Raw genomic sequence first — 114,250 nt, 5'->3', positions numbered from 1 at the left:
CGCTGATGATCGTGGTGGGCTTCCCGCCGCTGATTCTCGGCAGCGTGCTGCTGGAGCTGGAGCGCGCCGCGGGGATGCCCTTCTTCACGGTGGCCGGCGGCGGCGACCCCATCCTCTGGCAGCACCTCTTCTGGCTCTTCGGCCACCCCGAGGTCTACATCATCTTCCTGCCGGCGGCGGGCATCGTCTCGACCCTGATCCCGGTGTTCGCCGGGCGTCCCATCGTCGGCTACGGCTGGGTGGTGGCGGCCATCGTCATCACCGGCTTCATCAGCTTCGGGCTCTGGGTGCACCATATGTTCACCGTGGGCATCCCCCAGCTCGCCCAGGCCTTCTTCTCGGCGGCCAGCATGCTGGTGGCGGTGCCCACCGCCATCCAGGTGTTCGTCTGGCTGGCCACCCTCTGGCTGGGGCGGCCGCGCATGACCCTGCCGATGCTGTGGATCACGGGTTTCCTGGTGATCTTCGTCTGCGGCGGGCTCACCGGGGTGATGCTGGCGCTGGTGCCCTTCAACTGGCAGGTCCACGACACCCACTTCGTGGTGGCCCACCTGCACTATGTGCTGGTGGGCGGCATGTTCTTCCCGCTGCTGGCCGGGGCCTACTACTGGCTGCCGCTGGTCACCGGGCGCCTGCCTTCGGAGCGCCTCGGGCGGCTGGGCTTCTGGCTCACCTTCCTGGGCTTCAACCTCACCTTCCTGATCATGCACTGGACCGGGCTTCTCGGCATGCCGCGGCGCGTCTACACCTACGACAGCGCCATGGGCTGGGATCTCGTCAACCTGTTCTCCTCCATCGGCGGCTTCATGATGGCGGCGGGGGTCGCCGCCGTGCTCCTCGACCTGGTGCTCCACGGCCGCTTCGGGCGCACCGCGCCGCGCAACCCCTGGGGCGCCGACACCCTGGAGTGGAGCCTTGCGATGCCGCCGGCCAGCTACAACTTCGTGAGCCTGCCCCGGGTGGAGAGCCGCCACCCGCTGTGGGAGACGCCGACCCTGGGCGACGCCATCGCCCGCGGCGAGTGTGCCCGGCCCGGTGCCGCCCACGGCCGCCGCGAGCTGCTCGGCGGCGAGGCGCTCACCGGTCGGGTACGCGAGGTGATCCACCTGCCCGGCAACAGCCTGCTGCCGCTCTATGCCGCGCTCTGCCTGGCGGTGGTCTGCGTCAGCCTACTGACGCGCCTCTACCCGCTGTCGCTGCTGGGCCTGGCCGGCGCCGGGGTACTGCTGCTGCGCTGGTCCTGGGAGAACGGCGGCCATCGCCGGGCCGCGCCCCTGGGACACGACGAGCCCGAGGATCCGCCGCTGCACTCGCGCACCGCCGACGGCCCCGGGCGCTGGACCATGGGGGTCGCCCTGCTCGCCGACGGCGCCTTCTTCCTGTCGCTGCTGTTCGGCTGGTTCTACCTCTGGACGGTCTCTCCCGAGTGGCAGATGCCGGCGCGCTCGCCGCTCTCGCTGCCGCTGCTGCTCGCCTCCGGGGCGGCCCTCACCCTGGGCACCCTCTGGCTGGAGCGGCGGGTGGCGGCGCTGCAGCGCGGCCGCGAGGCGGGCCTTGTGCTGGCGCTTGGGGGCATCGCGGCGCTGGGCGGGCTGCATGTGGCCCTGCTGGGCCTTGCGCTGGTGAACGCGGGCCTCGCGCCCACCGCTACGGCCCATGACGCCACCCTGCTGGTGGGGCTCGCCTACCTGCTGGGCCACGGCGGCCTCGCCGCCCTGCTGGCCGCGCTGCAGGCCTGGAGGGCAGGTCGCGGCCTGGTGGGGGCCCGGCTGCCCTTCGAGCCCGGGGTGGTGGCGCTGCTGTGGCGCTACCAGCTCGGCGTCTACTGGATCCTGGCGGCGGCCATGGCGCTGCTGCCGCGGCTGACGGGAGCCGGCCCATGACGTTGCTGCGCCGCTGGTGGGCACCCAGCCACCCCGCCCAGCTGCTGCTGGGGCTGACCCTCTGGAGCCTCTGGTTCGTGGCGCTCTACGGCGGGCTCTCGGTGGCCTGTGCGCTGGCGCCGCCGCGGCCGGGGCAGGGCGCGCTCACCGCCATCAACGGCGGGCTCGCCCTGCTTACCCTGGCCACCCTGGGGCTGCTCGCCTGGCTGGCCTGGCGGGGGATGAAGGCCGGCCGGGGCGGCGTGGGCGGCTCGCGCTTTATCGCCCTGACGGGGGCTGGGCTGCACCTCTTCTCGGCGGCCGGGGTGGCCTTCGTCGGCCTGCCCATCGTGGCCCTGCCTCCCTGCCTCTAGGGAGCCGCCATGGCCGCGCCTGCTTCCTCCCTGGATGCCGCTCGAGACGCCCTGGGCGAGGGCGTCGCGAAGGGCGACGCCCGCCTGCTCGGCTCCGTTGCGGGCATGTGGTGCACCAGCTGCGCCCTGGCCATCGAGCACCGCCTGGGGCGCCTGCCCGGGGTGAGCCGGGTGGGGGTCGACTACCTCTCCGCCACCCTGCTGGTGGAGGGCACGCCGGCGGCGGTAGCCCCCGAGCGGGTCGCGGCGGCGCTGGGCCGGCTCGGCTACCGGCTGCGCGACCTGGAGGCGGCGCCAGATGCCCGCCAGCGGCTGGACAGCGAGAGCCGGGCCCTGGCGGGGCGGCTGCTGGCGGCCGCGGTGTTCGGCATGTGGACCATGCTGGCCTCGCTCCTGATCTACGCCGGCGCCCTGCCGGAGCCTCGCCTGGAGCGGGTGCTGGCCTGGGTCTCCGGCGCTTTCGCACTGCCGGTGGTGACGCTCGCCGCCTGGCCCTTCTACCGCGCCGCCTGGCGCACCCTGCGCGCGGGTCGCCCCGGCATGGATGCCCTAGTCTCGCTGGGCGTGATCGGGGCGCTGGCGGTCTCCCTCTGGCTGCTCTGGCGGGGCTCCGCGGAGGTCTACTTCGATACCGCCGTGATGCTGGTGCTGCTGCTGCTGGCGGGACGCTGGGTGGAGACCCTGGCCCGCTATCGCGGGCTGCGCGCCCTGGAGGGGCTGGCCCCGCTGCCGGCGCAAGCCTGCCGGCTGGACCCGAGGGGCGGAGAAGCCCGGGTGCCCGTCGCGGAAGTGGCGGCCGGCGAGCGCCTTCTCGTGGCCAGCGGCGAGACCCTGGCACTGGATGGTGAGCTCCTCGATGCGGCGGCGCGACTGGATCTCGCCCTGCTCACCGGCGAGAGCCGCCCACGCACCCTGACCCGGGGCGCGCGGCTCTCGGCGGGCTGTCGCAACCTGGGTGCCCCCTTCACCCTGAGGGTGACCGCCGGGGTGGGCGAGCGACGCCTGGATGGGCTCTATCGCCAGGTGCAGGCCCTGCAGGCGAGCAAGGGCGAGCTGCGCCGCCTGGCGGAGCGCTTCGCGGCCTGGCTCAGCCCCGCTGCCGTGGCGCTGGCGCTGGTGACCCTGGCCGCCCTGCTGCTGGCCGGGGTTGACCCGGAAGAGGCGGCGGTGCGCGCCCTCTCTGTGCTGGTGGTGGCCTGCCCCTGTGCGGTGGGCCTGGCGGTGCCCCTGGCGAGCCTGGCCGGCACGGCCCGGGCGCTGGAGGCCGGTGTGGTGTTTCGCGACCCGGCGGCCCTGGAGCTCGCCGGCCAGGTTCGCGCCGTGGCCTTCGACAAGACCGGTACCCTGACCCGCGGGGCGCTTCGACTGGCCGCCGTGCGTCCCGCCCCCGGAGTGGCAGAGCATGACCTGCTGGCCCTGGCGGCACGCGCCGAGTGGGGCAGCGAGCACCCCCTGGGGCTCGCGATTCGCACCGCCGCCGCCGAGGCGGGGATCGACCCGCGCCAGGCGCCGGCCGAGGTGCAGGAGCATCCCGGGCGGGGACGCGAGGCCCGCGAGGCCGATGGCACGTGGCTGCGCATCGGCGCCCCCGACTGGCTGGCCGAGCGGGGTGCGGTGCCGGCCAGGCGCGAGGCCGTGCCATCCTGGGCCAGCGAGGTGGCGCTGGCCCGCGATAGCCAGTGGCTGGGGACCCTCTGGCTCGAGGACGACACAGAACCCACCGCCGCGGCGAGCCTCGCGGCGCTGCGCCACCGGGGCCTGACCCTGGCGCTGCTCAGCGGTGATCGCCCGGCGCTGGTGCGCCGCCTCGGCCGGCGGCTGGGGTTGGCGCCCGGGGCCTGCTACGGCGGCCGTTCGCCGGAGGCCAAGCGCCACCTGGTGGCCGCGCTGCCGGGCCCGGTGCTCTATGTGGGAGACGGCATCAACGATGCGCCGGCCCTGGCCGCGGCGGCGGTGGGGGTGGCCACCTCGCAGGCCAGCGCCGCGGCCCGGGATGCCGCGGCGATCCAGCTGCTGGGCCAGGGCGTCCAGGGGGTGGCTTCGGCCATCGCCATCGCCCGGGCCACCCGGCGGGCGATGCGCCAGAACCTCATACTCTCGGGGCTCTACAACGCCCTGGCCCTGGGGCTCGCCGCCTGGATGGTGATCCCGCCCCAGGTGGCGGTGCTGGCCATGGTGGCCAGTTCGCTTTCGGTGGTCGCCAATGCCGCCCGGCTGGGACTGGGCGCCAGCCCGGCAGGCAGTTCCCCGGGATCCCGCCTAGGCTGAGGAGGCCGGTACCCGCCACGGGTGCCCCGACACGCGAGGAGCCCATGGCCGACGAGACGACCCGACCCGCCAATCGCCGCCTGCTGCCGAGGCTGAGTCCGCTGCTGGAGACACCCCCCGGCGCCGGCGACGAGGTGCTGGAGGCCCACGCCCTGCTCGAGGACGCCCTGCGCGCCCGGGCCACCGATATCCACCTGGACCCCCATCAGGAGTACCTGCGTCTGCGCCTGCGCATCGATGGCCGTGTGATCGAGGCGCTGCGCCTGGAGGCCGGTACCGGGTCGCGTCTCATCAACCAGTTCAAGGTGCTGGCGGGGCTCAATCCGGTGCCCGCGCTTGCCGCCGCGGAGGGCAGCTTCAGCTGGCCACCGGGAGAGGAGGGGGACGAGGAGACCTTCCTGCGGGTCACCGCGGTGAGCTGCGTGGCCGGCGAGAAGATGGCGATCCGCTTCCTGGCCCCGCCGGAGACCTTCCGCGACACCCTGTCGCTGGGCATCGGCGAGCAGGGCGCCCGGGGCATGCGTCGCTGGATGGACGCCACCGGCGGCATGCTGCTGGTGGCCGGCCCCACCGGCTCGGGCAAGACCACCACCCTCTACACCCTGCTCAACCAGCTGCGCCTGGAGGAGAGCCACGTGGTGACCCTGGAGGACCCGGTAGAGTACGGCATCCCGGGCATCAACCAGATCCAGGTGGACGCGGCGAGCGGACTCGACTTCGTCACCGGGACCCGCTCGCTGCTGCGTCTCGATCCGGACTATGTGCTGATCGGCGAGATCCGCGACCCCGACTCGGCCCGCGCGGCCCTCAACGTGGCCGGCAGCGGTCGCTCGCTGATGGGCACCCTGCACAGCCGCGACGCGGTTGGCGTGGTCTCGACCCTGCGCCATCTGGGGCTCGGCGACGCCGAGATCAGCGCCAACCTGGGGCTGGTGGTGGCCCAGCGGCTGGTGCGCCGGCTCTGCGAGCACTGCCGCGAGCGCGGCGCGCTGCCCGAGCGCGAGGCCGAGTGGCTCGAGGCCATGGGCGTGGCGCTGCCCGAGGAGACCTGGCGGCCCGGCGGCTGCGACCGCTGTGACGGCCTGGGCTTCCGGGGGCGTATCGGGGTCTTCGAGGTGTGGCAGCCCACCGCCAGCGACCACGGCCTGATCCTGCGCCACGCCGACGAGACGCGCCTGCGCCGTGCGCTGATGGAGCGCGGCGAGACGCTGATGCTGCAGGACGGCCTGACCAAGGCCGAGCGGGGCGTCACCAGCCTGCGCGAGGTGCTGCGTATGGGCGCCCTGCTGCCCAGCTGAGACACTGCCTGCCCGGCGAAGGGGGCGGCGGCTTGGCGCCCGGTCAGTCCCGGCGCAGCACCGCCGGGTCCCCCTCGCCGGCCAGCGCCGCCTGCTCCTCGGCGCCGAGCAGGGCGTCCAGGTCGATACTGGCCACCTCGCTTGCCGCTTCCAGGACATGGGCCCAGGTGGCGCGGTTAGCAAACAGCATGCCGAAGGTGTCCAGGGTGCCGCCGCGGTTGCGGTAGCCCAGGAAGCGCGAGCGCGTGCCGGTGTCCAGGGGGCGCAGCACCCCGGCCAGGGGCTCGGGGCGGCAGTGGGCGAGGAAGACCCGGGCGGGCACCTCGGGCACCAGGGTGCTGAGCCGGCACTGGCTGAGTACGGCGCTGGCCTCGTCCTCGTCCCGTGCCTCGCGCAGCTTGCCCGGTTCCTGGATGACGTAGAGGCTCGTCGCGACGTCCGCCCGCTCCAGGCGCGCCAGGGCGTGCTCCATCTCCGCCAGCTGGTAGGCGCCCACCGCGAAGAGCTGCAGGCGCGGTGAGGGGGCCTCACGCAGGCAGAGCAGGCCATCCTCGGCGAGCCGCGTCGCCTGCTCTTTGGTCAGCCGCACCGGCACCGGGTTCTTGGGCACCACCATCACCGCGATGCGCCCACGGCTGGCGTAGAGCGCCTGCAGGGCGGCGGCGGCGCTGGAGGCATCCACCGGGAAGAGGGTCGGCGCCACGTCGTCCATCTCGCCGAGCCACGCCTCGCACAGGGTCGGGTCCTGGTGGGACTGCTCGTTCTTGCCGTTCTCCCAGGTGTGGGAGCTGGCCAGCACCGGCAGCGAGAGCCAGCCGGGCGGGCGACCCGCCTCGCGGCAGTGGCGGGCGAAGATGATCTCCTGGCGCATGGCGCCGAGCATCTTCACCGCGAAGGCCTCGTAGCTGGCCACCAGGTTGAGCCCCTGCTTGTTGGCCAGCGCCGCGCTGACCACCGCCTCCTCGTTGAGCGCGGTGATCACGGCGCCGTCCAGCGACTCGGCGACGCCGGGCTCGGGGTCGGTGACCCGGTGCTTGAGCCGGTCCAGGGTGAGGTTGAGGCGGTTGGAGCGCATCTCGTCGGGGTTGCCGACCCGCACCCGCAGGCCGGGGTTGGTCGCCACCAGGGCCGCGAAGGCCTCGTCGATGGCGGCCATGGGCGAGATACGCTCGCCCAGGGGCCAGGCGCGCGGTTCGGGCAGGGTGGGCAGGTCGGGATGCGGGTGGGCCAGGGGGTGGTCGCGCTCCCGCACCCGCTCGCTCTCGGCGTGGTTGTTGAGGGTGGCGATGGCCGCGCGCAGCTCGCTCTCGGCGACATGCAGGGCGGCGGCCCCCTCATGGAAGAGGCGCCGGGCGGCCTCGTCCGAGGCGGGGTTGCCCACCAGCGGCAGGTTGTGGGCGGCGTTGGTGCCGGCCCCGGGGAAACCGAAGCCCTTGACCGTCTCGGCGATCACGTAGGGCAGGCGCAGCGGGTAGCGGGCATGGCCGGCGCGGGCCTGCTCGGCCTGGTCGGCGAGCTCCGCCTCGGCGGTGAGGATCGCCCAGACGAAGGCGGCCGGGTCGCGGCCGTCGATGGTCAGGGGGGCGAAGCCGTTGAGCACCAGATGGTCCTCGAACCAGTCGGTGCCGCCGGACTGGCTCATGGTGGTGCGCTGGTCGATGCGCCGCCCGTTGGCGATCATCACCGGCACCACCGGGCCCGAGTCGTCGGCCCGCCACCAGCGCGAGGCCCAGTCGCTGCCGCGCTGCTCCTCGAAGGCGCCGTCGCTGAGGAAGGCTACCAGGTGCTGCCCGGGCAGCGGCATGTGCACGTACTGCAGGCCGGCGAAGCCCAGGTAGCCCCCCTCGCTGACACCGCCGGCGGTGTGGGCGTTGACGTGGCTGCCCAGTGGCGAGACCGGGTGGCCGTCGGGGTCCACCCCGCAGTGGTAGAAGTCGTTGACCAGCCGGGTCAGGCCCTCGTCGCTGAGTTCGTAGCGCGTCGCGTGGGCGGGCCCCAGGTTGTCCACCAGCAGGTTCACGGCGTCGATGGCCGCCACGCAGTGGCCCTGGCCCATCAGCCAGCTGCGGGTGAGGTCGCTCATGGCGTTGGCGGCGAGGTAGCCCACGTAGGCGGGCACCATATTGAGGGCGCCGCCGGTGTGCCCCTCGGGGATGGGCTTGAACGCCTCGGCCTCGAGCGGCGTGCCATCCAGGCGCACGCGGCGGGCGTAGGTCATGTGGGCCACCAGCCACATGCCCATGCAGGCCAGGCGATCGGCGGCGGCGAGCCGCCTGAGCCAGGCCCGGTGGCGCGACGGATCAGCGGCATGGCGCGTGAGCAGCTGGGCGATGCGCTCGAGGGTCACCGGGTCGTGCTGGATCACGCCATATCCTGCGGCCCAGGTGGCGAAGTCGGGGTCGTCGGCGAAGGCGGCGGGAAGGGCGGGGCGGTTCGCTCGGGTCATGAGGGCTCCTGGTTGGCTAGCGCGAGGCCTGGCAGGGGAGGCGGGTCGACCCGCCGTCTCCCCTCCAGACTAGATGGCGCCGCGCCGGGTGGCCATGCCCTGGATCAGCGCCGGCCGCGTTGAGGCTCGGGACCTGACAGACGGGGGGAGGGTGCGCTATAAACGCTGGAGTTTCCTTCACCGTCCCGGCTCGAGCGTCCTACCGATGAAATCGCTATCCCGTCGCCGCTTCACCCTGCTGGCCCTCGGCGCACCCGTGGCGCTGCTCGGCACCCAGGGGGCCTCCGCCAACCTGATCGAGACCGTGCTCTCCCGGGCCCATCTGCCCCGCCACAGCGACGAGGTCTGGGTGCTGGTGGACGACCGCGAGGCGACCCTGACGGTCTATCGCGGCAACCGCCAGCTGGAGCGCTTCGCGCCCATCTCGCTCGGCCGCAGCGGTGCCAGCGCGGCGCGCCGTCGCGGCAGCAATGTCACCCCCCTGGGCGAGTTCCGGGTCAATCGCTTCAATCACGAGAGCGACTGGCACATCTTCATCGGGCTGGACTACCCCACGCCGACCCATGCGCGCATGGCGCTGGAGGAGGGGGTCTTCACCCAGCAGGACTACGACCACTACTTCGACTACTACCGTCAGCGCGGCTATCCGCCCCAGCAGACGGCGCTCGGCGGCTTCATCGGTATCCACGGTATCGGCAAGGGCGATCCCGACGTTCACCAGCAGTTTCACTGGACTCAGGGGTGCGTGGCAGTGACCGATGAGCAGATCGAACGGCTCGCCTCGTTGATCGACATTGGCACCCGCGTCGTGATCCGCTAGGCTGTTACTTGCGTAAGGGAAGATCAAAGCTATGGACAAGCGCCGTTGTCTATAATAAAACAGCGTTTGACTCCTGTGCTAAGCAGCACAAGTCGCTGCAAGATGGCCTGCTCGTGCAGGAAGCCTGATTCCAGGCAATCACCAACGCAGTACCCAAGGAAGACTCAAGGAGAACACCATGACTCTGAAGACCACCCTGAAGCTGACCGCCGCCGCTGCCTCCCTGGCCATTCTGGCTGGCTGTGCCTCCACCAGCGCCCTGGAAGAAGTTCGCCAGACCGCTGAATCCGCACAGGCCGACGCTGCCGAAGCTCGCAGCATCGCTACCCAGGCCCAGAACACCGCCAACCAGGCGCAGCGCGACGCCCAGGCGGCCCTGCAGATGTCCGAGCAGAACCGCGACGAAATGAACCGCATGTTCCAGCGCTCCATGCAGAAGTAATTCTGCCGGAGTGCCGGCGCTGCCTCCGGGCAGCGGTGGTTCTGCAACAAGAGAAGACCCCGCCTCGGCGGGGTCTTCTCGTTGTGGGGCGGGCGCCTCGGGCGATTACCGCGCGCTCAGCTCCAGCTCGCCGCCGAAGAGGTCATCGACCTCCAGTTCGGGGGCGGCGGGGGTAGGGGCCTCGTCCGCGGTGTGCAGCAGCGACACGATCAGGCCGTCGGGCTGCTCGACCAGCTCGCGCAGGCGGGCGTAGTCCACCGGCGGCTGCTCGTCGCCGAAGGCCTTGGCCACGGTCTCGATGGCGTTGAGCAGGGGCTCGAAGCTGGCCTCGTTCTCCTCCAGCGGGGGGAAGGACTGGGCGTAGAGGGTGCCGTCCGGCGCCCAGCCGGCCTTGAAGGGCTGGTCGATGATGTTGACCCGGGTGCCGCTGGGCACGCGCTCGTAGAGCGACTCGATGTCCTCCGGGAACATGCGGATGCAGCCGCGGCTGGCCCGCATGCCGACCCCATCGGGACGGTTGGTGCCGTGGATCAGGTAGCTGGGGATGCCCAGCAGGATGGCATGGCGGCCAAGCGGGTTGTCCGGGCCGGGGGGCACCACGGCGGGCGGCGGCTCGCCGCGGGCGGCGGCTTCCTCGCGCATGGAGCGGGGTGGCGACCAGTGGGGATCCTTCACCTTGACGGTGGTACGGGTCACGCCCACCGGGGTGGAGAAGCCGTCGCGGCCGACGCTGATCGGGTAGGTCTCCACGATGCCCGGGGCGGAGTAGTAGTAGAGCCGCATCTCGGAGAGGTTGATGACGATGCCCTCGCGCTCGGCGTCGGGCAGGATGTGCTGGTTGGGAATCGTCACCTCGGTGCCTGCGAAGGGAGCCCAGATGCTGACGTCGGGGTTGGCCATGCGGATGGCCTCGTAGCCCACGTTGTGGGTGCGAGCCAGGTCGACCAGGGTGTCCCCCTCCTGCACGGTGACCGTGTAGTTCTCACCGATCACGTTGCCGGCCTCCGGCAGCGGGAAATGGCCTCGCGGCCACTCGCGTTCCTCGGCCAGGGCGCCGGTGGCGAGCAGGGCGGAGAGGCCCAGGGTGATGGCGCAGCGGGCGGTGCGCCTTGCCAGTGTCGTGGTGTTCATCAACGTCGTTCTTCTCGTGTGGGGCGCCGACCCTGGGGGTCGAGGCCGGCCGTCTTTACGGGCGCTTTACGGGCGCCGGGCGCTCCCTGCCCGGTGCCATCGGTTATCGGTCGCAATGAGATGCCTTGCCGACAGTATAGATTGCCCTGAGCCGCGGCGGTTCGCCACTCTTTTGGAAGCCGCTTGGGAGGCCGCTTTGAAGGCGGCGCTCAGGCCGCCTCTGCCTTGCGGTTGAGGGTCTCGAGCAGCTGCTCCACCGCCTGGAAGCGGGCCTCCTCCTGTTCCATGGCCGCCTCGAAGCGCAGGGTGTCGGCGCCGTCGAGCCGGTAGCGCTTCGGTTCGCGTTGGATCAGCTCCACCAGGGTCAGCGGGTCGACCCGGGTATGGCCGCCGAAGATCACCCGGCCCCGCTCGGGGCCCGCCTCCAGCTTGACGATGCCCAGACGCTCGGCGCGCTGGCGCAGCCGGGTCTGGCGCAGCAGGGTCTTGACCGGCGCCGGCAGCAGGCCGAAGCGATCGATCATCTCCACCTGCAGCTCCTTGAGGGCGGCCTCGTCGGCGGCGCTGCTGATGCGCTTGTACATCACCAGGCGCTGCTGGACATCGTGGAGGTAGTCGTCAGGGATCAGCGCCGGCAGGTTGAGGCTGACCTCGACCCCTTCGTCCAGCGGGGATTCGATGTTGGGCGTCTTGCCGGCGCGGATCGCCGCCACCGCGCGGTCGAGCATCTGCATGTAGAGGCCGTAGCCGATCGCCTCCATCTGCCCGCTCTGCTCCTCGCCGAGCAGCTCGCCGGCGCCGCGGATCTCCATGTCGTGGCTGGCCAGGGTGAAGCCGGCCCCCAGGGCGTCGGCGCCGGAGATGGCCTCCAGGCGCTTGACGGCGTCCTTGGTCATTGCCCTGGGCGGCGGCGTGAGCAGGTAGGCGTAGGCCTGGTGGTGGCTGCGCCCGACCCGGCCGCGCAGCTGGTGCAGCTGGGCCAGGCCGAACTTGTCGGCCCGCTCGATCAGGATGGTGTTGGCGCTGGGCACGTCGATGCCGGTCTCGATGATGGTGGAGCAGACCAGCACGTTGAAGCGCTTGTGGTAGAAGTCTGACATCACCCGCTCCAGCGCCCGTTCCGGCAGCTGGCCGTGGGCCACCCCGACCCGCGCCTCGGGCACCAGGTCACGCAGCGTCTCGGCGGCGGTCTCGATGGTCTTGACCTCGTTGTGCAGAAAGTAGACCTGCCCGCCGCGGAGGATCTCGCGCAGGATCGCCTCCTTGATGAGCGGCTCCTCGCGGCGCTGCACGAAGGTCTTCACCGAGAGCCGGCGCGCCGGCGGGGTGGCGATGATGGAGAGGTCGCGGATGCCGCTCATCGCCATGTTCAGGGTGCGCGGGATGGGCGTGGCGGTCATGGTGAGGATGTCCACCTCGGCGCGCAGGCTCTTCAGGCGCTCCTTCTGGGCCACCCCGAAGCGGTGCTCCTCGTCGATGATCAGAAGCCCCATCTTCGGCAGCTTCATGGACTTCGCGAGCAGCTTGTGGGTGCCGATGACGATGTCCGCCTGGCCCTCCTCGATGCGCTTGAGCGCTGCCGACTGCCCCTTGCCGGCGGTGAAGCGCGACACCAGCTCGATATTGACCGCAGTATCGGCGAAACGGTCGCGGAAGTTCTCGAAGTGCTGGCGGGCGAGCAGGGTAGTGGGCACCAGCACCACCACCTGGCGGCCGGAATGCACCGCCAGGAAGGCGGCGCGCATGGCCACCTCGGTCTTGCCGAAGCCGACGTCGCCGCACACCACGCGGTCCATGGGGCGCGGGGCGGTCATGTCCTCGATCACCGCGGCGATGGCGGCGCGCTGGTCCGGGGTCTCCTCGAAAGGGAAGGCGGCGGCGAAGCGGGCGTATTCGATATCGGGGGCGGCGCAGGCGAAGCCCTCCCGGGCCTCGCGGCGGGCGTAGATGTCGAGCAGCTCGGCGGCGGTGTCGCGGATCTTCTCGGCGGCCTTCTTCCGGGCCTTCTCCCACTGGTCGGAGCCGAGGCGATGCAGGGGGGCCAGCTCGTCGTCGGCGCCGGCATAGCGCGATATCAGGTGCAGGCTCTCCACCGGTACGTAGAGCCGCGCCCCCTCGGCGTACTCCAGGGTCACGAACTCCGCGGCCTGGCCGCCGGCCTCCAGGGTCTCGAGCCCCTTGTAGCGTCCCACGCCGTGGGTCTGGTGCACCACCGGCGCGCCGGGGCGCAGCTCCGAGAGGTGGCGAATGGCCAGCTCGTCGGCGTCGGTGGCCTTCTCCCGGCGCCGGCTCTGGCGGACCACCTCGCCGTAGAGCTCGGATTCGCTGATCACCGCGAGATCGGGCTCGGTCAGCCACAGGCCCGCCTCGAGCTCGCCCTCGGTGATCGCCATGGCCGCCTCGCCGGCGAGGAAGTCGGCGAAGTCCGCGACGTGGGGCAGAGCGAGGCGCAGCGGCGCCAGGGCCTCCTCCAGGGCCTCGCGGCGCCCGCGGGACTCCGCCACGAAGAGCACGCGGCTGCTGGCGTGCTGAGCCAGGAAGCTCGACAGCGCTGCCAGCGGCTCCCTGGCGCGGGCATTGATGCCCACCTCGGGCGGGGCCTGGCTGGCCGGGGCCAGGGCGTGGCGATGGTCGGCCTCCTCGGTGAGCGCCACCCGAGGGTGGCGCTTGATGGCGCTGAACACCTCGGCCACCGGCACGAAGGCGCGGTGGGGGGGGAGCAGCGGTCGGGCGGGGTCGACCCCGAGGTTCTCGAAGCGGCTCTCGATGGCCGCCCAGTGGTGCTCGGCGGCGGCGTGCACGCCCGGCAGCAGGGCGACCCGGGTGCCCTCGGCCAGGTGCTCGAAGAGCGTCGCGGTCTCCTCGAAGAAGAGCGGCAGGTACTGCTCGAGGCCCGGGGAGGGGATGCCCTTGAGGGCGTCGACGTAGAGCGGACACTGGCGCGGGTCGACGTCGAACAGGGTCTCGAACCCCTCGCGGAAGCAGGCGATGGCGCTGCGCGAGAGCGAGTATTCGTGGGCCGGCAGCAGGTCGACTCGCTCGACCTTGTCCTGGCTGCGCTGGGTATCCGGGTCGAAGCGGCGCAGGGTGTCGATCTCGTCATCGAACAGGTCGATGCGCAGCGGCGCCTCGGTGCCCATGGGGAAGAGGTCGATGATGGCCCCGCGCAGCGCGTACTCGCCGGGCTCGTAGACGGTCTCCACCGCCCGGTAGCCGGCCCGGGAGAGCGCTTCACGGAAGCGCTCGCGGTCGAGCCGCTGGCCCACCTCCAGGGTGAGCACCCGCCCGGCGATGTACTCAACCGGCGGCAGCCGCTGCATCAGCGTATTGATGGGTACCAGCACGATGCCGTGCTCGCCGTCCTGCAGCCGACGCAGGGTGCGCAGCCGCGCCGAGACGATGTCCTGGTGGGGCGAGAAGCTGTCGTAGGGCAGCGTCTCCCAGTCGGGGAAGGGCAGCACCGGCACCCGGCTGTAGAAGGCGAGCTCGCTCTCCAGGCGCAGCGCCTGGGCCGTGTCGGCGGTGATCACCAGCAGCGGGGCATCCTCGGCCAGGCGCGCCAGGGCCAGGGCGGCGGCGCTGCCCTGGGGGGCCTGCCAGTAGAGGGTGTCGCGCACACCCTCGGGGCGCGGCGGATCCAGCGGCGAGAAGTTGGGCATGGTCACGTCGGTCGGCTGATGGACGGCTTGGAAAGGGCGCATGATAGCAGATCCCGGTCGGCCGCCGGCTTGTAGTCGGGCGTGGCCTTCCTGTAATGCCGCTACAGGGGCTGCGACCATCCTGCGATTGACCCCGGGGGCGGGCTCCGGATAATGGCGGCGACCCTTCAACCCCACAGTGAGGCCGCACGTGAGTCAGCAACCCTCCGATACCGTCTTCCAGGAATGGCACGACAACCAGGCGCTTGCCGAGCAGATGATCCCGATGATCGGTAGGCTCTACCGTCACAACAACGTGGTCACCACCCTCTACGGGCGGTCGCTCTTCAACCGCAGCGTGATTCGCATCCTGAAGGACCACCGCTTCGTGCGTAAGGTCGAGGGTACCGAGCTCTCCGTGGGCGACACCTTCCCGCTGGTCCAGGCCATGGGCGAGCTCAACCTGGGCCCGGCCCACGTCGATGTCGGCAAGCTTGGCGTGGCCTTCAAGAAGCAGGGCGGCGGCGATGCCGTGGCTTTCCTGCGCAAGGAGCTGGCCGAGATCGTCGACAAGCACGATCCGGCCGGCAACAACGGCGAGCCCAAGGATGTTGTGCTCTACGGCTTCGGCCGCATCGGGCGCATCCTGGCTCGGGTGCTGGTGGAGAAGGCCGGTGGCGGCAACCTGCTGCGCCTGCGCGCCATCGTCGTGCGCGGTCGCGGCGACATCGCCAAGGATCTCGAGAAGCGCGCGAGCCTGCTGCGCCGCGACTCCGTCCACGGTCCCTTCGACGGCACCATCAGCGTCGACGCCGAGGCGCGCACCATCACCGCCAACGGCAACGTCATCCAGGTGATCTACGCCGACTCGCCCCAGGAGGTCGACTACACCGCCTACGGCATCGACAACGCCGTGGTGGTCGACAACACCGGCATCTGGCGCGACGAGGCCGGCCTCGGCCAGCACCTGGCGTGCAAGGGCGCGTCCAAGGCGCTGCTCACCGCGCCGGGCAAGGGCGATATCAAGAACATCGTCTACGGCATCAACCACGATGATCTGAGCGCCGATGATCGCATCATCTCCGCGGCGTCGTGCACCACCAACGCCATCGTGCCGGTGCTCAAGGTGCTCAACGACGAGTTTGGCGTCGAGCATGGCCACGTCGAGACGGTGCACGCCTACACCAACGACCAGAACCTGATCGACAACTACCACAAGGGCGACCGCCGCGGCCGCAGCGCACCGCTCAACATGGTGCTGACCGAGACCGGCGCCGCCAAGGCGGTGGCCAAGGCGCTGCCGGAGCTGGCCGGCAAGCTGACCGGCAACGCCATCCGCGTGCCGACCCCGAACGTCTCCATGGCGATCCTCAACCTGCGCCTGGAGAAGGAGACCGACGCCGAGGCGCTGAACGACTTCCTGCGTCGCATGTCCCTGGACTCCCCGTTCCAGAAGCAGATCGACTACGTCGACTCCCCCGAGGTGGTCTCCACCGACTTCGTCGGCAACCGCCACGCCGGCATCGTCGACGCCAAGGCAACCATCGCCAATGGCAAGAATGCCGTGCTCTACGTCTGGTACGACAACGAGTTTGGCTACAGCTGCCAGGTGGTGCGCATCCTGCAGCAGATGTCCAACGTGCACTTCCTCAAGCTGCCGCGCGCCGGCGCCTGAGGCGAGTCCACCGCCCGACCGAAACCCCCGCCGGAGACGCTCCGGCGGGGGTTTCGGCGTCTGGTGGGGGTGGCGGCCTGCCAGGCTGCGACATTTTTTCCCTTGCCTCAGGTCACGCCTTGCGACCTTCGCTCAGGTGGTCATCGCCCGGCCTTGTCTTTATAATACCGGGGATTTTTCGGGGTGGTCCGAGCCTGGCTCGGGCCCGACTGGTAACGTACTGACACGACAAGAATTCGAATCCATTCGAACCCCTTTCCTTCGTATATCCGATCCATCAACTGGGCGAGACTATGATCGAAGTCAAGAAAGGCCTGGATCTCCCCATCGCGGGGGCGCCCGAGCAGCGCATCGAGGATGCGCGCCCGGTGCGTCACGTGGCGGTCCTGGGCACCGACTACGTCGGCATGAAGCCGACCATGGAGGTCCGGGAGGGAGACAAGGTAAAGCTAGGCCAACTGCTCTTCACCGACAAGAAGATCGACGGTGTGCGCTTCACCGCGCCGGCAGGCGGTGAGGTGATCGCCATCAACCGGGGCGAGAAGCGTCGCCTGCTCTCGGTAGTGATCAAGGTCGACGAGACCGAGGAAGCCGTCGAGTTCAAGGCCCACGGGCGTGATGGCCTGGAAGGCCTGGAGCGCCAGGCGGTGGTCGACCAGCTGGTCGAATCCGGCCTGTGGACCGCGCTGCGCACCCGTCCCTACTCGCGCACCCCCGCCATCGACAGCAAGCCGTCCGACATCTTCGTCACCGCCGTCGATACCCACCCGCTGTGCCCCGATCCCGCCGAGATCATCAATGAGCAGCCCCAGGCGTTCGAGGATGGCCTCAAGGTGCTGGCTCGCCTGACCGCCGGCAAGGTCTACCTGTGCACGGCGCCGGGCGCCCGGATTCCCGGCGGCGACGTCAAGGGCGTCCAGGTCGAGCAGTTCGGTGGCCCGCACCCGGCCGGTCTCGTCGGTACTCACATCCACTACCTCTCGCCCGTGGGCCTGCACAAGCGCGTGTGGCACATCGGCTACCAGGACGTCATCGCGTTCGGCAAGCTGTTCGCCGAGGGCAAGCTGGATGTCAGCCGCGTCGTCGGCGTGGGCGGCCCGCGCGCCGAGAAGCCGCGCCTGCTGCGCACCCGCATCGGGGCCAGCACAGAGGAATTGCTGGCAGGCGAAGTGGTCGACCCGGAAGGCACCCGCGTGATCTCCGGTTCGGTCTTCTCGGGCTTCGCCTGTGAGGGCAGCCTGCGCTACCTGGGTCGCTTCCACAACCAGTTCAGCCTGCTCGAGGAAGGCAACAAGCGCCTCTTCATGGGCTGGCTGTCGCCGGGTGCCAACCGCCACTCGGTGCTGGGCATCTACCTGTCCAAGTTCACCGGCCTCAAGGACTACGCGCCGACCACCTCTACCAATGGCTCCGAGCGTGCCATGGTGCCGGTGGGCGCCTACGAGGCCGTGATGCCGCTGGATATCCTGCCCACGCAGCTGCTGCGCTCGCTGATCGTCGGCGACATCGAGACTGCCATGCAGCTCGGGTGTCTGGAGCTGGATGAAGAGGACCTGGCCCTGTGCACCTACGCGTGCCCGGGCAAGTACGAATACGGTCCCATCCTGCGTGACAACCTCACCCTGATCGAGAAAGAGGCCTGATCATGCCGATTCGACAGACACTCGACAATCTCGAGCCGCACTTCCACAAGGGTGGCAAGTACGAGAAGTTCTACCCCCTCTACGAGGCGGTGGATACCATCTTCTACGCCCCCCCCAGCGTGGCCAAGACCACCGCTCACGTGCGTGACGGCGTCGACCTCAAGCGCATCATGATCACCGTCTGGATGTGTACCTTCCCGGCGATGTTCTTCGGCATGTGGAACGCCGGCTGGCAGGCCAACACCGCCATCGCCGACGGCTACGCCTCCATGGCCGGCTGGCGCGAGGCGATCATGATGACCTTCGCCTCCGGGCATGACCCGGGCAGCCTGTGGGCCAACTTCGTGCTCGGCGCCACCTACTTCCTGCCGATCTACCTGGTGACCTTCGTGGTCGGCGGCTTCTGGGAAGTGCTGTTCGCGGTCAAGCGGGGCCACGAGGTCAACGAGGGCTTCTTCGTCACCTCCGTGCTCTATGCCCTGATCCTCCCGGCCACCATCCCGCTGTGGCAGGTGGCGCTCGGCATCACCTTCGGCGTCGTGATCGGCAAGGAGATCTTCGGCGGTACCGGCAAGAACTTCCTCAACCCGGCGCTGACCGGCCGTGCCTTCCTCTACTTCGCGTATCCGGCGCAGATCTCCGGCGACGCGGTGTGGGTGGCGGCCGACGGCTACACCGGCGCCACCGCGCTCTCCATCGCCTTCCAGGACGGCATGGCCGCCCTGACCAGCACCTACAGCTGGTGGGACGCCTTCATTGGTTTCATCCCGGGCTCCGTGGGCGAGGTCTCCACGCTGGCGATACTGATCGGGGCGGCGATCCTGCTGTGGACGCGTATCGCCTCGTGGCGAATCATGCTCGGGGTCTTCCTCGGCATGGTGGCGACCAGCGCGCTCTTCAACCTGATCGGCTCTGACTCCAACCCGATGTTCGCGATGCCCTGGTACTGGCACCTGGTAGTCGGCGGCTTCGCCTTCGGCATGGTGTTCATGGCCACCGATCCGGTGTCCGCCGCCATGACCAACCAGGGCCGCCTGCTGTTCGGCGTGCTGATCGGCATCATGACCGTGCTGATCCGGGTGGTGAACCCGGCCTTCCCGGAAGGCATCATGCTGGCGATCCTGTTCGCCAACCTGTTCGCACCGCTCATCGATCACTTCTTTGTTCAGGCCAACATCAAGCGCCGCAAGCTGCGCACCGGTGAACCGGCCGAGGAGACTGCCTGATGGCACAGAGCAACAACTCCATCAAGAAGATCCTGACGGTGGCGTTCGCACTTTGCATCGTGTGTTCGGTCATCGTCTCCACCGCCGCGGTGGCGCTGCGTCCCATGCAGCAGCTCAACCAGGAGCTGGACCGCAAGACCAATATCCTGCGCGTCGCCAACCTCTACGAGCGCGGCATGGACGTGGAGGCGGCCTTCCGCGAGATCACCCCGCGCGTGGTGAACCTGCAGACCGGCGAGTACTCCGACCAGCATGACCCGGAGACCTTCGATGGCTTCGAGACTCGCCGCGATCCGGCCGCCTCGCGCACCCTCTCCGGTGCCCAGGATCCGGCCGGCCTGTCCCGCGTCGAGAACTACGCCACCGTCTATCTCGTCGGCAACCCCGACGACCCCGAGCAGATCATCCTGCCCATCCGTGGCCAGGGCCTGTGGGGTCTGATGCGCGGCTTCCTCTCGGTGGAAGGTGACGGCAACACCATCGTCGGCATCACCTACTTCGAGCACAGCGAGACCCCCGGTCTCGGCGCCGAGGTCAACAACCCGCGCTGGCAGGCCCAGTGGGAAGGCAAGCAGGTCTTCGACAGCGAAGGCGACCTGACCCCTGCCATCCGCGTGGCCAAGGGCAGCGGCAGCGGTGACCACGAGGTCGACGGCCTCTCCGGTGCCACCCTGACCGCCAATGGCGTCAACAACATGCTGCAGTTCTGGCTGAGTCCGGAAGGCTTCGGCGAGTACCTCGCCAAGTTCCGCAGCGGCGTCGATCAGGAAGACGCCCAGGACGCCGACGTCGAACTCGAAGCGGAAGGAGCCTGATCATGGCGGATGCATCAACCAAGAGCGTCCTGACGGCGCCGGTCTTCAAGAACAACCCCATCGCGCTGCAGGTGCTCGGCATCTGCTCCGCGCTGGCGGTAACGACCAGCATGAGCGTGTCGCTGGTCATGACCCTTGCAGTGATCTTCGTGACGGCCTTCTCGAACCTGTTCGTGTCGCTGATCCGTCACCATATCCCCTCGTCCATCCGCATCATCGTGCAGATGACCATCATCGCCTCGCTGGTGATCGTGGTGGATCAGGTCCTCAAGGCGTACGCCTACGAGATGTCCAAGCAGCTCTCGGTGTTCGTCGGCCTGATTATCACCAACTGCATCGTGATGGGGCGGGCCGAAGGCTTTGCCATGCAGAACGGCCCCAAGATGTCCTTCATCGACGGCATCGGCAACGGCCTGGGCTACGGCTTCATCCTGATGACCGTGGGCTTCTTCCGTGAGCTGTTCGGCGCCGGCAGCGTCTTCGGCTTCACCGTGCTCGAGACCGTGCAGAACGGTGGCTGGTACGTGCCCAACGGCCTGCTGCTGCTGCCGCCGTCCGCGTTCTTCATCATCGGTCTGATCATCTGGGTGCTGCGTGCCGTGAACCCGGAGCAGATCGAGGAGAACGAGTTCAAGATGAAGCACAACACCGAACCGAAGGAGGCGGTGTAACATGGAACACTATCTGAGCCTGTTCGTTGCCTCGGTCTTCGTCGAGAACCTGGCACTCGCATTCTTCCTGGGCATGTGTACCTTCCTGGCGGTGTCCAAGAAGGTCTCCGCGGCCTTCGGCCTCGGTATCGCCGTGATCGTGGTGCTGACCATCGCCGTGCCGGTCAACAACCTGGTCTTCAACCTGCTGCTGGCGGAAGGGGCCCTGGCCTGGACCGGCATCAGCGGCGCCGAGAACATCGATCTCTCCTTCCTGGGCCTGCTCAGCTACATCGGCGTCATCGCCGCGCTGGTGCAGATCCTCGAGATGTTCCTCGACAAGTACGTGCCCGCGCTCTACAACGCGCTGGGCGTGTTCCTGCCGCTGATCACCGTGAACTGCGCCATCCTCGGTGGCGTGCTGTTCATGGTCGAGCGTAACTACAACTTCGGCGAGTCCGTGGTCTATGGCCTCGGCTCCGGCGTTGGCTGGGCGCTGGCCATCACCGCCCTGGCCGGTATCCGCGAGAAGCTGAAGTACAGCGACGTTCCCGGCTCCCTGCAGGGCCTGGGCATCACCTTCATCACCGTGGGTCTGATGTCGCTGGGCTTCATGTCCTTCTCCGGCATCCAGCTCTGAGGCAGGTCGTGCTCTCCCGGCGGCCGGCTGTGCCGCCGGGGTCCAGACAACGTGAAGCAATAGGAAACCGACATGGTTGATACATCCGTCATCTTGCTCGGCGTGGTCATGTTCACCCTGATCGTCATCGGTCTGACGCTGGTGATCCTGGCCGCCCGCAGCAAGCTCGTCAGCACCGGGGACGTGACCATCGAGGTCAACGGCGACCCCGAGCACACCCTGACCACCCAGGCCGGTGGCAAGCTGCTCAACACCCTGGCCGCCAACGGCATCTTCCTCTCCTCCGCCTGCGGCGGCGGCGGCTCCTGCGCCCAGTGCAAGTGCCGCGTGGAAGAGGGCGGTGGGGCGATCCTGCCCACCGAGGAGTCCCACTTCACCATGCGCGAGAAGAAGGAGGGCTGGCGCCTCTCCTGTCAGGTACCGGTGAAGCAGGACATGAAGGTCGAGGTGCCCGAGGAGGTCTTCGGCGTCAAGAAGTGGGAGTGCGAGGTCATCGCCAACCCCAACGTCGCCACCTTCATCAAGGAGCTCAACCTCAAGCTGCCCGAGGGCGAGAACGTCGACTTCCGCGCCGGCGGCTACGTGCAGCTGGTAGCCCCCCCCTACGATATCTCCTTCAAGGACTTCGATATCGAGGAGGAGTACCGGGGCGACTGGGAGAAGTTCGATCTCTACAAGATCTCCCACAAGAACAACGAGGAAGTCATCCGCGCCTACTCCATGGCGAACTACCCGGAAGAGGTCGGCATCCTCAAGTTCAACATCCGTATCGCCACGCCGCCGCCCAACACCAACCATCCGCCGGGCCTGATGTCCACCTACGTCTTCAGCCTGAAGCCGGGTGACAAGGTCACCGTGATGGGTCCCTTCGGCGAGTTCTTCGCCAAGGACACCGATGCCGAGATGGTCTTCGTCGGCGGCGGTGCGGGCATGGCACCGATGCGCAGCCATATCTTCGACCAGCTCAAGCGCCTCAAGTCCAAGCGCAAGATCTCGTTCTGGTACGGCGCGCGCTCCTGGCGCGAGACCTTCTACAACGACGAGTACGACCAGCTGGCCGAGGAGTTCCCGAACTTCACCTGGCACCTGGCGCTCTCCGACCCGATGCCCGAGGACAACTGGGATGGCCCCACCGGCTTCATCCACAACGTCCTCTACGAGAACTACCTCAAGGATCATCCGGCTCCCGAGGATTGCGAGTTCTACATGTGCGGACCGCCCATGATGAACGCCTCCGTCATCAAGATGCTGCTGGATCTGGGCGTCGAGCCCGAGAACATCCTGCTGGACGACTTCGGCGGATGATCTCCCTCGCCGCGAGGCGACACCCGGGGCTGGCCATGCGGCCAGCCCTCTTTCTATTCGCCCTGCTGATGCCGCTGGTCCTGCTGGTGGGCTGTCGTCAGCAGGGGGAATGGTTTCAGCTCGAGGGGGTGGCCCTCGGCACCGGCTATCACATCACGCTGAATGGCGACCTGGGCGAGGGCGAGTCCGCCCTGGTCGAGGCCGCCATCCAGGGTGAACTGGTCAGCCTCGACAGTGAGTTGGCGTTTCTTCGCAGGCTTGTGACAGCATCACTATTGCCGCTGCCCGTTGCGCAGGTCCCGGACGCCGTGGGCGAGGCGCTGCGCGAGCAGCTTCAGGTCCTGGCCGTGGATCGTCTGTTCCGGGTGCTTGACGAGTTCGGCATCGCCAATGCCATGGTGGAGCTTGGCGGCGTGCAGCGGGCCCGGGGTATGGCCGGACGCCACCCCTGGCGTGTGCGCCTCCCGCGCAGCGGGGCCGGCGAGGCCGAAACCCACGCCCTGCGCCTGCAGGATGCCGCCCTGGTGCATCGCGCCGTACCGGAGCCCGCCGCCATCGAGGCTGCGGGTCGCGTGCTCGCGGTCAGCGCGGTGGCGCCGAGCGCAGAGGCCGCCGATCGCCTGGCGCGGGAGCTGCTCGCCGCCGCCCCGGACGACACCCTGGAACACCCGGCACGCCTTGTGGTCCTCACCCCACAGGGAATCGAAATCCATACCGGATCTGCCCTCGAGCCGCTGCTCGACCGCTGAGCCCGGGCGTTGAGAAAGGAGAATGTCATGACCATCTGGATTATTGCCTTTGCCTTCATGCTGCTGATCATGGCCGCCATGGCCGTGGGGGTGATCCTCGGCCGCAAGCCCATCGCCGGCTCCTGCGGCGGCCTCAACCAGCTCGGCCTCAAGGAGGGCTGCGAGGTGTGTGGCGGCAAGGACGAGGTGTGCGAGGAGGAGAACCGCAAGCGCGGCAGCGTCCGCCGCCGCAGCGACGAGAGCCGCGGCGCCGACCTGGGCTACGACGCGACCCGGCGCTAAGGGCAATGGGGGACAGACCCCCATTCGGCTTGGCCTTTACCTGGCAGCAACCAATCCTCAATGACTCGACATGGGGGTCTGTCCCCAGGCGCTAACCGCAAGGAGATCGAACGGCCAATGGCAGTCCATAACTACGACGTGGTGGTGATCGGTACCGGCCCGGCGGGGGAGAGCGCCGCCATCAACGCCGCCAAGCACGGCAAGCGCGTGGCGGTGGTCGAGAAGCAGCCACTGGTGGGGGGCAACTGTACTCACTGGGGCACGATTCCCTCCAAGGCGCTGCGCCACCAGGTCAAGCAGATCATGCAGTTCAACACCAACCGCATGTTCCGCGATATCGGCGAGCCGCGCTGGTTCTCCTTCCCCAAGGTCATGGAGCGCTCCCGGGCCACCATCGACCAGCAGGTGGCGATGCGCACCAACTTCTACTCCCGCAACCGCATCGACCTGTTCAGCGGCGTGGCCCGCTTCAAGGACGAGCATACCCTGCTGGTGCGCGACAACCACGAGGGCATGGACGAGCTGGTGGCCGAGAAGGTAGTCATCGCCACCGGCTCCCGCCCCTATCGCCCGGCGGACATCAACTTCCGCCACCCGCGGATCTACTGCTCTGACACCATCCTGAGCCTGTCGCACACGCCGCGTACCCTGATCATCTTCGGCGCCGGGGTCATCGGCTGCGAGTACGCCTCGATCTTCTCCGGCCTCGGCGTCAAGGTGGACCTGATCAACAACCGCGACAGCCTGCTCTCCTTCCTCGATGACGAGATCAGTGACGCGCTCTCCTACCACCTGCGCAAGCACGGGGTGCTGATTCGCCACAACGAGGAGTATGACCGCGTCGAGGGCGACGAGTCCGGCGTGACGGTGCACCTGAAATCCGGGAAGCGGCTGCGCGCCGATGCCTTCCTGTGGGCCAACGGGCGCACCGGCAACACCGACCAGCTGGGCCTCGAGAACATCGGCCTGGAGGCCAACTCCCGCGGCCAGCTGATGGTCGACGAACACTACCGAACGGCGATTCCCCACATCCACGCCGCCGGTGACGTGATCGGCTGGCCGAGCCTGGCGAGCGCCGCCTACGACCAGGGCCTCAACGCCTCCAGCGAGATCCTCGGCGACGACTTCCGCTACGTCACCGAGGTGCCCACCGGCATCTACACCATTCCCGAGATCAGCTCGTTCGGACGCAACGAGCGCGAGCTCACCGAGGCGAAGGTGCCCTACGAGGTCGCCCAAGCCTTCTTCAAGGACACCGCCCGCGCCCAGATCACCGGCGATACCGTGGGCATGCTCAAGATCCTGTTCGACCAGGACACCCTGGAGATCTACGGCATCCACTGCTTCGGCGACCAGGCCTCGGAGATCGTCCACATCGGCCAGGCGATCATGCAGCAGAAGGGCGAGGCCAATAGCCTCAAGTACTTCGTCAACACCACCTTCAACTACCCCACCATGGCCGAGGCCTACCGGGTAGCGGCGATGAACGGGATGAACCGGGTCTTCTAGGCAGGCCCGAGCGGCGCTAGCCGCGGCCGTCAGGCCCCGCCAGCGTCACTGAACGGTGATCAGGCCCTCCTGCTCCAGCTGTTCGAGAAACGTCATGACGTCCCTCTCGCAGGTGGGCCTGTCCACATCGAAGACCTGCCGCAGCGCTTCGCAGACCTCCAGCACGCTAGTGCCACCCTCCAGGAAGGACCAGATGAAGGTGCCGACCTCCTCGGTGCCGTAGTACCTGCCGTTCCTGGCGCTGAAGATCACCAGGTCATCGCCGAGGTGTGACGTCAGCGGATCGTCCCGGCGTCGTATCTGACTCTGCATGTGCATGGGCGGGTCCTGTTCTCGCGTGGTCGCTGTTGGCGTCGATCACCGGCGCCGCGCCCTGTGCCCGGCTGGGCCGGGAAGAGCGCGGATCTGGTGACCGATACGCTGTGCAGTCTAGCCCAGCCGCGCCTTCTCTCGTCGCCGGCAGGGGCTGATTCTACTCACCCCTCTCGTCCCAGACATCTCCCCCGTCGCGGGCTGCCTTCTGCCCCCATTCCGGAGCCTGATGGCGATAGCGGCGCACAAAGCTCGCCACCGGCAGGTAGCGGCCGTCATGCCCCCCCAGGATGACCTGGCTGCCGACCCGCAGCCAGGCATGCGCCGTCAGGGAGGGCCCCTCTGCCTCGGCACGCTCGGTGCGGGTGCCGAGAACCAGGCTGCTCGAGATGCGCCGGCGGTTGAGCATGCGCTGCCCGGCTACGGCCAGCATCAGGCAGGTGAAGCGCCCACCGACCGCGCGATTGATTGCCGTGACGGCCCCGCTGATCGCGTGGGCTCGCGGGTCGTCGACGCCATCCCCGGGGGGCGGTTCCCCCGCGGAGGCCTCCCCCAGGCGCGGCGACCACCAGCGAAAGGGGAGGAGCCGAACCATCATCCAGGCGAGCGCCAGCTGCAGGGCGGCCTCCACCATCAGGCACTGGCGGGAGAGGGGTGTCTTCAGGAACCTGCGGAGTCGTTTCACGATGACGCGACCCTCTGGCCAGGATGGGGGGAGCGTGACCATCGGCGGCGTGGCTCGCTGCGCCCGCCGTCATGCCGAATGTAGGTCCACGGCGAACGACCTGTCCAGCGGCGAGGGGGCAGCAGCGATGCCCGTCATGGTGGTGCCACGCCAACTTGACTAACATGATGTAACACAAACCGGCGGTCAGCCGCATGGCGTAGCGCGCGCATGACCATCCGTAGGGAACCCGCGGTCGGGGAAGGTCCTGCCATGCCCAGACGAGAATCACCCACTTCCCTGACGCCTGCGCTGCACCTGCTGCTGGTGATGGCACGCCTTGCGCTCACGGAGGAGCAGAAGGCGGCGGCCCTGGCGCTGTGCGCCCGGATCGATGACTGGGAGGCGCTGTCGCGGCTGGCCAACGAGCGCTTCGTGCTGCCGCTGGCCTATCGGCATCTGAGCCGGCTGGCCCCAGGGAATCTGCCGGGATCCAGTCTTGATGCCATGCGAGAGACGAGCCTCTCCGTGGTCCGCTACAACCTGCTGGCGGCGGCGGCCATCCGCCAGCTGCAGGAAGAGCTGCTGGTCCCGCTGGAGGTTCCCCACCTCTTCTTCAAGGGGCCGAGCCTCTCAGCACGCTACTATGACGATCCGGCGCTGCGGTTCTCGCGGGATATCGACCTTCTCGTGGCGCCGGAGCGGCTCGTCGCGCTGCTGGAGCGCGCGCTGCGCCAGGGCTATGTGTCGCAGATGCCCCAGGGCCTGACCGCAGAGCGGGAAGGGCTGCGCTTCGCGGCCGGCGTGCACCATGTGTTCTCCCTCCTCTCTCCCCAGGGGGTGGCAATCGAGATTCACCAGCAGATCGACAGCCTCGGGAGCATCTATTCGACCCAGGCCCTGCTCGACGGGGCGGAAACCTTCGTGATGGGCGAGTCCGAGGTCCGGGTCATGCCGACCGAGGAGCTGTTCGTCTACATCTGCCTGCACCATACCAAGCACCACTGGTCGCACCTGCACTGGCTGGTCGATCTCGATGCGATCCAGCGTCATCCGAGCTTCTCACTGACCGCCTGCCGCGAGGTCGCCGCCCGGCGAGGGCTCGGCGCGACGCTCGAGGCGTGCCTGGCGATGCACCGGGCCCTGGCCGATCCGGAACCCTGGCGGGCGGACATCGCCGGCCATGGCAGGGAGCTGCTTGGCGCCTGCCTGATGGCGCTCGAGGGGGGCTGGGAGGTGGAGCTCGCGATGGAGAGCATGAAGAGCTCGGCGGACTTTGCGTTCGACTGGCAGGCCACGCCACGACAGCGGCTCCAGGGGCGCATGCAGGGGGTGGTCAAGCTATTGCGCCCCACCTATGCCGACTACCGGCTCTGGCCGCTGCCGCCCCGCTGGCAGTGGCTCTACCGGCTGAGCTGCCCCTTCCAGAAGCTGCATTCTCGTCTCACCACCGGGAGATGGCGCGCGTGAAGCGGCGCAGCGGGTGGCCGCCATGACGCTCCTCACCCGGCTCTTCGCCCCGGTGCTCTCGCTGCGTCGCATCCTGCCGATGCTGTGGCAGAGCAGCCGCCGATGGACGCTGCTGGGAACGGCGCTGATGGCCCTCGAGGTGGCCTCGGGGCTGGCCGTCCTCTACCTGTTCAAGCAGCTGGTGGATGTGATCACCGGGCTGCTGGCCAGCGAGTCGATCACCGGCGGGACGGGGCGGGTGCTCGGGTTCGTGGCCCTGACCGGTGGCTGCACCCTGGTGTTTTTGGCCGCCCGCTCGCTGGCGGGCCTGGCCAGGGAGGCCCAGGGGATGCTGGTGGCCGACCATATCGACCGCCAGATCCATACCCGCGCGGTGCGGGCCGACCTGGCCTTCTACGAGAGTCCACGCTACTTCGACACGCTCCAGCGCGCCCGCGAGGCCGGCAATCAGCGCCCGGTCCAGGTGGTGACCAACCTGATGCTGCTGGCCAGGAACGGCCTGATGCTGATGGCGATCGTGGTGCTGATGGTGACCATCAACTGGCTGATGTTGCCGGTGCTGCTGATCGCCATCGTGCCGGCGCTGCTGGTCAGGATCCACTTCACCCGCTACCTCTACGAGTGGCAGCGTCGACGCACCCAGATGGAGCGGCGCGCCTACTATCTCGACTGGCTGATGACCTCCGACATCAATGCCAAGGAGCTGCGCCTCAACCAGCTGGGCGATGTGCTGCGCGATCAGCACTCGGAGCTGCGGGGGCAGATTCGCCGTGAGCGCCTGGGGATCACCCGTCGCAGGACTCGGGTCGAGCTGGCGGTGGCCAGCATCGCCACCCTGGCCTTCTTCGGCGCCCTGGGGTTTCTTGCCTGGGAAACCGCCGAGGGGCGCAACAGCGTCGGTGACCTGGTGCTGTTCCTGCTGATCTTCCAGCGCGCCCAGTCGATGGGGCAGGAGCTGGTGCATCAGCTCGCCCAGCTCTACGAGGACCACCTCTTCCTCGGCCTGCTGTTCGAGTTTCTTGACATCCGGCCGGTGATCGGTGAGCCGGAGCACCCCGTGGCGGTGCCGGCGTCGCTGCGTGAAGGGGTCCGCTTCGAAGGCGTCGGCTTCCACTACCCCGGCACCGATGCCCCCGTGCTGAAAGGCATCCACCTGGCCATCCGCCCGGGGCAGGTCGTCGCCCTGGTGGGGGCCAACGGCTCCGGCAAGACCTCGCTGATCAAGCTGCTGTGCCGCCTCTACGACCCGACAGCGGGGCGGATTACCCTGGATGGGGTGGATATTCGCGAGTATGGCCTCGAGGAGTATCGTCGCCTGTTCAGCGTGATCTTCCAGGACTATGCCCACTATGCGACCACCGTGCGGGAGAACATCCGCTACGGGGACATTCGCCAGCCCAGCGATACCCCCGCGGTCGAGGCCGCGGCGATCAAGGCCAGCGCCGACCCCTTCATCCGCACGCTGAAGGCCGGCTACGAGACGCCCTTGACGCGCATGTTCGACGACGGCCAGGAGCTCAGCATCGGGCAATGGCAGAAGGTCGCCCTGGCGCGGGCCTTCATGCACCGTTCCAGCGTGATCATCCTGGATGAACCCACCAGCGCCCTGGACCCCGCCGCGGAGGCCGAGCTATTCGAGAACTTTCGCGAGCGCATCGATCATCGGGCGGCCCTGGTGATCAGCCACCGTCTCTCCACCGTCAGGCTGGCGGACTATATCTATGTCCTCGACCGGGGCGAGATCCGGGAGGCAGGCACCCATGAGGAGCTGATGCGCCGGCGCGGCATCTACTGCGATCTCTTCAGCCGCCAGGCGCATCATTACCGCGATACGGGGGGCGAGGCCCCCATGGTTCAGGGCTCGTCGCGGGACGGCCCCTGAGGCAGGTGGGCGTAGCAGGGAGGGGAGGCGGGCTCGAGGTCGGCGGCATCCTCGTCGCGCAGCGCCTTGAGCAGCGCCTCGCGCAGCTCCGGCAGATGCGACGCCTCGATATTGCGTGCGGCGGTGAGCAGGGTGAGTCGCCCAAGGCGGGCGTGGCGCATCAGGGGTACCAGATGCTCCGGGTGATCGCGCAGTTCGCCGCGATAGCGGGCCGCGAACACGAAGTGGCTGATCTCCTGTTGATGGTACTGGCGACGCAGGGTGGGGCTGGGCGAGGCGTCGCGGTACCAGTCGGTCAACGCCAGCGCCTCGCGGGGCTGGCCCCTCGGCCACAGCCGGTCCACCAGCACCCGGGCCCCGTCCTCAGGCTGGGCGGGCTGGTAGATGCGCTTGAGCACGATGTCATGGGCCACGGTTATCTCTCCTCCAGACTCTCCAGGGCCTCGCGGGCATGGGGCTGCCAGTGGCCGGGCAGGGCGGCGGCCTGCTCCAGGGCCTCCCGGGCGCCTGCCGCGTCCCCCTGGCCGCGCCGGGCGAGGCCGAGGTTGAGCCAGGCTACGGCGAGCCCCGGCTCGGCCGCCACCGCCTGCGCGAAGGCGTCGATGGCACCCGAGGCGTCCCCGGTGGTGTGGCGGGCGTTGCCCAGGCCGAAGTGCACCAGGCCACTGTCCGCGAAGCGCTCGGCCAGCGCCTCCCAGGCCGGCAGGGCGGTCTCGGCGCCCTGAACCCCTTCGAAGGCGCTGATCGCCTCCATGGCGAGATGGGGCCTCACCCCGGCCGGCAGCTCCCCCGGAGGGAGGGCCACGAAGGCCCAGCGGTCGCTGCGCGCCCAGGTGGCATCGAAGCGTCGGAAGGACTCGATGCGCCTGGGCTCCTCGCCGCTGTGCAGGATCAGTTCGTTGCGCTCGAGGTCGAAGCCGATGGCCACGGCATAGTGCCACATCGGCCAGGCGGGCAGCGCCAGGTTCTGCATCACCACCACCGGGTGGCCGGCGGCGAGCTCCAGCAGCAGCGCATCCAGGTGGCCCTCGATCACGAAGGGGATCTGGCCGTGGCGACGCACCGTGGCCAGCATCTCCGGCTGCACGCTGCCCTCGCGGCCGGGCAGGAAGACCTGGGGAATCAGGGTGTCCACCTCGACGTCGACGCCGGCATCGTTGAGCACCATGGCCAGGGAGGCCGGGCCGCACTGGTAGTCGCGCTGGGCGTGGAAGGGCACCTCCTCGAGCAGCAGCTGGCGGGGCAGGGCCTGTTCGGTACTGTCGGCAAGCCGCGGGGTGGTGGCGCAGCCGGTCAGCAGCAGCAGGCAGAGCACCAACGCAAGAACGCCCGCATGGCGGGCGTTCCTGGCTGTTGCTGCCGCCGGCTGCCGGATAAGGCAGTCGATCATGGCAGCCCCCTCAGCGGGTGAAGGGGAAGACGTTGGTCAGGCCGAGGATATCGGTGACCAGCAGGATCACGAAGACGGCAAAGAGGGCGCCGACCACGCTGGCACCGGCCGGGAGCTGCTCAAGCTGCTCGGCCATCTGGGCGGCCTCGGCGTCGGAGAGCGCCGCCACGCGGGCCTCGACCTCGGCCAGATCGACGCCCTGAGCGACCAGCTGGTCGCGCACGTCGTCACGGGCGAGGATCTCGTGGATCCGCTCCCGATCGGCCTGGCCATGTTCGGCGTTGAGTGCCGCCTGGGTGGTGATCAGGTCGCTGCCGGCGGGCGCCGGGGCGGCAGCCACGGGCAGGCTGCCCAGCAGCAGGGCGGTGATCAGCAGCGGGCTCAGGTAACGGCAGATCTTCTTCATCATGTCGGTGTTCCTTCTTCTTCGAGTGGGCTTCCGGCTCCTTGATGATCCACGCGTCGCTTCCTGGCGAACAAGTGTGGCGTCACGATGATACCCGCACAGTATAGGATGAAATGGTGTGGGATTTCATGCCCTTGCCGATCAACGCTCGGTGCGTTCAGGCGATCCGGTAGGAGGAGGGCAGTTCGGCCAGCAGGCCGCGGCCGCCGGCCAGGGTCAGCGCCAGGTCGTGCAGGCCGTCCTGCACCGGCAGGGGGGAGGCGCCCTTGATGGCCAGGTCCAGGCGCTGGGCGAAGAGCAGCAGCTTGTGAAGCCGCTTCACCGGCAGTCGCGAGATGGCCTGCTGGTAGGCGGGGCGGCGCTTCTCGAAGATCGCGGGCTTCTGGGCCTTGCAGGCGTGCTCGAAGCTCTGCCCCTGGTCCAGGTGCTGATGCAGCGAGAGCAGGGTGCGCAGCTCCCGGGTCAGGGCCCAGAGCACGATGGGGGGCTCTACCCCCTCGGCGCGCAGGCCGGCCATGATCCGCGAGACCCTCGCCCGCTCGCCCTTGAGGCAGGCGTCCATCAGGGTGAAGACATCGAAGCGGCTGCTGTCCTCCACGCCACCGGCCACGTCTCGCGGCGAGACGCGGCTGTTCGGCGGCAGCATCAGGGCGAGCTTCTGCAGCTCCTGGTCGGCGGCCAGCAGGTTACCCTCGGTGCGCTCGCCGAGCAGGCGGGCGGCGTCCAGGTCGAGGTTGAGGCCGTATCGGGCGGCGCGGTCGCGCAGCCAGAAGCCCAGCCGCGAGAGGTCCACCGGCCAGATGGGCACGAAGAGCCCGGCCTTGTCGAGCGCCTGGAACCAGGCGCTCTTCTGCTGGCGGAAGTCGAGCTTGCCCATGGCCAGCAGCAGCACGTTGTCGCTGCCCTTGAGCTCCTCGGCGTAGGCCTTCAGCGCCTTGGCGCCCTCCTGGCCCAGGTTGTTCCCGGCCAGGCGCAGCTCGATCAGCTTGGCGCTGGCGAACAGCGACAGGCTGGCCGAGGCCTCGTGCAGGCGCCCCCAGGCGAAGTTGCCCTCCACGTGGAGGATCTCGCGCTCCTCGATGCCGCGGGCGCGGGCTGCGGCGCGCACGGCGTCGCAGGCCTCCATGTGCTGAAGCGGCTCCTCGCCAGCGACGATCACCACCGGCGGCAGCTTCTTCGTCAGCGCATCGGCCAGCTTGTCGGGGAAGACTTTCAACGAGCGTATCCTTTGCGAACGGGGCTTGTCCGGGGACAGGTCATCGAGGAGGCGCTGTGAACCCCTCCCTGGGCGCTACCGATGCCCTGCTTCACTCTCGCGTCCTGCTCCGTTTGCAGGGCCGGTGCTGGCCATTCATGGCCAGCCCGTTCGAAGCAGTGCTTCTCACCCCTGGCATAGGACCTCCTCTCCGACCTGTCCCCGGCGCCCCTTTTCCGGAATCGCGAGCCTTGAAATCTATAGGGCACGCAGGCGGTCGAGGAGCTGGCGCACGGCGGCCTCGCGCAGCTCCTGCCGGGCCTCCTCGCGCAGGTCGTCCTGAATCAGCAGGTTGGCGTCGCTCACCGTGTAGCGGGTGGTGACCTCGAGGCGCTGCTGGTCGAGCAGGTAGGCGCCGTCGCTCCTGCGCTGCACCGAGAAGGGGGCGGTGAGGGTCATCTCCTCCTCCCGCGGCCCCGAGTCGAGGACGCTGAGGCCGCGGCGCTGGAACTCGGGCTGGCCGAGGGTGAGCACCCGGTCGGCGCCATCATCCACGCGGGTGCCGGCGCCCTCGAGCCGCTCCCGGGCGAGCAGCGAGAGCTCGCTGTCGGGGCCGGCCAGCGCCAGGGCATCGATCACCGCGGCGGGCTCGTCGAAGCCGCGCAGCCGGAAGCCGCAGCCGCCGAGCACGAGGCCGGCGCCGCCGGCCAGGCCCAGGGTGAGAAAGGTGCGTCGCTGCATGGATCACTCCCTCTGGTGTGGCGTTCAGCCCACCACGATATTGACCAGCTTGCCGGGCACCACGATCACCTTGCGTATCGTCTTGCCCTCGGTGTGGCGCTGGACGTTCTCGGCGGCGAAGGCCTCGGCTTCCACGGCCGCCTTGTCGGCGCTGGCGGGCACCTCGATACGGGCGCGCAGCTTGCCGTTGACCTGCACCACCAGCTCGATGGTGTCGCGGGCGAGTGCCGACTCGTCCACCCGGGGCCAGGTGGCGTCGATGATCGGCTCGGCATGGCCCAGCTCGGCCCACAGGGCGTGGCAGGCGTGGGGCACGATGGGGGCGAGCAGCAGCACGCAGGCCTCCACCGCCTCGCGGGCCACGGCCAGGTCCTGGTCGCCGGCCGCGTCGTCGCCCTGGTGGAAGCGGCCGATGGCGTTGGTCAGCTCCATCACCGCGGCGATGGCGGTGTTGAAGGTGGTGCGACGGCCGATGTCATCGCTGGCCTTGGCGATGGTCTCGTGGGTCTTGCGGCGCAGCTCGCGCTGGGGCTCTGTCAGGGCAGCCGGGTCGATGCCGCCGGCTGCCACGCCGCCTGCCTGGCGCTCGGCCTCGAGATGGTCGGAGACCAGGCGCCACAGGCGCTTGAGGAAGCGGCTCGCCCCCTCGACGCCGGAGTCGGACCACTCCAGGGACTGCTCCGGGGGGGCGGCAAACATCATGAAGAGGCGCACGGTGTCGGCACCGAAGCGGTCGATCATCGACTGGGGGTCGACGCCGTTGTTCTTCGACTTGGACATCTTCTCGATACCGCCCATCACCACCGGCTGGCCATCCGCGATCAGCACGGCGCTGACCGGGCGTCCCTTGTCGTCACGCTTGACTTCGACGTCGGCGGGGTTGAACCACTGCTTGCCGCCGTTCTCGGTCTCACGGTAGAAGGTCTCGGCGATCACCATGCCCTGGGTGAGCAGGCGCTGGAAGGGCTCGTCGACGCTGACCAGGCCCAGGTCGCGCATCAGCTTGGTGAAGAAGCGCGCGTAGAGCAGGTGCAGGATGGCGTGCTCGATGCCGCCGATGTAGAGGTCCACCGGCAGCCAATAGTCGGCGCGTTCGTCGAGCATCGCCTCCTGGTTGTCGGCGCAGCAGAAGCGCGCGAAGTACCAGGAGGACTCCATGAAGGTGTCGAAGGTGTCGGTCTCGCGCACCCAGCCGTCGCCCAGGTCGCTGAACGCCGGCATGCGCTTGAGCGGTGAACCGGAGGCATCGACGGTCACCTCCAGCGGCAGCGCCACCGGTAGCTCCTCGTCGGTCAGCGCTACGGTCTGCCCCTCGGGGCCGTACTTCACCGGGATCGGCGCGCCCCAGTAGCGCTGGCGGGCCACGCCCCAGTCGCGCAGGCGGTAGTTAGTCTTGACCTCGCCGCGGCCGAGCTCGGCCAGCTTCGCCGCGATGGCGTCGAAGGCCGCCTCGAAGTCGAGGCCGTCGAACTCGCCGGAGTGGATCAGGGTGCCGTACTCCACGTAGGCGCCCTCGGCGAGGTCCGGGGCGTTGCCGCTGGCGTCGGCGATCACCGGCTCGATGGGCAGGCCATAGGCGTGGGCGAACTCCCAGTCGCGTTGGTCGTGGGCGGGCACCGCCATCACCGCGCCGGTGCCGAACTCCATCAGCACGAAGTTGGCCACGTAGACCGGCACCTCGCGCCCGGTCAGCGGATGCACCGCCACATGGCCGGTGGGCATGCCCTTCTTCTCGCGGGTGGCGAGCTCCGCCTCGGAAGTGCCGCCGCGGGCGCACTCCTCGCAGAAGGCGGCCAGCGCTGGGTTGCCTTCGGCGGCCTGCTTCGCCAGCGGATGGCCGGCGGCCACCGCCACGTAGGTGACCCCCAGCAGGGTGTCGGGGCGGGTGGTGTAGACCGAGAGCGGTTCGCAGGCGCTGCCCTCAGCGGCCTTGATATCGAAGCTGAGTTCCACGCCCCGCGACTTGCCGATCCAGTTGCGCTGCATGGTCTTGACCTGCTCGGGCCATTCGATGGTGTCCAGGTCGGCCAGCAGCTCCTCGGCGTAGTCGGTGATGCGCAGGAACCACAGCGGGATCTCCTTGCGCTCCACCAGGGCGCCGGAGCGCCAGCCGCGGCCGTCGATCACCTGCTCGTTGGCCAGCACCGTCTGGTCCACCGGGTCCCAGTTCACCGTGGACATCTTCTTGTAGACCAGCCCCTTCTCCACCAGCTTGGCGAAGAACCACTGCTCCCAGCGGTAGTAGCTCACGTCGCAGGTGGCGAACTCGCGGCTCCAGTCGTAGGCGAACCCCAGCGCCTGGAGCTGTGCACGCATGTAGTCGATGTTCTCGTAGGTCCACCTGGCCGGGGGAACCTGGTTCTGGATGGCGGCATTCTCGGCCGGCATGCCGAAGGCGTCCCAGCCCATGGGCTGCAGCACGTTCTTGCCCTGCATGCGCTGGTAGCGGGAGACCACGTCACCGATGGTGTAGTTGCGCACATGCCCCATGTGCAGCTTGCCGCTGGGGTAGGGGAACATCGACAGGCAGTAGAACTTCTCGCGGCTGGCGTCTTCCACCGCCTTGAAGCACTGGTGCTTCTCCCAGAACTGCTGGGCGTCGCGTTCGATCTCTTGGGGCTTGTACTGTGCGTCCATCGCTGTCTTCGGATACCTTGCAAGTCGGCGCGCCGGCCGGTGACGACGCGCGGTCGTGGCTTGTCCGGCGTCATGTCCTGGGGCCAGGAGGGCGACAAGACGTTGAACTGCCGGCGGGAAGTCGTCTAAATGGTAGGCAAGGATACCCCAGCACGGCCCGGCCCGGCTATGCCCGGCCCGGCCGGCTCACCGCAGGAAGGAGCGCACCATGAGCGAGCAGCAGAAACATTCCCGGGACCATCGCCTGCGTCAAGGCTATGAGCGCATGCTCGAGCGCCTGCAGGAGGGGGCCCACGAGCTCACCTGGGAGAACCTGCAGAAGGAGCTAGATGAGGCCGTGGAGTTCGAGGCCGAACTCGAGGAGTTCACCAAGGACGAACTCTCCCTGCTTCGCGCCTGGGTGGAGCGCGACCTCAAGGACATGCGCCGCTACCTGAGCGCCGGCGGCGAGAGCGTCGCCACCTGGCTCGGCATCGACCTCTCCGCGCTGTCGCGCAAGGTGAGCGAGTCGCTGCTCTCCATCGCCGACCGCAGCGTGGTCGACCGCGAACGCCTGGCGGAGGATCTGGAGGCCGCCCAGGCCGACTACTGCGAGGGCGAGATGGCCGTTCCCGGCCGCATGGCCTGCGTGCACTGCGACGCCGAGGTGGACCTGCCCGAGATGACCCTGATCGAGCCCTGCCACCGCTGCGGCCATCGCTACTTCAAGCGGGTATCGAGGTAGCGGTTACAGCCAGGCGTCGAGCAGGACGATGGCGCCCACCACCAGCGCGGAGAGGGCGGCGGCGTAGCCGAGGTTGTGGCGCATCATCACGCCGCCGCTCACCCCGTAGCGCCCCTGCAGCGAGAGGTTGATGCCGGAGAGCGGGCCGACGCTGGTGCCCACCGCCCAGGAGGCCAGTGCCACGAAGGCGAACAGCGTCTGGCGGCTCCCTTCCAGTTCCAGCATCGAGGCCAGCACCGAGACGCCGATGATCGGGTGAAGCCCCGCCACGGCGCTGGCCACGATGGCCAGGAAGCTGGCCACCGCCTGGGGCGCGCCGAAGTGGGCGAAGAGCGTCCACTGGCTGCCGGTGAGCGCGCCGATGAAGGCCGAGAGCCCCTGGGTCAGGAGGCCCGCACACAGGAAGAGCGCGATCTCCCCGCGCATGGCCGGCAGCCGCTCCAGCGTATGGCTGCGCACCCGGCGCAGGGTCCAGCGCGGGCCCCGTGGCAGGTTGGCCAGCAGCGCCACCGCCGGCAGTAGGAAGGTGATGATGCTGACGATGGAGAGCGCGGGCGTCAGGACGTAGTGGAACAGCAGCACCAGGGCGGCCATGCCCACCGGCATCAGCAGGCTGCGCGGCGAGAGCGAGTAGCCCGCCACCTCGGTGAGATCGAAGCGCCGCGACAGGTCGAGCAGCGAGAGGGTGCCGGCCAGCATCCCCAGCGGCAGGCCGAGTGCCAGGATCGACGTGAAGCGCATCTCCGGCGCCAGGGTCATCACCACCCCCATGGAGGCGAAGAAGGGCGACCAGAGCGCGGCGCTGGAGAGTCCACGGTTGAGGGCCAGCAGCTGCGGCAAGGTGAGCTCGCCGTGGCGCCGCAGCCGGTCGCCTACCATGAACACCGTCGAGAGGTTCAGCACGGCGCCGAGCAGGTGGACCCCCAGCCAGGTGCCGGCGGTGCCGCGCGCCCCGGTCACGGCGCTGCCGGGCGGGGCCTTGTGCCCCTGGCGGGTGCCGATCAGCGTGATGAAGCTCACCCCCACCAGCATCGCCACCACATAGCTGTTCCCGTCCAGCAGCCGGTGCCAGGCGATCTCGGCGCCGTGGAAGAGCGCCGCGACCAGCGCCAGGGCCATGCCGAGCCCGGCCAGGATGCCGGCCTGGCGGCGATTGCCCCGCTTGAGGTCCGGCCACAGCAGCACCACAGCGAGCCAGAAGGCGTAGCTCACCGCCGGCAGGGCGATCGGCAGCCCGGCCAGGCGCAGCACCTGCAGGGCGAGCCCCGTGAGGATCAGGCCGCCGGCGATGGCGTGGCGAAGCGAGGTGGGCGGGGCAGGGGACAAGGGGCGGGCTCCGAACGGGTGGCAGGTCGGTCGACAACACGATCAGACTGTGAGCAGTCTAACCAACTCCCGGGGCGGCTGTCCTCGCTGCCGCCTCCCGGGCCGCGTCCAGCTGCTCCAGCATGGCCCGGGCGGCGTTGGAGAGGGTGCGGCTGCGGTGCACGAGGTAGCCCAGCGGGCGATGGATCGGCGGGCAGTCGATGGCCAGCTCGTGAAGCTCGCCGGCTACCAGTCGCTCCGGCAGCAGGCTCCAGCCCAGGCCGATGGCGGTCATCATCTTCAGCGTCTCCAGATAGTTGGTGGAGAGCGCCACCGGCAGGCGCAGCCCCGCCGCGGCGAAGCGCGCCTCGATCAGCCCCCGGGTGAAGGTCAGGGGCCCGGGCAGCACGGCATCGTGCTCGCATAGCTCGCGCAGCGCCACCCGCCTGCGTCTGGCCAGCGGGTGGTCGTGGGCGCAGACGAAGCAGAGCCGGTCGACCCACACCGGGACCACCTCGAGCAGCGGGTCGGGGTGGGGTGCCAGGGTCACCACGGCGATCTCCAGGGCGCCGTCCAGCACTCCCTGATAGGCCTCCTCGGAGTCGAGGAAGTGCAGATCCAGGCGCACCTCGGGGTGGGCTCGGGTATAGGCCTTGAGCAGCGGCGGCAGGCGGTGCAGGCCGATATGGTGGCTGGTGGCGAGCGTCAGGCTGCCGGCCACGCTGCCCTCGAGGTTGCCCAGCGCCCGGCGGCTGTCGTCCACCATCACGAGGATCTGCCTCGCCCGGGGCAGCAGCACGCGACCGGCCTCGGTCAGGCCGACGGCGCGGCCGATGCGATCAAACAGCCGCGCGTTGATCTGGGCCTCGAGCACGGCGATACGCTTGCTCACCGCCGGCTGGGTCAGGTGCAGCTGCTCCGCCGCGCGGGAGAAGCTGCCGCTCTCGGCCACCGCCAGGAAGGCCTGCAGGCTCTGGGTATCCATGGTGCCTCCATTTAGCTATTCCCATAAGGAATGTAATCCATAAATAACATGAATTGATTTTATGGGCGAGGGGCAGGAAACTGGCGTCAAGGCATCGAGCAGCCAAGGCTGATTTTCATTGCAGGCACTGAGCGGCGCCGGGGGCAGGTCTGAAGGGGGTCTTTTTCCAGGGAAGTAAAAAGTAGCGTACAGGGAAGTATTCACAGCGCCCCCAAACAGACCTGTCGCCGGAAAAGCCGCCCCTGGAGGTGCCCCAAGGGGCCTCTACGATCGACCAGACAGAGCACAGGGCGCAACCGCCCGGGAGAAACGAAATGGCAGGCCAGACTCTCTACGACAAGCTGTGGACGCAGCACCTCGTCAAGGAGCGCGATGACGGCACCGCGCTGATCTACATCGACCGCCAGCTGCTCCACGAGGTGACCTCGCCCCAGGCCTTCGAGGGCCTGCGCCTGGCGGGCCGCAAGCCGTGGCGCCTCGACGCCAACCTGGCGACCCCCGACCACAACGTGCCCACCACGGTGAAGGAGCGCGCCGAGGGCAACGCCGGCATCAAGGACCCGGTGTCGCTGATCCAGGTGCAGACCCTCGACGACAACTGCATCGAGTTCGGCATCGAGGAGTTCAAGATCAACGACCCGCGCCAGGGCATCGTCCACGTGGTGGGCCCGGAGCAGGGCGCCACCCTGCCGGGTATGACCGTGGTCTGCGGCGACTCCCATACCGCCACCCACGGCGCCTTTGCGGCCCTGGCCCACGGTATCGGCACCTCCGAGGTGGAGCACGTGCTGGCCACCCAGTGCCTGCTGGCCCAGAAGATGAAGAACATGCAGGTGCGCGTCGAGGGTGAGCTCGGCATCGGCGTCACCGCCAAGGACGTGGTGCTGGCCATCATCGGCGAGATCGGCACCGCCGGCGGTACCGGCTACGCCATCGAGTTCGCCGGCAGCGCCATCCAGAGCCTCTCCATGGAAGGGCGCATGACCGTCTGCAACATGGCCATCGAGGCCGGTGCCCGGGTCGGCCTGATCGCCGTGGACGACACCACCATCGAGTACCTCGCGGGCCGTCCCTTCGCCCCGGCGGGCGACCAGTGGCAGGCCGCCGTGGCCGACTGGCGCGAACTGGTCTCCGACGCGGACGCCGAGTTCGACAAGGTGGTGGTGCTCGATGCCGCCGCCATCGAGCCGCAGGTCTCCTGGGGCACCAGCCCCGAGATGGTCACCGGCGTCTCCGGCGAGGTGCCGGACCCGGCCGAGCAGGCCGACGAGACGCTGCGCAGCGGCTACACTCGTGCCCTCGAGTACATGGGCCTCGCCCCGAAGCAGAAGATCACCGATATCAGGCTCGACAAGGTGTTCATCGGCTCCTGCACCAACTCGCGCATCGAGGACCTGCGCGAGGCGGCCAAGGTGGCCCGCGGCCGCAAGGTCGCCGACACCATCAAGCTCGCCATGGTGGTACCGGGCTCCGGCCTCGTGAAGCGCCAGGCCGAGGCCGAGGGGCTCGACAGGATCTTCACCGAGGCGGGCTTCGAGTGGCGCGAGCCCGGCTGCTCCATGTGCCTGGCCATGAACGCCGACAAGCTCGGCGCCGGCGAGCACTGCGCCTCCACCTCGAACCGCAACTTCGAAGGACGCCAGGGCTACGGCGGGCGCACCCACCTGGTGAGCCCGGCGATGGCCGCCGCCGCCGCCATCGCCGGCCACTTTGTCGATGTCCGCACCCTTGAGGAGGCCTGAGCCATGAACAAGTTCGAACGCACCGAAGGTCTCGTCGCGCCGTTGGACCGCGCCAACGTCGACACCGACCTGATCATTCCCAAGCAGTTCCTGAAGTCGATCAAGCGCACCGGCTTCGGCGTCAACCTCTTCGACGAGCTGCGCTATCTGGACGAGGGCTACCCGGGCCAGGATTGCTCCCAGCGTCCGAAGAACCCCGACTTCGTCCTCAACCAGCCGCGCTACCAGGGCGCCAGCGTGTTGCTCGCCCGCCGCAACTTCGGCTGCGGCAGCTCCCGGGAGCACGCCCCCTGGGCGCTGGAGGACTTCGGCTTCCGGGTGGTGATCGCCCCGAGCTTCGCCGACATCTTCTACAACAACGCCTTCAAGAACGGCCTGCTGCTGGTCACCCTCCCCGAGGAGGTCGTCGACCAGCTGTTCCGGGAGGTGGCGGCCAGCGAAGGCTACGCGCTCGAGGTGGATCTCGAGAACCAGCGGATCACCACGCCCTCCGGCGAGATCATCGAGTTCGAGGTGGATGCCTTCCGCAAGCACTGCCTGCTCAACGGCCTCGATGACATCGGCATCACCCTGCAGGACGAGGACGCCATCCGCGCCTTCGAGGCGAAGCACCGCGCCGCACGCCCCTGGCTGTTCCGCGATAGCGCTCAAGCCTGACGTTCCCACTACTCCGAGGAAGCGGAGCGTCGGGGGCAGGCCGAAGAGGAGGTCCTATGCCAGGGATGGCATCGGTAGCGTACAGGGATGTATTCACAGCGCCTCCTCGCAGGCCTGCCACCGAGGTAGCTCCGCGGTTCCAGCAAGGAAGAAGCAATGACTCAGAAGATTCTGGTACTGCCGGGTGACGGCATCGGCCCCGAGATCACCGCCCAGGCGAGCCGCATCCTGGCCGCCTGCCAGGCCCGCGGTCTGGACGTGGAAGTGGAAGAGGCCCTGGTCGGCGGCAGCGCCTACGACGTGCACGGCGAGCCGCTGCCCGCCGAGACGCTCGAGAAGGCCAAGGCCGCCCGCGCCATCCTGCTCGGCGCCGTGGGTGGCCCCAAGTGGGACAAGCTCGAGGACCTCTCCAAGCGTCCCGAGAAGGGGCTGCTCGGCTTGCGCAAGAACCTCGGCCTGTTCGGCAACCTGCGCCCGGCGATCACCTACCCGCAGCTCGCCGAGGCCTCCAGCCTCAAGCCCGAGCTGGTGGCCGGTCTCGACATCATGATCGTGCGCGAGCTCACCGGCGGGATCTACTTCGGCCAGCCCCGCGGCATCGAGGTGCGCAACGGCGAGCGGGTCGGCTTCAACACCTACGTCTACTCCGAGAGCGAGATCGAGCGCATCGGCCGTGTCGCCTTCGAGATGGCCCAGAAGCGCGGCAAGAAGCTCTGCTCCGTGGACAAGGCCAACGTGCTCGAGGTCACCATCCTGTGGCGCGAGGTGATGGAGCGACTGGCGCCGGAGTACCCGGACGTCGAGCTCTCCCACATGTACGTCGACAACGCCGCCATGCAGCTGGTGCGTGCGCCCAAGCAGTTCGACGTCATGGTCACCGGCAACATGTTCGGCGACATCCTGTCGGATGCCGCCGCCATGCTCACCGGCTCCATCGGCATGCTGCCGTCCGCCTCGCTCAACGAGACCGGCCAGGGCATGTACGAGCCCTGCCACGGCAGCGCCCCGGACATCGCCGGCAAGGGCATCGCCAACCCGCTTGCTACCATCCTCTCGGTGGCCATGATGCTGCGCTACTCGCTGGATGAGCCGGCGCTGGCAAGCCGCATCGAGGACGCCGTGGGCAAGGTGCTGGACGACGGGCTGAGAACCGCGGATATTGCCTCCGAGGGCACCCGCACCGTCTCCACCGCCGAGATGGGCGACGCCGTGCTGGCCGCCTTCGAGGCGCTCTAGGCGCGCCGAGCCATTGTCAGAATCTGCTGTTGAATCAGGGCGTTCCGGGCCCGCCTGCGAGGCGGGCCCGGTTTCTGTATAATGTTGACCCACATTCGATTACTGGAGGACTTCACATGTTGAAAGTCGGTTTCGTCGGTTGGCGCGGCATGGTCGGTTCCGTGCTCATGCAGCGCATGGTGGAAGAGGGTGACTTCAACGGCATCGAGCCGGTCTTCTTCACCACTTCCCAGGTCGGCCAGGCCGGCCCCGACGTCGGCGTGGACGTGCCTCCGCTGAAGGATGCCTTCGACCTCGACGCGCTCAAGGCGCTGGACGTCATCATCACCTGCCAGGGCGGCGACTACACCAAGGCCGTCTATGGTGACCTGCGCAGCGGCGGCTGGAAGGGCTACTGGATCGACGCCGCCAGCACCCTGCGCATGGAGGATGAGGCCACCATCATCCTCGACCCTGTCAACCGCCACGTCATCGACGCCCAGCTTTCCCGCGGCGCCCGCACCTTCGTCGGCGGCAACTGCACCGTCAGCCTGATGCTGATGGGTCTCGGTGGCCTGTTCGAGGCCGACCTGGTGGAGTGGATGACCTCCATGACCTACCAGGCCGCCTCCGGTTCCGGCGCCAAGCACATGCGCGAGCTGCTCAGCCAGATGGGCGCCCTGCGCGACAGTGTGGCCGACGAGCTTGCCGACCCGGCGAGCGCCATCCTCGACATCGACCGCAAGGTCACCGAGACCATGCGCTCGGGCGCGTTCCCCACCGAGAACTTCACCGCCCCGCTGGCCGGCAGCCTGCTGCCGTGGATCGACACCAAGCTCGACAGCGGCCAGAGCCGCGAGGAGTGGAAGGGCAGCGTCGAGACCAACAAGATCCTCGGCCTCCAGGCGAATCCCATCCCCATCGACGGGCTCTGCGTGCGCATCGGCGCCATGCGCTCTCACAGCCAGGCCTTCACCATCAAGCTGAAGAAGAACGTGCCCCTCGACGAGATCGAGGAGCGCATCGCCCGGCACAACGACTGGGTCAAGGTGGTACCGAACGACAAGGAGGCCACCATCCGCGATCTGACCCCGGCCGCCGCCACCGGCACCCTCACCATTCCGGTGGGCCGCCTGCGCAAGCTGGCCATGGGCGGCGAGTACCTTTCCGCCTTCAGCGTCGGCGACCAGCTGCTGTGGGGCGCCGCCGAGCCGCTCAAGCGCATGCTCAAGATCCTGCGCGAGCAGTAAGCGTCGCCAAGCTCCCCGCGGCAGCCTGCCGCGGGGCCAGTGACGGCGGGGCGCCACCTTCGGGGGCGCCCCGCTTTGCTGTGGAGGGCATGGGGCGTTGATTCGCGAGGCGTGGATCAATGGCTTACGTTGAAGGGATGACGCCTGGCATGACCCCGCTCAGGCGCGTCGAGGCGGCAAATATGGTACACAGGTACCATATCGATACAACGACATGGCATCGGTGCCGCGGCCTCGCCGCCTGGTACTGCCGACGGACGCAAGGGACCTCCATGAAACGCAAGCTGACACTCGCCATGCTGCTTTCGCTTTCCGCTGCCAGCCCCCTGGCCCTGGCACTGGGGCTGGGGGAGGCGGAGGTGCGCTCCACGCTGAATGCACCCCTGCGCGCCACCCTGCCGCTTACCGATGCCGCGGGTATCCAGCCCGGGCTGCTCAATGTCTCGGTGGCGGACGAGCGGGCCTTCGCGGCGGCGGGCCTGCCACGTACGCCCCTGGCGGCAAGCGTCAGGCTGGCGGTGGAGCAGCGCCAGGGGCGTCTGGTGGTGGAGCTGACCACCGAGCGGCCGGTCCGCGAGCCCTGGCTGGACCTGCTGCTGCGCTTCGACTGGCCGGGCGGCCAGCAGTTGCGCGAGGTCACCCTGCTGCTCGACCCCCCGGACTACGACCAGATGCCGGCCCTGGTGGTGGGCAGCCGGCGCGTGGCGGCGCCTGTCGTCTCGGTGCCGCCGGCCGCCGCCCCCTCGGCGCAGGCTCAGGCGCCGGCGGTGCGTCCTGCCGCGGCCCCCGCCGGCAGCGGTGACCCGACCTGGGTGCGCAGCGGCGATACCCTGTGGGCCGTGGCGGGGCGCCTGCGACCGGACAGCGGCATCAGCATGAACCAGATGATGGTGGCCCTGGTGGAGGCGAACCCCGAGGTCTTCCCCTCCGGCAACATCAATGCCATGCGCGCCGGCTTCAGCCTGGTGGTGCCGAGTCGCGAGCGGATTGCCGCACGCTCCGGCGCCGAGGCGGATCGCATCGTCGCCGAGATGACCCGGGCCTGGGCCAACCGCGGAGGCGGTGCGCCGGCGCGTGTCGCGCTGGGCGGGGCGACTTCCGGCGAGCCCGTGGCGGTGGCCGCGGCAGCGGCTTCCCCGCCGCCGGAGGCCGCCCCTGCCGTTGAGCCGCCAGCCGACGCTGCCGAGCCGGCGGCCGAGGTCGTGCAGCCCGCCGAGGAGCAGGCCCCGGCGGCGTCAGCAGAAGAGCCCGAGACGCCGCGACTCACCCTGCTCACCGATGCCCAGCTGGCGGCCGAGGGGACTACTCCTGGCGAAGCGAGTGAAGGTGGCGAGGACGAAGCGGCCGGCGAGGCGCCCTCCGAGGAGGCCGGGGATGGCGTCGCCGAGGCCGGCGAGGCATCGGGCGCTCCCCAGGTCAGGGTCGACCCCGACCTGCTGGCCGCCCTCTATGGCGATGGCGAGCTGAGCAGCGACGAGCGCCTGCTGCGCCTAGAGAGCCAGTGGCTCGAGCGGCGCGACGCCCTCGAGGCGGTGCAGGGCGAGCGGGACCAGTTGCAGGAGGAGCTCTCGGAGATGCGCGATGAGCTGGCCATCCTGCGTGAGCAGCTGGCGGCGCTGACCGCCGGCGGTGCCGGGGTCGATGGCCCCGGCGCCGGCGGCATCGCGCCCCCCGGCGCCACGCCAGAGGAGCGCCCCTGGTGGGGGGCGATCTACCAGGGCGAGCTCGACCGCAACCTGATGCTGGGCGGTGCCGGCCTGGTCGCGCTGCTGGCGCTGTGGCTGGCGGTGCGTCGCCGTCGCCGCCAGGAGGGGACGCCTGCCGTCGCGGGTGCCGGCCCGGTGCGGGTGACCGTACCGGGCGCCCCGGCCCCGGGGCAGCCCGAGGCCGCAGGCCCTGCCGCGGCCCCGCCCGCCGCGCCCTCGGTGCAGGGTTCGCTGCCCCAGGCCGAGGCGATCAGCGAGGCCGATATCTTCATCGCCTACGGGCGCTATGACCAGGCGCGCGAGCTGCTCGAGGCCAGTCTGGCCCGGGAGCCGGAGCGCGACGACCTGCGCCTCAAGCTGCTCAATGTCCATCTGGAACAGGGCAACCGCGACGAGGTCGAGCGTGAGGCCGCCCGGCTGCGCGAGGGCGGCAATCCCGCCGTGCGCGACGAGGTGGAGCGCCTGCTCGCGCGCCACGGCCTGCCCCCGGCCGCCGCCACTGGTGCCGCCACCGATGGTGCCGCCGCCGATGGTGCAGCCGCCGATGGTGCAGCCGGTGCCGCTGCGGAGCGCGCGGTGTTCGACCGCCCCGCCGAGCGTGCTCCGCGGGTCTTCGACGAGGCCGGCGAGGAGGAGGGCGACGCATCAGGAGAAGAGGCGGATGAGCACACTGCCCCGGCCCAGGCGGCCCCGGATGCCGACGCCTACCGTCGTCCGGCGTCCCTGGGGGCGCCGGCGGCAACCGAGGAGCATGAGCCCCGGGTCGAGCCCGACCCCGAGCCTGAGCTTCCATCCCAGCCCGAGCCGCTTCAGGTCACCACCCGGCGCCTCGAGGACGGCAGCGAGATCATCGACTACCGCCCCCCGGCGCTGGATCCCTCGCCGGCGCCCAGGCAGGAGACGCCCATGCAGCCGGGCATCGACTTCACCCCGGTGAAGGGCGGGGAAAGCCCCCCGGACTCCGGTGACGACGACGAGCTCCCCCAGGAGTGGGAGGTGGAGGAGGTTTCCTTCCCGCCCCTCGAGGCGGATAATGGTGGCTTTTCACCCGGCGCCGCCCCGGAGCGTCTGGCCGAGGCCCAGCGCCTGGTCGATGCCGGCGAGGCCGGTCGCGCCCGAGAGCTGCTCGCCGAGCTGGCCGAGAGCGACGACCCCGCCATCCGCGACGAGGCCCGCGCGCTGCTTGGCCGACTGGACCCCTGATTCCGCATGACCCTCTTTCAGCTTCTCGATGATCGCACCCCCCTGGCCGGCCGCCTGGCCATGGGGGTCGAGTACGACGGCAGCGCCTACTGCGGCTGGCAATACCTCAAGCATTCGCCCTCCGTGCAGGGGGCGCTGGAGCAGGCCCTGGGCCGGGTGGCCGGCCAGCCGATCCGCATCCATGCCAGCGGGCGCACCGACTCCGGCGTGCATGCCACGCGCCAGGTCATCCACTTCGACCCGCCGGTGCCGCGCTCCCAGAAGGCCTGGGTGTTCGGCGTCAATGCCAACCTGCCCCGGGACGTCGCCGTGCGCTGGGTCAAGGAGGTGCCCGAGAACTTCCACTCCCGCTTCAAGGCCCTGGCGCGCCGCTACCGCTACATCCTGCTCAACCAGCCGAGCCGCCCGGTGCTGGAACGCGCCAATGTCACCTGGTGCCGCGACCCCCTGGACGCCGAGGCCATGCACCGCGCGGCCCAGGTGCTGGTGGGCGAGCACGACTTCTCCAGTTTCCGAGCCGCCGGCTGCCAGTCGAAGACCCCCTGGCGCCATCTGCACTTCATCGAGGTACACCGCCACGGCCCGCTGGTGGTGGTGGACGTCCAGGGCAACGCCTTCCTGCACCACATGATCCGCAACATCGTCGGCGCCCTGGTCACCGTGGGTCGCGGCGAGCGTGGCGAGGAGTACCTGGCCGAGTTGATGGCCCTCAAGGACCGCACCCTGGCCGACGTCACCGCGCCGGCCTGTGGCCTGCACTTCGTGGACTCCCTCTACGACGAGAGCTGGGGCCTGCCCCGGGAGCCGTTGGGCCCCAACCTGCTCGCCTTCCTCGGCGAGTGGACCGGCGAGCGGCCGCTGCCCGACTGCCCCATGGTGGAGTTCCGCCGTGGCCGGCCGGTGGCCGACACCCTCGCCGGCGAGTGAGCAAGCCGCGGGTCACGCTCGTCTCTTCTCCCATGGCCCGCAGCGCCGCGGCGCCGACAGGCGTGATGCCTGTGCCATACCGCTTCTCTGCTACATTCTTCAGGTAGCGCCCCACCTGACCGAACGAGGCGGGTGGGGGTCCCGGCTGGCCGCCTGCGCCAGCCAGCCGAGGGGAGAGGGCGCCTGTGAGCGGCATCTGCGGCATCATCCATTTCGATGGCACCCCGGTCGAGAGAGGCGAACTCGAGGGGATGGCGAGGCGAGCGGCCTACCGCGGCCCGCAGGGCATCCACTACCACTGCGAGGGTCCCGTGGGGATGGCCTGCCTGGAACTCGACACGACGGCGGACGCTACCGGCGCCTGCCGTCCGCTCATCGACGGCGAGCGCCGCTTGCTGTTCGTGGCCGATGCGCGCCTCGACAACCGCGGCGAATGTGCCGCGGCGATCCGGAGCCCCGGGGCCGAGCGGGCCACCGATGCCGAGCTCATGCTGGGCATGCTCTGCCTGCCGGGCGGGGAGGCGCCCGGTCGCCTGCTCGGCGATTTCGCCTATGCGCTGTGGGATGAGCGCAGCGGCGAGCTGCGCCTGGCGAGGGATGCCATGGGGATGCGCGCGCTCTACTACCGCGTCGAGCCGCGGCGGGTGCTGTTTGCCACCGAGGCCGCGCAGATCCTCGCGGCGGGTGGGGTGCCGCGCCGCCTGAACGAGCGCACCGTGGCCTGGCACCTATCCGGCATGCAGACCCCGCCTGGCTGCCTCTTCTACGAGGGCATCGAGGAGGTCAGGCCGGGCGAGGAGGTGAGGATCGCGGCGGGCAGGGCGCCTGAGGTGACGGCCTTCTGGTCCCCGGACCCCGAGCGGCGCCTGCGCTATCGCGATGAGCGGGAGTATGCCGACGAGCTGCGTGAGCTGCTGACCGAGGCGGTACGCTGCCGGCTGCGCACCACCTCTCCCGTGGGCATCAGCCTCAGCGGCGGCGTCGACTCCTCCACCGTGGCCTCGGTGGCCGGCTGGCTGCATGGCCGTGAGCCGGGCGTGCCGGCGATGCGCGCCTACAGCTGGGTCTTCACCGACCTGCCCGAGTGCGACGAGAGCGACAACATCCACCGCGTCGCCGACCACTTTGGCATCCCGGTCACCGCCATTCCCGCCGAGGAGACCTACCCCCTGGTCGACGAGGCGGCGAACCGGCCCCACGAGGATGACCCCTTTACCTCGATGTTCCAGCCCTTCATGCACCGGGCGCTCGCAGCGGCCGCCGGTGACGGGGTCGCCCTGATGTGCTACGGCTTCCGGGGCGATGTGATGTGCGGGGGCAACGTCAACGACGTGCCCGGCATGCTCAGGGCGGGCCACTGGCGCCAGGCCCGAGAGGAGCTCGGGGCGCTCTCCCGGGTGATGTCCCTGTCACCGGCCGCCACCCTGCGCCGCTACCTGATGGAGCCCGTGCTCGTGGACCTGCTGCCGAGCCGGGTGCGGGTCGCCGGCCGGCGAGCTCTCCAGCGGCGCGAGGGGAGTCCCCAGGCCGGCGTCAGGACGGGGCCCGCGGCGCGTGCCGCCGCTCACGTGCGCGATGATTTCCTGGCGCGAGCGGGGCTGCCGCTGCTGGAGCCGGTCCGCGAGGCGGCCAGGGTGTGGCCGCGCATCGCCGCCCGCCACCGCTACATCCACGTCTTCTCCCCTCTGGTGCTGCGCGGCGTGATGTATGCCGAGCGGGTCGCCGCCGCCCACGGCCTCGCCATCGCCGATCCCTGGAGCGACAGGCGCATCGCCGACTTCATCCTGGCCTGTCCCCAGCACTGCGTCGACACCGCCGTGGAGGTCAAGCGCCTGGCCCGGCGTTCCGTGGAGGGCATCATGCCGTCGGACGCCATCCGGGCGGCGAGCAAGGTCTCCCCCGAGCCCCTCTACCTGGAGGCGCTTCGCCGCCAGGCCCATGACACCGTGACCGACCTGATCACCGACAGCCGCTGTGCCGACTTGGGCTTCATCGACGAGGCCAGGCTGCGCGACCGCTTCGCCCGCTTCGCGAGCGGCGAGGCGCCTACTTTCGACCTCTGGCCGACCCTCTGCCTGGAGCTCTGGCTGCGGCGCTACTGGTCCTGAGCGGGGGCTCGGGGCAAAAGCACGACGACCCTGGGCGCGGCATGCTGATAAAAACCAGTGTCCTGCCGAGGGAAACCATACCGCGACCGCCTTGTGGCTGACGTTGGCCTCGCCTAGTGTCATTCCTGCGGGATATGTAATTCCAGGTAAGGGAGGGTAAAGAAATGGAGCCGATATCCCGTTCTTGTAACCGTTCAGCAGGAGTGACCAACATGAACAAGACGACCCATCGTGAGACCACACGGCGCCCCTACCGCGCCCCCGAGCTGAGGCAGTGGGGAACCGTGGCCGACATCACCCTGGTGGGGCAGACCAACCCCGGGGGCGACGTCCTGCCCGGGCAGGCCCAGGGGCGTGACGGCGGCAGCATCAATCCGCCGGGACTGTCGCGCTGAACGCATGACCGGCGCGTCGCATCCCGTTTACACGCTGTGACCGTATGGATCGGATGCCACCGCACCTCGATGCCATAACGCTGCTCGATGGCCGTCACGGCCTCGAGCGGCTCCTGGCGTTCACCCGGCAGGCGGATGCCGAGGCGGCACTGGGGGCGCTGGCGCAGGGCATCCAGGCCAACCCCCTGTGGCAGGCGCTGGGGGTGGTGCGCCTGGTCGGTCGCGCCCGTCCCGCCCCGGTGCTGGCCCTCTTCGGCACCTTCTCCCCGGCCCAGCGGCTGCAGCTTCAGGACCTGGCGGCCCAGCTGGATGAGCTCCTCACCGCCCATCGCTATGTGGACTACCACGATGCCGAGCGTGCCGCCGAGGGGCTCGCCGAGGCCCTGAGGCGCCGGTACGGCAGCGAGGCCCTGTCGTGCCTGAGCTTTACCGCGATACCCCGGGGGGGCTGGATCGTGCTCGGCATGCTCGCCTACCTGCTCGACCTGCGCCCCGACCAGCTGGTGGCACCGGGCCGTGACCCACTCGAGCGCCGGGCCGACGACGAGGGGCTGGTGGTGGTGGATGACTGCGCCCTGTCTGGCCTGCGCTTCCAGCAGTTCCTGTCGCAGTGCGACGCCGCGAGGGTCATCTTCTGTCCGCTCTACGCCAACCCGGCGCTGTGTCGCGCCATCGAGGCCGCCGAACCCCGCGTCGAGGCCTGCCTGCACGCGGTGGATCTTCAGGATGTCGCCCCGGCGCGATTCGGCAAGGCCTACCCGCAGTGGCTGGCCGAGCGGCGCGCGCGGATCGGTGACAGCGGCTACTGGTGCGGCATCGCCGAGTATGTCGCCTTCGCCTGGTGCGAGCCCCAGACGAGGTACTGGAATACCGAGACCGAGCGGTTCGAGGCGGGCTGGAACCTGCTGCCGCCGGCGCTCTCCCTGAAGCGGCGCATCGCCGCCTCGCGGCTCCATGCCGCCCGGGGCGGGACGGGGGAGCCGGACGTCGAGCTGCTCGATCATCACGCTCACGGGCCGCTGATCGTCGCCGATGGTGTGCTGTGGACCGAGATCGACTCGGCGGTGGCCCTGGCTCGCCTGTCGGCGGAGCCGTCGGGGAGCGCGCCCTGCCTTCGCCTCGAGGAGACGGCGGCCGACATGTGGCGGGCCCTGCTGGCCCATGGCTCCCTCGAGGGGGCCGAGGCGGAGCTGGTGGCCCGCTATGCCGTTCCCGGCGAGACGCTGCGCAGGGATCTCGCCGGCTTCGTGGCTCAGCTTCAGGGTCATGGCATCCTGGCGTGTCGTTGACGCCCTCCGGCCGCGTGACAGGGGAGGTGACGCGAACATGAGAACCTACCGCTACCGCCTCTTCGGCCTCTGCGTGGAGAGCGACCACCGCCTCCAGGCGCCCATGACGCTCGCCCCGCCCGAGGCGACGCCCGAGCTGCATTTCCGCTGCGCCCTCGGCACCCAGCCGCCGGCGCCCCCGGACCTCCTCTATGCCAGTCCGGAACACAATCGCCTCGGCGAAAGCGTGGTGCAGCTCTACGCCATGCCGCACGGCGTGCTGATGCGCTTTCCCCGGGTAGCGGACTTCCGGCTCTCCCCGGGGGAGATCGACTGTCGCCTGGCCGACCCCGATCTCGCCTTCATGATCGACATCTGCCTGCTGGGCCACGTGATGGCCTACTACCTGGAGCTCTCGGGAGTAGCCGCCCTTCATGCCGGGGCCGTGGCGTGGGGGGGGCAGGCGGTGCTGTTCGCCGCGGACCGCACCGGAGGCAAGAGCACCCTGGTGGCCTCGGCCGTCGCGGCGGGCCTTGCGCTGCTGGCCGATGATATCGCGGCACTGGAGCTTCGTGGGGGTGCCGTGTGGTGTCGTCCCGGCTTCCCACAGATGAAGCTCACCCCCGAGCAGGCGCAGCGCTTCGCGGGAGGAGCGGAAGGGTTCGGCCTGGTGCACCCCTCCTTTGCCAAGCTGAACGTGCCGGCCGAGCGGGTCGGGAGTCTCGCCACGGCGCCGCTGCCGCTGGCCCGGATCTACCTGGTCGAGCGCCGCGCCGAGGCGGCGGATGCCTCGGTGAGCATCGAGCCTGTCGCCCCGGGGGAGGCGCTGATCCAGCTCGTGCGGCACTCGTTTCTCGCCGAGCTCCTCGATGGCCATGCGGCGCACCCGGGCTTTGGGGAAACGGGCAGCCTGCACGCGCAGCGTTTTCACCGGCTGGCGGCCCTGGCCCGTGCCGTGGCGGTCAGGCGCCTATGTTATCCTAGCGGCTACCAGCACCTGCCGGCGGTCCATGCGGCGGTGCGAGCCGATCTCGCGGCCCCCGGCGCTCCATGACGCTCTCATGGCGCCGGCGGGGCCGGGAGGTCGTTTGACTCCCGACACGACCGAGGCGCGATGATGACAGCAGGCCAGGGGGCGATGGCCCGAACCCGGGTGAAACTGTGCGGCCTGACCCGGCCCGAGGACGTCGATGCCGCCGTGGCGGCGGGGGCCGATGCGCTCGGCTTCGTGCTCTGGCCCGGCAGCAAGCGCGCCGTGGACGAGGCGCGCCTGGCGGCGCTCGCCACGCGGGTGCCGGCCTTCGTCACCCGCGTGGGGCTCTTCGTCGACCAGGACCCCGCGCTGGTCGAGCGCTGTGCCGCGCACCTCGACCTGCTGCAGTTCCACGGCGACGAGCCGCCGGCCTTCTGCGAGGCCTTCCGACGCCCCTGGATCAAGGCGCTGCGCATGCGCGACGATCTCGATCTGCATGCCGCCGCCGAGGCCTATCGAGGGGCGCGGGCGCTGCTGCTCGACGCCTACCACCCCGGGGTTCCGGGCGGTACCGGCGAGACCTTCGACTGGTCGCGAATCCCCGCAGGGCTGGCAAAACCTGTTATCCTCGCCGGAGGCCTCGCTGCCGACAATGTGGCCGAGGCCATCGCCACCGTGGCGCCCTTCGCGGTGGACGTCTCCGGCGGTGTCGAGGCCGCGCCCGGCATCAAGGATGCCGGACGCATCGCGGCCTTCCTCGAGGCCGTGGGCCGAGGGGACGCGGCGCGCCTGGCGCGCTGACTCGTCTCGGCCAGTGCCCGACGCCTGCCATGGCGTGGCATCACCCGTTTTTCATCCCTTTGCCTTCTGGCGACCTAGTGAGGTGTCTTTCGTGAGCAAGTTCAGTGACCTGACCCGACTGCCGGACGCCCGCGGCCACTTTGGCCCCTACGGCGGCCGGTTCGTCTCGGAGACCCTGAGCTTCGCCCTGGACGAGCTGGAGAAGACCTACCTGAGTCTTCGTGACGACCCGGCCTTCCAGGCGGAATTCGACTATGACCTGGCCCACTACGTGGGGCGTCCTTCGCCGCTCTATCATGCCGAGCGGTGGTCGAAGCAGCTGGGTGGGGCACAGATCTGGCTCAAGCGCGAAGACCTCAACCACACCGGTGCCCACAAGGTGAACAACACCATCGGCCAGGCGCTGCTCGCCAAGAAGAGCGGCAAGCCGCGGGTGATCGCCGAGACCGGCGCCGGCCAGCACGGCGTGGCCACCGCCACCGTGGCGGCGCGCCTGGGGCTCAAGTGCGACGTCTACATGGGCGCCGAGGACATCCAGCGCCAGAAGCTCAACGTCTATCGGATGCGCCTCTTGGGTGCCAACGTCATCTCGGTGGAGTCCGGCACCCGCACCCTCAAGGACGCCATGAATGAGGCGCTGCGCGACTGGGTCACCAACGTCGACGACACCTTCTACATCATCGGCACCGTCGCCGGCCCGCATCCCTATCCGATGCTGGTGCGCGACTTCAACTCCGTGGTGGGTCGCGAGGCGCGCCGCCAGTCCTTCGAGGAGTTCGGGAAGCTGCCCGATGCCCTGGTCGCCTGCGTCGGCGGCGGCTCCAACGCCATGGGGCTCTTCTACCCCTTCGTCGAAGATGACGAGGTGGTGATGTACGGCGTCGAGGCCGGCGGCGACGGCGTCGAGACCGGCCGCCACGCCGCGCCGCTCTCCTCCGGCGCGCCCCGCGGGGTGCTGCACGGCAACCGTACCTACCTGATGTCCGACGAGGGTGGCCAGGTCTCCAATACCCACTCCATCTCCGCTGGCCTCGACTACCCGGGCGTGGGCCCCGAGCACGCCCTGTGGAAGGACGTGGGCCGGGTCAACTACGTGGCCGCCAACGACGATGAGGTGCTCGCCGCCTTCCGCGAGCTGACCCGCGTCGAGGGGATCATGCCGGCCCTGGAGTCTGCCCACGCCCTGGCCTACGCCAAGGTGCTGGCGCCCACCATGCGCCCCGACCAGAACATCGTCGTCAACCTCTCGGGCCGCGGCGACAAGGACATCCTGACCGTCGCCAAGCTCGACGGCATCGAGATCTGAGGGACATGATGAATCGTATCGACCAACGCTTCGCCGAGCTCAAGGCCCAGGGCCGCCGCGCGCTGATTCCCTTCATCACCGCCGGCGACCCGGCGCCCCAGCACACCGTGGGCTTCATGCACGCCCTGGTGGAGGCGGGCGCCGACGTGATCGAGCTGGGCGTGCCCTTCTCCGATCCCATGGCCGACGGCCCGGTGATCCAGAAGGCCTGCGAGCGGGCGCTCAAGCACGGCGTGCGCCTCTCCCACCTGTTCGAGATGGTGCGCGAGTTCCGCCAGACCGACACCGCCACGCCGGTGGTGCTGATGGGCTACCTGAACCCCATGGAGCGCATCGGCCTTGCCGCCTTCGCCGAGCAGGCCGCGGCGGCCGGCGTCGACGGCGTGCTGACCGTGGACATGCCCCCGGAGGAGGCCGAGGAGCTCGGCCCCCTGCTCAAGTCCCATGGGCTCGCCTCGATCTTCCTCGTCGCCCCTACCACTTCCGCTGCCCGGGCCGCTACAATATGCGCCCACGGCGAAGGCTATCTCTACTATGTCTCGCTCAAGGGCGTGACCGGCTCTGCCAGTCTGGACGCCGCCGACGTGGCCGACCACCTGGCCCCGCTGCGCGAACAGACCGACCTGCCGCTGTGCGTCGGTTTCGGCATTCGCGACGGCGCCTCGGCCGCCGAGGTGGGTCGCGTGGCCGACGGCGTGATCGTCGGCTCGGCGCTGGTCAGTCGCATCGCCGAGAACGCCGAGCGCCCCGAGGTGATCGCCGGCGAGCTCAAGGCGGTGCTCGGCGAGATGCGCCAGGCCCTGGACGCCATGAGCGCGAGCTGAGCGGCGCCTTCGCCACAGGATTCGACCCACGCGCCCGGCCAGGACCGGGCGCCGACCACATGACGGAACCCTTCTGACATGAGCTGGCTAGACAAGATCGTGCCCTCCATGGGGCGTATCCAGCGCAAGGACCGCCGCGCCAGTGTGCCGGACGGTCTGTGGCGCAAGTGTCCCAAGTGCGAGGCGGTACTCTACCTGCCCGAACTCGACAAGCACCATAACGTCTGCCCCAAGTGTGACCACCACCTGCGGCTCACCGCGCGCAAGCGCCTCGACTGGTTCCTCGACAAGGAGGGCCGCGAGGAGATCGCCGCCGAGGTGGAGCCCGTCGATCGCCTCAAGTTCCGCGACTCCAAGAAGTACAAGGACCGCCTGACGGCGGCCCAGAAGGAGACCGGCGAGAAGGATGCCCTGATCGCCATGCGCGGGCGCCTCGACGGCCTGCCGGTGGTGGTGGTGGCCTTCGAGTTCAGCTTCATGGGCGGCTCCATGGGCGCCGTGGTGGGCGAGAAGTTCGTGCGCGCCGCTACCCTGGCCCACGACGAGCGCATTCCGCTGATCTGCTTCTCCGCCTCCGGCGGGGCGCGCATGCAGGAGGCGCTCTTCTCGCTGATGCAGATGGCCAAGACCTCCGCCGCCCTGGAGAAGCTCAAGCAGGCCGGCGTGCCCTACATCTCGGTGCTCACCGACCCGGTGTTCGGCGGCGTCTCGGCGTCACTCGCCATGCTGGGCGACCTCAACGTGGCCGAGCCCAATGCGCTGATCGGCTTCGCCGGCCCGCGCGTCATCGAGCAGACCGTGCGCGAGAAGCTGCCCGAGGGCTTCCAGCGCAGCGAGTTCCTGCTCGACCACGGCGTCGTCGACATGATCGTGCGTCGCGGCGAGATGCGCGACCGCCTGGGGGCGGTGCTGCGCAAGCTGACCCACCAGCCCGCCCTGGGGCTCCCCGAGCTGCCCGCCGACGAACCCGACCTGGTGGACGCCGCCGAGCAGGCCGAAGCCCAGGAGAGCGCCGAGCCGGCGGAGAGTGCGCCCGGCGCCGACGAGGCGACGCCCCCGCCCGGCGATGACGCCCGGGAAGACGGCCGTCGCTGAGCCGATGAGCAACGTGGCACTGCCCACCACGCTCGAGGCCTGGCTGGCTCGGCTGGAAGCCGCCCATCCCGTGGGCATCGACCTCGGCCTCGATCGCGTGGCCGAGGTTGCCCGCCGCATGGGGCTGCTGGCGCGCCCCATCGCCGGCCGGGTGATCACCGTGGCCGGCACCAACGGCAAGGGCTCCACCGTGGCCATGCTGGAGGCGCTCGCCCGGGCCCACGGCCTGACCACCGCCACCTATACCTCCCCGCACCTGATCCGCTACAACGAGCGCCTGCGCCTCGACGGCCAGGAGGCCTCTGATGCCATCCTGATGGCGGGCTTCGCCGCCGTCGAGGCGGCGCGGCTGGATGGCGAGCCGGTCAGCCTGACCTACTTCGAGGTGGGCACCCTCGGCGCGCTCTGGGCCATGGCCCAGCACCCGGCGGACATCGCCCTGCTCGAGGTGGGCCTCGGCGGGCGCCTGGACGCGGTCAATATCATCGACCCGGACGTCGCGGTGGTGACCACCGTGGCCCAGGATCACGCCGCCTTCCTGGGCACCGATCTCGAGCAGATCGGCCGCGAGAAGGCCGGCATCCTGCGCCCCGGGCGCCCCGCGGTGCTCGGCAGTCGTGAGCTGCCGGCCAGCGTGCGCCAGGTGGCCGCCGAGCTCGGCGCCCGGGTCTTCGCCCTGGGCGATGACTTCCGGTGGGACGATAGCCTCCCCGACCCCGGCCTGCCCCTGGACAACGCCGCCACGGCGCTGAAGGCCCTCGAGCTTGCCGGGGTGGCCCTCGATCCGGCGGCCTGCCGCCGAGCGCTGACCGAGGTGCGCCTGCCCGGCCGCATGCAGTGGCTGGGGCAATGGTGCCTCGACGTGGGTCACAACCCCCATGCCGCCCGTTACCTGGCCGAGCGCCTGGCGGCCGCGCCCTGTGCGGGACGCACCTGGGCCCTGCTGGCCATGCTCGGCGACAAGGATGCCGACGGCGTGATCGCCGCGCTCGCCCCGGTGGTGGATGGCTGGGTCACCGCGAGCCTGGCCGGCGAGCGGGCGCGCCGCGCCGACGACCTGGCCGAACGCCTGGTCGGGCAGGGCGCCTCGGTGGCGCACCGGGGCGGCTCGCCGAGCGAGGCCGCGGCCTGGCTGGCCGAGCGGCTGGCGCCGGAGGATCGCGTGCTGGTGTGCGGCTCCTTCTTCACCGTGGGCGAGGTGCTCGAGTGGCTGGCGCAGCGCCCGTCGGCGGGTCAGACTGATCAGGACACAGGTGGCAGCGAGGAAGCCCGATGAAATATGGATGGCGTGAGCGCATCAGCGGTGCGGTGATTCTGATTGCCCTGGCGGTGATCTTCGTGCCCCTGCTGTTCAGCGAGCCGGCCCCCCGCAGCGAGAGGCCCCAGCCGGTGCTGACCATCGAGCAGCCCATCGAGGTGCCGCGCATCGAGGTGCCGGAGCCCCGGCCCCCGTCGAGCCTCGGCGAGTTCGGTGGGCCCATGGCGATGCCTGACGAGGATGAGGCGCTGCGCGACGATGCCCCGGTGGAAGAGGTCGCCGAGATCGCCGAGGAGGCCGCCGAGCAGCTGGCCCGGGCCGAGGCGTCCGCCGAGGTGATGGTGCCGCCCGTCGTCGATGCGACGCCGAGCCCCCGGGCCGAGCCCGCGCCGTCTCCCGCGCCGGCCCCGGACCCCATCGCCGAGCTGGCCCGGGCCGCCGACCAGCGCCTGGCCGAGAGCCGCAGCCAGTCCGCCGCCACGCCGGCGCCCGCCGCCTCCGGCGGCGAGTGGGCGGTCCAGGTGGGCAGCTTCGGCGAGCCGGCCAACGCCGAGCGCCTGCTTCAGCAGCTGCGCGAGCAGGGCTTCCCGGCCTACAGCCAGCCCCGCGACAACAACCTGACCACGGTCTATGCGGGCCCCTACGGCTCCTCCGAGGAGGGCGAGCGGGCCATGAACGAGCTCAAGTCCCGGGCCAACCTCCAGGGCCTGCTGGTGCGGGCGAGGAACTGAGATGGCGCTGACCTGGCTGGACTGGCTGTTCATCGCCCTGCTGACGGTCACCGCGGTGACCGGCTTCCTGCGCGGGCTGATCCGCGAGGCCCTGGGCCTGGCCGCCTGGGTCATCGCCCTGCTCGCCGCCCGGGTGCTGGCCCAGCCGGTGGCGGACCTGCTCGCTGGGCTGATCGACAACGCCGACGGCCGCCTGGTGCTGGCCTTCGTGCTGGTGATCTTCGGCGTGGTGCTGCTCTGCGGCATCGTCATCCGCCTGGTTCATGCCGCGGTGGAGTGGGTGGGCATGGGCCTCTTCAACCGGGTGATGGGGGCCGCCTTCGGCGCCGCCAAGGGCGCGGCGATCCTGGTGCTGGCCACCATCGTCATCGGTCTGACCCCGCTGGCTCAGCTCGAGGCGTGGCGGGAGGCCGAGCTGCGCCCCCACTTCGAGCAGCTGCGCGACTGGGCGGTCAGCCAGTTCGAGGCCTGGGAGGGGCGGCTGCCCGAGACCCCGGGCTCCCTCGGCGAGATTTCCCTTCCCGGGCGCGGCGAGGCCGCCGACCGGGACAACCCCTGACAGACGACTTGGGGGTGGGTGCGCCCACCCCGATTCTCCAAAGCAAGCTCCAGGCAAGCGAGGTAAGGTGGAATGTGCGGTATCGTGGGCCTTCTGGCCAAGCAGGCGGTGAACCAGGGCATCTATGACGCCCTGACGGTGCTTCAGCATCGCGGACAGGACGCCGCCGGCATGATGACCTGGCATGAGGGCCGCTTCCTGCTGCGCAAGAGCAACGGGCTGGTGCGGGACGTCTTCCACACCCGCCACATGGCCCGCCTCAAGGGCAACCTGGGCATCGGCCACGTGCGCTATCCCACCGCCGGCTCCTCCAGCGAGGCGGAGTCCCAACCCTTCTACGTCAACTCCCCCTACGGCATCGCGCTTGCCCACAACGGCAATCTCACCAACTCCGACCAGCTCAAGCAGGAGCTCTTCACCTCGGACCTGCGCCATATCAACACCAGCTCCGACTCCGAGGTGCTGCTCAACGTCTTCGCCCATGAGCTCGGCAAGCAGGGCCTGCACCTGGCGCCGGGTGACATCTTCGACGCCGTGCGCCGGGTGCACCGCCGCTGCCGGGGCGGCTACGCCGCGGTGGCGATCATCAACGGCGTGGGCCTGGTGGCCTTCCGCGACCCCAACGGCATCCGCCCGGTGGTCTTCGGCACCCGCGACGAGGGGCAGGGCCAGGAGGTGATGATCGCCTCGGAGTCGGTGGCGCTGGACGTCGGCGGCTTCGAGCTGCACCGCGACCTGGCGCCCGGCGAGGCGATCTTCGTCGACATGGCCGGCGAGATCCACACCCAGCAGTGCGCCGACGCGCCGCGCCTGGCCTCCTGCATCTTCGAGCACGTCTACCTGGCGCGCCCCGACTCCATCCTCGACGGCGCCTATGTCTACGGCACCCGCATGGAGATGGGGCGCAAGCTCGGCGACCGCATCCAGAGCGAGTGGCCCGAGCACGACATCGACGTGGTGATCCCGATTCCCGACACCTCGCGCACCTCGGCCCTGGAGCTCGCCCAGCACCTGGGGGTGACCTACCGCGAGGGGTTCATGAAGAACCGCTATATCGGGCGCACCTTCATCATGCCCGGCCAGACCCAGCGCAAGAAGTCCGTGCGCCAGAAGCTCAACGCCATCGGCGTGGAGTTCAAGGGCAAGAACGTGCTGCTGGTGGACGACTCCATCGTGCGCGGCACCACCTGCAAGCAGATCATCCAGATGGCCCGGGAGGCCGGCGCCAACAAGGTCTACTTCGCCTCCGCCGCGCCGCCGGTGCGCTACCCCAACGTCTACGGTATCGACATGCCGGCGGCCAGCGAGCTGATCGCCCACGGGCGCAGCGAGGCCGAGGTGGGGGAGCTGATCGGCGCCGATCGCATCTTCTACCAGGACCTCGAGGACCTGAAGACCGCCTGTCGCGAGGTGAACCCCAACCTCGACGCCTTCGACTGCTCGGTGTTTGACGGCAACTACGTCACCGGCGACATCGACGCCGCCTACCTGGCCGACCTCGAGGCCTCGCGCAGCGACGATGCCAAGCAGCAGCAGAGCGCCGGCGACCACGCCCTGGTCGGCGTGCACAACCAGGACGACATCGATGACTGAGGCCCCCATGGATCCGCACGCATCCCCCGAACAGGAGTGGGCGCTGGCGACCCTGGCCATCCGCGCCGGTCACGAGCGCACCCATGAGCAGGAGCACGCCGAGCCGATCTTCCCGACCTCGAGCTTCGTCTACGAGAGCGCGGCCGAGGCGGCGGCCAAGTTCGCCGGCGAGGTCCCGGGCAACATCTACTCGCGTTTCACCAACCCCACGGTGCGCACCTTCGAGCAGCGCCTGGCGGCGCTGGAGGGCGGCGAGCGCTGCGTGGCCACCAGCTCCGGCATGGCCGCGATCCTCTCCACCGCCCTGGCGCTGCTGTCGGCCGGCGACGAGATCGTCGCCTCGCGCTCGCTGTTCGGCTCCACGGTGAGCCTGTTCGACAAGTACCTGGGCAAGCTCGGCGTCACCACCCGCTACGTGGAGCTCGCCGACCTCGCCGCCTGGGAGGCGGCGATGACGCCGGCCACGAAGCTGCTGTTCGCCGAGACGCCGTCGAATCCGCTTTCCGAGCTGGTCGATATCGCGGCGCTCGCCGAGATCGCCCATCGCCACGATGCGCTGCTCGCCATCGACAACTGCTTCCTGACCCCGGCCCTGCAGCGCCCCCTGGACCTCGGCGCCGACCTGGTGATCCACTCCGCCACCAAGTACCTGGACGGGCAGGGCAGGGCGATCGGCGGCGCCGTGGTAGGGCGCGAGGCCGAGCTCGAGGAGGTGTTCGGGGTGGTGCGCACCTGCGGCCCCTGCCTGAGCCCCTTCAACGCCTGGATCTTCACCAAGGGGCTCGAGACCCTGGCCCTGCGCATGAAGGCCCACTGCGAGAATGCGAAGGCCCTGGCCGAGTGGCTCGAGGCGCACCCGGCGGTGGCGCGGGTCCACTACAGCGGTCTCGAGAGCCACCCGCAGCACGCCCTGGCCGCCCGCCAGCAGCAGGGCTTCGGCGCGGTGCTGGGCTTCGAAGTCAGGGGTGGCCGCGAGGCGGCCTGGTCGGTGATCGACGCCACCCGGCTGCTCTCCATCACCGGCAACCTGGGGGATGTGAAGACCACCATCACCCACCCGGCCACCACCACCCACGCCCGGCTCTCGCCGGAGCAGAAGGCCGCCGCCGGCATCGCGGAGGGGCTGGTCCGCGTCGCGGTGGGCCTGGAGGCGATCGACGATATCCGCGCCGACCTCGCCCGGGGCCTCGACGCCCTGGCCTGAGCCATGCCGCACGTGGCACCGCTCGACGCCCGTCCCGCCCTCGGCGGGGCGGGCGTTGTCGTCTTCGCCCTTGAACTCTCGCCGGTCGGGGCCATCTCATCAGGGCACGCACTCATTCTGGCGCCCAAGGAGGGCAACGATGAAGATCCTGATGGTACTCACCTCTCACGACCGCATGGGCGATACCGGCCACGCGACCGGCTTCTGGCTGGAGGAGTTCGCCGCCCCCTACTACGTGTTCAAGGATGCCGGCGCCGAGATCACCCTGGCCTCGCCGAAGGGCGGCCAGCCCCCGGTGGACCCCAACTCCCTGGCCGAGGAGGCGCTCACCGAGGAGACGCGCCGCTTCGAGGCGGATGACGCCGCCAAGGCCCAGCTGGCCGCCACGCGGCCCCTCGCCGAGGTGGCGCTCGACGACTTCGACGCGCTCTTCTTCCCGGGCGGCCACGGCCCGCTCTGGGACCTCACCGACAATGGCGACGTCAAGCGCCTGATCGAGGCGTTCCTGGCCGCCGATCGGCCGGTGGGAGCGGTCTGCCATGCCCCCACGGTGCTGCTGCAGGCGCGCACCCCAGCCGGCGAGCCGCTGGTCAAGGGGCGGCGCGTCACCGGCTTCGCCAACAGCGAGGAGGAGGCCGTGGGGCTCACCGCCGTGGTGCCACACCTGCTCGAGGATGCCCTGAAGGCGCAGGGCGCCGACTACCAGCGCAGCGCCGACGACTTCGCCCCTTTCCAGCTTCGCGATGGTCTCCTGGTGACCGGCCAGAACCCGGCCTCCAGCGCGCCCACTGCGCAACTTCTGCTCGAGGTGATAGCCAGCTAACGGTTCTTTCGAATGGTTGGTTCGGCTTTTTTCAGCGGATGCTGATGATGCACTGCGGTAAGCTGGTACGACTTTCGACTAGGCACGAGGACACCACGCCATGTGGCGCAATACCCGTACCGGCTGGGGCATCGTCAGCATCACCCTGCACTGGCTCAGCGCCGTGACCATCGTGGGCCTCTTCGCGCTGGGCTGGTGGATGACCGGGCTCGGGTATTTCGATGCCTGGTACAACCTCGCCCCCTGGTGGCATCGCTCCATCGGCATGCTGCTGCTGTTCGCCACCCTGCTGCGCCTCGCCTGGCGCTTCATGAACCCCACGCCGGCGGCCCACGGTGGCCGGCTCGAGCGCCTGGCCGCCCATCTGGGCCACGTGCTGATCTACGTGCTGCTGCTGGTGGTGCTGGTCAGCGGCTACCTGATCTCCACGGCGCGGGGCCGCGGCATCAGCGTATTCGACTGGTTCGAGGTGCCGGCGCTGATCAGCCGCCTGCCCAACCAGGAGACCATCGCCGGTGAGATCCACTGGTATGCCGCCGTGGCGCTGATGGTACTGGCCGCGGGCCACGTGCTGGCCGCCTTCAAGCATCATGTCCTGGATCGCCAGGATACCCTGACCCGCATGCTCAACCCGGCGCGTTCCCGCCGCCCCTGAGCCGCGTTCAACCCCGCAAGACACATCGTCAATCGACAAGGAGAGTGACCATGTTCAAGAAGACCGCCCTCGCCGCCGCCCTCGGTGCCGTTGCCCTGGTGGGCGCAAGCCAGGCCCAGGCCGCCGACTACGTGGTGGATACCGAAGGCCAGCACGCCTTCGTGCAGTTCAAGATCAACCATCTCGGCTACTCCTACATCCTCGGCAACTTCGAGTCCTTCACCGGCCAGTTCCACTACGACGCGGACAACCTCGAGGCGTCCAGCGTCGAGATGGAAGTGGACGTGACCAGCCTGAACACTAACCACGCCGAGCGTGACCGTCACTTCCTCTCCGACGACTTCCTCAGCGCCGGCACCTACCCGACCGCCACCTTCGTCTCCACCGGCTTCGAGCCGAGCGGCGACAACGAAGGCACCCTGACCGGCGAGCTCACCCTCAAGGGCGAGACCCGCGAGATCGAGATGCCGGTGACCCTGATGGGCGAGGGTGAGGACCCCTGGGGCAGCTACCGCGCCGGCTTCGAGGGCAGCACCATGCTGACCCTGGGCGACTTCGGCATCGACATGAGCGCCTTCCCGGAAGTGATGCATGAGCTCGAGCTCTACGTCACCTTCGAGGGCGTGCGCCAGTAAGGCGACTCGGCGGCCAGGCCAGGCTCCCTCGCGACCCGGCCAGCAAAGCGACCCCCCGGGCCAGTGCCCGGGGGGTCGACGTTTACGGGGAGCGGCCCGATCGGTCCGGACCGTTGGTTCAGCGCGACTCGTTGAGCACGGCGTCGGGGAAGTGACGGCGCAGGATGCGGTTCTGGAAGCCGTCGACGAACCGGCTGTTGATGATGATGATGAAGCGCTCGAAGGGCGCGCTGGGGTCCAGCTGACTGATGCCGTCCACGCTGTGGAAGAGACGATCGTCGCGCAGGTGCAGGATGTCGCCCGGGGCCAGAGTGATATCGGTCAGCGGTCGGGTGCCGGCCTTGTCGGCATAGAGATGATTCTCTGCGCCGGTGACGTTGTCGCGGTTCATCACCAGGATGCTCAGCGCCTTGCAGCCATCGGCATGTATTCCCTGCCCCTGCAGCGGGTCGACCTGCCCCTCGCCGCGCACCCCGGTGATCTGCATCAGGATCGGCTCGCGAGGCCCGATCCCCCACAGGTGGGCCCAGGCACGGACGAAGGCCCTGACGTCGGGCCGGGACAGGAACGCGTCTGTCAGCGGCTCGTAGTAACGCAGCCGGTCGGCCATGCTCTCGGCGTCGTTGAAGGCGCCGCCCTGCGCCATGGGGCACTCCCCCATTACCCCCACACTTCCCAGGTCATCGAGGCACAACCAGGACATGCGCTTCCAGCGCCGGTTGACGTAGGGGTCGCGGGGCAGGTCCGCCAGGAAGGTCTGCCAAGCCGCCAGGTCGATTCGTTGACGAATGTCGGTGAGGCTCCAGTCGCGCATCTCCAGGTCCCGTGTGACATCGGGGTTCCAGTAGTCGCTCAGCGGATTGGCGGGCATGGAGGTCAGGTCGTAGCCATGCTTGAGGGTGTCGAGTTTCATCGGTCGTTCTCCTTGGGGTGGGCGGAATTGCCCGGTGTTGCCGGCCCTATGGCCGCTCAACGGTGAAGCTGTGCAACGCTGTGCAATCAAATGATGACTTCCTGTTTCATTGTTTTGCGTTGAAGCTGCAAGTTTAGGTCGTGAATATCCATGAGGCGTCAAGTCGCCCGAAGGAGGGAGGTTCGTAGGAGATAAACGACAAAGCGGTGTAGGATGAAGGACGAAGACCCCGCAAGAGGCGCATGCAGCGCCCGTGTCGATCCCCCTTGGCGAGAGACGAATGATTGGACGAGATCGCCGCTTCCTGCGCTGGCTGAGGCACAGGCTGACGCAGCTGCTAGATCGGCTTCCCGAGAGGAGTCGATCCGCTGCTGTGGCCGGCGGCGAAGCCGAGGTGGTGCGCCGGCAGTATCTGGAGAGCGAGCAGCGTTTTCGCGCCCTGCTGGAGAGCCTGCCGAAGGTGGCGGTTCAGGGGTATGACCGGGATCGTCGGGTGATCTACTGGAATGACGCCAGCACCCGCCTGTATGGCTTCACCGCCGAGGAGGCCCAGGGGCGTCTGCTGGAGGATCTGATCATCCCCCCCTGGATGCGTGAGGGGGTCATCCAGGCCCATAGCGCCTGGGTGGAGGAGGGCCAGGAGATCCCCGCCGATGAGCTGGAGCTGCAGCACAGGAGCGGTGAGCTGGTGCCAGTCTTCTCACACCATGTGATGCTCAATGAGCACACCGCCGACCCGCTGATGTTCTGCGTGGACGTCGACCTCTCCGACCAGAAGCGTGCTCACAAGGAACTGGACTTCGCGACTCGCTTCGATCGCCTGACCCACCTGCTCAACCGCCATGGTTTCGAGGAGCAGCTGGACCAGTCGCTGGCGGAGTGTCGTCGTCAGGAGCGCTCCCTGGTGCTGGTCTACCTCGACCTCGACCACTTCGTGGAGATCAACGATGCGCTGGGATACGGCCAGGGGGACCAGCTACTGGTGGAGCTGGCCAATCGCCTGAACCGGGAGCGTCGCGGCACCGATATTATGTCTCGGGTCTCCAGCGACGAGTTCGTGATTGCCTTCCCGGGCATCCGTGATCCGGACGACATTCCCCGCCTGGTGCGCAAGGTGGAGGAGGTCATGAGGGCGCCTTTCCTCCTCGAGGAGCGCCGCTGCAAGCTGAGCGCCTGCCTCGGGGTCGCCATCTTCCCCGGTAACGGTGAAACGGCCGGCGAACTGATCCGCAACGCCGATGTCGCCAAGAACCGCGCCAAGCTCGCCGGTCAGGGGCAGGTGGTCTACTTCAATCAGCAGCTTCATGACGAGGTGCTCCACCAGCATCGTCTCTCCGACCGCCTGGAGCGTGCGCTGGAGTCGGGGGAGCTCGTTCTGTACTACCAGCCCCAGGTGTCGGCCTCAAGCGGCCAGGTCGAGAACCTTGAGGCCCTGCTGCGCTGGATACCGACGGAGGGGCCGGCCGTCTCGCCGGCCGAATTCATTCCCCTGGCCGAGCGCTCGGAGCTGATTCACCGCATCGGCGACTGGGTGCTGGAAGAGGCGTGTCGCCAGCGGGCCCGCTGGCTTGAGGCCGGCCTCGGACTGGAGCGCATCGACATCAATTTCTCAGGCCGACAGATCAAGCGACCCGGTGTCTTCGAGCACTTCGAGGCCTGCGTGGAACGTTACGGTCTGGGGCCCCGGGACATCGGCATCGAGCTCACCGAGAATGTCCTGATCGAAGCCGACGACACCACCTTGGCGGGGCTGCGCCGTCTCCACCATCGTGGTTTTCGCATCGCCATCGACGACTTCGGCACCGGCTACTCGTCGCTGAGCTATCTGAAGCTGTTCCCCGTCACCGCCCTGAAGATCGATCGCACCTTCGTGCGTGATGCGCCTAACCAGCCCGAGGATCGGGCGATCATGGAAGCCACGGTCTTCATCGGCCACCGGCTCGGGCTCGAGGTGGTGGCCGAAGGGGTGGAGAACCGTGAACAGCTCGAGCTGGTTCGGGAGATGCGCTGCGATCTGGTGCAGGGTTACTACTTTTTCCGACCCATGCCACCTGGAGAGATCGAGCGGCTGCTGATCGGCATGGTGCCTGGCATCGCCGACCTCTCGAGCTGAGAGTCCCCTCCCTTTTGCGTAGAATGCGGCGTCTCCTCCCGGCTCAGGATTTCCCGTGACGCAATCCCGCTCCTCCGACGCCCTGGGCGTGACCCTCTGGCGGCAGACCTGGCCCATGGCCATCGGCGTGCTGGCGCTGCTCGGCTTCCAGCTGGTGGATAGTGCCTTCATCGCCCGCCTGGGCACCGCGCCGCTGGCCGCCCAGTCCTTCACCTTTCCGCTCTCCTTCCTGATCATCGGCATCCAGGTGGGACTCGGCATCGCCATCGCGGCGCTGATCTCCCGGGCTCTGGGCGCCGGCCAAGAGGCCCGCGCCCGGCGGCTGGGCAGCCTGGTGCTGCTGATCGGCACCGCCACCATCGCGCTGCTGGCGCTGCTGCTGTGGGCGGTCCAGGCGCCGGTGTTCGGCCTGCTGGGTGCCGATGCGGCCACCCGCGAGCTGATCCGCGGCTACTGGGCGCCGCAGCTGCTGGCCGCCTGGCTGGGGGCGGGGCTCTACTTCGGCTACAGCCTGTTCCGCGCCCACGGCAATACCCGCCTGCCGGGCACCCTGATGGTGGTCACCAGCCTGGTCAACCTGGTGCTGGACCCGCTGCTGATCTTCGGCATCGGCCCCTGGGAGGGGCTGGGGCTGCCCGGAGCGGCCTGGGCCACGGTGGCCGCCTTCGGCGTGGGCCTTGTGGTGCTGGGGCGGCACCTTCGTCATACCGACTGGCTGTGCCGCGAGGGGCTGGGCCAGGAGATGCGCGAGTCGGCGCGCCCCTTCGCCGCCATCGCCGGCCCCGCCATGCTCAGCCAGCTGATGCCGCCGCTGGCCGCCATGCTGGCCATCACGGCGGTGGCGGGGCTCGGTGAGGCCTCGGTGGCAGCCTGGGGCCTGGCCAGCCGCCTGGAGACCCTCTCGCTGATGGTGGTGCTGGCCATGACCATGTCGCTGCCGCCCTGGCTCGGGCGCTGCTACGGCGCCGGCGACTGGGACCAGGTGCACCGCCTGCTGCGCCTGGCGCTCAGGGTGATCGTGGTGTGGCAACTGGGGCTTGGCCTGCTCATGGCCCTGGCCGCCCCCTGGGTGGCGCTGGCGCTCTCCGGCAACCCCGAGGTGCGCGACGACCTCGCCACCCTGATCCGCTTCCTGCTGCCCAGCTACGCGGCGCTGGGGGTGTGCATGATCGTGGTCTCGGCCGGCAACGCCCTGGGCTGGCCGCTGCGTGCCATGCTGATGTCCGCCGCCCGGCTGTTCCTCTTCTACCTGCCCTGCCTGTGGCTGGGCGCCCACCTCGGCGGCCTGCCGGGGCTCGCCGCCGGCGCCGCGGTAGGCAACCTGCTGGCTGGATTGGCCGCCTGGCGGGTGCTGCGGCGCATCCTGGCGAGCCCAAGGCGCCGCGCGACCCGGGAGGCCAGGCCCGCCGCCTCCCCTTGACCGCCTGACCCCCTGGCCGTTCGACCGCTTGACCGAGTCACGACAAGGGGTTACACGGCGGTGCAGCGTGGCACCCGGTGGCCGGCTCAGGCATCATGGGGGGAGACCACAGGAGGGGCCAAGATGACGCCAAACGAACTCACCGGGCTGATCCTGGCCGGCGGCCAGGGACGCCGCATGGGCGGCGTGGACAAGGGGCTGGTGGCCTTCCACGGCCGCCCCCTGGTGGCCCATGTGCGCGAGCGCCTGGCCGGCCGGGTCGCCGAGGTGCTGATCAACGCCAACCGCAGCCAGGCGGAGTACGCCGCCCTGGGGGATCGCGTCATCGAGGACGCCGAGGGCGGCTTCCAGGGCCCATTGATGGGCATCTACAGCGGGCTGCGCGCCGCCGCGACCCCCTGGCTGGTGGTGGTGCCCTGCGACACCCCCGCGCTGCCCGAGGAGCTGGTGGCGCGCCTGGTGGCGGGCCTGGGCGATGCCGATATCGCCGTGGCCTGCGACGGTGAGCGCCTGCACCCGGTGGTGGCGCTGATCCGCACGGCACTGGCCGATGACCTCGCCGCGGCACTGGCCGGCGGCGAGCGCAAGATCGACCGCTGGTACGCCCGCCACGCCTGGTGTCGCGTCGACTTCTCCGACTGCCCGGCGGCCTTCGCCAACCTCAATACCGACGACGAGAAGCAGCGCCTGGAAGCCCGCTTCGTGAGCCCCGACCCATGAGCGCGACCCACGACCCCAACCCGATATCGAGCGCTGCCCTGGCGCCGCTGCCGCTGGACGCCTCGCTGCCGCTGCTCGGCATCGCGGCGTGGAGCGGCACCGGCAAGACCACCCTGCTCGAGGCCCTGCTGCCGCGCCTGGCCGAGCGCGGCCTGCGGGTGGCGGTGATCAAGCACGCCCACCACACCTTCGACGTCGACCAGCCCGGCAAGGACAGTCATCGCCTGCGCCAGGCCGGTGCCGCCCCCATGCTGGTGGCCTCCCGGGAGCGCCTGGCGCTGATGATGGAGACCCCCGGCCAGCAGGAGCCCGACCTGGCAAGGCTGGTCGCGCTGGTGGCTACCCAGGCGCCGGACCTGGTGCTGGTGGAGGGCTTCAAGGCCTGGCCGCTGCCCAAGCTCGAACTGCATCGCCCGGCCCTGGGCAAGCCCCTGCGGGTGGCCGAGGACCCCTGGGTGAGGGCGGTGGCCTGTGATGCGCCCCTGGCGCTGCCCGAGGGCGTCGAGACCCTGGATCTCAACGACCTCGCCGCCCTGGCCGACTGGATCGCCGCCTGGCCGGCGCGCTGGCCCGAGGAGCGCCGGCCTCGCGCCTCGAGCCCAGTCCGCCAGGGGAGCGTCTCGACATGACTCTCTCCTGCTTCGAACTGGGCGAGCGCATGCTGGCCGTGGAGGAGGCCCGGGCGGCGGTGCTCGCCCTGGTGGCGGGGCCGCTGCCCGCCGAGGTCGTGCTCCTGGCGCGAGCCCACGGCCGGGTGCTGGCCGAGGACGCCATCTCGCCCATCGCGGTGCCCCAGAACACCAATTCCGCCATGGACGGCATCGCCCTGGCCTGGCCCGCCGCGCCCGGGGAGGCGAGCGGCGCCTCGGCACGCTTTCGCCGGGTCGTCGAACTCCACGCCGGCCAGGCGCCCGCCGGCCCGCTGGCCCCCGGCGAGTGCGCCGGCATCACCACCGGCGCGCCGCTGCCCCTCGGCGCCGACACCGTGATCATGCGCGAGCAGCTGGCGGACGAGCAGGGCGCCGATGGCACCCGCTGGGCCATCGTCGATCGGCCCGAGCGGGTCCGGCGTGGCCAGAACGTGCGCCGCGCCGGCGAGGACATCGCCCGCGGCGCCCTGGCGCTGGCCGCCGGCACTCGCCTGGCGGCCGCCGAGCTCGGCCTGCTGGCCTCGCTGGGGCTCGCCGAGGTGGCGGTGCATCGCCGCCCGCGGGTGGCGCTCTTCTCCACCGGCGACGAGGTCACCGCCCCCGGCCAGCCGCTGCCCGCGGCGGGCATCTTCGATGCCAACCGCTTCAGTCTGATGGCGCTGGCCGCTGAGCACGGCGCCGAGGTGCTCGATCTCGGCATCCTGCCCGACGACCGCGCCGTTATCGCCGCCGCCCTGGCGCGGGCCGCCGAGGAGGCGGACCTGGTGATCACCAGCGGCGGCGTCTCGGTGGGCGACGCCGACCACACCCGGGCGGCGCTCGCCGAGCAGGGCGAGCTCGGCTTCTGGAAGATCGCCATCCGACCAGGCCGCCCCCTGGCCTGCGGGCGCCTCGGTCCCCGGGGCGTGCCCTTCCTGGGCCTGCCCGGCAACCCGGTGGCGGCCATGGTCACCTTCCGCGAGTTCGCCGCCCCGCTGCTGGCCAGGTTGCAAGGTCAGCGGCAGGGTCAGCGGCAGGGCAGCGCGGCCGCGGCGCCTGAGCGACTCACGGCCCTGGCCGACCATGCGCTCGCCAGTCGCGTCGGGCGCGTCGACCTCTTGCGCGGCGTCTACCGCTGCGACGCCGACGGGCGGCTGCGGGTCGCCGTCACCGGCGCCCAGGGCTCCGGCATCCTCTCCTCCATGGTCCAGGCCAACTGCCTGATCGAGATCGCCGCCGAGCGCGCCGCCGTGGCCGCCGGCGAGGCGGTGACCATCCAACCCCTGTTCCGTTTTCCGTGAGGCATCGACCATGTTACTGACCCATCTCAACGCCCGCGGCGAGGCCCATATGGTCGACGTCGCCGACAAGCCGGAGAGCCGCCGCGAGGCCACTGCCTCCGGCCGCATCCGCATGCTGCCCGAGACCCTGGCGCTGCTCGCCGAGGGCGGCCTGCCCAAGGGCGACGTGCTGGCTACCGCGCGCATCGCCGGCATTCAGGCCGCCAAGCGCACTCACGAGCTGATCCCGCTCTGCCACGCCCTGGCGCTGTCGAAGGTGGCCATCGACTTCACTCTCAACGAGGCCGAGAGCTGCGTGGAGGTCTCTGCCACCTGCCGGCTCAACGGCCGCACCGGGGTGGAGATGGAGGCCCTCACCGCCGTCTCGGTGGCCTGCCTGACCCTCTACGACATGTGCAAGGCGGTGGACAAGGGCATGGAGATCGATGCCATCCGTCTCGACACCAAGACCGGCGGCAAGTCCGGCGACTATCGTCGCGGGCAGGCCCTGGGCGAGGGGCCGGGAGAGGGCGCCGTGGTCACCGGCGCCGAGGGCCCCATCGTCACCGGCGAGGGGCACGGCGGCCAGGTGGCGCTGGGCAGCCGCTGCGACATTGCCGCTCCCTGCATTCGCGTCAAGTGCCTGGCGGAGCTGCGCGAGCGCCTCGGCGTGGGCGAACTCTCGGTGCCGCTGACCGACCTGCCGCGGGCCGATGTCGCCGGCCTCAAGGCGGCCCTCACGACGCTGGATGCGCGCTTCGCCGGCCTCAATGAGGGGCGGGTGCTCTGCGCGGTCAACCAGGTGATGGCCGGCGACGATACCCCCCTCACCGATGAGGACGAGGTGGCCTTCTTCCCCCCCGTCACCGGAGGCTGAACGATGAACCCAGCCCAGATGATTCGCGTGCAGGAGGCTCCCTTCGATGCGGGGGCCGAACAGCACGCGCTGCTTGCCGGGCGCACCGATATCGGAGCGGTGGTCTGCTTCACCGGCCTGGTGCGCGACTTCAATGAACGCCCGCAGGTCACCGCCCTGACCCTCGAGCACTACCCCGGCATGACCGAGGCGGCCCTCGCGGCCATCGTCGACGAGGCGCGGGGTCGCTGGCCGCTGGACGGGGTGCGCGTGATCCACCGGATTGGACGCCTGGCCCCCGGAGACCCTATCGTGTTGGTAGCGGTGGCCAGCGCCCATCGACGGGCGGCCTTCGAGGCCTGTGATTTCATCATGGACTACCTCAAGACCCGCGCCCCCTTCTGGAAGAAGGAGCACGCCAGCGACGGCGACTACTGGGTCTCGGAGCGTCACTCCGACCACGAGGATGCCGGCCGCTGGACGACCTGATTCGCGCGACACGCATGAGGGACGACAATGACAACGCTGCCCCAGGCACTGATCGACGACTTCGGCAGGCGCGTACGCTACGTGCGCATCTCGGTCACCGACCGCTGCGATTTTCGCTGCGTCTACTGCATGAGCGAGGAGATGACCTTCCTGCCTCGCGCCCAGGTGCTGACCCTGGAGGAGCTCGCCCTGGTGGCCCGGGCCTTCGTGGAGCTCGGGGTGGAGAAGGTGCGCCTCACCGGCGGCGAGCCCCTGGTGCGGCGCGACATCGACCGGCTGGTGGCGCAGATCGGCACGCTGCCGGGGCTCAGGGACTTCGCCATGACCACCAACGGCGCGAGCCTGCCGAAGCTCGCCGGGCGGCTGCGCGAGGCGGGCCTGACCCGGCTCAATATCAGCCTGGACTCCCTGGACCCCGAGCGCTTCCGGGCCCTGACCCGCACCGGCGACCTCGCCCGGGTCATCGAGGGCATTCGCGCCGCGCGAGAGGCCGGCTTCTCGCGCATCAAGCTCAATGCGGTGATCCTCAAGGGGCGCAACGACGACGAGGTGATCGACCTGGTCGCCTTCGCCCGCGATGAAGGGCTCGATATCAGCTTTATCGAGGAGATGCCCCTGGGCGATGTCTCCGACCATCGCCGCGACGAGACCTACTGCTCCAGCGACGAGGTCCAGGCGCTGATCGAGACCCGCTACCCGCTGACCCCCACCACCGAGAGCACCCTCGGCCCCTCGCGCTATTTCCGCATGGCCGACAGCGACACCCGGGTGGGCTTCATCTCCCCCCACAGCCACAATTTCTGCGCCACCTGCAACCGCGTTCGGGTCACCGTGGAGGGGCGGCTGCTGCTCTGTCTCGGCAACGAGCACTCGGTGGACCTGCGCCGCGTGCTGCGCGCCCACCCCGGCAATATCGACGCCCTCAAGCGGGCCATCGTGGCGGCCATGCCCCTCAAGCCCGAGCGCCACCACTTCACCACCGACGGCGACGTCCAGGTGGTGCGCTTCATGAACATGACCGGCGGCTGACGCCTCCTGCCCGGCCGCCTTTGCGGCCTTTTTTCGCCGGCCTCTGGCCGACCAGGGCGGGCATTTATTGTCCGCTTTTCTCGATGTGGGCGTGCGGCTTTCCTTGCCAATCCAGCCATCATGCATATACTTTTCCTCTACACACACGCACAACCCGTCTCGTTTTATTCCGGTTCAGGAGGGGACCCATGTCCAGCGAATCCCTGGAGCGCATCGCTCGCAACAAGAACGTCGCTCGCGCCGCCGCTCGTCAGCTCAGCATGGAGCAGCTGCACAAGCTCTCCGAGGTGATCGTCGAGGTGATCGAGCAGAAGAAGGATGAGGAGCGCCAGCGCCAGGAGGAGGAACTCCAGAAGGAGCGCAAGCGCTCCGAGATCCTCGAGGCCATCAGCGAGGCGGGCCTCTCCGTCGACGACCTGGTGCTCGAGCCGCCGCGTCGCAAGCGTGGCCGTCCGCCGAAGAACGCCACCAAGGCGTGATGGATTCAGCTCCCATCGAAACGATAAAAAAGCCGCTCAATGAGCGGCTTTCTTTTCCTCTTTGGCAGCCCGGTGATTGGCGTGTTACCTACCCCAGCTCGCTGGCGGAGGGCGCCTCCACGGCCAGTATCTGCAGGTGAATCTCCGGCAGGCGGCGCAGGTGATCCGCGAACCAGCCCATCAGGCGCGGCTGCAGCGCCAGGCGTAGCTCCGCCAGGGTATCCCCCGCCAGTGTCTCCAGGGTCTCGTCCAGCCAGTCGGTGAAGGCCTCCTCGTCGATGGGGCTGGCCTGGCTGGCGTCCAGCATCAGCCGGCCGATGCGCGTCCAGCCCCCCTCGCCGGTGGCGGTCACCGACAGCGCGAGATAGAGGCTGCCGTGGCGCGGTCCCTGGTTCGGGCCGGCCAGGCCGGGCAGAGGTGCCACGGCGTTCTGGCTGACGATGCAGGGGGGCTGTGGGTGGCGGGACACCAGGGAGAGCCCCTCGGCGTCCAGGCGGATCAGGTCGCCGTTGAGGGGGATCAGCGGGGCCTGGATGCCCAGCGTCTCGGCCAGCTCCCGGTGGGCCTGCTGATGGCGGGGCTCGCCGTGTACCGGCAGCAGGTGGCGCGGTTTCACCCAGCCGTAGAAGGTGCGCAGCTCCTCCTGGGCGGGGTGGCCCGAGGCGTGCAGCTCCGGGTGGCTGAATTCGTCGAGCAGGGTCACCCCCAGCCGCTTGAGGCCGCTCTTCAGCCGCTCGATCAGGAGCTCGTTGCCGGGAATCGCCTTGGCCGAGAAGATCACGCTGTCTCCCGCGCCGAGCTCCATGGCGTGGTGGCGGCCGCGGGCCAGGCGGCTGAGCGCCGCCCGGGGTTCGCCCTGGCTGCCGGTGGCGATCACCAGCACCTCGTTGGGGGGCAGGTAGCCGAGGTCCGAGACGGGCACCAGGGGCGGGAAGTCGTCCAGGTAGCCGAGGCCCCGGGCCACCGCCACCATGCGCTCCATGGAGCGTCCCATCAGGCTCACCCGGCGACCGTTGCGCTGGGCGGCGTGGCCGATGGCCAGCACCCGCGCCAGGTTGCTGGCGAAGCAGGAGACCACCACGCGCCCCTCGCAGCGAGCGATGGTGTGCTCGAGCGCCCGGGCCACCTCGCCCTCGCTGCGCGAGTGGCCCGGCATGGGGGCGTTGGTGGAGTCGCCCACCACCAGGTCCACCGGCGCGAGGGCGCGGAAGGTGGTCGACGACATGGGCTTTCCGATCAGCGGCTCGGGGTCGAGCTTCCAGTCGCCGGTATGCAGCACGCGGTGCTCGCCGGCGGCCAGCAGCAGGGCGCAGCTCTCGGGGATCGAGTGGGTCAGCGGCAGGTAGCGCAGGGTGAAGGCGCCGCACTCCAGCGCCTCGCCGGGCTCGATCACCCGGATGGCATCGGTGGCCAGGCCCCGCTCGATGAACTTGGCGCGCAGCAGGCCGGCGGCCAGCGGCGTGGCGTGGATGGGGCAGCCCCACTTCGGCCATAACCAGGCGGCCGCGCCGATATGGTCCTCGTGGCCGTGGGTGATGATCAGCGCCCGGGGGCGGATGCCGAGGGTGGAGAGGGTATCGAGGTTGGGCACCTGCAGCGGGCTGTCGGGGAGGTCCTGGCGGATCATCATGCCGCAGTCCACCGCGATCCACTCGTCCTCGGGGCCCTTCTCTCCCGTCCCCCGCTCGCCAAGACCATAGAGACTCAGGTTCATGCCGATCTCGCCGCAGCCGCCCAGCGGCAGGAAGTGCAGGGGAGGGCGGCGGCGGGGGCGAATCTGGACTCTGGGCTGTGGCATCGGCAGGCGCGGGCTCGGAAAGTGTTACATCACTATACGGGAAGGCCCGGGGCAGCCACAACGACGCGCAAGGCCGGCGGTAGCCAGCGAGTGGCGGGGCCAGGGCAGTCGAGAGGGGCGCCAAGTCTTCGCAGGACGGGGCTACCCCGGGGACGGCTCCTCTCGGGGGCGCCATGAACCCTTCCCTGGGGGCTACCTAGACCATCCCTGGTCCACGGACCCCCTCGGTGAGCCATCCCCGGCGCCCCTTTATGCGCCTCTCAAAATCTGGCGCTGTATAGCATGGATGCCGGAACCTGCTGTTTTCGCTACACTGTCGCACCCCGATTCCAGCCCAAGGCAACAGCCAAGCCCCCAACGCCAAACCAGAGGCACGCCATGTCACACTACTACCGCCTGGTGGTCTCCTGCCCCGACCGCGTGGGCATCGTCTCCCGGGTCTCCGGATTCATCGCCGGCCATGGTGGCTCCATCACCGAGGCGAGCCAGCACTCGGACCTCGAGACCGGGCGCTTCTTCATGCGCTACGAGATCCTGGCCGACTCCATCGGCATGCCCCCCGAGGCGCTGCGCGAGGCCTTCGCCCCCATCGCCGCCGAGTTCGACATGACCTGGGCGCTCACCGACACCCGCAACCGTCCCCGGGTAGTGCTGATGGTCTCGAAGGAGTCCCACTGCCTGGTGGACCTGCTCTACCGCTGGACCGCCGGCGAGCTCGACTGCGACATCGCCGCGGTGATCTCCAACCACGAGACCATGCGCGGCCTGGTGGAGTGGCACGGCATTCCCTACCACCACGTGCCGGTGCAGCCCGACCAGAAGCAGGCCGCCTTCGACGAGGTGGTGCGCCTGGTGGATGACGTGCGCGCCGACTGCGTGGTGCTGGCCCGCTACATGCAGATCCTGCCGCCGTCGATCTGTGAACGCTATGCCGGGCGGGTGATCAATATCCACCACAGCTTCCTGCCCTCCTTCGCCGGTGCCAAGCCCTACCACCAGGCCTACGAGCGCGGCGTGAAGCTGATCGGCGCCACCTGCCACTACGTCACCGAGGAGCTCGATGCCGGTCCCATCATCGAGCAGGACATCCACCGCGTCAGCCACTGCCACACCCCCGGCGACCTGGTGCGCTTCGGTCGCGACGTGGAGAAGGCGGTGCTGGCCCGCGGGCTGCGCTGGCACCTGGAGGATCGCGTGCTGATCCACGGCAACAAGACCGTCGTCTTCGCCTGATCGGGCGAGACGCGGGTCGACGAGAGACGCTCCATGTCCTTCTCCCAAGCGGTGCTCGCCCCCTGGCTGCTGGTACTCTGTGCGCTGGTGTCGCTCGCGCTCTACGGGCTGGCGTTGGCCCAGCGCCCCTGGCGTGCGCTGCTGGCCGACAGCGCCCTGCAGCACCGCTGGCTCGCCGCCAGCGTGGCGGTGCTGCTGATGTGGCAGCTGCGCGCCCAGGCGGTGGAGTGGCTCTCCCTGCACCTGATGTTCACCGCGCTGCTCACCCTGGTCTTCAAGGCCCCGCTGGCGCTGGTCACGATCCTGATCGTCAACCTCGCGGCGGTGGTCACCGGGCGCGTCGACTGGCCGCTGCTCGGCGTCAACCTGCTGGTCACCGGGGTGATGCCGGCGCTGGTCACGGTGCTGGTCTGGCGGCTGGTGGACCGTCGCCTGCCCGACAACCTGATGGTGTTCCTGTTCGTCTGCGGTTTCTTCGGCGCCGCGCTCTCCACCCTGGTCGCCGGGCTCGTCGCCGTGGGGCTGATGATGCTCGGTGCCGATGACGCCCACGCCCTCTACCAGGCCATGGAGTACGCCCGCTTCCTGCCGCTGCTGATGCCCTCCGAGGCCTTCATCACCGGCATGCTGATGGCGATCCTGCTGGTCTACCACCCGAGCTGGGTCGCCACCTTCAACGACCATCGCTATATCGATACGAAGTAGCACCCAGCGCAACTGCAGGAGCGCAGATCCAGCGCGATGGCCTTGCCTCGTGCTAGAGACTCAGCACCAGCTGGCGCCGCTCGGCCTCCGGCAGCAGGCGGGCGCCGACGCCGAGCAGGCGCACCGGGCGGCGGCGGCGCTCCCAGGCCTGCTCCAGCAGGCCCTGGTAGCTGGCGGGGGAGGGGGTCAGGCCGCGGCTCTCCAGGGTGGTCAGGCCGAAATCGTCGAAGCGCACCTTTACCACCAGCCCGGCCAGCGGCGGGTGGCCGTGGCGGGCCAGGCGCTCCTCGAGGCGCTCGCAGAGCGGGGCCAGGGCCTCGCGGCAGCTGGCGAGATCCGGCAGGTCCCGGGCGAAGGTGGTCTCCACGCTGATCGACTTGCGCTCGCGCTCCAGGCGCACCGGGCGCTCGTCGATGCCCCGTGCGAGCTCGTAGAGCCGCTTGCCGAACTTGCCGAAGGCCTCCAAGAGCCGCTCCAGCGGCACCTCGCGCAGGGCTGCGCAGGTGGTGATGCCCCTGGCCGCCAGGCGCGCCCCGGTGGCGGGGCCCACCCCGTGGAGCTTCTTCACCGGCAGCGCGGCGAGAAAGGCCTCCAGGCGCTCCGGGGTGATCACCGTGAGTCCGTCGGGCTTCTCCCAGTCACTGGCGATCTTGGCCAGGAACTTGTTGGGGGCCACCCCCACCGAGAGGGTGATGCCGGTGCGCGCCAGGCACTCCTGCTTGAGCCAGCGGGCCATCCAGGTGGCGCTGCCGGAGAAGCGTTCCACCGCGCTGACATCGAGGAAGGCTTCGTCCAGGGAGAGGGGCTCCACCAGGGGGGTGAGCTCATGGAAGATCGCCTGGATCTGTCGCGACACCTCGCGGTACTTGTCGAAGTTGCCGGGCAGCAGGGTGAGGTGGGGGCAGAGGCGCAGTGCCCGGGCGGTGGGCATCGCCGAGTGGATGCCGAAGGCCCGGGCGGGGTAGTTGCAGGTGGCGATCACCCCGCGCCGCTCGGGGCTGCCGCCGATGGCCAGCGGCACCTCGGCAAGCGCCGGGTTGTCGCGCATCTCCACCGCCGCGAAGAAGCAGTCGCAGTCGGCGTGGAGGATCTTTCTCACGGCACGGGCTCGGGGAATGCCTAGCCCAGCGCCTGGCCGCTGCCGCCGCGGATCACGCCCACCCCGATGCCCTCGATCTCCAGCGCCTGATGGCGCAGGTCCACCTCGATGGGGGCGAACTCGGGGTTCTCGGCGGTCAGGGTGACCACGTGGCCGCGACGCGAGAAGCGTTTGACCGTCACCTCTTCCTCCAGGCGCGCCACCACGATCTGACCGTCGCGCACCTTCTCGGTGCGGTGCACGGCGAGCAGGTCGCCCTCGAGGATGCCGACATCCTTCATGGAGAGGCCGCGCACCCGCAGCAGGTAGTCGGCGCGGGGCGTGAAGTACTCCGGAGGCAGGGGGCAGTAGCGGTCGATATGCTCGGCGGCCAGTATCGGGCTGCCCGCGGCCACCTCGCCGATGATCGGCAGCCCCTGCGGGGCATCGCCCTCGGCGGGGGCTTCCTGCTCCTGGGCGGGCAGACGGATGCCCCGGGAGGTGCCGGCGATCATGCGGATAGCGCCCTTCTTCTCGAGGGCGCGCAGGTGCTCCTCGGCGGCGTTGGGCGAGCGGAAGCCCAGGGCCCGGGCGATCTCGGCCCGGGTGGGGGGATAGCCGAGCTCCTGGATGGTCTTGACGATGAAGTCATAGACGTTCTGCTGGCGCTGGGTGAGGGGGCGTGCCATGCGACCTCCGAAGCGGAAAGCGGCGACTGGGTGGATGCGTCAGTGATCAAGTATACAGCATGTTGTTCCATCCAGTAATTCGGGTTGTGCGCACGCCCGGTGCTGTCGATAGAACAAACTGTTTAAAACGACTCAGCCCTGGCGACATTGAGCTTAAGCCCAGGGCTGGCGTACAATCCAGCCACGTTTGAAACAGCCGTTTATTACCGGGACTCCTCCGATGGCCCAGACCGACACCGTCACCCGCATCCTCGATACCGCCGAGGTGCTGTTCGCCGAGCGCGGCTTCGCCGAGACCTCGCTGCGCACCATCACCAGCAAGGCCAGGGTCAACCTGGCCGCGGTGAACTACCATTTCGGCTCCAAGAAGTCGCTGATCCAGGCGGTGTTCTCCCGCTACCTCGACCCCTTCACCGAGCGCTTCCATCGCGCCCTGGACGAGCTCCAGGCGCACTACGGCGATGAGGTGATCCCCCTCGAGGAGCTGCTCGAGACCATGGCGCGCAGCGTGCTGGAGGTGCCCGCCGAGCGCAACAGCCTCAAGGTCTTCATGCGCCTGCTGGGGCTCGCCTACAGCCAGGCCCAGGGCCATCTGCGCCGCTACATCCAGGAGGAGTACGGCAGCGTCTTCACCCGCTTCACCGAGCTGGTGCGCCAGGCCACCCCCGAGCTGCCCGACGCCGAACGCTTCTGGCGCCTGCACTTCGTGCTCGGCACCGTGATCTTCACCCTTTCCGGCCTTGACGCCCTGCGCGATATCGCCGAGAAGGATTATGGGGAGCACGTCACCGTGCGTGACCTGATCCGCCGCCTGCGTCCGGTGGTGGTGGCCGCCATGCAGGCCCCGCTGCCGGCGCCCCAGGTAGGCCAGGTGGAGCAGGCAGACCAGGCCTGAGCGGCCGGCCATCTCGCCTGAGCCGCCCTGTGAGGCTGGCGGCTCAGGCGTATCTGTCACTCCCGCCGGCTTTGCCCTAGAATCTGGCCCCTTTCACGTCTGTCTTCGAAGAATCTCTGCTTGCAAGAAGCCAAGGAAGCGAACATGACCCAGCTCGGTCCGGTGATGCTTGACCTGGAAGGCACCGCCCTCACCGCAGAGGAGCGCCGGCTGCTGGCGCGCCCCGAGGTGGGCGGAGTGATCCTCTTCGCCCGCAACACCGAATCGGCCGAGCAGGTCTGCGCGCTCTCCCGCGCCATCCGCGCGGTGCGCCCGGAGCTCCTGCTGGCCATCGACCAGGAGGGTGGCCGCGTGCAGCGGCTACGCCAGGGGGTCACCCGGCTGCCGGCCATGGCGCGCCTGGGCGCGGGCTTTCGCGAGCATCCCGAGGTGTCCCGGCGGCTCTGCCAGGACGCCGGCTGGCTGCTGGGCATGGAGATGGCCGCCTGCGGGCTGGACCTCAGCTTCGCCCCGGTGCTCGACGTCGACGACGGCACCTCGTTGGTGATCGGCGACCGCAGCTTCTCCGCCGACCCCGAGGTCGTCGCCGCCCTGGCCGGCGCCTTCGTCGACGGCCTCCACGAGGCCGGTATGGTCGCCGTGGGCAAGCACTTCCCCGGCCACGGCGGCGTGGCGGCGGACTCCCACCATGAACTGCCCGTGGACCCGCGCCCGCTCGAGGCCCTGCGCGAGCGCGACCTCGTGCCCTTCACCCGCCTGGCCGGCCGCCTCGACGGCGTGATGCCGGCGCACGTGGTCTACTCCGCCTTCGACCCGCGCCCCGCCGGCTTCTCGCCCGCCTGGCTCGGCATGCTGCGCCAGAGCCTCGGCTTCAAGGGCGTGATCTTCTCCGACGACCTGAGCATGGCCGGTGCCGCCAGCGCCGGCAGCCCCGCCGAGCGGGCGCTGGCCGCCCTGGACGCTGGCTGCGACATGCTGCTGGTCTGCAACGACCGCACCGCGGCGCTGGAGGTGATCGAGGCCTGCCGCGAGCGCCCAGGGGCCAGCCGCCTCACCCGGCTGCGCTACGCCCGCGCTCGCCCGGCGCTTGCAAGCCTCACCGCGCTCTCCCGCTGGCGCCGAGTCCACGCCCACCTCGAGGCCCTGGCCTGAGTTCAAGTTTCAACTTCCGACACCCTTCGACCACGAGCCACCGCAATGCCCAAACTCGATGCCGATTTTCACCAGTCCCTCGCCGACATGCGCGAGGTGATGGACAACGCCGACTGCCTGATCACCCAGGAGGCCGTGGAGCGCGCCCTGGACCGCATGGCCGACGAGATCACCCGCGACCTGGGCGAGAAGCTGCCGGTCTTCTACTGCGTGATGAACGGCGGCCTGATCACCACCGGCCACCTGTTGCCGCGCCTCGGCTTCCCGCTGGAGGTGGACTACCTGCACGCCACCCGCTACCGCGGCGGCACCCGTGGCGGCGAGCTGTTCTGGCGCGTCTCCCCGGAGGTGCCCATGGCTGGCCGCCACGTGGTGATCGTCGACGATATCCTCGATGAGGGCGCCACCCTCGCCGCCATCCTCGACTACTGCCGCGAGGCCGGTGCCGCCAGCATCTCCACCGCGGTGCTGGTCGACAAGCTGCACGACCGCAAGGCGGTGCCCGACCTCAAGGCCGACTACTGCAGCCTCGAGGTCGCAGACCGCTACGTCTTCGGCTTCGGCATGGACTACAAGGGCTATTGGCGCAACGCCCCCGGCATCTTCGCCCCCAAGGGGATGTAGGGGTCAGAGCAGGAAGAATCGCCCATAGGCCGCCATCAGCGGCTCCCCGGCCAGCAGCGCCACCCAGCCCGCCAGGGCCAGATAGGGCCCGAAGGGCATGGGGGCGCCGCGCAGCCGCGGCACCGCCAGCTGCACCAGGATGCCGATGATGGCGCCGATCCCCGCGGAGAGGATCAGCAGCAGCGGCAGGTATTGCCAGCCCATCCAGGCGCCCAGTGCCGCCAGCAGCTTGAAGTCGCCGTAGCCCATGCCCTCCTTGCCGGTGATCAGCTTGAACGCCCAGTAGAAGCTCCACAGCACGAGATACCCCGCCATGGCGCCGATCACCGCGCTCGAAAGCAGTAGCGGCTGGAACAGCAGCTGGTAGAGAAGCCCCGCCCACAGCAGCGGCAGGGTGAGGATGTCCGGAAGGAGCTGGGTGCGCAGGTCGATCACCGCCATGGCGAGCAGCGCCAGGCAGGCCCCCAGCACGAAGAGCCCCTGCCAGCTCGGCCCGAACAGCGCCACCACTGCAAGCGTCAGCGCCCCGCCGGCCAGCTCCACCAGCGGATATTGGGGGCTGATGGCCGCATCGCAGTTCGCGCAACGCCCGCGGCGTTTGAGCCAGCCCAGCACCGGCAGGTTGTCGTGCCAGGCGATGGGGGTCTCGCAGCTCGGGCACATCGAGCGCGGCGTGGCCAGGTTGAAGCGGGCCCGCTCCTCGGCGGGCAGCTCCAGCGCCTCGCGGGCCTCGGCCCGCCAGCCCAGCATCAGCATCACCGGCAGGCGCACGATCACCACGTTGAGGAAGCTGCCCAGGCACAGGCCGACAAAAGCCGCCAGTGGCCAGAGCAGGGAAGGGGGTAAGTCCAGCAAAACGACGTCCTTATCGGGTTAGATCACGCTGCCCAGCTCGAAGATCGGCAGGTACATGGAGATGACGAGCCCGCCCACCAGCACGCCCAGCACCACGATGATGAAGGGCTCCAGAAGGGAGGTGAGGGTGTCGACCATGTTGTCGACCTCCTCCTCGTAGTAGTCCGCCACCCGGTTGAGCATGGCGTCCAGCGCGCCGGACTCCTCCCCGATGCCGACCATCTGCACCGCCAGCGGCGGGAACTGCTCGGTCATGCGCATGGCAAAGTTGAGCTGCTGGCCGGTGGCCACGTCCTCGCGGATCTGCGCCACCGCGCGCTCGTAGACCTTGTTGCCGGTGGCGCCGGCGGCGGTGTCCAGCGCCTCCACCAGGGGCACGCCGGCGCCGAAGGTGGTGGCCAGGGTTCGCGAGTAGCGCGCTACCGCGGATTTATCGAGGATCTCCCCCAGTACCGGCACCTTCAAGGCAAAGGCGTGCATGCGGTAGGCGAAGGCCTCGGACTTCTTCATGCCGGTGCGGATGAAGAAGATCAGGGCGGCCACCCCCAGCACCCCCCACCACCAGTAGGCCTGGGCGAACTCGGACATGGCAATGGTCATGCGGGTCATGGCCGGCAGCTCCGCGCCGAAGCCCTGGAATAGGCTCTCGAACTGTGGCACCACCTTGATCAGCAGCAGGGCGGTGACCCCGATGCCCACTGCGATCACCGCCGCTGGGTACCAGAGCGCCTTCTTCACGCGCCCCTTGAGCAGCTCGATCTTCTCCTTATAGGTGGCCACGCGGTCGAGCATTCGGTCCAGCGAGCCCGACTGCTCGCCGGCTTCCACCAGGTTGGCAAACAGTCGATCGAAGTGCTGGGGGTGACGCTTCAGCGCATCGGAAAACGAGGCGCCGGCGGCCACGTCGTTCATCAGCTCCTGCACCAGGCCGCTCATGGCCGGCTTCTTGATGCTTTCCGCCACCACCTGGAAGGCCTGCAGCACCGGCACCCCAGCACGGATCATGGTGGCCATCTGGCGTGCGAAGAGCATGATGTCGCGGGGCTTGATCTTGCCCATGCCGCCGCCGAAGCCACTTTTCCGCCGCACGTTCTTGATGATGATGTTCTGGCCGGCGAGGATCTTCTCCACCTCGCCCTTCTGGGCGGCGACGATCTCACCCCCCACCTTGCGCCCGCCGGGGCCCTTGCCTGTCCAGCGCCAGCGGTAGAGCTTGATCTCCTTGGTGGGGCGCAATTTCCGTGCTGTGGCCATAGTGGTATCCCTTCATTCCCTGTGATGGTGGTCGACTCTGGCGGCCGACTCGCTAGTCTTTGGTCACCCTGTTGATCTCGGCCAGGCTGGTCACCCCCTGCATCGCCTTCATGAGGCCGCTTCTGCGCAGGTCCGGATAGCCCTCCTGGCGGGCCAGGTCGCTGAACTCCATGGAATTGCCATTCTTCATGATCAATTGACTCATGGCGTGGCTGATCGGCACCACCTCATAGATGCCCACCCGCCCCTTGAAGCCCTTGGTGCAGTGCTTGCAGCCCACCGGCTCGAAGAAAGTGGCCTGGCCGATCTCCTCCTCCGTGAAGCCTTGGGCGGCCAGGGCCTCGTGGGGCAGGTCCGCCGGCTGCTTGCAGTGCTTGCAGAGCTTGCGCGCCAGGCGCTGGGCGATGATCAGACTCACGGAACTGGCGATATTGAACGGCGCCAGGCCCATGTTGGCCAGGCGGGTGAGGGTCTCCGCAGCGGAGTTGGTGTGCACGGTGGAGAGCACCAGGTGGCCGGTCTGGGAGGCCTTCACCGCGATCTCGGCGGTCTCCAGGTCGCGGATCTCGCCCACCATCACCACGTCCGGGTCCTGGCGCAGGAAGGCACGCAGGGCGCTGGCGAAGTCCAGGCCGATCTTGGGGATCACGTTGACCTGGTTGACCCCGGGCACCTTGATCTCCACCGGGTCCTCGGCGGTGCAGATGTTGCGCTCCACCTCATTGAGGATATTGATGCCGGTGTAGAGGGTCACCGTCTTGCCACTGCCGGTGGGGCCAGTGACGAGAACCATGCCCTGGGGCTGGTCCAGCACCGTCTCGTACATGGCGCGTTGCTCTGGCGTGAAGCCGAGCTGCTCGATGCCAAGCTGGGCCGAGGCGGGGTCGAGGATCCGCAGCACGATCTTCTCGCCGAACACCGTGGGCAGCGAGTTGACGCGAAAATCGATGGAGCGGGTCTTCGAGAGCCGGAGCTTGATGGCGCCGTCCTGGGGCAGGCGGCGCTCCGAGATATCGAGCCTCGACATCACCTTCAGGCGCGCCGCGATACGGGTACGCATGGCGAAGGGCGGGTGGGCCACGTCATGCAGCATGCCGTCGATGCGAAAGCGCACCCGGTAACTGGTTTCGTAGGGCTCGAAGTGGATGTCCGAGGCGCCGCGGTGGATGGCGTCGAGCAGGATCTTGTTGACGAACTTGATGATCGGCGCGTCTTCGCTGGCCGCACTCGCGGCCGCCTGCACGTCTACCTCGCCGCTGGCCTCCTCCTCGCCGGCGAAGCCCAGCTCGCCGATGGCATCGTCCACCCCCTTGAGCTCATCGAGCATGCTCTTCTCACTGGAGGCGAGATAGGCCTCCAACACCGGGCCGAGCTGGTCCACCGGGGCCAGCACCCCCTCCGGAGTGAGGCCGGTGGCGAACTGCAGCTCGTCGAGCAGGGCAAGCGTAGAGGGGTAGGGCACCGCCACGGTGAGCCGGTGGCCGCGCTGCATCAGCGGCAGCACCTTGAGCTTGCGCAGGATCTTTTCGGGGAAGGCGTCGGCGCGGGGCAGCGTCTCCGGGCGGATGGCGTCGAGATCCATCATCGGCAAGCCATACTCCCAAGCCGCCGAGAGGGTGGCCTGGCGGGCGGAGACCAGCCCGGTATCGATCACGTGCTCCAGCAGCGACACCTCGCCCTCGCGGGCCTCCTCCTCAGCGCGCACCGCGGCGGCGTGGCTGATCCGCTCGTCCGCCACCAGTCGCCGCGCCAGGCCGCGCAGGCCCGCCGCGGGGTCGTGGCGGGTGCTCTGTAGTGGGGTGTCAAGAGGAGGGGCGCTCGGTGGGCTGCGATAGTCGTTCATGGGCGCTCGCTGCGTAGGATCGGCATCATCCTGCCATTCTAGCCCTCCCCACCCCCGTCCGCCCAGCGCTGGACCACGCGCCTTCAACCTTTTGGAGGGCGATTTTCGTACCGATGACGGAGCTTTCTAGGCGGGGGGAGAGTTGTCTTCCTGGAGACATAGGATAGCCTCAGCGCCTTGGACTGCGCCGGTTGCGTCACTGGATCAAGTGCTATGGGGTGCTGGACCGCGACGAACGAGCGTAGCGGGATAGTCATGTTGCGCTGCACAATGAAGCCTGTTATTGTGCGATGCAGCATCGCGGGGCGTTTCTTGCAGAACACTGATAGCAAGGCTCCGTTCCAGACACACCGAATCGGAGTACTACCTCATGACCAACGCATTCGCCTTCAACGCCAAGCCGTTCGACACCGCTCAGCTCGAGTCGCTGTTCTTCTCCCCGGCCCGCGCCTTCGCCGCGCTCTCCGTCGATCTCGGCGAGAAGCTGATCAACGCCCAGCTCGAGGCCTCTCGCGCCTATGCCGAGGCTAGCGTGGCCCAGCTGCGCAGCCTGGCATCCGTCAAGGACGCCGAGGGCCTGAAGGGCTTCATGGAAGGCCAGCAGCAGGTCGCCCAGGAGCTGGCCGCGCGCCTGAAGGGCGACGCCGAGAAGGTGGTGGCCCTGCAGCAGCAGTTCGTGCAGGAGAGCCAGAAGCTGACCGAGGGCAGCGTCGAGCAGGCCCAGGCCAGCGCCCAGGAAGGCGTCAAGGCGGCCACACAGCCCGCCGCCAAGGCCGTCAGCGCCGCTAACGCCGCCAAGTAAGCCGTGTGGCCCGGCCATCGGCCGGGTATCGCAGGCACCGAGCAGGCCGCCGATCCCCGATCGGCGGCCTGCTGCGTTTGGCCATTTCTCACCATGAACCCGAACTACACTTCATTCGACCGGCCTGGCCGGTACCGGCGCCGTGGGCGCCGGAGGACGATGGTCTTGTCCATGGTTCGGGGAGGGCGAAGCGATGTTCAAGGAGTTCAAGGAATTTGCCGTGCGCGGCAACGTGGTGGACATGGCGGTGGGCATCATCATCGGCGGGGCCTTCGGGACCATCGTCTCGAGCCTGGTCAATGACGTGCTGATGCCGCCGATCGGGCTCTTGATGGGCGGCGTCGACTTCTCCGACATCTTCCTGGTGCTCAAGGGCGAGGGGCCCTATGCGACCCTGGCCGACGCCACGGCGGCGGGGGCGGTGACCATCAACGTCGGGGTGTTCGTCAACAACGTGATCAGCTTCCTGATCGTGGCCTTTGCGGTGTTCATGCTGGTGAAGGGCATCAACCGCCTGCGCCGCCAGCAGGCCGAGGCGCCCGCGGAGCCCGCCGCCCCGCCGGAGGATATCCTGCTGCTGCGCGAGATCCGCGACAGCCTGGCGCGAAAGGAGTGATCCCATGCGCCACAACGAGTGCGCCGCGGCAATTGCCGCGGCGCTGCTCTGTTGATGGTCCGCCTGACGTCGATCAGGCGCCGGCCTTGGGCAGCCTGGCGAGCGGGCGGCTCCAGATGGTCAGGAAGCGCTCGGTGTTGGCGCTGCGCTGCTCGCTCTCGCGCTTGGCGCGGGGGAGGGGCTGGTCCCATATGGTGGGGATGCGCTCGGTGGTCATGGGGAAACCTCCTGGGGTCTCAATTTTCGGAAAGTATTTCCACATATACTATCTGCGACCAAGGTCGTAGGCAAGCATATGTGAAAAATATTTCTAAAAAAGCGCCTCCTCCCTGGGCCGCCCCGCAAAGCGTGGCTCCCACCAGTAGCAACAGCCTTGGTAGGAGATCGGCTCCGCCGGCGGTTCGACGCTTCGACGAATGGCGGCGAAGCCGCCCGGCGGGGTTGCCGAACGCTGCAGCGGCTATAGTGAAACGACGACCCTCGGCAGGGAGGCCGTGCGCATGACCCCCTATCCACTGCTCCTCCATCACGGCGGCGCCAGCGGCGTGACCGGCAGCTGCCATCGGCTGCAGATCGCCGAGGACCGCGCCCTGCTGGTCGATTGCGGGCTCTTCCAGGGCCAGGACGCCGATCGGCTCGACGGCTTCGAGCAGCTCCAGGTGCGCTTCCCGGTGGAGGACGTGCTGGCGCTGGTGGTCACCCACGTGCATATCGACCATATCGGCCGGCTGCCCTACCTGCTGGCGGCGGGGTGGCGGGGGCCGATCCTCTGCTCGCTGCCCTCACGCCGGCTGCTGCCGCTGGTGATCGAGGATGCCCTGAAGATCGGCTTCACCCGCGACCGGGCGCTGATCGAGCGCTTCCTGGCCGAGGTGGAGGGGCGCCTGGTGGCGCTGGACTACGGCGACTGGCACACCCTGGTCGACGATGCCCGCCACCGGGTGCGCGTCAGGCTCAAGCGCGCCGGGCATATCCTCGGCTCCGCCTACGTGGAGGTGGACACCCTCGAGCGGGCCAGCGGCCGCGCCCACCGCACCCTCTTCTCCGGCGACCTGGGCGCCCCCCATGCGCCGCTGCTGCCCGCACCGAAGCCGCCCTGGCGCTGCGACACCCTGGTGCTGGAGAGCACCTACGGCGACCGCGAACACGAGGATCGCCGCCACCGGCGCGGCCGGCTCAAGGCCGCCATCGATCGGGCGCTGGCCAATGGCGGCAGCGTGGTGATCCCCGCCTTCAGCATCGGCCGTACCCAGGAGTTGCTCTACGAGCTGGAGACCCTGATCCACCAGGCGAAAAGTGCGCGCTGGCGGTCGCTGGAGATCATCGTCGATTCGCCCCTGGCGGCGCGCTTCACCGAGGTCTACCGCGAGCTCAAGCCGTGGTGGGACGCCGAGGCCCACCGGCGGCTGCGGGCGGGGCGCCACCCGCTCAGCTTCGAGAACCTTTATACCGTTAGCTCCCACGAGGAGCACGAGCGCACCCTGGCCTATCTGGCCGAGAGCGGCCGGCCGGCGGTGGTGATCGCCGCCAGCGGCATGGTCAGCGGCGGGCGGGTGGTCAACTACCTCAAGCGGATGCTCCCCGACGAGCGCCACTGCGTGCTCTTCACCGGCTACCAGGGCAGCGGCACTCCGGGGCGCGATATCCAGCGCTACGGGCCCCGCGGCGGCTGGGTGGAGCTGGATGGCGAGCGCATCGACATCCGCGCCCGGGTGGAGACTGTCTCCGGCTACTCGGCCCACGCCGATCGCCGCGACCTGCTCAACTTCGTGCGCCGCATGCGCGAGCCGCCCCGGCATATCCGCCTGGTGCACGGCGAGGCCGAGGCCCAGCGCGCCCTGCGCGAGACCCTGCTGGCCTGGGCCCGGGAGGCCGGCCATCCCCTGGAGGTGACGCTGGGCAGCGAGTGCCCGGTTGCCGCCCCCGAGGGGGAGAGCGCCTGAGGGAGGGCGGCATGTTCCAGCGCATCCTGGTGGTCTGTACCGGCAATATCTGCCGCAGCCCGGTGGCGGCGGCGATGCTTCGCGCCCGCCTGCCGGGGCGGGAGGTGAGCTCCGCCGGCCTCGGTGCCCTGGTGGGGCATGGCGTGGAGCCCAGCGCCGCCCGCCTGGCCGAGATTGAGGGGCTCATGATGGCGGGGCATCGGGCCCGCCAGCTCACGACCGAGCTGCTGGCCGAGGCGGACCTGGTGCTGGTGATGAGCGAGGGGCAGCGCCGCGCCGTGGCGGATCTCGTTCCCGCCGCGCTCGGCAAGACCCTGCTGCTGGGGCACTGGCTGCCCGGGGCGCGGGAGATTCCAGACCCCTACCGCCAGTCCGAGGAGATGTTTGCTTTGGTGCACCAGCGCCTGCGCGATGCCGTGGACGCCTGGGTGTCGCGGCTATGAGCCGAGGCGGACGCCTGCGCCTGGCACGCCGAGGCGCCATGCGGTGAGCCTTTCCCTCTGCTGGCGCGCCCTTGCCGTGGGGCTGCTGTTGGCCGGCCCCCTGCTGCTGCCACAAGGGCACTGGCTGGCGATCGGCCTACTTGCCGTGGTGGGCGTGGTTCGCTGGCAGGCGGGGAGGGCAGAGGGGTCAGGTAAGCGCCAGGACGCGCCCCTCCTGCTGATGCTGCTGACGCTGGCCGCGGCGCTGGTCGTCTCGGGCCTCTGGCACGGCGGGCTCTCCCGGGTATGGCCAGTCGTGCTGATGGCGCTCTGTTGCATATTGGCGCTGCGCGGCCTTCATGCCTTGCGACCGAGAATTACCTGGCTGTGGGGCGGCCTGGTGCTGGCCGGGGTGGGCAGCGGCGTCACCGGCGCCTGGCTGCGCTGGGAGGAAGGACATGGTCGGGTGCGGGGGCTGTGGGAGGTCAACGCCATCCTTTACGGCAATATCGCCCTGCTGGCCGGTCTGCTCTGCCTGGCGGGGTTGTGCTGGGCCTGGCGCCGGCCGCGCCGCACCCTGTGGCTCTCATTTCTTGCCGCCGGTGCCCTGGGAGGGCTGCTCGCCTCGGCGGTATCGGGCTCCCGCGGCGGCTGGCTGGCGCTGCCGCTCGCGGCCGGCGTGTTCGCCGCGGCGGTGCCGCGCCGCGCCTGGCGGCTGCGCCATGCGGGCATCGTCGCCCTCCTCGTGCTGCTGCTCGCCGGCCTCTACGCCTGGCCGGGCACCGGGGTCCAGCGGCGGGTCGGGCTCGCCCTGAAGGAGGTCGCCGCCTACCGGGCGGGGGAGTCCACCGGCTCGGTGGGGGCGCGCCTTGAGATGTACCGGGGCGCTGCGTGGCTGATCGCCGAGCGTCCGCTGCCGGGGGTGGGGCCCACCGGCTATCGCCCGGCCATGCAGGCGCTGGTGGCGCAGGGGCGCCTGCCCGAGGGCAGCGAGCGCTTCTGGCACGCCCATCACGATCTGCTGGATGCCTGGGTCCGCCACGGCCTGCTGGGGCTTATCGCGGTGCTGCTGGCCTACGCAGTGCCGCTCTGGCGCTTCCTGCCCGGCCTGCGCGCGCCGGACCCCACTCGCCGCGCGCTCTGCGTGGCGGGCACGCTGCTGCCAATCTGCTATCTGGCCTTCGGCATGAGCTATACGCTGCTGGCCTATCCCCTCGGTGTGGCCGTCTACGGCGGCTGGCTGGCGCTGCTCTGGGTGCAGCTGGCCGTTCTTGACGCCGCTGCCCCTCGACCGCCGCCCCTATATGCGTCATCTTTGAAGCAAGCGAAGTAATGTGACGAACGCGAACTCAGGCAGGCGGGCTGAGATGCCGCAAACGAACAGGGAGAGGGTGATGGTCGAGGCGCTGACGGTTTCCGAGGTCTACCGGGCCTGCCCGGAGGAGGCCTTTTCCTTCGAGGTGACCAGCGAGCTTCCCTCGCTGGACCTGCTGAGCGGCCACGACCGCGCGCGGGAGGCGCTGGACTTCGGCACCGCGATCAGAAGCGATGGCTTCAACCTCTTCGTGCTCGGCCAGCCGGGACACGGCATGCACAGCCTGGTGGGGCACTTCCTGGAGGAGCGCTCCCGGGACGAGCCGCCGCCGCCGGACTGGGGCTACGTCTACAATTTTGACGACCCCTCGGTGCCGCTCTACCTGCAGCTGCCGCCGGGGCTGGGCCGCCAGCTGCGCCGCGACATCGAGGCGCTGGTGGACGAGCTGCGCGGGGCCATCCCGGCAGTGTTCGAGAGCGAGGAGTACCAGAACCGTCTGCAGGAGCTGAAGCAGGCCATGGGCGAGCGCCAGCGCGACGCCATCGAGGCGGTGCGCCGCGAATCCCGCGAGCAGGGGGTGCTGCTACTCTCCACCCCCAACGGCTTCACCTTCGCCCCGGCGGGCGACGACGACAAGATGATGTCGCCAGAGGAGTACGAGAAGCTGCCGAAGGAGGAACGCGAGCGCATCGAGCACACGGTGGAGATCCTCCAGCGCAAGCTCACCCAGGCGATCCGCCGCATGCCGAAGCTCGCCAAGGAGCTGCGCGACCAGATCGCGGGTCTCAACGAGGAGGTGTTGCAGACCGCCATCGGCGCGCCCCTGGCGGAGCTCGAGGAGCGCTACGCCGACGAGGAGGGGGTGATCGCCCACCTCGCCGCCATCCGCGAGGCGATCGTCCAGCACGTCGACTCCTTCATCGCCGACGACGCCGATATCCCTCCCGAGGCGGTGTTCAGCCGCTTCCACCTCAACCTGCTGGTGGACAACGCCGACACTGAGGGCGCCCCGGTGATCTACCTGGACCTGCCGGGCCACCAGCATCTGGTGGGGCGCATCGAGCACCACGTGCACAACGGCACCCTGCTCACCGACTTCTCGCTGATCCGCGCCGGGGCCCTGCACCGCGCCAACGGCGGCTACCTGGTGCTGGACGTGCGCGGCGTGCTCACCCAGCCTGGCGCCTGGGAGACCCTCAAGAGGGTGCTGCGCGCGGGGGAGATCCGCACCGAATCCCTGGAGCAGGCCTACGGCCTGATCAGCACGGTGAGCCTGGAGCCCCAGCCGATTCCGCTCGACGTGAAGATCGTGCTGCTGGGCGAGCGGCTGCTCTACTACCTGCTGTGCGAGCACGACCCGGAGTTCCTGGAGCTGTTCAAGGTGCAGGTGGACCTCGAGGACGAGCTGCCGCGCAGCGAGGCCAACCTGGCCCTCTACGCCCACATGGTGGCAACCCTGGCCCGGGAGGCCGCCCTGCGCCCGCTGGATCGCAGTGGGGTGGCGGCCACCATCGAACGCGCCAGCCGGCTGGCCGACGACCAGCAGCGCCTCACCGCCCGCCACCGCGACCTGAGCGACCTGCTCCAGGAGGCCGACCACTGGGCGGCCATGCAGGACGCCACGGTGATCACCCGCGCTCACGTGGAGAAGGCGGTGGCCCAGCAGCTCTACCGCGCCGGGCGCATCCGCGAGCGCAGCCTCGAGCAGATCAACCGCGGCACGGTGATGATCGCCACCGAAGGCCAGGCCGTGGGGCAGGTCAATGGCCTCTCGGTGCTGGCCCTGGGCGACTTTGCCTTCGGCCAGCCGACCCGCATTACTGCAACGGCGCGCCCCGGCGCCGGTCAGGTGGTGGATATCGAGCGCGAGGCGCGCTTGGGCGGGCGCATTCACACCAAGGCGGTGATGATCCTGTCGCGCTTCCTGGCCGGCCGCTACGCCCCGGATGCGCCGCTGTCGCTCTCGGCGAGCCTCGCCTTCGAGCAGTCCTACGGCGGCATCGAGGGCGACAGCGCCTCGGTGGCGGAGGTGTGCGCGCTGGTCTCGGCCATCGGCCGGGTACCGCTCGACCAGCGCTTTGCCGTTACCGGCTCCATCAACCAGCACGGCGAGGTGCAGGCGGTGGGCGGGGTCAACGAGAAGATCGAGGGCTTCTTCGACGTCTGCCGCGCCCGGGGCGAGCTCGGCGGCCAGGCGGTGATCCTGCCGGCCAGCAACGTCGAGTACCTGATGCTCAAGGCCGAGGTGCGCGAGGCCATGGCCGCGGGGAGCTTCCGCATCTTCGCCGTGCGCCACGTCGACGAGGCGCTGGCGCTGCTCACCGGCGAGGCGCCCGGTGAGCCCGACGAGAGCGGCCGGTTCCCGGAGCAGAGCGTCAACGGCCGGGTGCAGGCGCGCCTGGCGGCCTTCGCCGAGGCGATCAAGGCGGCCCGCGGGGCTGACGAAAAGGACCAGGCAAAGGTCGATGAGAATGCCGGCGACCAGAGAGAGGAGGGCGGCGGCAATGAGTGAGCGCAGCGAGGCGATGCGCGTGGTGGCGCTGCTGGACGACTCCCGTCAGAGCCAGGCGGCGCTGGCCGCGGCGGTGGCCCTGGCCGACCAGGTCAGCGCCGAGCTGGTGGCGCTGTTCATCGAGGACCTTGACCTGCTGAGCTGCGCGGCCTTCCCCTTCTCCTGCGAGGTGGGGGCCAGCACCGGCCTCTCCCGGCCGCTGCAGAGCGAGGCGCTGGAGGCGAGCCTGGCCCGCCAGCTGCAGCGCATCACTCGGGCCCTGGAGCAGGCGGTGGAGGGGCGAGAGCTGCGCCACCGCCTGCAGGTGAGCCGCGGCCAGGTGGTCAGCGAGGCCCTGGCCGCGGCCGCGCCCTGCGACGTGCTGGTGCTGGGCAAGGCGGGGCTCTCCTCGCGCTGGGGCTGGAGCTCGCGGCTTGGCTCCACCAGCCGCCGCCTGGTGCTGGAGGCCCCCTGCACGGTGATCATCTGGGACGAGCGCCACCCGCCGGCGCCCGGCCCACTGCGCTACCTGCGCGGCGAGGCCCCGACCCTGCCCTGGGGCGAGACCCTGGCCGAGGCCTCGCGCAGTCACCCGCTGTTTCGCGGCCGCGAGGAGCTCGCCCCCATGGCCGCCCCCGAGCTCGAACGCTTCCTCGCCCGCGCCCGCAGCGGCGCCCTGGTGATCAGCCGCCAGACCCTCACCCGCCTCTTCGCGGAGGACCCCGAGGTGCTCGCACGCATCCCCATACCGGTGGTGGTGGTGCCCTAGGCGGCTACGCCGCCATTCGTCGAGGCGTCGAACCGCGGGCGAAGCCCATCTCCCACCAGTAGCTCCAAGCCTTGGAGGTCAGGTTAACCACTGAGGCTGTAGCCACAACACCGCCGGTCCCTGGCGCCATTTCAACTCGCCGTCGAAACCGGGCACAATCCGCTGCTTGTTCCTCGTCGAGAGCGCGCATGTCCTCGCCTTCTGCTTCCGGTTCCGCCTCCCCCTCGGTTTCCCGCCGCCCGATGCGCCGGGAGCTGCTCGAGGGGCCAATCGCCACGACCCTGCTGCGCAAGACCCTGCCGGTCATCGGCGGCATGATCGCCATGATGAGCTTCAACCTGGTGGATACCTGGTTCATCGCCCGGCTCGGCACCGAGCCGCTGGCGGCGGTGTCGTTCACCTTTCCGGTGGTGTTCACGGTGATCAGCCTGGCCATCGGGCTCGGCATCGGTACCTCGGCGGTGGTGGCCCGCCGGCTGGGGCAGGGCGACCATGAGGCGGTGCGGCGTCGCGCCACCGATGCCGCCCTGCTGGCGCTGGCGGTGGGGCTGGCCATGACCCTGCTGGGCCTGGCCACCCTGGAGCCGATGTTCCGGCTGCTGGGCGCCGACGAGGCGCTGATGCCGCACATTCGCGACTACATGGGCATCTGGTACCTGGGGGCGGCGGCGGTGGTGGTGCCGCGGGTGTTCAACAGCATCCTGCGCGCCCACGGCAACACCGTCACCCAGGGGCTGATGATGGCGCTGGCCGCCGGGGTCAACGTGCTGCTCGACTGGTGGCTGATCTTCGGCGTCGGGCCCTTCCCGGCCATGGGGGTCTCCGGGGCGGCGCTGGCCACCGTGCTGAGCTGGGGACTGATGGCCGTGGCGTTGGCCTTCCAGCGCGAGCTGCGTGGCCTGATCGACCTGGCCGGGCTCACGCTCTCTGGCCTTGCGGACTCCTGGCGGGAGCTTGGCCGCATCGCCGGGCCTGCCGCACTCACCAGCGTCTTCACGCCGATCTCCATGGGGCTTTTGACCCGCATCATCGCCGACCATGGCCATGACGCCGTGGCCGGCTTCGGCGTCGGCACCCGCATCGACGCCATCGCCCAGATCGCCGTGCTGGGGCTCTCCATGACGCTCTCGCCGCTGGTCAGCCAGAACGCCGGCGCCGGGCAGTTCGACCGGGTGCGTCGGGCGATCCTCGGCAGCTTCGCCTTCGTGGTGGCCTGGCAGCTGCTGGTGTGGCTGGCGCTGCAGGGGCTCGCCCCCTGGCTGGTGGCGGGCTACGCCGAGCGCCAGGCGGTGGGGGAGGTGCTGCGCGCCTTCCTGTGGCTGGTGCCGCTGGGGCTGGGCGCCCAGGGGGTGGTGATCCTGGCGGTCTCCTCCTGCAACGCCCTGCATCGCCCCGCCTGGGCCATGCGCCTCTCGGTGGTGCGCCTCTTCGCGCTGACCGTGCCGCTGGCCTGGCTGGGCGGGCGGTTGGCCGGCACCACCGGGGTCTTCGCCGGCATGCTGGCCGCGAACCTCGCGATGGGGCTGATCGCCTGGTGGCAGATCCGCCGGCTGCTGCGTGAGGTCGCGACCCCCGACTCGGCCGCGGAGTCAAGCACCACCAAGGGCTAGGAGCGGGCGGCTGTTTCAAACACTCATTTCGCGTTACTATCTCGTCCGACTATCAACGCTGCATTCAACGAGAGGGAAGGCGGTGGGATGGCAGACCTTGGGAGCACGACCTTGAGAGAACGAGCGTGAGCGCCATCGCGTCGCCCTGCGTGGGGCTCTGTTCCACCACCCTGGGGGATCGCACCTGCCGCGGGTGCCAGCGCAGCGATGCGGAGATCCGCGACTGGTTCGCCCTGGCGGGCGACGAGCGCGCCGCCCGCATGGCCGAGCTCGATGCCCTGCGCGAGGCCGTGGCCGGTCGCTACCTGCGCCTGGTGGATGCCGCCGCGCTGGAGGCCCAGCTCAAGCGCCACCGCATCCGCTTCCGGGCGGATCAGCCGGGGCTGTCGCGGGCGGTGGAGCTTCTCAGGGTCGGCCGCGAGCGGATCCAGGAGCTCGCCCGCTATGGTCTCGCGCCGACCGGGCCGGGCGAGGGCCTTCCCGCCGCCGAGCTCCATGCGCGCCTGGCGGCCGAGCTGCAGGCCGCCGCCGAGGCCCGCCGCCTTACCCCCTTACCTGACCGTTCCGCCGAGAGCCCTTCATGTCCGTGACACTGCCCGAGCCCGTCCGCGCCAGCGCCGACGACCTGCTGTCCGCCGAGCTGCTCGACTTCCTGCACTGCCGCACCCCGGATGCCTGGGTGGCCTGGGCGCTGGAGAACCCCGAGCTCTTGCTGATCGACCACGCCCAGTGCGAGAAGAAGGCCGCCTCCACGGCCATGAGCCTGCTCTACCGCTACGTGGACCAGCCGCTGCTGCTCACCAAGATGAGCCAGCTGGCCCGGGAGGAGCTCTTGCACTTCGAGCAGGTGGTGACCCTGATGGAGAGCCGCGGCATTCCCTATCGGCATATCTCGGCCTCGCGCTATGCCGAGGGGCTGCGCCGCCACGTGCAAGCGGAGGAGCCGAACCGGCTGGTGGACATCCTGATCATCGGCGCCTTTATCGAGGCGCGCAGCTGCGAGCGGTTCGCGCGGCTGATCCCCCACCTGGACCCCGAGCTTGCCAAGTTCTATCGCACTCTGGTTAAGTCGGAAGGGCGCCACTACGAGGACTACCTGATGCTGGCCCGCCACCTGGCCGCATCGCCCATCGAGTCCCGGATTGCCTTCTTCGCCGATCGCGAAGCCGAGCTGGTGCAGACGCCCGACACGGCGTTCCGTTTTCACAGTGGCGTGCCGGCGTAAGACCGGCCCCATGCTACGCAGGACGACATGATGCGAGATGCACCCGACGCAACCGATACCCCACAAACGGATCGGCTCGCCCTCTTCGGCCACTTCTCGCTTACCCTCGGCGAGGATGTGCTGACCCAGTTCAGCTACGACAAGGTCAAGGCGCTGCTGGTCTACCTGCTGCTGCACAGCCAGCCGGTGAGCCGCGCCGCCCTGGCGGAGCTGCTGTGGCCCGACCAGGGGCTCTCCTCCGGGCGCACCAACCTGCGCCACGCGCTGCACTGCCTGCGCCAGTCGCTGGGAGAGCACGCCGACGAGGTGCTCGCCGTCTCGCGTCAGACCATTGCCTTCCGCCTGCCAAGCCGCTGGCAGTTCGATCTTCACGAGGTGCAGCGCCGCCTCGACGGCGAGCGTGACCTGCCGACCCTGGCCGCGCTGCTCGACCACTACCAGGGCGATCTTGCCGAGGAGCTGCAGCTCAACAACTGCGGCGACTTCCAGCGCTGGCTGGTGCAGGTGCGCAACGACTGGCGCCAGCGGGTGATCCGTTTCGCCGAATCGGTGCTCGAGCAGCACGACAGCGTGCCTGACCGCCTGCTGGTGGATCTGGTCAACCGCTTCTCGGGCTATGGGCCCTTCCACGAGAAGCTGGTCCGCCAGCTCGCCGAGCAGGGCCAGCTGGCCGCCGCGCACGAGCAGTACAACGCCTACCTGCAGCTGCTGGCGCTCTCCGGCCAGCAGCCCGAGCCCGCCTTCCTCCAGCTGGCCCGCTACTGGTCCGACTCCCATGCCGACGCGGCCGCTGCCGGTGGGCTCGGCTTCGCCCGCACCCTGGCGCCGGACAGCGCGCCGCTGCGCGAGGAGGAGATCGAGCAGCGCCAGCTCTCGGTGATGGCCATTCGCCTGCGCCTGAAGGGCGATCTCTCCAGCCGCCCGGCCAGCCGCGACTGCCTGATGCTGCAGGTCGAGCTGCTGCGCTGGCTGGAGGAGCAGTGCCACCACCTGGGCGGTTTCTGGCTGCCCGGCGCCACCGGCGGCCTGGGCCTGGCCTGCTTCGGCACCCATGGCCCGGCCCACCAGCTCGCCGAGCTGGTGGCGCTCTACGAACACTGCCGGCGCATGCTCCCCGAGGAGAGCCGCCGCCACTGGAGTGGCGAGGGCGAACCGCCCCGGGTGGAGCTGGCCGCCGGCCTCAACAGCGGGCGGGTGATCTACCTGCCGGAGCGCGGCCTGGTCGACCCGCTGGGCCAGGTCACCCAGGGCTCGCTCGAGCTGATGGCCGCCGCCGAGGGCAGCGAGCTGGTCATCTCCCAGGAGGCGAGCCAGCATATGCCGCCGGCCCTGGACCTGCAGCCGCGGCTGAGTTCCCGCCTGGTGGCCAGCGACGGCCGGGTTCGCCTGCGCGCGCTGGTGCTCGGCGCGAATGAGGGTGGCCGCGAGGCGCTGCCGCCCAGCCTGGTGGGTCGCGAGACCCAGCTGCGCACCCTGCGCGACGCCCTGGCCCGGGCCGGCATCGGCCTGCGCCAGAGTCTGCTGGTGCGCGGCCCCTCCGGCATGGGCAAGTCGGCGCTGATGGTCGGCTTCCGCCAGCTCGAGCAGAGCCGCGACGCCGCCATCTGCTGGCAGCCCACCACCCGGCTCTCGGTGCAGGAGCCCTACGGCGTGGCCCGCCAGCTGCTGCGCTGGCGCCTGAATGGCCCGATCACCCCCGAGGCCCTGGCCGAACTGCGCGAGACCCTCGGGCTTGCCGAGCTCGACGCCTCCCGCCAGCAGCTGCTGGAGGAGGCCCTGGGCGCCCGGGAGCCCCGCGAGGTGGCCCTGCTCACCCAGAGCGGTGAGGCGGTGGAGCTGGTGGTGGGGCTGCTGCAGCGCCTGATCACGGCCTTTGCCGCCGAGCGCACCCTGGTGCTGATGATCGACGACCTGCAGTGGCTCGACGAGCCCAGCTTCAAGCTGCTGGCCGGCCTGCAGGCGCGCCTGCCGATCAACTGCGCCTTCATGCTGGTGGCCAGCCGCCACGGCCGCGAGGGTCTGCCGGCGCGGCTGCACTGGGACCAGCAGATCACCCTGGGACGGCTCGACGCCATGCAGTCCTCGCGGCTGCTCTCCCAGCTCGCCCGCCGCTACCGCATTCACCTGAGCCCGCGGCTGCGCGGCCAGATCATCGAACGCTGCGACGGCGTGCCGCTCTACCTGCAGGAGATCTGCCGGCGGGTCGACATGGACCGCCGCGAGGGGCGCAGCGTGCACCTGGACGAGCTGCCCCACGGCCTGCTCGGCCTGCTCGGCAGCCGTATCGACCAGCTCGACGCCGACCGCGAGGTGGCCCACGCCGCGGCGGTGCTGGGCCGGCGCTTCCGCTTCGACTTCCTGGCCGAGTGCAGCGGCTGGGAGAAGCTGCGCCTCGGCCAGGCCCTCGAGCAGATGCGCCGCCTGGAGATCATCGAGCCGGTGGAGGGCGACGACGACGGCCGCGAATACCAGTTCACTCACCAGCTGCTGCAGGAGGCCGCCTACCTCTCCTGCCCGCGGGACGTGCGCACGGCCATCCACCGCCAGGTGGTGGAGCTGATCGAGGAGCGCTTCCCGATGTGGATCAGCCGCCACCCGGGGGACTTCGCCACCCACCTGCGGCGCAGCGGCCACTACGCCCGGGGTGCGCGCTACTACGAGCTGGCCGCCCGCGAGGCGCTCAAGGTGAGCGCCAACCGCACCGCGCTGAAGATGGCCGATCTCGGCCTGGTCTGCCTGCGCCAGGTGGAGGACCGGCTCGAGCGCGAGGTGAGCCTGCTGACCGTGCGCGGCCAGGCCGCCTTCGCCCTGGAGGGTCACGGCTCGCCCACCGCCCACGAGAGCTTCGTGCGCGCCCGCGACCTGCTGCGCCAGGTCAAGGAGCGGGACGGGGAGGAGGGCGAGCCCGCCGACCTGGAGCAGGCCTTCCTGGTCAAGTGGGGCCTGTGGGTGGGGTGCAGCCAGCGCCACGCCCACGCCGACGCCTTCCACCTCGCATCGAAGCTCGCCGGCCTGGCCGAGCGCATGGAGGACCCGCGCTACCGCCGCCTGGCCGAGTATGCCCGGGCCAGCTGTGAGTACTGGGCCGGGCGCATCCAGCGCGCCTATGATCACCTGGAGGAGATCAACCCCCTCGAATCACCGATGATGATCGAGTGGCTGCCCTTCTCCGACCATCCTCAGGTGGCCGCGGCCTGCTTCCAGGGCTGGGCGCTCTGCCTGCGCGGCGACTACCGTCGCGCCGAGACCCAGGTAGAATCCGCCATCCGCCTCGCCGAGCGGATCGGCCACCCCGGCAGCCTGGCCATGGCGCTGATGTACGCCGCCTCTCTCTATCGTCAGCTCGGCCACGTGCACCTGGCCGCCACTCGCGCCGAGCGCGCCTATGAGCTCACCGGCAGCCAGGATCTGCACCTGTGGCAGATGTCCGCCCGCGGCGTGCTCGGTTGGCAGCGCGCCATGGCCGGCGACCGCGAGGGCCTCACCCAGGTGGAGCAGGCCCAGGAGGAGCTGATCGAGCTCACCGGCCGCGACCCCTACAGCCGCCCCTCGCTGTGGTATGTGGACGCCTGCGTCGCGCTGGGGGAGTTCGGCCGCGCCGAGGACTACCTGGACCAGGCGCTGCTGCTCGCCCGGGAGAAGACCACGCTCTTCGTGCCCGAGCTCGCCGTGCACCTGGCCCGGGTGCGCCACCGCCTCGGCCACCCGCGGGAGGAGATCATCGCGCTGATCGAGCTCGCCCAGCAGCAGGCCCGCGAGGACGGCAACCTGCACCAGCAGATCAACGGCCTGGAGCTGTGGCTCACCCTGATCGACCCCGCCGACGACAAGGCCCGCCAGGAGCTGCGCCGCCTGCTCGCCGAGGTCAACCACTCCGACGCCCCGATCATCGCCCGCTGGAGAAGCCTGCTAGATCGCGCCCTGCCACACCCCGCCAACGCCGACGCCCTGTAGGGCGTCGGGTTGGGAGAGGGGGAAGGGGGTTGTGGGAGCTGGGCTTTACCCGGCGAATGGAGGCCGAAGGCCTCCCTGCCACGCCTATTAGACCCTGACGCCCTCCTCAGTCCCAGGTCCTGGGATACGCCTCCCAATACCCCTCGAGCCGCCGCTCTTTGGTCAGCTCGTAGAGCGAGTAACGACGGCCCAGCATAGCGCCTCCGTCTCGGGTCAGCGGCTGCCAGGCGATGGCGGCCCGGTCACGGCTGGAGCGGGTGAAGAAGGCATCCAGCGGCATCGAGAGGTAGAGTCCCTTGTCGAAGCCGCCCTCGCCGAAGTCGTCACCGGCGTCGGTCCAGGTGCCCCAGGCGCCGATGCGCACGCCGGAGTCGAACTCCCGTGACAGGTCCAGGGTGCCGCCAACATCCCCGGCCAGGTAGCGGCCGACGCTGACCTTGGCCAGCACGTCCTCGATGCCGGTCTCCACGTAGGCGCTGAGATGCCCCGTCCAGGTATCGTAGTCACGCAGGCCGAAGCCCTGGTTGAAGTCGCGCTGGCGCACCCAGTTGAGATCGGCACCAAAGGCGATCGGCGAATCGAAGGGGCGGTAGAGCAGCTCGCCGCCGGTGCCGGCGAACATCATCTCCAGCAGGCCGCCGTAGCCCATGGCGTACCAGCTGCCGCCCAGGTGGGCGGTGCGGGTGTACTGCAGGTTCTCGATGCCGACGCTGGACTCGCTCAGGTAGTCGCCGATGAAGGTGCGCACTCGTGGTAGCCGCGACTCGGCGATGTACTCGTAGTTGTCCAGGTTGTCGAGCAGCGTGGCGGTCAGCTGCCCCGAGAGCCAGCCGTTGGCATCGGTGCGGTACTCCGCGCCCAGCGCCGCCATCAGGCGGTAGAGGTAGCCGTCCGGGCCGCCGAAGTTCTGGTCAAGGCGCGGCCCCAGGTTCCACTGGAAGCGCCGCGGGTCGGCGATATGCAGCGCCTCTCCGCGCTGGTCGCTGCCCGGCTCGAGCCGCGCATGAGCATAGATGCCGTGGCGATGGGGCATCTCGGCCTCCGTTGAGCGTGCCGCCGCTACGAAGGCTGCCCGGTCGTGGACATCCTCGCGCAGCGCCATGCCGCGCTCCTCCCAGCGGAAGCGGAAAGTCTCGACCTCGGGGCCCGCCTGGGTATGGAGGATCCGCCCGGCGCGCCCCTCGCTCTGGGTAAGGTGGCGAAAGGTCACCGGCTCTGCCGTCACGCGCAGGTCGCGGCCCTCCTGGCGGATGCTCGTCACGCGCATTCCGGCGTTGCGCTCGAGCTCGTCGGCCACCTCGGCCCAGCTCTCGCGGGGCGGGGCGTCGAGAGGCATAGGCGGCGGGTCGTTCTTCACCTGACGCAGCCCGGCCAGGTCGATGTGGTAGCTCACCCCGGCCATGGCGGTATTGCCGCGCTGCCACCCGGCCTGAAGCTCAAGGTTCTCGGTGAGCGCCAGGCGTGCGCCCAGGTTCAGGCGGCTGTCGCGCACCTGGTCGTTGTCCCGTGGCTCGTTGGCATAGTCGTTGCCCTCGAGTTCCAGCTGCAGCACCAACGGCTGCCAGGGGGTCTGCCACTCCACGCCGCCGAACAGTGCCATCGGGCCCCGGAACAGCGCATCCAGGGCGAATTCGCCGCCCTGATCGCCGCCGGCCCTGAGGGGGCGCTCGTCAAAACGCGCGTCGATCCAGCCGAAGGGAGTGCTGACGTCGCTGTGGTTGCCCAGATAGCCCCAGCCCAGCCCCAGGGTGAAGTCCAGGTCATGCCAGCGCTTGCTGGCCGCCAGGTACTCGGCGCCGAACAGGGTGGTGCCGCCCACGTCTCGAAAGCCCACCGCCAGCTGTGGCCAGTAGCGGGTCTCTTGGAGCAGGCGCAGCTTCATGTCGAAGCCCTTGTCGAGGTAGGCCCGCTGGCCGGCGATGGATTCCCCGAACAGGCGGTTCTCCACCTCCACGTAGCGAAAGCCTCCCTCGAACCACTCGGTGGGCTGGAAGAAGACGTTGTAGCGCCGGTAGGGCTGGGTGCGACTCCAGCTCACGCTCATGGTTCCCTCCGGTGCCATCCGCGCCGTGGGGGTCTGCATCAGCCCGACCCCGCCGAAATCGCTCTGGCCGGTGCCGACCTGGCCGGCGAGGCCCTCAGCGAGGGCCGGTGCCGCCGCTGTGGCAAGCAGTAGGGCGCACGGAGTCAGACCCTTGAGTCGATGGTGGGGTCTGGCCCCAAAGGGGGCTTTAGCTTCGCTCATCCCTGTTCCCCCACACCCTGCAATCTGCACTCATCTCCCGGCAGCCGTGTCGCCAGGTACGCCGGCAGGCGCTGATTGATCAGCTCGCTTTCGACCCCAGTGCCAGGAAAGGGTAAAGCGCCGGGAAAGGGCAGGGCCCCGCGCAGGCCCTGAGCCTCAGGCAGCAGCACCATCACCCGGCTGCCCGGAGCCAGCGGGGCGGCCTCGCGGTTCCAGGCGGCGATGCCGAGCCGGTGGACCCGGCCGAACGGGTCAATCACCGCGGCATGATCGGCGCGGCGCACGGAGGTCCTGGGCAGTTCGCCTATCAGTGCGCGCAGATCGAGCCCAGGCCGCCACGGCCGGCGTTCCACCCCGGCATGGGTCCACACCTCTACCCAATCGGGCACCTGGCAGGTTCCCCAGTGGACCAGGGAGGCCAGCGGCGGGTCTTGGCGCAGGTTGGCGCCAAGCCAGGGCAGGTCGAAGCGCCCCGGGGTGCGGGCCTTCATCGGCTCGTCGGCGTCCAGTGCCTCGGCCCAGCGGGCCAGACCCGCAGCCAGGGGAGCGTTGCCGGCTACCCGGGCGCTGATCACCAGGGTGGCGAGTTCCTCCACCAGTCGCGCGCGCTGAGCGGGCAGACCATCCGCCGTCTGCTGACGAAGGGCCACGCTATAGCTCCAGGCGATGGGTCTATCCTCGGCTTCGAGCACCGACAGCCATGCCTCGGCCAGACTTCCGGGTGCCGCGGGCGATTGGGCCATCACCGGGGTGGGCGCGATGGCCAGTGCCGCCAGCCCGGCCGTAAGTCCAGCTCCCAACCACTGTCGAAGGCGCGTGAACCTTACCACCATGGCCGGGCGACCTCCCATGCGATTCGCGGCCCGCCGGGCCAGGCTGTCTCGGCCACGGCCCACAGGCGTCGAGATTCCGGCTCGCGCCAGAGGGTGGCAGTGGTCACCTGGCCGTCGTCCCAGGTGAGATGCTGCTCGCAGCGCTCAAGCCCCAGGCTTGCAAGCGCGAGTTCGCGGGGCTCGGGTGCCAGGCACTCCAGCCGCCCTTCGGCCGAGAGGCGAGCCACTGTTCCCTCGGTTTCCTGCCAACTGCGTTCCATGCGGAAGGTCTCCGGCGCTGTCTCCCGCCAGGGCACATAGCTCGATGTTGATGCGTCGCCCCCAGCGGGCCAGTAGCGGGTGTCGAGCAGATCCCGGGGCAGCCCGGCGGTGGCCTGAAGCCCGTCCTGATGCAGGGTGATCAGGCCGCGGTTTCCGGTGGGCCACAGGGAGGTGTCCCCGGCCTGGGCGCCCATAACCACCAGTCCGCGGCGATCGCCGGCATCCAGCACCAGGCTGGCATAGGGTAGGGCTGCGGCCTGCTCGGCGGCTGGATCATCGCCTGGCAGCAGGCCCTGCAGGGCCTCTCCTAGAGGAGAGGCCCCACCGCTGGCGCAGCCGGCCAGCAGAGGAGCGACAAACAGCAAAGAAGCGCGGCGTATACGTGAAAGAGCCGCCCGAGGGCGGCTCTTGCGCGTGGCCGGCAGTGAGATATCTGGCGGCATGCGTAGTTTCCGGTCAGTTGGTACCTGTGGTGCCAGTAGTGCCACCGGGCCCACCGGCGCCGCCATTACCGCTACCGCCACTGGAACTGGCGGCCACACCGACGCCAACTGCCGCGGCCACACCGATCCCCACCAGAGCGGTGGTCGAGAGGCCGGTGGCGGCGGCCAGGCCCGCCAGCCCACCGGTCGCAGCGGCGCCACCAGCCGCAGCGCCGCCCGCGGCGGCACCACCAGCTGCGGTACCCGCGCCTGCTCCGGAGCCGGCAGCGCCGGCACCTGCCGCTGGGGCTTGTGCGGTCGTGGTAGTAGTAGTGGCTGCACCCGCTTCCGTGCCTTGGGCTAAGGCGAAGGGGGAAGCCAGCAGGCTGGCAATGGCGGCAATGGCGAAGGTCTGCTTGATCATGGGCGACTCCTTGTCGATGAGCGAGGTGGCACGAGACGGTGCTTGTTGCGGATGGTAATGCCTGAAGGATGACATTGGTAGTACGCACTGAATGACTTCACTAATGTTTTAATTCCTGTTGTCAGTAAGTAGTACTTCCCTTGTAGGCAATGGCTGACCCTTGTAGGAGATTGCTGACAATTGTCACGAATTGACGAAACGGTCTAGTTTCCCTTCTGGGCGGCATGCTAGCATCCGGCCGCCTGATGGTTATCCTCCTGTAACACCAAGGGTTCTAACTTCCCTGCCATCTGCTCGAACAATTCGACTGTCTTGCCCGTCGCCACGTCGTCGGGCCTTTTGCCGGCCTCAGGGATGCGCCATTGTCACCCTGGGGCGGTAGCGTGCCTTCCCCGCTCTCGCGACCTCCTCTACTCGACGGGCATCTCACCTCATGCGTCATCTGTCTTCTTTTCGCCTGCTGCTGCCCCTGGTGGCCGCGCTCTGGCTCTCCGGCTGCGCCCTGGCCCCGGGCGGCCATATGGACTACCGCACCGAGACCGCCCCGCTGGATGACCTGGTGGACATCGAGCCCATCACGCCGGGACTGGTGGCCACCTTGAGGAACGACGGGAGCCAGGCCGCCGCCATGCCGGCATCGCTGCGCGCCGAGATCGACGCCTGGACCTACCGCATCGGGCCGGGCGATGTGCTCAGTATCATCGTCTATGACCACCCGGAGCTCACCATCCCCGCCGGGGCTGAACGCAGCGCCGCCGAGGCCGGTAATCAGGTGCGCAACGACGGCACCATCTTCTATCCCTTCATCGGGCGCGTGCCGGTGGCCGGCAAGACGCTGGACGAAGTGCGTGAGCTGATTACCCGGCGCCTGGCCGCCTATATCTTCGAGCCCCAGGTGGACGTGGGTATTGCCGCCTTCCGCTCCCAGAAAGTGCTGGTCAGCGGTGCAGTGGAGCAGCCCGGCAGTCTGCCGGTGACCAGCGTGCCGCTGACGCTCGCCGATGCCATCGGGCAGGTAGGCGGTGCCCGGGACAACGCGAACTGGCATGAGGTGATCCTGACCCGCGACGGCGAGGAGCAGCGCCTCTCGCTCTATGCCCTGCTGCGCCAGGGGGACCAGACCCAGAACCGCCTGCTGCGCGACGGCGACGTGCTCCACGTGCCCAGCGCGGAGAACCAGGCGGTGGCGGTAATGGGGCAGGTTCGAACTCCCGGTAACATCGCGTTGGGCAATGAACGCCTCTCGCTGACCGACGCCCTGGCCCGCGCCGGCGGCGTTAACGAGGAGACCGCCCAGCCCTCTGGCATCTTCGTGATCCGCGGCCAGGGGGAGGGCAGCGACAAGCTCGCCACCGTCTATCAGCTGGATATCCGTAACGCCACCGCCTTTACCTTGGGTAGCCACTTCCCGCTGCAGCCCCAGGACGTGGTCTACGTCACCACCGCCCCGCTGGCGCGCTGGAACCGCGTGATCAGCCTGCTGCTGCCCTCGATCCGCCTGCCGGGCTTCGCGGGGGAGAGCCTCTCCGACGCCAGGGACATCAACTGATGTTCAATCGCATCCTCGTCGTTTGTATCGGTAACATCTGCCGCAGCCCGGTGGCCGAGGCGATGCTGCGCAGCGCGCTGCCGGGCAGGCAGTTGAGCTCCGCCGGCCTGGGCGCCCTTGTTGGCCAGGGGGTCGAGCCTAACGCTCGCGAGTTAGCCGAAGCGGAGGGCCTCGACGTCTCGGGCCACCAGGCCCGTCAGCTTACCCCTGAGATGCTCAGTGACGCTGACCTGATCCTCGTCATGAGCCATGGCCAGCGTCGCGCCATCGGCGAACTCGCCCCGCAGGCGCTTGGCAAGACGATGCTGCTGGGCAAATGGCTACCAGACGAGCCGGAGATCCCCGACCCCTATCGCAAGAGCCGGGAGGCCTTCGAGCACGTGCATGGCCTGCTCGGTAATGCCACTAACGCCTGGGCAGCCAGGCTATAGCAGCCAAGATATTGTGGACCACAAGCCCCATGACAGAACCTTCCCGCCAGTCCGTGCCGAGTGCCTCCGCCCCTGCAGACGATGAAATCGACCTCGGTCATCTCTTCGGCCTGCTGCTCGACCACAAGTGGCTGATCATCGCCATCACCTTTATGTTCGCCGTGGCCGGGGCGGGCTATGCACTGATCGCCACACCCGTGTACCAGGCCGACGCGCTGGTTCAGGTGGGGCGACGCTCCTCGATCAGCCCTCTGGGGGACCTCGGCAGCATTTTCGGCGAGGATACCGACAGTCGCACCTCAGCCGAGGTGCAGATCCTGCGTTCGCGTATGGTGCTGGGCCAGGTGGTGGATCGCCTGGAGCTGGATACCATGGTGACCCCTGCCGCGCTGCCGCTGCTGGGCGATGCGCTGCGCCGTCGTGGCATCGAGCGCCCCGGTATGATGGAAGGGCGCGCGGCGGTGTGGGCCGGCGAGTACCTGGAGGTAGGTCGCTTCGAAGTCGCTGATGCGCTGCGAGGCGAGTCGCTGACGGTTGAATCCCTCGGGGACGGCCGCTACCGCCTGCTGATGGCGGGCAGGGAGCTGGGGGTAGGTAGCGTGGGTGAGCTGAAGCGTTTCGGCAACGGCGAGATCGAGCTACGCGTCGCGGAGCTCACGGCCCCCGCCGGTGCCAGGTTCACCCTCATCAAGCGTACCCGCGCGGCGGCCATTCGCAGCCTGGCAGATCGCCTGCGGGTCAGCGAAGTGGGGGGAGGGCGCAGTGCCAGCACCGGCATGCTTAGCCTGACCCTCACCGGGACCGATACCACCGAGATCAAGCGTGCCCTGGATACCGTGGTTGAGGTGTTCCTGCTGCAGAACGTCGAGCGACAGTCCGCCGAGGCAGAGCAGAGCCTGGCCTTCCTCGAGGAGCAGGCGCCGGAGCTGCGCAGCCAGCTCGCCGCTGCCGAGGACCGGCTCAACGCCTACCGCGTCGACATGGACAGCGTCGACCTCTCAAGCGAATCCCGCGCCGCCATTGAGCAGTTTATCGAGATCGAGCGTCAGCTCAACGAGCTGGAGTTCCAGGAGGCCGAGCTCGCCCAGCGCTTCACCCGGGATCACCCCAGCTATCAGGCGCTATCACGCCAGAAGCGCTACCTGCAGGAGGAGCGTGCCCAGCTCAACCAGAGGGTCAACCAGCTGCCCGCCGCCCAGCAGGAGGTGGTGCGCCTGACCCGCGATGTGGAGGTAACGCAGGCCATCTACGTCAATGTGCTCAACAAGGTTCAGGAGCTGCAGGTCGCCAAGGCTGGCACTGTGGGCAACGTGCGTATCATCGACGATGCCCTGATCGGCCCCGGGCCCATCGAGCCCAGGAAGCCGCTGATCGTGGTGCTGGCGACCCTGCTAGGGGGCATGCTGTCGGTGGGCATCGTGCTGGTACGCGGCTTGCTGCGCCGCGGGGTGGAATCGCCCGACCAGCTCGAGCAGGTTGGCCTTGCCGTTTACGCCACGGTGCCGCTGTCGGAGTCCCAGCAGAAGCTCGTCAAGCGGATCAAGCGCCGCCGCGAGCGGAAAGGCAGTGCCGTGGTCGCCGGGGTGCTGGCCGATAAGGCGCCGGCGGATACCGCCGTGGAGGCCCTGCGTGGCCTGCGCACCAGCCTGCACTTCGCCATGCTCGAGGCTCCGGATCAGCGACTGATGATCACCGGCCCGAGCCCCGGCATCGGCAAGAGCTTCGTCTCCGTGAACCTGGCAGCAGTCTGTGCCCAGCTGGGTCAGAGGGTGCTGGTGGTGGATGCCGACATGCGCAAGGGGCATATCCACCATGCCTTCGGCGGCAAGGGGGAGCAGGGCCTCTCCGAGCTGTTGTCCGGCAAGGCCGAGCTGGACCAGGTGCTCCGCGAAGGCAAGGTGGCGGGGCTATCCTATATGGCACGTGGCATGATCCCACCCAACCCCTCCGAGCTGCTGGCCGGCGAGCGCTTCAGCCGTTTCCTGGCCCAGGCCGAGGAGCACTTCGATCTGGTGATCGTCGATACCCCGCCGGTGCTGGCCGTTACCGATGCGGCCATTGTCGGGCGCCAGTGCGGTACCACGCTGATGGTGGTGCGCCACGGGGTCAACCCGGTGAAGGAGGTTCAGATCGCTCACCGCCGACTGGAAAATGGCGGGGTGCTTTCCCGAGGCGTGATCCTCAATGCCATGGAGCGCCGGGCAGCCACCAGCTACGGCTATGGGTATTATCAGTATTCCTATAAGTAACGCTTTAGTGCTAGCTAAGATGACGCAAAAGGACGTCAATCAAACTTAGCGAATGTGTGCTTTATCGCGTAGGATAGGCGCCGGAAAAATGGGCGCATGGTGCTGCTTGGCGTATCATGGTGCCCTTCACGCCGATTGCTGCAGGGATGGAGTCATGCCCGGACACAACTCCCGGGCGGTAGCGTGCCTGAACGCCCAGCCCCAGCCGGCCATGACAACACGCCAGAGCGCAGAGCACAGGAACCTTCCGGGATGAGCCCAACAGAACAACCTACCACGGCCTATGACGACGAGATCGACCTGCGCGACCTGGCGCTGATGCTGGTCGAGGGCTGGTATTGGATCGTCGGTGCCGTGGTGGTGGCAGTGGTGGCGGCCTTCGCCTACCTGGCGGTGACTACCCCGACCTACGAGACTCGCTTCCGGGCCGTGCCTGCCTCGAGTGCCAACTTTGCCGGGTTCAACCTGTTCAATGACTTCTCCATCGAGCCGGAGGACGCCTATCGTGCTCTGGGAAACAGGCTCTCGAGCTTTCAGAACTTCGAGCGCTTTGCCGAGAGCAACCGCGAGGTGTTCGTCATGGGGGAGGGCGCCGATCTTGGCCGCCTTTTCAATGGTCGGTTCAGCGTGAGTGGGCTCACCGCAGAGCGTGACGGGTCAATGGCCCTGAGCGTTCAGTACCGCTATCCCGAAGGTGAGCGTGGGGCGGAGGTACTGAACACCTATATCAGCGATACGGCAGAGCAGGTGTGGAACACCCTGCGCAGCCGCTTCGATGACTTCAACCGCGCTCAGATCACTCGACTGGAATCGACGCTCGAACTGCAGAAGGAGTCCCTGCAGGCCGAACGTGAAGAACAACTCTTCCTGCTGGAGCAGGCGATCAGCGTGGCGCGCCGCCTGGACATTGACAAGCCGACCACACCCCAGCAGTTTGGCCGCCAGCCCAGCGGCACCGAGGTGATCTACGCCAATATCAGCGGCGATGGCTCGCTGCCACTCTACTTCATGGGCTACGAAGCGCTGGAAGCCGACCGAGACGTCTTGCGTGATGCGCTCGACCAAGGCCTCAGCAACAGCGCGATTCGTACCACCAATCAGCAGCTGCTGCAGCGACAGCGGATCATGGAACAGCTTGCCGGCAGTCGCCTCCAGGGCGTCGACGAAGGCGTCGAGCCCAACCACACCGAGCGGGTGGTGGACGTAGTCGAGTACGCCTTCCCGCCGGCCGGTCCCAGCGAGCCGCGCCGCGCGCTGATCTTGGCGCTTTCCCTGGTGCTCGGCGGTATGCTCGGCGTGATGCTGGTATTCCTCTCGCGCTTTGCAGTAAGCCTGAGAAGTTACCGGAAGGCCAAAGGCTAGACACGAGCCTCCTCCACGCCGGGATAGAAGTCACCGGCGTGGTCCTCGAACTCGTCGGTACGACGGATATAGCGTTCGAAGGTGCGCTGGTCCCGATGGCCGCTGATGCGCTTGATGGCCACGTCCGGTTTGCCTTGGCGATGCGCTTCGGCGATGAAGTTGGCGATAACGAACTCATCCGCCGGCAGCAGGCCACCCGCCCGCTGGTAGACACGCAGGTCGGAGCGCATACCGCGCAGGGTGTTCTTCGACACGCTGGCAGCGATCAGCCGCCGGGCATCGACGGAAAGATGCTTGATCGCCTGTGGCAGCCGCTCGAGCTCTACCACCGCCTCGTTGGTTTCGGCTAGCTCTCCGGTTCGAATATCACGGGTCATGGCACTGCCCCTGGGATTGTCGGGCTGGATTGTGCTGGATAGATAGCCAGTGTAGTTGCAGGGAGGGCAACCGCCATGACCAACCATCACGACACGGGCGATCATGCGACTGAATCAGCGCGAAATTGACGCCATCAAGGCCGTGGTTATTGAAATCTGTGGTGATAGGGCCGTCGTCCGGCTCTTTGGCTCCCGCCTCGATGACTCAGCCAAGGGCGGCGATATCGACCTCATGGTGGAACTCGATGAAGCGGTAGACCACCCTGCGCGCTTGTCGGCCTGGCTCAGCGTCAAGGTCATGCGCGCCACGCAGGGCCGCAAGGTGGATGTGATACTGGCGGCACCGAACCTCGAAGAACTGCCGATTCACCGTATCGGTCGGGAACAGGGGGTAATACTGTCTCATGAGTAAAATCATGATGAGCGATTTGCCTTTCTGCGTAACGCCAGCAGTCAAGAGGCTGTGCTAGGTGCCGGTTGAAATCGTTGAGGTGATGCGTCGATCCACTCAAGGCATGACCCGACCCTATATTTGTCGTGGTGATGATGGTCATGTCTACTTCGTGAAAGGAGTAGGCGCGGGACGGCGTAGTCAGCTATGCGAGTGGATCGCCGGCTCGCTTGCGCTGGAAATCGGTCTTCCGGTGGCACCTTTCGAGATCGTGCATGTCCCCGATGAGCTGATAGAGCTCGAGGCTGGTCTGGATCTTGGCGACCTGGGGATCGGGCCCGCCTTTGCCTCGCGGGAATGCGGCGTATCGGAGCTGAGCTTCAGCCGAGTGAAGGATGTGCCGAGCGAGCTGCAGCAGCAGGTGCTGGCTTTCGACTGGTGGATTCACAACGCAGACCGCATACTGACAGCCAGGGGTGGCAATCCGAACCTGTTCTGGGATGAGGGGGCCGGTGAACTGGTAGTGATCGACCACAACCAAGCCTTTGATCAGGCCTTCGATCCGCATGACTTTCTAGCGCACCATGTGTTCCGCGCCCAGGCGGCTACGATTCATCATGACTGGTTACGCCGGCATGAGCTGGCCGATGCCATGATCGCGGCGCTGCAGCACTGGGACAGCATACTCGAACAGGTTCCCGAAGAGTGGTGGTACCTCGACGAGGAGCTAATCACCCGAGTCGATTTTGATCATGAAGCGATTCGCCAAGGGCTAGCCCAGGTGAATCGCGACGAATTCTGGGGGTGGCGATGAAGCGCATAGCGTGCCAGTACGTGATTGTACGTTTCATGCCCTATGTGGAAACTGGTGAGTTCGCCAACGTCGGCGTGGTGATGATCTCTCCGCGCGACCGCTATTTCGGGTTCAAGTTAGAAACTCGGCGCTATGCACGGCTAACAAGCTTCTTCAAAGATCTGGAGGGGCGGCTGTATCGCTCTGCCATTTATGCCGTTAAGCAAGAGCTGGAGCGCGTTCAAGCACTACTCAAGGACACTGGGTTTGAACAGCGCTTCAAGCACAACGACGAGGCATTCGCCAAGCAACTTTTTACGGAGCTCACTCGCCCTCGCGAAACGATGCTGCGTTTCAGCGAACCACGGGTAGTGTTGGCCGAAGAGCCTGAAAAGAAACTGGATGAGCTGTTTGGTTATTATGTCGAGCATAGCTTTGCGACCAAGCAATATCGCGAAACCGTGCTGGAAAGCCAGCTTCGTCGACTACTTTACCAGGCAAAGCTCGGGGAGCGTTTTACTCCTGAGAAATTGGGCGATGCCGAGTATCACGTTAGCTTCCCCTTCGTTGAAAAGCAGCAGGCTGAGGTGGTGTGCGCCATTAAGCCGCTTAACCTAGGGCAGCAGGACTCTAGCCACATCGTCGAACATGGTGGCAAGTGGCAGTTTCGGATCAATGAGCTCAAACGACGTCACCGCTTGCCCCGGCGTGTGCTCTTTGCCGTAGAAGGTCCCGATGATGATAGCCAGCGGGGCGAGGCCTACCACCATGCCGTAGCGTTGCTGCAGCAGACCGGGGTCAGTGTCCTGCCGATGGCGCATAAGGATGCCGTGCTAGAGTTTGCCAAGGCAGAGTAAGTGCGTTTTGCATCGGTAGTCAGTATGGCGTACAAAGTTACTTATGTAGAAGCACTGTGCGATTACCGGTTGCGTGTAGTCTTTGCAGATGGCTCCAGTGGTGTTGTTTCGCTCAAGGACAGGTTGTTCGGTCCAGTGTTCGAGCCACTAAGAGATCCAGCTTTATTTTTTCTGGTAACCATCGATGAATTTGGGGTTGTCTGTTGGCCCAACGGTGCAGACCTAGCACCTGATGCACTTTATAAGCAGATAGAGAAGGCTGCATAAGGTCTTAGCGGGTTGGCAGCCTCCCATTATCGCTAATGTTGTCTAAAATCAAGCACTTGGCAAAGCTGCCAAAACCATGAAATCGCGTTTTCGGCACTATTGCCGTGGGTTCCGTGAAACGCGATTTTCGGCAGAATTTCCGATTCGGGCCCTCAAGTGGCCGGCGGGATAGGGTAGTAAAACGGCAAAATTGGGCTCTTCGTTGTTGGGTGTGGCATTCACCCCCTGAGCTGGGCCACTTGTGCTCAACCGGTCAATGCAACGGTGGTTGATAAGACTTCGGCAGGTGTCTTGTAGCCCAGCGTTTTCCTGGGGCGCTCGTTCAGCCGCGCAGCCACCTGATCAAGGTCTTGCTGAGTGAACGTGGACAGGTCCATACTCTTTGGGTAGTACTGTCTCAGCAAGCGGTTGGTATTCTCGTTGGTTCCCCGCTGCCATGGGCTCTGAGGGTCGCAGAAATAGACTTGATTATCGGTCGCAACAGTGAAGTCTTTGTGTGCCGCCAGCTCGGTGCCCCGATCCCATGTCAGAGATCCTCTCAGAGCAGCCGGCAGCCGCTGGGCCTCTCTTACCAAGCCAGCGATCACACTGGTCGTATCCTTGCCCTCCACTTGAACTAGCATGGTGAAGCGAGAGTGACGCTCGACCAGCGTAGCAATATGAGAGTTTCTGGCACCGGTGATCAAATCACCTTCCCAGTGCCCCGGAATCGCCCGATCCTCCACCTCTGGAGGACGTTCCCGGATGGACACCGCATCCCTGATCTTCCCGCGCGGCTGACTCGTAGCAAGCTTGGAGCGGCGCATCATGCGCTTAGAACGCAGATGCTGGATCAATTCCTTCTTCAGTACTCCGCACTCTTGGATGTAAAGGCTGCGGTAAATCGTCTCATGTGACACCTGCATGCGCCGGTCTCTCGGGAAACGGAGTTTCAGCCAGCCCGAGATCTGCTCAGGAGACCACTGTAGCGCAAGCTTTTCCGCCACGAGCTGCCGCAGTTCGGGGACGGTTGCCAGATGGCACACCTTGGGGCGTTTGGCCTGCTCCCATGCAGCCTCATCAGCAGTACTGGCCCGATACCGGTCGCGTCCTCCATGGCGAGCGACTTCCCGGCCAGGGAAAACGCATGAAAAACCGCTCTACGACGGGCTTCGCAGCGCTTTACCAGTAGGAGCT

99 protein-coding genes and 1 pseudogene (1 of these 100 cut by a window edge) are annotated in these 114,250 nt (G+C 68.9%); 74 read left to right on the top strand and 26 right to left on the bottom strand.

The annotated features are described in order from the left end of the window. The 4 genes in view from ctaD to D1793_RS00485 are tightly spaced (at most 44 nt apart) and all read left to right on the top strand, a layout consistent with a single transcriptional unit that may run on beyond the window. On the top strand, positions 1–1,883 hold the 3' portion of the coding sequence (gene ctaD / locus D1793_RS00500; RefSeq protein ID WP_119020407.1) for a cytochrome c oxidase subunit I. The gene continues 646 nt to the left of window position 1, outside the view; only the last 1,883 of its 2,529 coding nucleotides appear in the window; its start codon lies off the left edge, out of view; it ends in the stop codon at positions 1,881–1,883. Further along, positions 1,880–2,236, top strand: coding sequence for a hypothetical protein (locus tag D1793_RS00495; RefSeq protein WP_119020406.1), 357 nt, complete (start codon positions 1,880–1,882; stop codon positions 2,234–2,236). The genes ctaD and D1793_RS00495 overlap by 4 nt, the downstream gene beginning before the upstream one ends. Positions 2,237–2,245: 9 nt before the next feature. Further along, complete coding sequence (locus D1793_RS00490; protein ID WP_240407745.1) at positions 2,246–4,504, top strand: cation-translocating P-type ATPase; 2,259 nt, start codon at positions 2,246–2,248, stop codon at positions 4,502–4,504. A 44-nt stretch (positions 4,505–4,548) separates the two neighbouring features. Beyond that, on the top strand, positions 4,549–5,802 hold the full coding sequence (locus D1793_RS00485; protein ID WP_119020405.1) for an ATPase, T2SS/T4P/T4SS family: 1,254 nt from the start codon (positions 4,549–4,551) through the stop codon (positions 5,800–5,802). 43 nt (positions 5,803–5,845) lie between these two features. On the opposite strand, the gene D1793_RS00480 is transcribed toward D1793_RS00485, so the two are convergent. Then, positions 5,846–8,248 carry a xylulose 5-phosphate 3-epimerase gene (locus tag D1793_RS00480; protein ID WP_119020404.1) on the bottom strand — a complete coding sequence of 801 codons (2,403 nt, stop codon included), beginning with the start codon at positions 8,246–8,248 and terminating at the stop codon, positions 5,846–5,848. 205 nt (positions 8,249–8,453) lie between these two features. On the opposite strand from D1793_RS00480, the gene D1793_RS00475 reads away from it, so the two are divergent. Further along, entirely contained in the window at positions 8,454–9,068 is a 615-nt protein-coding gene (locus D1793_RS00475) for a L,D-transpeptidase (protein WP_119020403.1), read from the top strand. Positions 9,069–9,246: 178 nt separating this feature from the next. Continuing rightward, a complete protein-coding gene (locus D1793_RS00470; RefSeq protein ID WP_110069744.1) occupies positions 9,247–9,510 on the top strand; it encodes an Lpp/OprI family alanine-zipper lipoprotein in 264 nt (87 codons plus the stop codon). Positions 9,511–9,615: 105 nt separating this feature from the next. Here D1793_RS00470 and D1793_RS00465 read toward each other — a convergent pair whose 3' ends face one another. Together D1793_RS00465 and mfd are read right to left on the bottom strand one after the other, a co-directional pair. Continuing rightward, complete coding sequence (locus tag D1793_RS00465; RefSeq protein WP_119020402.1) at positions 9,616–10,641, bottom strand: L,D-transpeptidase family protein; 1,026 nt, start codon at positions 10,639–10,641, stop codon at positions 9,616–9,618. Between the two features lie 209 nt (positions 10,642–10,850). Beyond that, positions 10,851–14,300 (bottom strand): transcription-repair coupling factor, encoded by a 3,450-nt coding sequence (mfd, locus tag D1793_RS00460; RefSeq protein WP_119023518.1) that lies wholly within the window; start codon positions 14,298–14,300, stop codon positions 10,851–10,853. A 190-nt stretch (positions 14,301–14,490) separates the two neighbouring features. On the opposite strand from mfd, the gene D1793_RS00455 reads away from it, so the two are divergent. From D1793_RS00455 to sthA, 10 genes are all read left to right on the top strand, one after another. After that, positions 14,491–15,954: a glyceraldehyde-3-phosphate dehydrogenase gene (locus D1793_RS00455; RefSeq protein WP_119020401.1), complete on the top strand. Its 1,464-nt coding sequence runs from the start codon at positions 14,491–14,493 to the stop codon at positions 15,952–15,954. 293 nt (positions 15,955–16,247) lie between these two features. Then, positions 16,248–17,597: a Na(+)-translocating NADH-quinone reductase subunit A gene (locus D1793_RS00450; RefSeq protein WP_119020400.1), complete on the top strand. Its 1,350-nt coding sequence runs from the start codon at positions 16,248–16,250 to the stop codon at positions 17,595–17,597. Positions 17,598–17,599: 2 nt separating this feature from the next. Then, positions 17,600–18,823, top strand: coding sequence for an NADH:ubiquinone reductase (Na(+)-transporting) subunit B (locus D1793_RS00445; RefSeq protein WP_119020399.1), 1,224 nt, complete (start codon positions 17,600–17,602; stop codon positions 18,821–18,823). Then, positions 18,823–19,638, top strand: coding sequence for a Na(+)-translocating NADH-quinone reductase subunit C (locus D1793_RS00440; RefSeq protein ID WP_119020398.1), 816 nt, complete (start codon positions 18,823–18,825; stop codon positions 19,636–19,638). Before D1793_RS00445 ends, D1793_RS00440 begins: the two co-directional genes overlap by 1 nt. Positions 19,639–19,640: 2 nt before the next feature. Next, positions 19,641–20,309: an NADH:ubiquinone reductase (Na(+)-transporting) subunit D gene (locus D1793_RS00435; RefSeq protein ID WP_119020397.1), complete on the top strand. Its 669-nt coding sequence runs from the start codon at positions 19,641–19,643 to the stop codon at positions 20,307–20,309. Between the two features lies 1 nt (position 20,310). Then, on the top strand, positions 20,311–20,928 hold the full coding sequence (nqrE, locus tag D1793_RS00430) for an NADH:ubiquinone reductase (Na(+)-transporting) subunit E (protein ID WP_119020396.1): 618 nt from the start codon (positions 20,311–20,313) through the stop codon (positions 20,926–20,928). A gap of 72 nt (positions 20,929–21,000) precedes the next feature. Then, on the top strand, positions 21,001–22,233 hold the full coding sequence (gene nqrF, locus D1793_RS00425) for an NADH:ubiquinone reductase (Na(+)-transporting) subunit F (RefSeq protein ID WP_119020395.1): 1,233 nt from the start codon (positions 21,001–21,003) through the stop codon (positions 22,231–22,233). A gap of 35 nt (positions 22,234–22,268) precedes the next feature. Further along, a complete protein-coding gene (locus D1793_RS00420; RefSeq protein WP_162899872.1) occupies positions 22,269–22,982 on the top strand; it encodes an FAD:protein FMN transferase in 714 nt (237 codons plus the stop codon). A gap of 27 nt (positions 22,983–23,009) precedes the next feature. After that, positions 23,010–23,264: a (Na+)-NQR maturation NqrM gene (gene nqrM, locus D1793_RS00415; protein ID WP_119020393.1), complete on the top strand. Its 255-nt coding sequence runs from the start codon at positions 23,010–23,012 to the stop codon at positions 23,262–23,264. Between the two features lie 117 nt (positions 23,265–23,381). Continuing rightward, positions 23,382–24,773 carry a Si-specific NAD(P)(+) transhydrogenase gene (gene sthA, locus D1793_RS00410; RefSeq protein WP_119020392.1) on the top strand — a complete coding sequence of 464 codons (1,392 nt, stop codon included), beginning with the start codon at positions 23,382–23,384 and terminating at the stop codon, positions 24,771–24,773. A gap of 45 nt (positions 24,774–24,818) precedes the next feature. Here sthA and D1793_RS00405 read toward each other — a convergent pair whose 3' ends face one another. Beyond that, positions 24,819–25,091, bottom strand: coding sequence for a PqqD family protein (locus D1793_RS00405; RefSeq protein WP_119020391.1), 273 nt, complete (start codon positions 25,089–25,091; stop codon positions 24,819–24,821). A 154-nt stretch (positions 25,092–25,245) separates the two neighbouring features. Further along, positions 25,246–25,770 carry a lasso peptide biosynthesis B2 protein gene (locus D1793_RS00400; RefSeq protein ID WP_162899871.1) on the bottom strand — a complete coding sequence of 175 codons (525 nt, stop codon included), beginning with the start codon at positions 25,768–25,770 and terminating at the stop codon, positions 25,246–25,248. Between the two features lie 252 nt (positions 25,771–26,022). Here D1793_RS00400 and D1793_RS00395 point away from each other — a divergent pair, with 252 nt between their 5' ends. Continuing rightward, positions 26,023–27,219 carry a nucleotidyltransferase family protein gene (locus tag D1793_RS00395; RefSeq protein WP_162899870.1) on the top strand — a complete coding sequence of 399 codons (1,197 nt, stop codon included), beginning with the start codon at positions 26,023–26,025 and terminating at the stop codon, positions 27,217–27,219. 22 nt (positions 27,220–27,241) lie between these two features. Continuing rightward, positions 27,242–29,101, top strand: a complete 1,860-nt coding sequence (locus D1793_RS00390; protein WP_119020388.1) for an ABC transporter ATP-binding protein — start codon at positions 27,242–27,244, stop codon at positions 29,099–29,101. Here the strand turns inward: D1793_RS00390 and D1793_RS00385 are convergent. The 6 genes from D1793_RS00385 to leuS all read right to left on the bottom strand — a co-directional run bounded on the left by D1793_RS00385 (position 29,074) and on the right by leuS (position 35,470). Next, positions 29,074–29,514, bottom strand: coding sequence for a DUF488 family protein (locus tag D1793_RS00385; RefSeq protein WP_119020387.1), 441 nt, complete (start codon positions 29,512–29,514; stop codon positions 29,074–29,076). The genes D1793_RS00390 and D1793_RS00385 overlap by 28 nt on opposite strands. A 2-nt stretch (positions 29,515–29,516) precedes the next feature. Then, positions 29,517–30,491 carry a PA2778 family cysteine peptidase gene (locus D1793_RS00380; RefSeq protein WP_119020386.1) on the bottom strand — a complete coding sequence of 325 codons (975 nt, stop codon included), beginning with the start codon at positions 30,489–30,491 and terminating at the stop codon, positions 29,517–29,519. A gap of 10 nt (positions 30,492–30,501) precedes the next feature. After that, complete coding sequence (locus D1793_RS00375) at positions 30,502–30,897, bottom strand: PA2779 family protein (RefSeq protein ID WP_110070818.1); 396 nt, start codon at positions 30,895–30,897, stop codon at positions 30,502–30,504. Positions 30,898–31,054: 157 nt separating this feature from the next. Continuing rightward, a complete protein-coding gene (gene holA, locus D1793_RS00370; RefSeq protein WP_119020385.1) occupies positions 31,055–32,113 on the bottom strand; it encodes a DNA polymerase III subunit delta in 1,059 nt (352 codons plus the stop codon). A 237-nt stretch (positions 32,114–32,350) separates the two neighbouring features. Continuing rightward, positions 32,351–32,833 carry an LPS assembly lipoprotein LptE gene (gene lptE, locus D1793_RS00365; RefSeq protein WP_119020384.1) on the bottom strand — a complete coding sequence of 161 codons (483 nt, stop codon included), beginning with the start codon at positions 32,831–32,833 and terminating at the stop codon, positions 32,351–32,353. 24 nt (positions 32,834–32,857) lie between these two features. Further along, the gene (leuS, locus tag D1793_RS00360) at positions 32,858–35,470 is read right to left on the bottom strand and encodes a leucine--tRNA ligase (RefSeq protein ID WP_119020383.1); all 2,613 of its coding nucleotides are present in this window, start codon (positions 35,468–35,470) and stop codon (positions 32,858–32,860) included. 208 nt (positions 35,471–35,678) lie between these two features. Between leuS and D1793_RS00355 the strand changes: the two genes are divergently transcribed. Beyond that, positions 35,679–36,194, top strand: coding sequence for a zinc ribbon-containing protein (locus D1793_RS00355; RefSeq protein WP_119020382.1), 516 nt, complete (start codon positions 35,679–35,681; stop codon positions 36,192–36,194). 3 nt (positions 36,195–36,197) lie between these two features. Here the strand turns inward: D1793_RS00355 and D1793_RS00350 are convergent, their stop codons facing one another. Next, positions 36,198–37,520 (bottom strand): hypothetical protein, encoded by a 1,323-nt coding sequence (locus D1793_RS00350; RefSeq protein ID WP_240407744.1) that lies wholly within the window; start codon positions 37,518–37,520, stop codon positions 36,198–36,200. A 58-nt stretch (positions 37,521–37,578) separates the two neighbouring features. Further along, positions 37,579–38,484, bottom strand: a complete 906-nt coding sequence (locus tag D1793_RS00345; RefSeq protein ID WP_119020381.1) for a LysR family transcriptional regulator — start codon at positions 38,482–38,484, stop codon at positions 37,579–37,581. Between the two features lie 314 nt (positions 38,485–38,798). Here D1793_RS00345 and leuC point away from each other — a divergent pair, with 314 nt between their 5' ends. From leuC to D1793_RS00235, 22 genes are all read left to right on the top strand, one after another. Continuing rightward, positions 38,799–40,226, top strand: a complete 1,428-nt coding sequence (leuC, locus tag D1793_RS00340; RefSeq protein ID WP_119020380.1) for a 3-isopropylmalate dehydratase large subunit — start codon at positions 38,799–38,801, stop codon at positions 40,224–40,226. 3 nt (positions 40,227–40,229) lie between these two features. After that, positions 40,230–40,883, top strand: coding sequence for a 3-isopropylmalate dehydratase small subunit (leuD, locus tag D1793_RS00335; protein ID WP_119020379.1), 654 nt, complete (start codon positions 40,230–40,232; stop codon positions 40,881–40,883). Between the two features lie 156 nt (positions 40,884–41,039). Next, positions 41,040–42,119: a 3-isopropylmalate dehydrogenase gene (leuB, locus tag D1793_RS00330; protein WP_119020378.1), complete on the top strand. Its 1,080-nt coding sequence runs from the start codon at positions 41,040–41,042 to the stop codon at positions 42,117–42,119. Positions 42,120–42,235: 116 nt separating this feature from the next. Next, positions 42,236–43,348: an aspartate-semialdehyde dehydrogenase gene (gene asd / locus D1793_RS00325; protein WP_119020377.1), complete on the top strand. Its 1,113-nt coding sequence runs from the start codon at positions 42,236–42,238 to the stop codon at positions 43,346–43,348. A 272-nt stretch (positions 43,349–43,620) separates the two neighbouring features. Beyond that, a complete protein-coding gene (locus D1793_RS00320; protein ID WP_119020376.1) occupies positions 43,621–46,257 on the top strand; it encodes a FimV/HubP family polar landmark protein in 2,637 nt (878 codons plus the stop codon). A 6-nt stretch (positions 46,258–46,263) separates the two neighbouring features. Then, complete coding sequence (gene truA / locus D1793_RS00315; protein WP_119020375.1) at positions 46,264–47,184, top strand: tRNA pseudouridine(38-40) synthase TruA; 921 nt, start codon at positions 46,264–46,266, stop codon at positions 47,182–47,184. Between the two features lie 185 nt (positions 47,185–47,369). Beyond that, a complete protein-coding gene (locus D1793_RS00310; RefSeq protein ID WP_119020374.1) occupies positions 47,370–49,292 on the top strand; it encodes an asparagine synthetase B family protein in 1,923 nt (640 codons plus the stop codon). Positions 49,293–49,504: 212 nt separating this feature from the next. Next, positions 49,505–49,687 (top strand): hypothetical protein, encoded by a 183-nt coding sequence (locus D1793_RS00305; RefSeq protein WP_119020373.1) that lies wholly within the window; start codon positions 49,505–49,507, stop codon positions 49,685–49,687. A gap of 53 nt (positions 49,688–49,740) precedes the next feature. Continuing rightward, positions 49,741–50,976, top strand: a complete 1,236-nt coding sequence (locus D1793_RS00300) for a PqqD family protein (RefSeq protein WP_119020372.1) — start codon at positions 49,741–49,743, stop codon at positions 50,974–50,976. Positions 50,977–51,013: 37 nt separating this feature from the next. Beyond that, positions 51,014–52,009, top strand: a complete 996-nt coding sequence (locus D1793_RS00295; RefSeq protein ID WP_119020371.1) for a hypothetical protein — start codon at positions 51,014–51,016, stop codon at positions 52,007–52,009. 63 nt (positions 52,010–52,072) lie between these two features. Next, the gene (locus tag D1793_RS00290; RefSeq protein WP_119023517.1) at positions 52,073–52,729 is read left to right on the top strand and encodes a phosphoribosylanthranilate isomerase; all 657 of its coding nucleotides are present in this window, start codon (positions 52,073–52,075) and stop codon (positions 52,727–52,729) included. Positions 52,730–52,820: 91 nt separating this feature from the next. Beyond that, a complete protein-coding gene (trpB, locus tag D1793_RS00285) occupies positions 52,821–54,035 on the top strand; it encodes a tryptophan synthase subunit beta (protein ID WP_119020370.1) in 1,215 nt (404 codons plus the stop codon). Between the two features lie 8 nt (positions 54,036–54,043). Further along, entirely contained in the window at positions 54,044–54,859 is an 816-nt protein-coding gene (gene trpA, locus D1793_RS00280) for a tryptophan synthase subunit alpha (protein WP_119023516.1), read from the top strand. Between the two features lie 78 nt (positions 54,860–54,937). After that, positions 54,938–55,954 (top strand): acetyl-CoA carboxylase, carboxyltransferase subunit beta, encoded by a 1,017-nt coding sequence (gene accD, locus D1793_RS00275; RefSeq protein WP_119020369.1) that lies wholly within the window; start codon positions 54,938–54,940, stop codon positions 55,952–55,954. A gap of 4 nt (positions 55,955–55,958) precedes the next feature. Next, positions 55,959–57,230, top strand: coding sequence for a bifunctional tetrahydrofolate synthase/dihydrofolate synthase (gene folC, locus D1793_RS00270; protein ID WP_119020368.1), 1,272 nt, complete (start codon positions 55,959–55,961; stop codon positions 57,228–57,230). After that, entirely contained in the window at positions 57,227–57,943 is a 717-nt protein-coding gene (locus tag D1793_RS00265; RefSeq protein ID WP_119020367.1) for an SPOR domain-containing protein, read from the top strand. Before folC ends, D1793_RS00265 begins: the two co-directional genes overlap by 4 nt. A gap of 1 nt (position 57,944) precedes the next feature. Continuing rightward, complete coding sequence (locus D1793_RS00260) at positions 57,945–58,502, top strand: CvpA family protein (protein WP_119020366.1); 558 nt, start codon at positions 57,945–57,947, stop codon at positions 58,500–58,502. A gap of 72 nt (positions 58,503–58,574) precedes the next feature. Further along, positions 58,575–60,095, top strand: coding sequence for an amidophosphoribosyltransferase (gene purF, locus D1793_RS00255; protein WP_119020365.1), 1,521 nt, complete (start codon positions 58,575–58,577; stop codon positions 60,093–60,095). Further along, entirely contained in the window at positions 60,088–61,299 is a 1,212-nt protein-coding gene (locus tag D1793_RS00250; protein WP_240407743.1) for an O-succinylhomoserine sulfhydrylase, read from the top strand. The genes purF and D1793_RS00250 overlap by 8 nt, the downstream gene beginning before the upstream one ends. Before the next feature lie 139 nt (positions 61,300–61,438). Then, positions 61,439–62,122 carry a type 1 glutamine amidotransferase domain-containing protein gene (locus D1793_RS00245; protein WP_119020364.1) on the top strand — a complete coding sequence of 228 codons (684 nt, stop codon included), beginning with the start codon at positions 61,439–61,441 and terminating at the stop codon, positions 62,120–62,122. Positions 62,123–62,222: 100 nt separating this feature from the next. Beyond that, positions 62,223–62,777: a cytochrome b gene (locus D1793_RS00240; protein WP_119020363.1), complete on the top strand. Its 555-nt coding sequence runs from the start codon at positions 62,223–62,225 to the stop codon at positions 62,775–62,777. Positions 62,778–62,827: 50 nt separating this feature from the next. Next, positions 62,828–63,412, top strand: a complete 585-nt coding sequence (locus D1793_RS00235; protein WP_119020362.1) for a YceI family protein — start codon at positions 62,828–62,830, stop codon at positions 63,410–63,412. 118 nt (positions 63,413–63,530) lie between these two features. On the opposite strand, the gene D1793_RS00230 is transcribed toward D1793_RS00235, so the two are convergent. Then, positions 63,531–64,325, bottom strand: a complete 795-nt coding sequence (locus D1793_RS00230; RefSeq protein WP_119020361.1) for a 2OG-Fe dioxygenase family protein — start codon at positions 64,323–64,325, stop codon at positions 63,531–63,533. 280 nt (positions 64,326–64,605) lie between these two features. On the opposite strand from D1793_RS00230, the gene D1793_RS00225 reads away from it, so the two are divergent. The 9 genes from D1793_RS00225 to D1793_RS00185 all read left to right on the top strand — a co-directional run bounded on the left by D1793_RS00225 (position 64,606) and on the right by D1793_RS00185 (position 73,340). After that, positions 64,606–66,438, top strand: a complete 1,833-nt coding sequence (locus tag D1793_RS00225) for a GGDEF domain-containing phosphodiesterase (RefSeq protein ID WP_119020360.1) — start codon at positions 64,606–64,608, stop codon at positions 66,436–66,438. Between the two features lie 115 nt (positions 66,439–66,553). Beyond that, a complete protein-coding gene (locus D1793_RS00220; protein WP_119023514.1) occupies positions 66,554–67,858 on the top strand; it encodes an MATE family efflux transporter in 1,305 nt (434 codons plus the stop codon). Positions 67,859–67,981: 123 nt separating this feature from the next. Continuing rightward, entirely contained in the window at positions 67,982–68,578 is a 597-nt protein-coding gene (gene mobA / locus D1793_RS00215) for a molybdenum cofactor guanylyltransferase MobA (protein WP_119020359.1), read from the top strand. Beyond that, positions 68,575–69,207, top strand: a complete 633-nt coding sequence (mobB, locus tag D1793_RS00210) for a molybdopterin-guanine dinucleotide biosynthesis protein B (RefSeq protein WP_119020358.1) — start codon at positions 68,575–68,577, stop codon at positions 69,205–69,207. Before mobA ends, mobB begins: the two co-directional genes overlap by 4 nt. Then, positions 69,204–70,508, top strand: coding sequence for a gephyrin-like molybdotransferase Glp (gene glp, locus D1793_RS00205; RefSeq protein WP_119020357.1), 1,305 nt, complete (start codon positions 69,204–69,206; stop codon positions 70,506–70,508). The genes mobB and glp overlap by 4 nt, the downstream gene beginning before the upstream one ends. A 10-nt stretch (positions 70,509–70,518) precedes the next feature. Then, positions 70,519–71,364, top strand: coding sequence for a cyclic pyranopterin monophosphate synthase MoaC (moaC, locus tag D1793_RS00200; RefSeq protein ID WP_119020356.1), 846 nt, complete (start codon positions 70,519–70,521; stop codon positions 71,362–71,364). Positions 71,365–71,382: 18 nt separating this feature from the next. Beyond that, on the top strand, positions 71,383–71,832 hold the full coding sequence (gene moaE, locus D1793_RS00195) for a molybdopterin synthase catalytic subunit MoaE (RefSeq protein ID WP_119023513.1): 450 nt from the start codon (positions 71,383–71,385) through the stop codon (positions 71,830–71,832). Positions 71,833–71,868: 36 nt separating this feature from the next. Next, positions 71,869–72,861 carry a GTP 3',8-cyclase MoaA gene (moaA, locus tag D1793_RS00190; protein WP_119023512.1) on the top strand — a complete coding sequence of 331 codons (993 nt, stop codon included), beginning with the start codon at positions 71,869–71,871 and terminating at the stop codon, positions 72,859–72,861. A 188-nt stretch (positions 72,862–73,049) separates the two neighbouring features. After that, positions 73,050–73,340 (top strand): hypothetical protein, encoded by a 291-nt coding sequence (locus tag D1793_RS00185; RefSeq protein WP_119020355.1) that lies wholly within the window; start codon positions 73,050–73,052, stop codon positions 73,338–73,340. A gap of 88 nt (positions 73,341–73,428) precedes the next feature. Here the strand turns inward: D1793_RS00185 and D1793_RS00180 are convergent, their stop codons facing one another. Beyond that, positions 73,429–75,138 (bottom strand): ribonuclease J, encoded by a 1,710-nt coding sequence (locus D1793_RS00180; RefSeq protein WP_162899869.1) that lies wholly within the window; start codon positions 75,136–75,138, stop codon positions 73,429–73,431. Positions 75,139–75,516: 378 nt separating this feature from the next. Between D1793_RS00180 and purU the strand changes: the two genes are divergently transcribed. Together purU and D1793_RS00170 are read left to right on the top strand one after the other, a co-directional pair. Beyond that, complete coding sequence (gene purU / locus D1793_RS00175; RefSeq protein WP_119020354.1) at positions 75,517–76,371, top strand: formyltetrahydrofolate deformylase; 855 nt, start codon at positions 75,517–75,519, stop codon at positions 76,369–76,371. A 33-nt stretch (positions 76,372–76,404) separates the two neighbouring features. Continuing rightward, positions 76,405–77,076, top strand: a complete 672-nt coding sequence (locus D1793_RS00170) for an energy-coupling factor ABC transporter permease (protein ID WP_119020353.1) — start codon at positions 76,405–76,407, stop codon at positions 77,074–77,076. 52 nt (positions 77,077–77,128) lie between these two features. On the opposite strand, the gene dinB is transcribed toward D1793_RS00170, so the two are convergent. After that, positions 77,129–78,175 carry a DNA polymerase IV gene (dinB, locus tag D1793_RS00165; RefSeq protein ID WP_119020352.1) on the bottom strand — a complete coding sequence of 349 codons (1,047 nt, stop codon included), beginning with the start codon at positions 78,173–78,175 and terminating at the stop codon, positions 77,129–77,131. A 20-nt stretch (positions 78,176–78,195) separates the two neighbouring features. Next, positions 78,196–78,843, bottom strand: coding sequence for a transcriptional repressor LexA (gene lexA / locus D1793_RS00160; RefSeq protein WP_119020351.1), 648 nt, complete (start codon positions 78,841–78,843; stop codon positions 78,196–78,198). Between the two features lie 220 nt (positions 78,844–79,063). Here lexA and D1793_RS00155 point away from each other — a divergent pair, with 220 nt between their 5' ends. The 3 genes from D1793_RS00155 to D1793_RS00145 all read left to right on the top strand — a co-directional run bounded on the left by D1793_RS00155 (position 79,064) and on the right by D1793_RS00145 (position 81,514). Further along, positions 79,064–79,738, top strand: coding sequence for a TetR/AcrR family transcriptional regulator (locus D1793_RS00155; protein WP_119020350.1), 675 nt, complete (start codon positions 79,064–79,066; stop codon positions 79,736–79,738). A 144-nt stretch (positions 79,739–79,882) separates the two neighbouring features. After that, positions 79,883–80,890 (top strand): beta-N-acetylhexosaminidase, encoded by a 1,008-nt coding sequence (gene nagZ / locus D1793_RS00150; protein ID WP_119020349.1) that lies wholly within the window; start codon positions 79,883–79,885, stop codon positions 80,888–80,890. 45 nt (positions 80,891–80,935) lie between these two features. Further along, positions 80,936–81,514 carry a hypoxanthine-guanine phosphoribosyltransferase gene (locus D1793_RS00145; protein WP_119020348.1) on the top strand — a complete coding sequence of 193 codons (579 nt, stop codon included), beginning with the start codon at positions 80,936–80,938 and terminating at the stop codon, positions 81,512–81,514. A gap of 3 nt (positions 81,515–81,517) precedes the next feature. On the opposite strand, the gene D1793_RS00140 is transcribed toward D1793_RS00145, so the two are convergent. From D1793_RS00140 to pilB, 3 genes are read right to left on the bottom strand one after another with little or no spacing between them, the layout of a single operon-like run. Then, complete coding sequence (locus tag D1793_RS00140) at positions 81,518–82,366, bottom strand: A24 family peptidase (protein WP_119023510.1); 849 nt, start codon at positions 82,364–82,366, stop codon at positions 81,518–81,520. A 21-nt stretch (positions 82,367–82,387) separates the two neighbouring features. Then, positions 82,388–83,623: a type II secretion system F family protein gene (locus D1793_RS00135; RefSeq protein ID WP_119020347.1), complete on the bottom strand. Its 1,236-nt coding sequence runs from the start codon at positions 83,621–83,623 to the stop codon at positions 82,388–82,390. A gap of 52 nt (positions 83,624–83,675) precedes the next feature. Next, the gene (gene pilB, locus D1793_RS00130) at positions 83,676–85,466 is read right to left on the bottom strand and encodes a type IV-A pilus assembly ATPase PilB (RefSeq protein ID WP_119020346.1); all 1,791 of its coding nucleotides are present in this window, start codon (positions 85,464–85,466) and stop codon (positions 83,676–83,678) included. 370 nt (positions 85,467–85,836) lie between these two features. On the opposite strand from pilB, the gene D1793_RS00125 reads away from it, so the two are divergent. Continuing rightward, positions 85,837–86,268, top strand: a complete 432-nt coding sequence (locus D1793_RS00125) for a phasin family protein (protein ID WP_119020345.1) — start codon at positions 85,837–85,839, stop codon at positions 86,266–86,268. A gap of 193 nt (positions 86,269–86,461) precedes the next feature. Beyond that, positions 86,462–86,884 (top strand): large conductance mechanosensitive channel protein MscL, encoded by a 423-nt coding sequence (gene mscL / locus D1793_RS00120; protein ID WP_119020344.1) that lies wholly within the window; start codon positions 86,462–86,464, stop codon positions 86,882–86,884. Positions 86,885–86,957: 73 nt separating this feature from the next. Here mscL and D1793_RS19305 read toward each other — a convergent pair whose 3' ends face one another. Further along, positions 86,958–87,101 (bottom strand): hypothetical protein, encoded by a 144-nt coding sequence (locus D1793_RS19305; protein ID WP_162899868.1) that lies wholly within the window; start codon positions 87,099–87,101, stop codon positions 86,958–86,960. Between the two features lie 283 nt (positions 87,102–87,384). On the opposite strand from D1793_RS19305, the gene D1793_RS00115 reads away from it, so the two are divergent. The 9 genes from D1793_RS00115 to D1793_RS00075 all read left to right on the top strand — a co-directional run bounded on the left by D1793_RS00115 (position 87,385) and on the right by D1793_RS00075 (position 100,613). Further along, positions 87,385–88,827: an MBL fold metallo-hydrolase gene (locus tag D1793_RS00115; protein WP_119020343.1), complete on the top strand. Its 1,443-nt coding sequence runs from the start codon at positions 87,385–87,387 to the stop codon at positions 88,825–88,827. Positions 88,828–88,838: 11 nt separating this feature from the next. Continuing rightward, positions 88,839–89,270 carry a low molecular weight protein-tyrosine-phosphatase gene (locus D1793_RS00110; protein WP_119020342.1) on the top strand — a complete coding sequence of 144 codons (432 nt, stop codon included), beginning with the start codon at positions 88,839–88,841 and terminating at the stop codon, positions 89,268–89,270. Positions 89,271–89,313: 43 nt separating this feature from the next. Then, positions 89,314–90,582 carry an O-antigen ligase family protein gene (locus D1793_RS00105; RefSeq protein WP_162899867.1) on the top strand — a complete coding sequence of 423 codons (1,269 nt, stop codon included), beginning with the start codon at positions 89,314–89,316 and terminating at the stop codon, positions 90,580–90,582. Between the two features lie 34 nt (positions 90,583–90,616). Then, positions 90,617–93,076, top strand: coding sequence for an ATP-binding protein (locus D1793_RS00100; protein ID WP_240407742.1), 2,460 nt, complete (start codon positions 90,617–90,619; stop codon positions 93,074–93,076). Then, positions 93,069–93,824 (top strand): universal stress protein, encoded by a 756-nt coding sequence (locus D1793_RS00095; RefSeq protein ID WP_162899866.1) that lies wholly within the window; start codon positions 93,069–93,071, stop codon positions 93,822–93,824. Before D1793_RS00100 ends, D1793_RS00095 begins: the two co-directional genes overlap by 8 nt. A 188-nt stretch (positions 93,825–94,012) precedes the next feature. Next, positions 94,013–95,434: an MATE family efflux transporter gene (locus D1793_RS00090; RefSeq protein ID WP_240407741.1), complete on the top strand. Its 1,422-nt coding sequence runs from the start codon at positions 94,013–94,015 to the stop codon at positions 95,432–95,434. 125 nt (positions 95,435–95,559) lie between these two features. Continuing rightward, positions 95,560–96,024, top strand: coding sequence for a DUF1289 domain-containing protein (locus D1793_RS00085; protein WP_119020337.1), 465 nt, complete (start codon positions 95,560–95,562; stop codon positions 96,022–96,024). Next, a complete protein-coding gene (locus D1793_RS00080; protein ID WP_119020336.1) occupies positions 96,015–96,659 on the top strand; it encodes a tRNA-(ms[2]io[6]A)-hydroxylase in 645 nt (214 codons plus the stop codon). The genes D1793_RS00085 and D1793_RS00080 overlap by 10 nt, the downstream gene beginning before the upstream one ends. A 30-nt stretch (positions 96,660–96,689) precedes the next feature. Beyond that, the gene (locus D1793_RS00075; protein ID WP_119020335.1) at positions 96,690–100,613 is read left to right on the top strand and encodes an AAA family ATPase; all 3,924 of its coding nucleotides are present in this window, start codon (positions 96,690–96,692) and stop codon (positions 100,611–100,613) included. Positions 100,614–100,719: 106 nt separating this feature from the next. On the opposite strand, the gene D1793_RS00070 is transcribed toward D1793_RS00075, so the two are convergent. The 3 genes from D1793_RS00070 to D1793_RS00060 form a co-directional block, all read right to left on the bottom strand. Further along, complete coding sequence (locus D1793_RS00070) at positions 100,720–102,858, bottom strand: YjbH domain-containing protein (protein WP_119020334.1); 2,139 nt, start codon at positions 102,856–102,858, stop codon at positions 100,720–100,722. Then, complete coding sequence (locus D1793_RS00065) at positions 102,855–103,508, bottom strand: capsule biosynthesis GfcC family protein (RefSeq protein WP_162899865.1); 654 nt, start codon at positions 103,506–103,508, stop codon at positions 102,855–102,857. The genes D1793_RS00070 and D1793_RS00065 overlap by 4 nt, the downstream gene beginning before the upstream one ends. 173 nt (positions 103,509–103,681) lie before the next feature. Further along, a complete protein-coding gene (locus tag D1793_RS00060; protein WP_162899864.1) occupies positions 103,682–104,317 on the bottom strand; it encodes a YjbF family lipoprotein in 636 nt (211 codons plus the stop codon). 76 nt (positions 104,318–104,393) lie between these two features. On the opposite strand from D1793_RS00060, the gene D1793_RS19300 reads away from it, so the two are divergent. From D1793_RS19300 to D1793_RS00035, 5 genes are all read left to right on the top strand, one after another. Beyond that, positions 104,394–104,738, top strand: coding sequence for a hypothetical protein (locus D1793_RS19300; RefSeq protein ID WP_162899863.1), 345 nt, complete (start codon positions 104,394–104,396; stop codon positions 104,736–104,738). A 493-nt stretch (positions 104,739–105,231) separates the two neighbouring features. Beyond that, the gene (locus tag D1793_RS00050; RefSeq protein WP_119020331.1) at positions 105,232–106,347 is read left to right on the top strand and encodes a polysaccharide export protein; all 1,116 of its coding nucleotides are present in this window, start codon (positions 105,232–105,234) and stop codon (positions 106,345–106,347) included. Continuing rightward, complete coding sequence (locus D1793_RS00045) at positions 106,347–106,778, top strand: low molecular weight protein-tyrosine-phosphatase (protein ID WP_119020330.1); 432 nt, start codon at positions 106,347–106,349, stop codon at positions 106,776–106,778. The genes D1793_RS00050 and D1793_RS00045 overlap by 1 nt, the downstream gene beginning before the upstream one ends. Positions 106,779–106,807: 29 nt before the next feature. Further along, complete coding sequence (locus D1793_RS00040; RefSeq protein ID WP_119020329.1) at positions 106,808–109,027, top strand: polysaccharide biosynthesis tyrosine autokinase; 2,220 nt, start codon at positions 106,808–106,810, stop codon at positions 109,025–109,027. A 252-nt stretch (positions 109,028–109,279) separates the two neighbouring features. Continuing rightward, positions 109,280–110,389 carry a Wzz/FepE/Etk N-terminal domain-containing protein gene (locus D1793_RS00035; RefSeq protein WP_162899862.1) on the top strand — a complete coding sequence of 370 codons (1,110 nt, stop codon included), beginning with the start codon at positions 109,280–109,282 and terminating at the stop codon, positions 110,387–110,389. Here the strand turns inward: D1793_RS00035 and D1793_RS00030 are convergent. Further along, complete coding sequence (locus D1793_RS00030) at positions 110,386–110,766, bottom strand: hypothetical protein (protein ID WP_119020327.1); 381 nt, start codon at positions 110,764–110,766, stop codon at positions 110,386–110,388. The genes D1793_RS00035 and D1793_RS00030 overlap by 4 nt on opposite strands. A 103-nt stretch (positions 110,767–110,869) precedes the next feature. Here D1793_RS00030 and D1793_RS00025 point away from each other — a divergent pair, with 103 nt between their 5' ends. The 3 genes from D1793_RS00025 to D1793_RS00015 are packed head-to-tail and all read left to right on the top strand — an operon-like array spanning position 110,870 to position 112,807. Continuing rightward, a complete protein-coding gene (locus D1793_RS00025; protein ID WP_119020326.1) occupies positions 110,870–111,178 on the top strand; it encodes a nucleotidyltransferase domain-containing protein in 309 nt (102 codons plus the stop codon). A gap of 58 nt (positions 111,179–111,236) precedes the next feature. Further along, positions 111,237–111,971, top strand: a complete 735-nt coding sequence (locus D1793_RS00020) for a HipA family kinase (RefSeq protein WP_205527599.1) — start codon at positions 111,237–111,239, stop codon at positions 111,969–111,971. Further along, positions 111,968–112,807 carry a DUF3037 domain-containing protein gene (locus tag D1793_RS00015; protein ID WP_119023508.1) on the top strand — a complete coding sequence of 280 codons (840 nt, stop codon included), beginning with the start codon at positions 111,968–111,970 and terminating at the stop codon, positions 112,805–112,807. The genes D1793_RS00020 and D1793_RS00015 overlap by 4 nt, the downstream gene beginning before the upstream one ends. Positions 112,808–113,319: 512 nt before the next feature. On the opposite strand, the pseudogene D1793_RS00005 reads toward D1793_RS00015, so the two are convergent. Further along, a pseudogene (locus D1793_RS00005) lies at positions 113,320–114,186 on the bottom strand (IS30 family transposase); the annotation flags it as partial. Between the last annotated feature and the right edge of the window lie 64 nt (positions 114,187–114,250).

The sequence above is a fragment of the Halomonas sp. JS92-SW72 genome, assembly GCF_003547075.1.
Taxonomy (GTDB): domain Bacteria; phylum Pseudomonadota; class Gammaproteobacteria; order Pseudomonadales; family Halomonadaceae; genus Halomonas; species Halomonas alkalicola.
This window is presented reverse-complemented; position numbering and strand designations above follow the sequence as displayed.

Excerpts from the sequence above, each read along its gene's own strand:
- D1793_RS00475 (WP_119020403.1), top strand. The coding sequence starts at position 8,454 with ATGAAATCGCTATCCCGTCGCCGCTTCACCCTGCTGGCCCTCGGCGCA.
- truA (WP_119020375.1), top strand. The coding sequence starts at position 46,264 with ATGACCCTCTTTCAGCTTCTCGATGATCGCACCCCCCTGGCCGGCCGC.
- D1793_RS00025 (WP_119020326.1), top strand. The coding sequence starts at position 110,870 with ATGCGACTGAATCAGCGCGAAATTGACGCCATCAAGGCCGTGGTTATT.
- D1793_RS00490 (WP_240407745.1), top strand. The coding sequence starts at position 2,246 with ATGGCCGCGCCTGCTTCCTCCCTGGATGCCGCTCGAGACGCCCTGGGC.
- nagZ (WP_119020349.1), top strand. The coding sequence starts at position 79,883 with ATGACCCAGCTCGGTCCGGTGATGCTTGACCTGGAAGGCACCGCCCTC.
- D1793_RS00050 (WP_119020331.1), top strand. The coding sequence starts at position 105,232 with ATGCGTCATCTGTCTTCTTTTCGCCTGCTGCTGCCCCTGGTGGCCGCG.
- D1793_RS00045 (WP_119020330.1), top strand. The coding sequence starts at position 106,347 with ATGTTCAATCGCATCCTCGTCGTTTGTATCGGTAACATCTGCCGCAGC.
- D1793_RS00485 (WP_119020405.1), top strand. The coding sequence starts at position 4,549 with ATGGCCGACGAGACGACCCGACCCGCCAATCGCCGCCTGCTGCCGAGG.
- D1793_RS00125 (WP_119020345.1), top strand. The coding sequence starts at position 85,837 with ATGACCAACGCATTCGCCTTCAACGCCAAGCCGTTCGACACCGCTCAG.
- D1793_RS00305 (WP_119020373.1), top strand. The coding sequence starts at position 49,505 with ATGAACAAGACGACCCATCGTGAGACCACACGGCGCCCCTACCGCGCC.
- D1793_RS00405 (WP_119020391.1), bottom strand. The coding sequence starts at position 25,091 with ATGCACATGCAGAGTCAGATACGACGCCGGGACGATCCGCTGACGTCA.
- D1793_RS00495 (WP_119020406.1), top strand. The coding sequence starts at position 1,880 with ATGACGTTGCTGCGCCGCTGGTGGGCACCCAGCCACCCCGCCCAGCTG.
- D1793_RS00420 (WP_162899872.1), top strand. The coding sequence starts at position 22,269 with ATGCGGCCAGCCCTCTTTCTATTCGCCCTGCTGATGCCGCTGGTCCTG.
- asd (WP_119020377.1), top strand. The coding sequence starts at position 42,236 with ATGTTGAAAGTCGGTTTCGTCGGTTGGCGCGGCATGGTCGGTTCCGTG.
- glp (WP_119020357.1), top strand. The coding sequence starts at position 69,204 with ATGACTCTCTCCTGCTTCGAACTGGGCGAGCGCATGCTGGCCGTGGAG.
- D1793_RS00220 (WP_119023514.1), top strand. The coding sequence starts at position 66,554 with ATGGCCATCGGCGTGCTGGCGCTGCTCGGCTTCCAGCTGGTGGATAGT.
- accD (WP_119020369.1), top strand. The coding sequence starts at position 54,938 with ATGAGCTGGCTAGACAAGATCGTGCCCTCCATGGGGCGTATCCAGCGC.
- D1793_RS00435 (WP_119020397.1), top strand. The coding sequence starts at position 19,641 with ATGGCGGATGCATCAACCAAGAGCGTCCTGACGGCGCCGGTCTTCAAG.
- D1793_RS00390 (WP_119020388.1), top strand. The coding sequence starts at position 27,242 with ATGACGCTCCTCACCCGGCTCTTCGCCCCGGTGCTCTCGCTGCGTCGC.
- D1793_RS00245 (WP_119020364.1), top strand. The coding sequence starts at position 61,439 with ATGAAGATCCTGATGGTACTCACCTCTCACGACCGCATGGGCGATACC.
- D1793_RS00265 (WP_119020367.1), top strand. The coding sequence starts at position 57,227 with ATGAAATATGGATGGCGTGAGCGCATCAGCGGTGCGGTGATTCTGATT.
- lptE (WP_119020384.1), bottom strand. The coding sequence starts at position 32,833 with ATGCAGCGACGCACCTTTCTCACCCTGGGCCTGGCCGGCGGCGCCGGC.
- mobA (WP_119020359.1), top strand. The coding sequence starts at position 67,982 with ATGACGCCAAACGAACTCACCGGGCTGATCCTGGCCGGCGGCCAGGGA.
- D1793_RS00080 (WP_119020336.1), top strand. The coding sequence starts at position 96,015 with ATGTCCGTGACACTGCCCGAGCCCGTCCGCGCCAGCGCCGACGACCTG.
- D1793_RS00035 (WP_162899862.1), top strand. The coding sequence starts at position 109,280 with ATGAGCCCAACAGAACAACCTACCACGGCCTATGACGACGAGATCGAC.
- D1793_RS00465 (WP_119020402.1), bottom strand. The coding sequence starts at position 10,641 with ATGAACACCACGACACTGGCAAGGCGCACCGCCCGCTGCGCCATCACC.
- D1793_RS00345 (WP_119020381.1), bottom strand. The coding sequence starts at position 38,484 with ATGGATACCCAGAGCCTGCAGGCCTTCCTGGCGGTGGCCGAGAGCGGC.
- D1793_RS00040 (WP_119020329.1), top strand. The coding sequence starts at position 106,808 with ATGACAGAACCTTCCCGCCAGTCCGTGCCGAGTGCCTCCGCCCCTGCA.
- D1793_RS00395 (WP_162899870.1), top strand. The coding sequence starts at position 26,023 with ATGCCCAGACGAGAATCACCCACTTCCCTGACGCCTGCGCTGCACCTG.
- leuD (WP_119020379.1), top strand. The coding sequence starts at position 40,230 with ATGAACAAGTTCGAACGCACCGAAGGTCTCGTCGCGCCGTTGGACCGC.
- purU (WP_119020354.1), top strand. The coding sequence starts at position 75,517 with ATGTCACACTACTACCGCCTGGTGGTCTCCTGCCCCGACCGCGTGGGC.
- D1793_RS00075 (WP_119020335.1), top strand. The coding sequence starts at position 96,690 with ATGCGAGATGCACCCGACGCAACCGATACCCCACAAACGGATCGGCTC.
- D1793_RS00110 (WP_119020342.1), top strand. The coding sequence starts at position 88,839 with ATGTTCCAGCGCATCCTGGTGGTCTGTACCGGCAATATCTGCCGCAGC.
- folC (WP_119020368.1), top strand. The coding sequence starts at position 55,959 with ATGAGCAACGTGGCACTGCCCACCACGCTCGAGGCCTGGCTGGCTCGG.
- D1793_RS00170 (WP_119020353.1), top strand. The coding sequence starts at position 76,405 with ATGTCCTTCTCCCAAGCGGTGCTCGCCCCCTGGCTGCTGGTACTCTGT.
- D1793_RS00240 (WP_119020363.1), top strand. The coding sequence starts at position 62,223 with ATGTGGCGCAATACCCGTACCGGCTGGGGCATCGTCAGCATCACCCTG.
- sthA (WP_119020392.1), top strand. The coding sequence starts at position 23,382 with ATGGCAGTCCATAACTACGACGTGGTGGTGATCGGTACCGGCCCGGCG.
- mfd (WP_119023518.1), bottom strand. The coding sequence starts at position 14,300 with ATGCCCAACTTCTCGCCGCTGGATCCGCCGCGCCCCGAGGGTGTGCGC.
- D1793_RS00030 (WP_119020327.1), bottom strand. The coding sequence starts at position 110,766 with ATGACCCGTGATATTCGAACCGGAGAGCTAGCCGAAACCAACGAGGCG.
- D1793_RS00480 (WP_119020404.1), bottom strand. The coding sequence starts at position 8,248 with ATGACCCGAGCGAACCGCCCCGCCCTTCCCGCCGCCTTCGCCGACGAC.
- D1793_RS00375 (WP_110070818.1), bottom strand. The coding sequence starts at position 30,897 with ATGAAGAAGATCTGCCGTTACCTGAGCCCGCTGCTGATCACCGCCCTG.
- D1793_RS00095 (WP_162899866.1), top strand. The coding sequence starts at position 93,069 with ATGAGTGAGCGCAGCGAGGCGATGCGCGTGGTGGCGCTGCTGGACGAC.
- D1793_RS00250 (WP_240407743.1), top strand. The coding sequence starts at position 60,088 with ATGACTGAGGCCCCCATGGATCCGCACGCATCCCCCGAACAGGAGTGG.
- D1793_RS00180 (WP_162899869.1), bottom strand. The coding sequence starts at position 75,138 with ATGCCACAGCCCAGAGTCCAGATTCGCCCCCGCCGCCGCCCTCCCCTG.
- D1793_RS00225 (WP_119020360.1), top strand. The coding sequence starts at position 64,606 with ATGATTGGACGAGATCGCCGCTTCCTGCGCTGGCTGAGGCACAGGCTG.
- D1793_RS00470 (WP_110069744.1), top strand. The coding sequence starts at position 9,247 with ATGACTCTGAAGACCACCCTGAAGCTGACCGCCGCCGCTGCCTCCCTG.
- moaE (WP_119023513.1), top strand. The coding sequence starts at position 71,383 with ATGATTCGCGTGCAGGAGGCTCCCTTCGATGCGGGGGCCGAACAGCAC.
- D1793_RS00015 (WP_119023508.1), top strand. The coding sequence starts at position 111,968 with ATGAAGCGCATAGCGTGCCAGTACGTGATTGTACGTTTCATGCCCTAT.
- mobB (WP_119020358.1), top strand. The coding sequence starts at position 68,575 with ATGAGCGCGACCCACGACCCCAACCCGATATCGAGCGCTGCCCTGGCG.
- D1793_RS00155 (WP_119020350.1), top strand. The coding sequence starts at position 79,064 with ATGGCCCAGACCGACACCGTCACCCGCATCCTCGATACCGCCGAGGTG.
- D1793_RS19305 (WP_162899868.1), bottom strand. The coding sequence starts at position 87,101 with ATGACCACCGAGCGCATCCCCACCATATGGGACCAGCCCCTCCCCCGC.
- trpA (WP_119023516.1), top strand. The coding sequence starts at position 54,044 with ATGAATCGTATCGACCAACGCTTCGCCGAGCTCAAGGCCCAGGGCCGC.
- D1793_RS00320 (WP_119020376.1), top strand. The coding sequence starts at position 43,621 with ATGAAACGCAAGCTGACACTCGCCATGCTGCTTTCGCTTTCCGCTGCC.
- D1793_RS00235 (WP_119020362.1), top strand. The coding sequence starts at position 62,828 with ATGTTCAAGAAGACCGCCCTCGCCGCCGCCCTCGGTGCCGTTGCCCTG.
- purF (WP_119020365.1), top strand. The coding sequence starts at position 58,575 with ATGTGCGGTATCGTGGGCCTTCTGGCCAAGCAGGCGGTGAACCAGGGC.
- D1793_RS00090 (WP_240407741.1), top strand. The coding sequence starts at position 94,013 with ATGTCCTCGCCTTCTGCTTCCGGTTCCGCCTCCCCCTCGGTTTCCCGC.
- D1793_RS00100 (WP_240407742.1), top strand. The coding sequence starts at position 90,617 with ATGCCGCAAACGAACAGGGAGAGGGTGATGGTCGAGGCGCTGACGGTT.
- D1793_RS00115 (WP_119020343.1), top strand. The coding sequence starts at position 87,385 with ATGACCCCCTATCCACTGCTCCTCCATCACGGCGGCGCCAGCGGCGTG.
- nqrM (WP_119020393.1), top strand. The coding sequence starts at position 23,010 with ATGACCATCTGGATTATTGCCTTTGCCTTCATGCTGCTGATCATGGCC.
- mscL (WP_119020344.1), top strand. The coding sequence starts at position 86,462 with ATGTTCAAGGAGTTCAAGGAATTTGCCGTGCGCGGCAACGTGGTGGAC.
- D1793_RS00260 (WP_119020366.1), top strand. The coding sequence starts at position 57,945 with ATGGCGCTGACCTGGCTGGACTGGCTGTTCATCGCCCTGCTGACGGTC.
- leuS (WP_119020383.1), bottom strand. The coding sequence starts at position 35,470 with ATGGACGCACAGTACAAGCCCCAAGAGATCGAACGCGACGCCCAGCAG.
- D1793_RS00295 (WP_119020371.1), top strand. The coding sequence starts at position 51,014 with ATGAGAACCTACCGCTACCGCCTCTTCGGCCTCTGCGTGGAGAGCGAC.
- nqrF (WP_119020395.1), top strand. The coding sequence starts at position 21,001 with ATGGTTGATACATCCGTCATCTTGCTCGGCGTGGTCATGTTCACCCTG.
- D1793_RS00440 (WP_119020398.1), top strand. The coding sequence starts at position 18,823 with ATGGCACAGAGCAACAACTCCATCAAGAAGATCCTGACGGTGGCGTTC.
- D1793_RS00380 (WP_119020386.1), bottom strand. The coding sequence starts at position 30,491 with ATGATCGACTGCCTTATCCGGCAGCCGGCGGCAGCAACAGCCAGGAAC.
- D1793_RS00450 (WP_119020400.1), top strand. The coding sequence starts at position 16,248 with ATGATCGAAGTCAAGAAAGGCCTGGATCTCCCCATCGCGGGGGCGCCC.
- nqrE (WP_119020396.1), top strand. The coding sequence starts at position 20,311 with ATGGAACACTATCTGAGCCTGTTCGTTGCCTCGGTCTTCGTCGAGAAC.
- D1793_RS00300 (WP_119020372.1), top strand. The coding sequence starts at position 49,741 with ATGCCACCGCACCTCGATGCCATAACGCTGCTCGATGGCCGTCACGGC.
- D1793_RS00185 (WP_119020355.1), top strand. The coding sequence starts at position 73,050 with ATGTCCAGCGAATCCCTGGAGCGCATCGCTCGCAACAAGAACGTCGCT.
- leuC (WP_119020380.1), top strand. The coding sequence starts at position 38,799 with ATGGCAGGCCAGACTCTCTACGACAAGCTGTGGACGCAGCACCTCGTC.
- D1793_RS00145 (WP_119020348.1), top strand. The coding sequence starts at position 80,936 with ATGCCCAAACTCGATGCCGATTTTCACCAGTCCCTCGCCGACATGCGC.
- D1793_RS19300 (WP_162899863.1), top strand. The coding sequence starts at position 104,394 with ATGCGTAGTTTCCGGTCAGTTGGTACCTGTGGTGCCAGTAGTGCCACC.
- pilB (WP_119020346.1), bottom strand. The coding sequence starts at position 85,466 with ATGAACGACTATCGCAGCCCACCGAGCGCCCCTCCTCTTGACACCCCA.
- D1793_RS00445 (WP_119020399.1), top strand. The coding sequence starts at position 17,600 with ATGCCGATTCGACAGACACTCGACAATCTCGAGCCGCACTTCCACAAG.
- lexA (WP_119020351.1), bottom strand. The coding sequence starts at position 78,843 with ATGGCACGCCCCCTCACCCAGCGCCAGCAGAACGTCTATGACTTCATC.
- D1793_RS00290 (WP_119023517.1), top strand. The coding sequence starts at position 52,073 with ATGACAGCAGGCCAGGGGGCGATGGCCCGAACCCGGGTGAAACTGTGC.
- leuB (WP_119020378.1), top strand. The coding sequence starts at position 41,040 with ATGACTCAGAAGATTCTGGTACTGCCGGGTGACGGCATCGGCCCCGAG.
- D1793_RS00355 (WP_119020382.1), top strand. The coding sequence starts at position 35,679 with ATGAGCGAGCAGCAGAAACATTCCCGGGACCATCGCCTGCGTCAAGGC.
- D1793_RS00070 (WP_119020334.1), bottom strand. The coding sequence starts at position 102,858 with ATGAGCGAAGCTAAAGCCCCCTTTGGGGCCAGACCCCACCATCGACTC.
- D1793_RS00230 (WP_119020361.1), bottom strand. The coding sequence starts at position 64,325 with ATGAAACTCGACACCCTCAAGCATGGCTACGACCTGACCTCCATGCCC.
- D1793_RS00135 (WP_119020347.1), bottom strand. The coding sequence starts at position 83,623 with ATGGCCACAGCACGGAAATTGCGCCCCACCAAGGAGATCAAGCTCTAC.
- moaC (WP_119020356.1), top strand. The coding sequence starts at position 70,519 with ATGTTACTGACCCATCTCAACGCCCGCGGCGAGGCCCATATGGTCGAC.